The organism is Paenibacillus sp. FSL R5-0914, assembly GCF_038004525.1.
Taxonomy (GTDB): Bacteria; Bacillota; Bacilli; order Paenibacillales; family Paenibacillaceae; genus Paenibacillus_AQ.
Genome location: NZ_JBBORH010000002.1, coordinates 1,037,930 through 1,153,272, shown reverse-complemented (window position 1 = coordinate 1,153,272; position 115,343 = coordinate 1,037,930). Strand labels below are relative to the sequence as shown.

Genomic DNA, 115,343 nt, shown 5'->3' with positions numbered 1-115,343 from the left:
GTAACGAACCATTGGAATTTATGCCAGCCTTCGCTTCGCTTGACATCTACAGGATAGAATCTCCCGGATGAACCGGGTCTGACTGCGTAATTGGTCAGATTTGCCGCCCAATCGCCATCTCCATTGCCATAATTTATTGCGATATGTTCATTGGATGATGGGGTTAAACCAAAGACAGCGTGGTCATTGGAAGCCGTTCTGCCATCATCATAGTACCAAGCAGTAACGATTGTTGTCTTACCGGTTGCAGGGGTGTAATTATAGGTACCTGGAACAGTAGCCACCTGACCGGCGCCGCTTGATGTTGCAGCCTTTCCTCCGGTACGGGACATCACATCGCTGTGAACATATCCGTTCGCACCATTTGAAAATTTCTTCTCCCCTTCAAATCCATCATAAAACATAGTGTCAGCCTTATTGAAGTAATCAACGCTCACTTGAACAGTGACCTCTTCGTTCCCTGTCGGAACATAACCTTTCTTAACCGTCACGAATCCGGCATCATCAACTTCAATCTTATCCTTGTCTTGATCTGCCGGGCTGAAGCTGATGTTATCAGCAACAAACACATCAGAAGTATCAACGATTAACCGCGTTCTATCTCCAGCCCGTAAAGTATCGCTCTGGCGAATTAGCGCAATGTTGGCTGAATATTGTGCACTCTCTCCTGATTCATCAGAGTCTAAGAATCGTGACGTTGCGTTCCCGTTTGCTTTTATTTTAAATGTATCATTTAAAGTCGGGGACAAAGCCGCATCATTGCTTGTTGCTGCAATCGGGCTTCCTTTAGCCACTCCATTACTGAAGAGTTGAACCGAATAGGCAGATGCGTTAGCGACACGGTCCCATGTAGCGTATGTGCCGTTCCATCTGACATTTACCGGTACAGGTAATTTCTCGATCTTTAATATTCCGGATGCTGCAACTTCTTCACTGATGTCCCCCGCATTATTAATGACAATGGCTGTAACAGTGTAGTTGCCCACTCCCAGTGCCCTTGCATAGGGCAGAACATGATGCCTTTCATGATTGTTAGGCTGGTCGGGTCCTCCATTTTTCGATAAATAATAACCAACAGGTCCACCGTCTTTGAACAGCGTTACAAGGGTGTCACCGTAATTGGAAGCGCCACTATAAATGCCCGTGTCCGAGTCAAGCGTCGGGTTAATTGGCGCATTCACCTGTGTATTGGTGGTTATCAACAACGGTACAGCATTGGATTTCACCACAATTCCGTCTGCCGAAGACACTTCGCTATAATAGAAATTGCCTTGTTGTGAAGCTGCGTCCACATTGGGAAGCGTTAATAGCGCCTTATCAGCTCCGCTGACTTTTGTCCCGTTCAAGCCTGACTCGTCGTCAGATACATACCATTGATATGCTGAAGCAGCGGCTGATGCCGCAACGCTAAATGTTGCTGTCTCACCTTGTTTCACTTTTTCCGCTGTTGGCTGAGTGATTATTCCTAAATTTGGAAATCCACCGGGAGGTACCAAATTCAATGTTAATGTTCTGGTTCCTGTTGTTGTAGCTACATCTTTAACAACATAAAAATCGTCGATTAGATGTTTATTTTTAATATAAGCTTTGTTGCCTGACTGGTTGTTCCATCCTCCTGCTATTTTAGGCTGAATGGTTGTACCGCTCTTCATAGCTTTGTAAATATTACTTTGCGCTGAATCGGATACTAATGTTCCGTCTATTTGTAAAGTCGCACCATTCGGTGTAATGAGCCACTCGAATTTATGCCAGCCTGTGGAACGTAAAGCCCCGCTATCTTTCCAACGGTTGCCTGCTGTACCCGCTGATGATGGTGCATATGCCCAAGTATATCTAGTCGGGTTATGAATAACATCAGCCTCTGAACTTTGATAGAATGTCCCGACAAAGGTGGCATTTTTGCCATCTACAATAGCAAATTGAGTTCTATCCGTCGCTGTCTTCTCCTCATCAGGATACGGGTCAAAATACCATGCAGTCATCTTATAATTGCTACCTGTCGGCAATGCCACGTCTTGGGCTACATTTTCATTATTCGTATCACTTGAAGGTGTAATCGCTTTCATTCCAGAACGGGACTGAGCATCGGAAAGCGTGTATGACGAACCTAATTTGCCAGTTGATGTCATTGGACCATTGTTGTTCTCGAAATCCTCCATGAATAATACATCTGAGTCATGGTAATAACTCGCCGCGGCCGTGATTGTCACCGGGATGCCCGGAGCACCTGGCAACGCAAATGTATAACCGCTAGCTAAAGTAATGTTCCCCTGATTATTAACAGTTAAAAGATTCGCATTGCTGGAATCATAATTAACCTCGTCAATAACCGGTCCTTTCACGAGACTGCTTAAAGGCGAACCTTTATAGGTAAGATTCACCCTGCCTGCCTGACCTGCCGCTTGTGTCAATTCTAGTACAACAGAGTCAAAAGATTCGCCCCCTCCCGCAGCTGACACTTCAGATGAAGGCGCCAAGCCGAACAGACCAGGGAACACCAACGAAGTTGCCGTAATCATCGACAAAGCTTTTTGCATCCATTTCGATCGTATCATCCCAAAACTTCCTCCCTTTGAAATTAATAAATTAATACTTTATAAAAAATCTGCATCTATGGAAGCCTCAATAGACATAGATTTTTATAAACTTAAAAACATAACTATTCTAGTTCACTACTAATTCACTGAATCGATTACCGTTATATACGATCTTCAACTTATTCGTATTTGCAATTAACGCTCGCAAGTCAGACTCCGCCGATCCGTATAGAATGGAATCTTTCACTTCTTCCAGTTTAAGCTTGGTGATTTCCGGTTTTGTGGTTAATGTGGCAACGACATCCTCGCCCATATATTTACCGATTACTGTCTCACCTACAGAAGCAGCAGCTAAAGACTCCCAGAACTTAAGAGACTCGGTTTCTTCTTTGGATATATCCAAACGGTTTAGCACTTTCTCTTCCTTGGCCTGTCCCGCTGTCGCTAACGCAGCCGTCAATTCATTTGCAACACGAACATATTCCGCACTTTTTGATGCATACTCAACATGCAACTCTGTTTCGCTCATTTTCGTTTTTTTAACCTGCGTTTCTACCAAATCCGGCCAACGGGCGCCACTTAAATATTGCATGTATTGATTTAAATCAAACTGAGGCAATCCATAGTAAGTCCCTTCTGAATCTTCCATCTTAGCTCGCTTAACATTTTCATCTTCCATGTCGGATTTTAGCTCATCAAAGCTTTTGTAAGGGGCGATCCCCCGCTCATCTGCAATAAATTGCTCCTGCTTGGTCTTTAGCAATGCAGTCATTGCAGATTTTTTGGCGTATTCAGTTGGGGTTTCATGGTTTTCTCCGTATTGACGTGTCCAGAAGCCCTCATCTACTTGGACCCCATAAATTCTGAAGAAATAGTCTGCCGTTATAGCTCTTTGCTCCTTGACATAAAATTGAAATTCGTCCTCTGTTACGGCGTATCCATCTACTGTAAATATCCAATCTTCAGGTAGCTCCGCCTTTTTGTTAGTTAAGCTCAACACGAGTAAAGCAAGAACAATCAGAGTGGTAAACAAAATAATCACGGTTGCTTTTCGTCTAGTAATCCCCATGACGCCCCCCCTTTCAAATATTCAACCTAGCTTTGCAAGAAAGCTTATGACAGTGAAATTCATCGCCGTTGCTGGAGAAGTTCCCAAATTTAAATGGTTAGACATAATTGTAAGTTTAGCTGCCCTTTAATGTAAGCGCTTATTTAGACTGAATTAAAACAAATTTGACTAATAAAAAAATAGTTCTAGTTCGCAATTTTGTGTATGCTAGGGGATCAATATCTTATAAAGGAACTGTCGTTTTGACAAAGTAACACCTCAATTTTGGTTTTCAAAAGACAGCCTAAAGCGAGCTGTCCGTTATAATCCCCAAAACACTAATGGCTTCGCCCTCTGAAAACAAAGGACGAAGCCATTAGATATTACCGTTTAAATGTAATTATGGGTGATTAATTTAATGTTGATATTTCGTTCTGATTCATTACTCCAGGAAAAATTGCATCGTCCGGTCGGACGAACCTGGTAAATACTCATGTCCAAAGTCAGGATAAATAACAAGCTGCTTCATCGTGTTCATTTTATTGTATGCTGCAAATTGCGTAGATGGCGGGCATATGGTATCCATTAGCCCGACGCTCATCATGACCTCGCCACGAATTCGATCAGCTAGAAATTGTATGTCAATGTAGCCGAGCTTCTCAAATACATCATGTTCGCGTTGATGAAGCACATCATAGTAGCGAAAATACGTACGCAGCTCGCCATAAGCTTCTTGATCTAAATCCATGTCCCATGTACGCTTGTAATCACTAAGAAAAGGGAAAATCGGTGCAAGCTTCTTCACTCTCGGCTCCAATGCAGCACAAGCTATCGTAAGTCCACCTCCCTGAGATCCCCCTGCAGCGTAAACGCGTTCAGGATCGACTTCAGGCAGCTTCATCGCTATTCCGGCAAGCTGTGCAGTATCTAAAAAAATGTGACGAAATAGCAGTTCATCCGGGTGATCATTTAACCCGCGGATAATATGTCCGTGATGCGTATTTCCCTTTACCCCTCCTACATCCTCCGAGGTTCCCCCCTGGCCGCGGCAATCCATGGCAAGCACAGAGAAGCCTAACGATACATAAGCCAGTTTCTCGCTCCAATCCCCGGCATGGCCGGAATAGCCGTGAAACATAACGACAGCCGGATGAGGGGTTTCCATATTCTTGGGGCGCACGTACTTCACATGAATTCGCGCTCCCTTCACGCCCGTGAAATACAGGTCAAAGCATTCGGCATGGGGTACTTGAAAGCTGCTAGGCACCAGCTCAAGCTGCTGATCAACAGTCCGCATCTCTGCCAGAGCACGCTCCCAATATTCATCGAAATCCGCTGGGCGTGGATTCGTTCCTTCATAGGTTTTCAATTGTTCTAACGGCATATCAACAAGTGGCATAGTTCTTCTCCTTATTGCTTATTGGGTCGGCATCATCCACTGCATGGAGCGGAATAAACTCGGTCTTTTCTCGGAACCGATGCCGCTTGCCCATTCGATCCAGCCTCGTCGTCCCTGTCCGTCATTCTCATTCACGAGCAGCGAGAAGCTCATCACATCTCCATGCTGAGGTGCAATCGGTGTCAGCTCCGACCAAGGCAGAGCTAGCTTATAAATCGTCAGCTTCTGTTCCTCATTCCTGGTTACCGATGCTTCACCATGTTGCACCAGCCCTACTGGCAATCCCCCCAACGCCGTCCAGCGATAGACTTGCGGACCATTAGGCGAATCCGATATGCCATACTCATACCATCCCCGGCTCTCACCCGGAATTCCCGGAGATAACGCAAACTGAATGCTGTCATTATTCCATATATTAGCATCGGAAGCTGCAGCCGAATGAACATTATCATTAATTTTGGCCGTCAGGTACAGGTGATCCTGATCAAAGTGAAGCCAGGCTTGACCGCTCACGCCAATGGTTCCGCTATGGCCGGAGAGCAAGACAGGCTTACCCTGCGACAAATCGATTGTAGGCGCCAAAGCTTCAATTTCCGGTTCGATATGGTCATTGACCGCAATCGTCCCCCGGTTGACCGGATTAAAACTAAAATTCCCTTTATAGACGTATGGCTCCTGCTCCGCAAACTCGACGCGGATGGACGTCGGCTGATCTCCTCCTAGCGCGATCGGACTAAGCGGGATACTGAATTGCTGTTTGCTGCCTGGGAGTACGACCGTGTTGATAAGCTCTTGATCGGACTGTTCCCCAACCTGCCAAGTCACCCTGTCGACAGTAAGACCGGCGGCCTTTCTGAAGTTTTCTACATCGATATTTAGCGTTTGACTGTACTGTCCTTCCTTCTGTTGCATCGCAGGTCTGACCGTAACCTTGTGTGGTACGCCGGTTGCAACGCTATGCTGTAGCTTGCCTATCTTGTTGCCAGCCTCGTCCAACAAGTGAATGATTACCGAACGGAAACCTTCTCGCGTCTCGTTAATGCTTAGAGTAAGCGCTTCTGTTTGACCTTGCACCGCTTCAATCGGATAGTTATTCTCCTCCATCTTCGCTGTTATAGTCAGGTTAGGCAGATCATCGTTATTAATCGTTAAGTTGAACGCATGCGGATCTCCTACTGCTGTTTGCCCTCCAGCGATTGTAAATGTGCCGTCCGTAACGATCCGGTTGATGCTTCCTTTGATATAGAATGGCTCTCCCGTTATCGTTATATAGATCTTGCCATGATGCGGGGAGTAAATTTCTGTATTTCCCATAAAATCAGTAATTTCTAGGTTGTTATCCGTTTCGATAACGGCTTGAGTGTCACTCTGCGCCCAGACAACTCTAAGATTTTCGCCACCTTTTGTGAATAAATTGCTTCTGATCGGATCTCCGAATTGCTCAATTTCCTCAAATACTGCACCGGCAAGTTGTCTGCTCATTGCGGCATAACTCGCATAGGCCGGCTTCGGTGTATAGGCCCCCATCGGGTCATTCTTATGTCGGACCAGTCCGAAATTATCCTCATTATAATCATCTCGAAGTCCGTCATTCATAAAATCATACCAAGACATCCGTTCTACGCCGAGACTCAATCCCGATACAAAACCTCGCGGCAAATAATTGGCCTGGGTCTTCTCATCGACGCCTTTTGCAGATTGGTGTGTCGGTGATCCGAATTCTGTTACCCAGATCGGTACCAGATTGCCGTTATTGTATTGCTTAATCAAGGTTTTCAGACCTTTCAATTTTGCAAATACGTCGTCAGGTGCGTTCGGGTCCATATAGGTCTGTACAGAGACAGCATCCAGATATTTCAGTCCTGCGTTTTTGTCCTCGCCTTCTCCTACGCCTTTCAGTACACCTTCAATCCAGTTCAGGTCGACGCCTCCTGAGACGATACCGACAACCGGCACATTCGGATGGACCGGTTTAACGACATTATAGGTCTCTTTCATCAGATTGAAGTAATAGTTCGGCTGCGAATTGGCAGGACTGTTGCCCCTTTTGCCGAACCCGCCATTGAACTCATTGTATACATTGAAACCGATGAGCTGATCCTTGTACTGCTCTATATAAGCTTTAGCGTATTCCGCAAGTCCCCTTCTTCCTATATCCGTGTAGGGTGTTGCATTATTATCGTAGAATGGGTTGTTAAATGCCGCCACAAAAAGCAGCTTAAGATCATTCTCCGCAAGCTTCTGCATATAATCATCCGGTGAAGGGGCGAAGGTATAGATGCCTTTTTGTTTCTCGATGCTGCTCCATTCCATGCCATCCCGAACGAAGGATGCGCCCATATAACGGATCAGTTTACTCAGCTCTTTGCTCCATCCGGAGGCAGTCCAGTTCAAATGCGTGCTGACACCAAACGGTGACTCCCCATTACCGGGTGGCAATGCTGAAGAAACAACGGCGTAAGCTGTACTTCGGACCAGTGGTTCACTGCCGGGTCTCTCCGCAGTAACTTCAAGCGTAAAATAGCCCAATTTGCTGAAAGGCACCGTGATCTGAGCTTTCCCGGCGACCGGACTCTCGCTTCCCGAAGTAATCTGTGCGCCATAAATATCATATGTGGCCCAACTTACTGATGGTCTGCTTGTTCTTACAATAAAAACGTTCGGTTCAGAATCCAGGAAAATATTGCCAAGTGCTGTTTGCTGAATTTTCAGCTCTGGCTGCCAATCACCCATCTGAGCCGTCATGTGGTCAACCAGGATAGTGGCCGGTAACGCGGCGTTCTTCATATCAAATCGGTCGAAAAGGATTGTGATGGCGTTTGCCGGTTTATGCCATACACCGTCATTTGCTCCATTCCAGTAAGTAAATGTGTTCGATCCCATCTGACTTACGACAACTTGCTGCCAATCCGATGTATTTTGCAATGTAATGCGCTGTTGGAATGTTTGCCCTGTCGAATCTGTCGTTCGAATTCGCAGTGATTTCAAGTCCGAGGTTTTGACCCAGAATGTTAGTTGTTCAATATCTAGCTCATCCACCTCTTTTTTTATGAATGCAAATGGCGATCCCGTTGGTCTTAGGCTGAAATCTGCTTTTATTTGTCCCATATGGGCTCCGTTATAACTCTCAGCTGATTCGATCCGATTGAAGCTTCCCTTCACTTCAGGCGAATCCCCCATAGCAAAAATCCAGTTATCGTCTCCTTGCTCAAAATCACTCAGTACATGATTGAAATCCGATGCTGCATGCGCAGGACTGTAGAACAATACCAGATTGGACAATAAAACCACGACAATCACAATCGATATCCTCTTCATACAGACGAAATTCCTCCTAAAACATTTTTGTATGCGCTATCATAAAACATTTTGAATGGACCCCGAGGCGTCTTTAATCTCCGTCTATCTCTATTGTTCGTATCGTTGTTTATCCTTTGACGGCAGAGCTTGAGAAGCCTTGAATAATATACTTTTGGCCCATGAAGAAGACAATGAGAAGCGGCACGACTCCCGCTGTAGCGGCAGCCATCATCATGTTATAATCCACTCCCGCTTCCAGCATGAAATTCTGCATGCCTAGCGGTACCGTGAACAATCTTTTGTCTAACAGGAAGATCAAGGAATTCTCGTAATCGTTCCACGTCCATGTAAAATCAATAATTGCGAAGGTTGCAAGCACTGGTTTGGATAGCGGCAGAAACAGTTGAAAGAATATCCGGAAATGACCGGCTCCGTCAATGAAAGCCGCTTCCGATATTTCATGGGGAATGCTCATGAAAAATTGCCGAATCATGAAGACGCCGAATACCGTAAATAAGCCTGGGAGGATGAGCGCCCAATGTGTATTATAAATTTTCATCCAATCAAACATGATGAATTTCGGGACAAACAACACTTGCTGTGGAATCATCATCAGACACAGATACAGCAAAAAGATGGCGTTCCTTCCCTTAAATGGAATCCGACTGAAACCATATGCGGCAAAAGCGGCCAACAAAGGAGCTCCAATCATCAAAATCAAAGATATTTTCAAGGAATTGAAATAAAAAAGCGAAAATCCGTCTCCAGTCGTCCAAACCTTAAAATGGTTGGTCCATACAGGATCGTGCGGAATCCACTGAATCGGATAGTTAAAAACGTCCTTCGGCTTCTTAAACGAAGTGCTGATCATCCAGATCATTGGTGACAGCAGCAGCAGACTGGCAAGCGCCATGATGATCGTATTGAAGGTTCTCATCACCCGTGTTCTGATTACTCTTACATTTCTCCTAGCCATTGTGCGTCTCCTCTCTGTTAGTAATGGACCCATTTTTTCTGACCAACCCATTGAATAAGCGTGATGCACAGGATGATCAGGAACATAGTCCACGAGACAGCCGACGCGTACCCCATTTCATAGAAGTTGAAGGCTTTTTTATATGCAAAAATCGAGAAAACCGTCGTACTATTGCCCGGCCCGCCTTGGGTAATCGCATAAATCATGCCAAATCCCTTGATCGAGCCGATAAAACCAGTAATCATTAAGAAAAACGTCGTTGGACTCACTAATGGAAAAATAATGAGATGCAGCAGTTGCCCAAATGTTGCTCCGTCTATCTTCGCGGCTTCCAGTTGCTCGGCGGACAATTCCTGCAAGGCAGCTAAATAAATGATCATGTTATAGCCAATGCCACCTGCGGTCATCATAATCAGCACTGCATACATTGCTGTATCCGGGGAAGCAAACCATTGTGGAGGATCAGTTATACCAATGGAGTGCAGGAAGGCATTTATCGGACCACTACTAGGCTGAAATAGTACCATCCAGACGAAAGCAATGGCTATGCCACTGGTAAAATACGGAGCGAAAAAGAACGCTCTAAGTGTCTTTTGAAAATACGTCCGATTATTAAGCATGACAGCAATCAGAAACCCAAGCATGATAGAAATCGGTACAGGGATCAGTAGCAGCAAGGTGTTTTTAACCGATACTAGGAATAAATCGTCTCTCACCAGCATCCTGAAATTATCCAATCCAACGTAGTGCGGGGCTTCCCCACTAGCGAATACCCAATCCGTAAACATTAAATAAAAGGAGAACAGGGCTGGAATGAGCATAAACACGGTCATTCCGATAAGATTGGGAGCGATAAACACATAACCAATCAGCCTCTGTCGCTTCATCCAGCTCACGATCGGTCACCGCCTTTCTCTCTAAATAGGGTAACTTGCATCATCAGGCAGCTAGCGGTGTATAGAGGGATACGGTACGAATCACCCGCCCCTCCTTGGCCAGGTTGAGCTATTTCGATGACGCCTGCAAATTCTTGTTATGCACCCGTGCTAATTCTTTCGCACCATCTTCAGGTGTCAGCTTCCGAGAAAACACGTTGTCATAGATAGCTTGTTGCTCGCTTCCTGTCTTCCGGTCCAAACGGCTCAGACCCAGCGGCAGATCACCGAACATCACCCGTTTGATTGAATCCAGATCATACGTGTCTTCCACACCTTTGAACATTAGCGCGACAGCCTCATCGACCGGGAAGTCCTTGGAGGAAGGTACTCTTCCGCCCGCCGCCATCGGCAGCATCCCTTCATCCGCATACCACTGTATAAATTTCCAGGCAGCTTCCTGATGCTTGGAGCTCGGATTGATGGAAATCACATCTCCCAGGCCACCGGCGTTAATATAATCGGTCTGATCCTTGTTCACTTTGGGAGCTGGTGCCGCTGCCACCTTGAACGACCGGGGAAATTCAGCTATATTATTCGTCGTGCGGAAGATCTGGTTCGTGGAGAACAACATTGCGGCTTCTCCTTTCACGAACATCTGGTCCAAGGCAGGCTTCGAAGTGATCTGCTCCGTATGAGGCATCAGGCTCTTATCGGTGAACATCATGTCCGAATAGACCTGAAGCGTCTTGACCGTTAGCGGGTTATCAAAAGCGGAAGTTCCATCGTCTTTGGTCAGTTGCAAACTTTGCTTCTGTAAGGACCCGTTGATAGGCACGGTGAAGTAATAATCGCTCTGTGCCAATCCCCATACCTTGTCACTCTTCAGCTTGGCAGCGTAATCTCTGAACTCTTCCAGCCCCCAATCCGTCGGAACCGGCAGTCCTTTTGCATCGAGCATATCCTTGTTCAACCAGACAAAAGACAAGCCTTTTTGGGTAGGCAGACCATAATACTTGTCGTCTACTTTCCATAGCGCAGCGCCTTCCCCCATCTTATCGTCCACGTTGTAATCGGAGAATTTGCCCAAATCAAGTGCGTTGCCTGCTTTAATCCGCTTCTCGTAAAGGCTGAAATCATAGTTGACGTACATGTCCACGGGCTGATTAGAGATGAGAGCTGTATCCAGCTTCAGGTTCCCAGCATCGTCATTGACGAACCGCACATACTCCACCTGAACATCCGGATGTTGCTTATTCCAGTTGTCTACGACCTCTTGTGGGCCATTCTCGGATGGTACCGCTCCCCACAGGGTAAGTTTGATCGGCTCACTGCTGGTCTTAGTTGCCCCAGGAGAAATAGCTCCCTCTGCTTGCTTCCCGCCCCCGCTTCCACCACAGCCGGCGAGTGCCAGAGGCACGGTCATAAACAGAGCAAACCCTGTCATCATCCATTTTCTGTTTCTCATCTTCCCTGCAACCTCCCTTTGATTGGATTGTTTGATTCCACCCAACTATACCAATCAATCCCTTGCCTCATCAGGGTTGAAACTTACAGATGAATAGTACAAAACTTAGGTATTATTCTCACGCCTGAAGGAGCTAGGCGTTTGTCCAACCATGCGCTTGAACACCTTAATGAAGTATGCATCATCGGCAAAACCTGTCTGAAAAGCGATCTCCCCCATATTCAGTTTGGAATGCAGCAGAAGACGCTTCGCCTGCTCGATCCGGATGTTTTGCAAATAGGCGATCGGTGTCAGTCCGGTTTTTTTACCAAAAACGGTGCTTAGATAATCGACGTTAATGGATACCAGCTTGGCTAAATCCGCAATCTTGATATTTTCTTTGAAATGCACCAGCATATATTGAATCACTCGATTCACCTCAGGATGATCTGTAAAACTTACATGTTCTTCCTTCATTTGCTGGATTAGCTTATGTATGACTTGCTGTACATGAACAAGCAGCGACGCATGGCTGATGGCTGAGTCAAGTTCCTGCCGGTACTCCGATTTTCGTCCTGCTAGCATGGCTAGCATATGAACAAGATGGGCAGCCAGTATTTTCACTTCTACATGGGAGAACGAAGAGGCTTCCATGCTCTTCCACATTAAAGCTGTCACTTCGGTGCATTGGCGTTCGTCGCGTACTTCGAAACGCCGGATCAGCTCTGCTTCCAGCTCTGCGATCGGCGGCAGTTCATGCCGCTCCTTCACCTGACCTCCCATTGAGCCGTACCAATATCTGTTCAACTGATTCAGTGCTGAGCGCCAATCCTGGGACAGCTGGCTCAGACTGCTGCCGGAAGCCATTCCAATCGAAAGGATATGTTTGTGTCTGTTCGCACACGTTGCCTTCTTTCCAAAGCCCCAGCAAAAGAAAGTTGTCAGTCCTCCTTCATGGAAGGGTTGAACCAACAGATAATCCTCTGTCTGAATATTCATCTTTTCCGCAGCAGCGGGTACAGCTCCACTCAGTATGGTATAAATTTCAAGTTCTAAGCCGTGGAATTTCTCCGTTACCGCAATTGTTCTGGTCTGATCTTGATCGGCCGCTGCGACCGTTCCCCGGATACCCGACCAAATACGGTGAAAATAAGGATAAAGTGCCTCACTAGCTACGCTAAGCTCCTCAAGCAGTTCTCCCTTAATCCGCGCCAGATTCTCGAGCAAAACTTCATCATTCAAGGAAAGCTTCAAGAGATAGTTGAAGGCCCCGTATTGAAGGGCATCCCGGGCATATTCAAAATCGCTCATAGCCGTCAGCATAATAAACCGGCTGCGGATTCCCGCTTTCCGTGTCTCCTTCAACAGTTCAATCCCGTCCATCCCCGGCATAACAATATCCGCGATCACGACGTCAGGCTTAAGCTCCAGAATAGCCGTAAGAGCTTCCTTACCGTTCCCAGCCTCACCCACAACGTAAAATCCGTGTCGTTCCCATTCCACCGTATCTCGTAGGGTCTCCCGGACAAATGCCTCATCTTCCACTAGTAAAATCGCCCACATGCCCATCGCCTCCTTCCTGTGAATAAGGTGTTGCTATCAGTAAAGGCAGCCGGAGCCGGACAAGGGTCCCTTCCGCGCCTGAAATAATCTCCATGGAACCTTCCCGCTTAAAAAGCAATTGTAGCCTTTCTCTCAGATTACTCAGTCCGATGCCATGACCGCTACGTCTTCCCGGTTTTAGTGCGGCCGCTTCCATGCCGATACCATTATCCTCCACCTCCAGGATAAGTTCTCTACCCTCCGCTCTCATCCTCACCCAAATCGTGCCACACCCGTCCGTCATGTCAAAGCCATGGACGATAGCATTCTCCACCAGAGGCTGAAGACTAAGCTTGGGAACGAGAGCATGTTGAACCGGCTCATCCAATTCATAGCGGACGATGAAATGATCCCTGAAGCGAAAGGACTGAATGGATTCGTAGGAACGCAGCAACTTCATTTCTTCTTTAAGGGGAATCAGCTCTATTTCCGAGTTCAGGCTGGCCTCCAGGATTAGCCCCAAAGAAGTGCAGATGCCAGCGATCGCTTCCTGCTTTTCTTTTCTGGCGATCCATTTGACCGTATTCAAGGTGTTCAACAGAAAATGCGGGTTCATTTGGGAGAGCAGCATTTGAAAACGTACCGCCTGCTTCTGCCGCTCCTCCAGCTTAAGCTTGTTAATGAGTGCGATGACATCATCTATCATGTGGTTAAAGCTGTCTCCCAGGGAACGCACCTCGTCAGTTGCCCCCTTTCCGATACTGATTTTGACATTCAGCTTTTTGTCCAATGCCTCCTCCATGCTCCGCTCTAAGACAACCAACGGCTTCGTCATACGAGCCGATAGGATGATGGTTACTAGCACGTAGACGATGACCAGAATCGTCAAAAAGAGGAATGCGATAAACCTTAATTGCCGGATTTCCTGCTGCAGTTCGCTTAACGGCATTTGACTGACTACATACCAATCCAGATCTTCAAGATAGCTGTAATTGACTAGGGATGAGGAACGTTTATCCTCATAGTGTCCTTCCTTTGCCTGTAGCGACGTAATTCTATGTAACATATCCATACTGAAGGTTGTTTTCTTACTTTGGAGAATAGTCTCTCCTTGTCCCGTAAAGATGGTCAAATCCTGGTTAGCCGGACTATCCTTTAATGTGCTCAGGAACCATTCCTGAATATTGATGCTGATGCGAGCCAGTCCGAAGTTTCCACGCAGTGGGTCATCCAGGACTATGTACAGGCTTAAAACCTTGCTTCCTTTACTGCCTATTACGTCATTCCAATCATCAGCCACCCATCGGTATGAATGTGTCCCGCTATGTAGCTTATCCTGCCAATCTTGTAAGGTTTTGAGCTCGTTAGTCAACCGGCCGGCAGGTGCATAGGAGGTGTATACATTGCCCTTCAGGTCGATGAATCTAAAATACAGTTCTGTCTGATGGAAGAAGAAACTGTTGTTGATGCCAAACATCTTACTCTCGATGACTTTCTTTCGCTCAAGGGGATCGTAATTGTCCGGATCGTGCATAATTTGGATCAGGCTCTCGTCCTGGCTCAGCATAATATTCGCCCTATAGGCGAATGCCATCATATCTGTCAAGGACACATGAACCTGCTGCATGTGCTCGGACATCCGATCCATCATATCCTTCTGACGAATCGATTCAAAATGCTGGAACAGATAAAAAATAGCTATGCACAAAGGAATCATTAGAAGGGTGATATAAGCCATGATTAGCCTGTACTTCAATTTGTTCGGAAGCAAATAGCGCCAGTTGAACATCGTGTAGGATCCACTCCCAAAAATGTAGTTGAATGTTCTTATCGTCTGAAGAGTTTCCAGATTTCTCGAATAGGCAAAAAAAACCTCTGTTTTAAGAGGTTTTTTTCCACAGTCAATCGTGGGTATTGGTTTATGGAGTATGGTTAACAATACTAGCCTTGCAGAGCCAGTTCCGATACTTAAGTCAGGCTCATTCATTGATCTTGTGATGAATCTTTCTTTATTCATTCGATTATATCATCTTAAAACGAATCCAGAAGATATAAAACTTGTTGATTCATATAACGATTCTTGGGAGTTGCAGAACTGCAGACAGGTCTTTGTTGTCTGCTATTCGTATACGCGAATCTCGAAGATCTCGGCTCTCGGGCAACCGTTCGTCGCTTCTACCACAACGCGGAGACGATCAGAGGAAACCAGCTGATCTAATGAATGGACAACTCTTCGTTTACGGTTGTTTTTGCCTTCGGCAACGGTAATCCATTCGCCATCCACATCAACCTGCAAAAGGTAATCCTTGACCAGTTCAGGAATTGTTTCGAACGGTGTACGGTGATGATGAAGATTGATCAGATCCTCGTTCACATCGTCGTTAAATGTGATATGCACCGTGCTAATGTTAACTGGTGCTGGCCAATTGAGCTCCAGCCACTCCGGAGAGTCTTTCCGAAGCGAGTCTGACGACCACAGATGCGGCCCAGCAAACGGTCGGTGATATCCGTCGATTACCTTTTCCGCTGCGTATGCTTGCGTTGGCGAGAGGAGGCGGAAGCAGATCGGTTTGCGGTTAAATGGACGCATATTCCACTGCACGACCGGCTGACTTGGCTGTTGATCCCCGAGATTAGGGGAAACAATGGGGCGCTGCCCTTTCGCAAACGCAAGTACACCAAATTGTTGCTCATTAGACAGATGTAAGGCAAGCCGTTCGTTGGCTTTGACCACGAGGAATGCGTTTTGTGGGGTGGCCGGCTTCCAATGGAGGTTCACGCTCACATATTGTCCTGTGCCTTTTGCTACCGGAGTCAATGTCGCCAGTTGTTTCGTATGCGGGACATAGTTTTCACCGCGACCGGTGTCCCATAGCTCCAGTTCCAATGTCGTGTTCTCTGCCGCATCGACGAGTAGAGCGATTCCTTTCAGCTCCGGGTCGACCGGCAAAATCAGGCCGGTGTCGGAAGCAAGTGGATAGGTTTCGATCGGCTTCTCCACAACTAGTTGCGTCAATGTACTGGAAGCTTTTAATTTTGCGCTCCGTGCCAAATCGGTCACATCATCATTGCGTAGACCGATGATGGACGCACCTTGGTGAAGCAGTGTTTGCTGAAGTTCACGTAGATGAGTCTGGTATAGCTCACGTGGGACGACCCCTTTCTCAGCGCATAATGCAGCCCCAGTGCCGGCAGCCTCGCCGATGACGGCACATGTAGCCATGACACGGGTCGTTCCGAAAGCCACGTGCGATGCGCTGATGTTGCGGCCGGCCATGATCAAATTGTTCACGTTGACAGAATACAGGGAACGGAACGGAATATGATAGACTCCGTCTGCATGCAAATGCTTGGAGCCACTTTCAGTCGAATACATCCCTTGTGGCGGGTGCAAATCGATAGACCAACCACCGAAGGCCACACCGTCTTCAAACTCGCGCTGAGCAACGATATCGTTCTGGTTGAGCATATAATCACCAATGAAACGACGGTACTCCCGCTTGCCTGGAATCGAGCCCACCCACTCCAGCGTCATGTTGTCGGCATTGAAGTTGCCGGAATTTTTAATATAGTCCCATAAGCCATAGATCACCGCCCATAACTCGTCACGGATACGTTCGTTGTCGAGAACCGTATCCATTTCACCGCCCCACTCGATCCACCAATAAGCGCATCCATTATCGCCACTGCGGATGACGCGCGTCATCGGAATGGTCGTCTTCGTGATATCCTTCGCAAAACTTGGCGGTATAAACTTGACCTGATGGCCTGCATCCTTCGTATAGAAGAACATTGTACTTCCCAGTGTAATGTCATCCGCAACGGGCGGTGCCCAATCCTCGTTGTACTCTTCCCTCGCTTCTCGGCCGATACGATGCTTGGCCCCGGCCAGAAATCCAACCAGTCCGTCGCCCGAGCAGTCTAGAAACATGCCACTTTCAAAACGAATACGCTGCTCTGACCCCATCATCCAACCGGTAACTGAACGGATGACCCTATTGTCTGTATCGCCGTCAGCTTCCACCTCATGAACATCGGTATTCAAAAACAAGCGGATATTGGGCTCTGCGCGAACCGTTTCAAGGAGAACCATATCCCAAATATATGGATTCCCGTCGATATTGCAGTACTGGTTTTCAAGAAAAAGCTCACCCATTATGCCGGTTTCTCGCGCATACCGATTCGTTCCGTGAGCGGTAGCTCCGCACACCCATACACGTACCTCGCTGCTTGAATTTCCGCCTAGCACAGGACGATTCTGAATAAGTGATACGGACCTTCCCAAACGGGCTGCAGCAACAGCTGCACTTACTCCCGCCAAGCCGCCGCCGACGACTGTAATATCTGATATGATAACTTCCTGCCTCATGATTGAACATCTCCTTTTAAAGAACTATAATATCCATGATTTCATCGTATGTTATCAACTTTTCAATTTCCATACACCATGTTACGATAAGGCATATACTTTATTTCATAACATTGGTGGCGATAAAATGCGAAGTGACTTTGCGATCCGGCTAGTGACTCACTTTTATTGGGACAAGAAAGAGTCGTTTGCTCTCGACCGGGATATTTATTCCTATTGGACAATATTGGCTGTGGAAGAAGGCCGATTCACTTACCGCATTGAAGATCAAGAAGGCGAAGCAGGGTTCGGCAGCTTGGTGGTCTGTCCTCCAAACACCTGGTTTCATAGGAAGACACTTGAGCCTTTGACCTTTCACTTTATTCATTTCACATGGAACACGGAGCCTTCGCTTGAAGAGCAGCGCTCGTTGACTGGCAATCTGATGATCGCGGACATCGAACGCCTTTGCTCCGACTACCGCTACTTGCGACTAATTGCGTTGGAACAGGATAAGGCCGCAATAGAGCGAAAACAACACCTCGTAAGCGATATGTGGCGTTTGTACGAGCTGGAGAGGAACGTGCCGAAGGAAATAGGGTTAACAGTGGTGATTGCTGATGAGGAGATGCGGAAGGCGGCCCACTTCATCACCGCCAATATTTTCGGTCCGGTCGATATGAAGAGCTTAGCGCTCTCGCTACAGCTTACCCCGGTGCAGTTGACGAGACGTTTTCGTGCGGCTTACGGAATGACCCCCTCTGAATATATGACTCGGCTACGGCTGGACAGGGCTAGCAAATTGCTGCTAGAAACAGAGTTTAGTATCGACAAAATTGCGCAGCTGTGCGGATATGAGAACGGCTTCTATTTGAGTCGTATATTCCGGAACAAACGGGGGATGCCCCCTTCACAGTATCGTAGCCTGCCTCGCGTCTAGGCTTAGATCCGACGGATGAATTCTCTTGCACAAGCAATTTAGGGTATATGGGGATAATGAATACAATGCAGTGGTAACATCAGTTAATATAAGAACGACAATCGGAGCATAATCTTGGCTCTTTTCGATTGAATAAAAAAACCGCGATTTACGCGGGAATTAATCGGTATATGTTGTTGCCGCTCGACACTCGGATCTTGTTAGGTTGTTTCTCTTTCAACTATCCTGCCCTTGGGACTTGATCCCGAGCGCCATAATGTTCACCTCTACTTCTCATGACCATAAATAAAACGGACCGCCTTCAGTAGACAACACTGGAGTTGGTCCGTTCTCCATCTAATATCCGACGCCTTCTCCCTCATCCGGGTGCAATCCTGCTTGTTTCAATTCCTTAGCTAGGATTTCTGAAGCACTACTACCTGTTCGTGTAAATATCACTCAGTTGAGAGCCTTGAAAGATTAGCATTTTGCATAGTTCAATACTAAATTCCAAGAAATAAAAAAGCCGAATGGATCGTTCTCATCCACTCAGCTCATAGGTTTATTTTACAATAATCTGTATAGTATCACTTTCCGTTGTTCCACTTCCATTCATAAACTCACAGCGATATTGATAGATGCCAGGCGATTTCCCTGAAATTTGTGTAGTGGCCGATTGAGCACTTGGTGTTTGTGAAGATAAAGATTGCGTTTCAATAAGTTCGCCATTTTCATATAATCGATACTGTGTTGCGTTCGTGCCCCACCACATATTAGCAGTAATGTTATAGTCCCCATCTTGATCCCAGTTGTCACTAGACAAAACAGGTTTGCCGGGCTTCGCATCAGTCACGGTGACGGTGTGTGGATCACATGAAGTCGTTCCATACAAATTCGATAACTCACATGTATACACATAGGTTCCATTCGGCTTTCCTTGAATAGGCATAATGGAAGTCTGAGCAGCTGGCGAAACATCGGCGAGTGACTTCGTTTGGATCAATTGGCCATTCTCGTACAGCTTATACAGTGTGCCATTGTTTCCCCACCACATATTCATCGTAACCTCATAATTGCCATCATGTAAGCCTGTCGCAACACCGCTATTATTCGATAGTGTCGGTTTACCTGGCACCCCATTTGCAAGCAACGGCAGACTACTGGAATGGCGTTCGAACTTGACTGCATCAGCCCTGGTATAAATCATATCGGCAGGTAGAGTTGGCGGATCTACCGTTGTCGGAGTAACCCTTGTTAAACGAACATACTCGCTGCCGTCTCCAGTAAAGTCGAACGTTCCTAGATTAACCCAACCCGACGAGCCAACGGTTGCATCGATATACGTGACCTCGGTAACCGACTGATGCTTCACTTCCACTTTGACATAATTGTCATTTGCCGTCGTATGGACGAGCTTGTAGATGGAGACCGTATATTTCCCCTCTGGAAACTGGCCTTTCCACGTCGCTGAGGATCCTTGAACGGTAGAGTAACGGGACTTCACACCAATTTTGTATCCGGCTAAATTGCTTTGGCTCCAAGAACCTTCTGTCGTGTACAACCCAGTCGTATTCGTGCTGTCGACAATAACCGTTAATTCCCTGATCGCAATTATCAAAGGCGGTGTTGTTAAGGTCACCCCGTCAATCGTTACAGTGGCCCATACCTCAATGTGATCCGTTTCTCCGTCGAGACTTAGAAGGGTCAACAAACCGCTACTGTCCAATTCAGCCAGATCGGTTCGATCAACGAAATACTGCACATTTGCCTGTGATAGATCACCAATCAGACCATTATCCAAATAGCCGGTTACGCTTAGTTGTGCGGTTTGAGTCATCTGCAGTTCGTTCCGATCCGACAGGATCACCGCAGACTCCAATTGCGGTATCTTGTTCGGGTCCACCCACATCATCGCATCGGCAACTACCCGTGACTTATTGGCCTTATTGGTTAATTCCACGTACCCACTATCGCCTGCTGCAAAAGGATAAGCACCCAGGTACACCCAAGTCCCATTGGCCGCTGTCTCATCTACGGTAACCGTCTCGGAGCCTCCGCTATAATAAACGGTAAATGAGGCATTCGTTGCCCAATTTTCACTGGCAGCGGTTATTTGCGGAAGCTTATAGTACACACTGTAAGTAACACTTTCCGGCAGCTCAGGTCGCCAAACAATTCTGCTTGTCGCTGTGCCGGCAGTCGATTTGGCATACACATAGTTATCATAATAATAGTCGTTAGCCGTTGTATCCCGTATCCAGACGCCTGCTGTCTCTGCCTCCGTATTATCCACAATGATAGATGAACCCTCCTGCCAATCCGGTTGAACTGGAGTTTCGGTTACCTGATCAGGCAGATAGAGTGTCCGCTTGCGAGTCTGTTTCCCGTCCGATTCCACATAATAAGTGAAGGTTTGGGATAAATCGTTTACCCGTATCGACCATTCCATCGGATAGATCTTATCTGGAATGGTTGTATACGTAGCCCCGCCATCCAAGGAATAATGGATCGTCGCTGGTTTCGTCGTTTTTGCCTGCACATAAGCATCATAGGCCGTTTCGTCGGGCTTGACGATCAGCATGCCTTTAACCGCATCTATTGGACTGTGGATATCGAAGAAATAGCTTGCATCCGATGTATCAGTAGTTCTGACCTGGTGCAGCGGCACTTCAATGTTGAGTCCTTCCACAATGATAGCGGTTATTCCCTTGCTTGAAACCGTGGCTTGAATGATTCCGCCACTCATAACCGCTTGCTCTGGTGTGCCATTGTCGCGGATGATGGTTACGGTATAATCTTGTGCCGGGTTGAACCCAATGATTTGCGCATTCAATTCGATCGGAGTCTGGACTTCAGCTGCCGATTCGTTGCTTAACCCGATGTAGAATTTATTCCCGCTCTCTCCCGTTATCCAGTTCAATTGAGGATGGTTGGTCTGAATTATCCCCTTAGGCATCCAGAGCCAAACGTCGGAATTACCGTAAAAATTCCCTGGTTTATTTCCATAGAGGTGATATTTGAACCATAAAAAATTAGTTTCAAATACAGAAGGAAATGTAATACTTCCATTCGATTTCAACGATTGCTCGCTGATCAAATAATCCATCGTTTGCCCGAGCTGTCCCGGTATATGGTGATAATAGATGGATGTAGCCCCGCTTGGGCCTTCCAGAGGAAACTCCGGTTCAAGTTGACTAACGGCGAAGCCCTTATAGTAATAACCTGGATAGCTCGAATATCGACCAATAACCGCATTATGAGCAATATCCTGCAGTAGTTTATCACCTGTATAGAGCGACAATCTCAGCATGAATGGAGCTTCCTGAGCATTCATCCGATAATAACCAGTTGTACTTCCCGCTTCAAACGTCAATCCATTGGGAGAGACAAGCCAACTATCCGCTTGTACGCCTCCGGCTACATCTTCTGGGAGCTTGATCCGAGGATATTGATATTTACCACTTTCCGGCCAATGGAACGACTCCGCGTAATTATACGTCTCAGGCTGCGGAATCGTAACGGCACCTTCAGGAACCGGACGAGCAACGAACATAGTTGCATATCGTTTGGCTTCCTTATAAGCAGCATTCAAGTATTTGGGATCCTGAGTTTCCTCGTAAAGCTCCAAGATCTCCATCCACAGCTTGCTATAATAATAAATGAACTCATTTTTACTCACATTTACGGATGCAGGCGTATCAATATGCTGCATGATATAGCTGTCGGCTGCATCCTTGGCAGCCTGTAAATACTGCGTATCTCCCGTCATACGATACATCATCAGGGGCTGAATGACAGGACCCCGGTCTTTCTGGTCAGGATCACGCACGAGGTACTCTTCCTGTGCCAGCGCTCCAATTCCTGCCGTAGTCCCCATCATCTGATTGACAGCGGCTACGCTAGAAAAATCAAATGGCAAGGTTGCCATTTTCCATAACGACGGCACACCGTATACTGGCTTCTGCGTCGGCGACCAACCTATACCATTTCGCGATAAGCCGTACTGGACGGACGGCAATGCTCTCGTATCGTAAAGCTGGTCATCCCCAGTCAAATAGTAAGCCCCCAAAAGAACCGCATTCGAGCTTGTTCGAATACTATCCTCGTTTTCGATGTCAATAAAGCCCTTGGCACGGCTCCACCATCCGCTGGGTGACGGGACATAATCAACAGAGTCATCCCCTTGCGGCTCTATCTTAAGTAAATCGATCATATTGAACATCGCGTCAGTAAGCGACTGATCTGATACGTTTTCCCGGTATGCGGAATAACCATACTCATTGCGAAGAATATCCGCGTAGGACTCATACAAATTGATTTTTTGAGCGATTAGTCCCATATGAAATTGATAAGTGCTTTCTGCGGCCATTTGCGAATAAGTCCCTAATTGAGGAGCATACAAGATTGGCTGCACGCTGCCTTCGTTGTTGACAAGACTCATGCCAAGCCTTTGTTTCGTAACACCTCCTGTCGGTTCAAATTCAACCGGAAGCTCATCCGAAGGTACAAATACCCCATACGTCAATGGATTGCCCGAACCGTCATTCTTTTCAACCAGACTCATTGGAGCGCTTAGCTCCCTTAAGCTTGTTGATTCCACCGAACCTACCATTTTGGCGTGTGACCTGAAACCATTTAATACTTCATTGACGCCAGAGATCTGCTCTGTTGTGAAAGACTGATAGCCGATCACGTAATTGCCATCCCGGCGGGGTGTAAAAGCGAAGGAAACATCAGGTTTGTCCCCTGACATGGACCAGTTCACTTGTAAATCGTAATCGCTTCCATGTGAAGAATCGGTTAATATCGCCGTGTGGCTGTCAGGGAAATCAATCTCGTCGAATGTAATCCAGCGTTTGTTCATCGTATCGTAGTAATTGGTTAGACTCCCCGCATTTCCATCCATTAAGACCCATTGCTCTTCAAGTCTTTCCGCCACATTATTGACAGGCACCCAGTTCCCCGTATCCGTGTCCTTGTAGAACATATCACGAACGATGGATTTGCCACCATCCCAAGCTGCTTCATAGAAGGTTACTTTGTAGCTGGCATTCTCGATGCTGCCTTTTTCCGTGTAACTGAGATTCGCCAATGTACGGCTGCGCAGCGGAGGCAACGGCGGAGCTTGCTGCCGGATATTCCCTTCAAACTTGACCGCATCGGCCCGCGTAACGATCTTTCCGGTCGTAGGTTGCGTTCGAGTCAGTCTGACAAATTCGCTATCATCACCACTGAAATAATAGGACCCCAAATCAACCCATCCGGCCGATGGGCCCGACGAGGGCCTCAGATCCATAAACATGACATCCGTAATCCCATTGTGAACAATTTCAATTTTAACATTACTGTCTGCTTTATCCGCCCAATCAAGCTTGTTGAATGAAATTTTCGCCGTCCCTGCTTCCAATCGCGGATTCCATGTGATGCTTCTTCCTACTGCATCGGTAAATTTGGAACTGGAATTATTATATCCCTTCACTCCCGTACTTGTAGTCCAATAAGGAGCGGAGAACCCGTTATTTGCGTTATCTACATCAGTGGTGACGACATCATCAATCGTGATGCTTCCATCATCAATGATGATCGTCTTATGCGGCTCTTTTTGCTGAATATTCCCTTCGAACTTGACTGCATCAGCTCGCGTAATTATCGTGCTGGTTGTGCTGGTAGACCGAGTTAATCTAACGAATTCTTTACCAACTCCGGAAAAATAGTACTCTCCCAAATCAACCCATCCCGCAGGAGCACCAAATGAAGGCCGCAAATCCATATAGAGAACATCGGTCGTTCCATTGTGGACGATTTCAATTTTTACATTGCTATCTGCTTTATCTTCCCAATTAAGTTTGTATAACGAAATTTTCGCCGTTCCCGCTTCCAATCGTGGATTCCAGGATATCGCTCTGCCTGCTGTACTCGTATATTTAGAACTGGAGTTATCATATCCCTTCACCCCTGTACTTGTGGTCCAATTCGGAGCTGAATATCCGTTGTTCTCGTTACCCACATCAGGTGTCACAACATCATTGATCGTGATGCTCCCGTCATCGATGATAATCGTCTTATACGGTAAGGGCTCCGCGTATGCGGTCCTTATTCCGACTAGGCTGAAAGGAACTAATATCGTCACGATGAAAACGATTAAGAAAAACAGCTTCCTTTTTATCATACAACTCACAGCCTCCCTTGTGTTGATAACGCTTTCAAAATAATGTTGCCCTCCTTTGTTCGAAGATCGTATAGAAGCAATTAGCCTTATCCTTCTGACTAAGCCCGCTCTGTCGGTTTTATCATAGCATGTAACAGAACTGTGAATTTTCTTTAATTTTAAGAATTTCTTATAAGATTTTAAGCAAGAAGAAACGACTTTGTCGTCCTTTAAAAAAGAGACCTACATCATAACTGTCCGCTCAACTGCAGTCAGTTATGATGTAGGTCTACCAATTGTACAAAGCCTAATGATTAATTATAATGGCGGCTGCACTAATAACAACTTCCCAAGCTGAATCACCGTTTGATCATACCAATCTGGATGCTGCCTAACGTGCTCTCTACTTCGTTCATTGCCGCATGCCTCAAACACGGCCGCTTTGTCTGTCTTCTCGGTATCGATTTCAAAGCGAACCGTATGTTTTCCATTCGGGAGCTCCGGCAAGAATACATACTGATTTCGATTATGATCGTTGTGTAGTGTGAATCGATCGATAATAAAGGGTTCCCCACCATCCACCGACACCTTCAATCTGCCAGAATCAGGCCCCCCGATATCGAATAACCCGATATGGGTGCCCTCGAACTGCACCGTGATAGCCTCTCCAGGATCGACTGCTCGCCATAGGCCGGGGAACAACCAATTGTACTCGCGCACTAAAGCAGAATCATCGGGCGTCATGTAAGACCATCCTGCGGAAAAAGTAGTAAGACTATCCAGTGACAGCATGGTCGCATACTCCCAAGGATTAGCCGGAACCAACGGATTCTGAGGTAAGTGATGTACTAACCTTCCCTGATGACCTCTGAGTTCGATAATTGCCTCAAATGACCGGGTGATCGTATCCGTGTAAATTTGGTGTCCTTCGGGAATAGTCGGATGGATCGAATCATGCGTAAAAACAACGGCTCCAGAAATGGACACGTCTTCCCTTGAGGTGAAAACGAGTTTTCCCTCCGACACCAAGTGACTGACCACTACGCCCAGATGAATCGAAGGAATACCATAATAGTCGGCCACTTCCTCTTGCATTAGAGCCCCCTTCTGGTATTCCCCAGACTGAAATAAGGCCACATCCCGCTCCTTCAGCGTATAAACGAACAGGATATCGGTAAACCGGCTCCGCTTGCGGATCTGACGGACAATCCCTTCGATCCGCGCCTTGGATTCGGGATCTCCGCCATCGTTACCGACAAATTCAACAAATACTAGATCAGGCCGATGACGCAGTACATCAGTCTCCAAACGGGCACAACCCAAATCCGATCCTGTCCCATTAATGCCTGCATTCACAGAGCGGATATCCGCCTTAGGATATTTCTCACGAAGCCAATCCGCCGTCATGACCCTGTAGCCTTCAGAACGAGTATTACTGCCGCCGAAATAGACGATTGTTACGGTATCCCCATTTTCCAATTTCTGAATTATATTGGGGAGCCCATTACGAGGGAATAATTCCTTCATCGTGACTTCACCTGACCTCATTTATCAATTTTAGGAGCAAACAATTTTACTGCAAACACTTCAAAATAAGGCGAACCATACGTTGCGCAGAAATTAATCCGGATTCGGGTTACACGTTTCGCATCCACCTTATGTTTATTCAACGTGAGATAATTCCCACGAGTTATGATTGTCCTCTCGGTTCCGTCTTCTAAGGTCAAGGTCATATCATAATCTTGGATAAGGGACTCGATCGGGTCGTTGAAATGCTCCAAATCCAACTGTGAATTGAAAACAAGATGGATTTCGTCTACATTTTTGGGGCTTGCAAAACAGAATTCCAACCATTCCTGTTCTTCCGTACGTTCAGAAATCCAGCCGTTCGGTAGACCATAAGGTCTGGAGAAGCCGTTGACGACATTCTCGGGATTATACATACTCTGGGACGGTAACAGATCCTTGAAGCAAATGCTCTTATTGAATTTCTTCAGCCTGGACGGCTCTTCCGGCCTATAATGGAAGCTGACCGCTCCTGTTATTTTTTCTTCATTGCCGTAGACGGCAAGGCTCGCCGTACCTTCCAATACGATGTAGATTTTGTCATCAGCCGGTTTCTCGCAGCCCAAGTTTAGCGTAATCCAGTCGTCATGACCGGCTGCAATAACCAAGCGGTAATCTTTCAACTCGCTGGTGGGAATGTAGTTTTCCTTCCGTTCTCCGCCAAACAGCTTTACATGCAAAGTTTCCGAATGCTCGGACCTATTTTTAATTTTGATCCGTACACTTTCAGCCACGGATGTCTGAATCGGCAAGACCAAACATAACCCTTTCTCCAAGGGAATCTCTTCAGTTGGATGAAGATTATCATAGCTGCGCTGAGACGAGGCACGAATAGTTAATCCATCAGCCAAGTAAGGATTCAATTCCTCTTGAAGCCCTACTATCGTTTGGCCATCTCGAAGCAGCAGCGCCTGCAGCTCCTCCATATGAGATTCGACTATGGCCGCGGGGTCTATCTCATATTTCAAGCATAACGAAGCAGCCGTTCCAACCGCCTGCCCCATACAACCGCAGGTTGCCATTACCCTAGTAGATCCGAAAGCCACATGGGTAGCACTTATGTTGCGACCAGCAAACATGAGATTAGGAATATTTCGTGAATATAAACTGCGGAAAGGGATATTGTACAATCCTGGCACGAAATTCCATGCTGTAGCTGGCCCCTCATCGTAGATGCCCTTATTCGCATGTAAATCCATATACCATCCACCGACGGATACAGCATCTTCGAAATGCGGCTTTGCTGTAAGATCGTTCTGAGACAACATGTGGTCCCCTATGAACCGCCTCGACTCCCGCTTTCCAGGAATCGGGCATACATAATCCAAGATGAGATTGTCTACATCATCAAATTCGCCGCTATTTTTGATATAATCCCAAATCCCGTACACCAATTTCCGCAGTTCCAATGCGATGTCTTCATTATTCTTGATAATATCCATATGTCCACCATATTCTAGCCACCACAATCCGCCAAGCCCATTGATTTTTCTTGGTAAAGCCCGATGGTTTAAGCCTTTTCTGATACTATCGAAAAAAGCCAACTTCGTAATATCATACGCAAAGCCAGGTCTTTTGAATGGAACGGAATATTCTACGTCACGGGCTTGAAACAGGATCGTATCGCCCATGGTGTAATGGTCCGCCACTTCAGGAGCCAATTCTTCCATGTATTCATGCTTCGCTTCTCTCCCCCAGCGGAAGAGAGCACCTGCTTGATATCCGACAACTCCATCTCCGGAGCAATCGATGTAGGTTCGGCTTTCGAAACGAAATTTTCTTTCGGAAGCCAATTGAAGGCCCTCCACCCATTTAATTCTACCGTTCTCTATGCCCGTTTCATGCACGCATGTATTCAGAAACAGAGAAATGTTAGGCTCAGCATAAACCATATCCAACAAGACCGTATCCGAAAGCGAAAGCATAAGCTTCTTGTTGTATAACGGATTATAGTGAAAAATCTTCAACTTGAGTTCTTCCACCAATCCGCCCTCGCGTGCATAATAGGATGGACTGTTTCCGAGATATGCTGACCCGTTGATATGAACCCGGACCTCGCTGCTCGCATTTCCTCCAAGAACCGGCCGATCATTAATAAGTGAAACCTGCAGCCCTTGGCGTGCGGCAGCAATGGCAGCGCATATCCCAGCAATACCTCCGCCTACGACGGTTACATCTGCTTTAATAAGCTCCATTTTGATAACCTCCATGATTAGATCCTTCTATCATGGTAAGCCTTTTGATGCTCTTTTTTTTACATGATTTCACGAGAAATTTATACATTTTTTGCAACCTTATTTGGATTCATACCGTGTCATTTTTATCCGATATTGCTTAGGCGTATCACCCGTATATTCTTTAAATAGTTTACAAAAATAACCTTCATTCACAATTCCTACTTCCTCACACAATTCCAATAAAGAATAATCCTGAACATTTAACAGCTCGAGAGCTAAGTGAATTTTTTTGCGGTTGATGTAGCTGATAACGCCCTCGTTCATTGTTTTTTTGAATAAGCTGCTAAAATAAGATGGAGCTAAATTCACTTCCTCGGAAATAGCCTCCAGCGTTAATCTCTGTTTCAGGTTTTTCTCTATAAACCGCATAGCACTCATGATTTCTATACGATGTAAAAGTTGGCCAGCGTGTACATATTCGAATGTGAAGTCGCCAATATAGGCAAGCTGCTCCCGAAATGTCATGAATTTTATGGGAAACTCTGATGCATCCGTGGTCAACGAGTTCCCCGATTTAAATTTCGCAGTAATGTCTCTGTACAAGCCTTGAAGCATAGGTGCCATGATGGACTTATGAATTTTATAATCTGTCACAAATTGGTTTAAAGCAGAGAGTTCTTTCTCCAGCGCTTCCTTGGAAACTTTTCTTTGTATCCATGTGAGAAAATCAGCCAGTTTCAGCTGAAAGTCCTCCTTTTTGTCATTACGGTAATGGAACCGATGCATGGGTGTTTTGACTACTTTCTCTTCATGATAATAGAAATCCTCACTCACGTTATTAGCTTCCATGTAAGCTTGTTTGATGGATTCCCAACCTCGGTGCGGACCTCCAAAAGCTACGGATACCCTTTGATTCAAATATTGATGTATATGGGAGACGATCTGACTGCCCAATGAATGGCAAGCATATTCCGTGTCCATATCGCTGCGATTATTTTCCCAGGAAAGAAAGCCAATAAAACGATTATCGGATAGATCCGCAGCTACACCTCTGCCACCGTTCACCACAGTTTCTTCAATTATATTCGTAATCGCATATTTCAAGATGTTTTGATCAGACGCTGAATAATCGTTTCGGAAACTTTCATACAGATTCATTTCAACAATGAAGCAGCAATAGTTGGCTTGAAAGAAATGGAATTGCATGCGATTGGCAAAATCCGATGCCCGATGAGAAGGAATTTCGCCTCTGATAAGCTCGTTAAAAAATTGCTTGCGGACTCTATATTTATTTTCAAGTACGGATACGTTTAACGATTGAAATTCCGCTTCTTTTTTCTTAACCTCATTTAAAATCCCGGCTGCCTTATCTAAAGCACGATCTAAATCCTTTTCCCTGAGCGGAACCTTAACAATGTACTCCAAGACGTTGGCTTGAATAGCTCTCTGGGCGTATTCAAAGGATGAATAAGCGGTCAAAAGAATGTATTGGGTATGGGGAAGCTTTGGTTTTAGCTGCTCAATCATGGAAATTCCATCCATTCGCGGCATAACGATATCAGATATCACGATATCCGGCTTAAGCTTCTCTATCTCCTCTATCCCCTCCAGACCATTTTTTGCTTTTCCCACTAAAAGAAATCGCTTATCCCTTTGGGAGAGCTCGTTAAAAAACAATTCCAATCTCTGAATGATTAGATCTTCATCGTCAACAATGAAGCAGGTGTAGTCTCTCACCATCATGCATCTCCTTTAAACGAGCCTGCTGGGAATAAGGCTTGAACACGGGTTATTTCCTTAGGTATGCTTATGATTTGAAGCCCGAATTGTTCTCCGTAGTGAAGTTTTATTCGGTCATGAATATTATTCAACCCGATTCTTTTCCTTTTCAATTCCACATCACTCGGTTCTGAAATCAAAATATGCTTTATTTTATCAGTTGGAATTCCCTCGCCTAGATCAACTACTTCTATGATGACGATGCCGCCCTCCCTGTACGCATGAATAGTAATAGGGCCTTCGATCCCCCCTCCGTTATAACCATGGAAGATACTATTCTCCACAAGGGGCTGCAGCAGCATTCGAAAAACTGGGAAATCTATTAAATCTGCTTCGATATTTTCAATCAAGTGGAAGTTCCTGTTATAGCGGATGTTCTGGATCGAGATATAGTCCGATACATTTTGTAATTCCTGACGCAGTGATACCTTCTCCGAAGCATCAGCTATCCCATATTCCAATATTGAAATGAGAGACTCGATCACCACATCTACTTTCTCTATTTGTCCGAGTCGTATGACATTGCTGATAGAACCAAGCGTGTTATACAGAAAATGAGGGTTTATTTGAGACTGAAGCACTTGGATTTCCAGCTTCCGCTCAAGTTCATTATGTAGCTCTGCTCCCCGTATCAGTTCCACAATTTGCTGAAGCATACGATCGAATGCTCGGGAGAGATCTCCAAACTCATCGTTTCGGTTAATCGATATTGTAGTTGTGAGGAGGCCTTGCTCCACCCGCTTCATTTTTGTTTTGAGCGCATAGAGAGGGGTCCTTATATATTTGGCAATAAAAAAGGAAATGAACAGACTTAAAAGAAGACCTGCAGCTAGAAGCCCGATATAATAGGTTTCCAATCTGGACAAAGCAGCTTTCAAGCGTGATTCATCGTTGATCGAGATGATGGTCCAGTTGAATTTCTCCGTCGGTTTTTTCAGAAGGGAGACTGGAATACCATCCTTGGTATGTAGTTGAAGGTTTGTTTCTGTAGTATCCAGAATTTGTTCCGCTGACGTTTCACCGATTGAAAAAGTATGATCTTGAATATTCATGGGTCCTTTATTTTCCGAAAATCCGGCAATGATTTTTCCCGATGCGGTGATTAGAGCCAAATCCATTTGTTCTTTTTTATTAATCTTGAACAAGGTTTCTTCAATGGCATTTAGATCCAAATCTACCGCAATGGCCATAGGAAACGGAGCACTGTTCAGATATCGAACCATCGTAACTGTCCAGCCGGAATATTTAGATTTGTAAGGATCACTGACAAATGTAGTCCTTCTGTTCTTGTCAGCCGCATCAAACAAAGGTTCTCTTTCAGCTAAAGGTTCATCGAATATTCGGGTAGGTGTACTCCCGCCTAGAATGGATAAATCGCTTTTGATCAAATAAATATTACTGACGTAATTACTGTTGAGTTCATACAGCTCTCTTAATTGCTTTTTAATCACTTCTGTATTGTCAATGTTGGCTTTCACCGATGTTTCGACCGAGAACAGGATCGTCTGGAAGGAGGAAAAATTAACTGTGAAATACTGATCTACCTTGTCTAGTATTTGGTTGGTGTAATAAATGTCAGTTTTTCTTATTTCCTTTTGGACATAGTGGTAAGACAATTGACTTATCAAGATTATGCAGCTTAATACAAATGCAAACACGATAAAAAATAATTTTAAAGGCAAGCTTATTCTTCTTCGCATCTATCATCTTCCTTTTAAATCTGTATTAAACAAATAATAGCATATGATAAGAAGAAACGCCTTCGGCGTCCTTTTTAAGGACGATAAGCGTTTCTTCGAAAAATAGAAGGATAAAGTATAAAGTAAAACTTATACTTTCTTATATTTCAATAAAGAGAGGGGCTATTTATAGCCTCTCTCTTTATTTAAAAGATAAGAATTTATATGCTTCGCGCATAAATGTTCCTTATCTTTCTCGCTGAAACGGTACCGTCCTTTAAAAGGACGGCGAAGCCGTTTCTACTTGATTTACTTAATTAAGCCCGCTTCTTTAAATTGCTTGATTACTGTGTCCTTATATTTCTGCATGTCAAACTTGGTATCCAACGTATTGAGAAAATTCTCCCAGTTAGAAAGAGGATCTTTTCCGGTCATAAATTTGACCAAACTTTCATTAATGAAACGTTGGCGGTCAGCTGCCAATGTATCGTTCGGGTCTTCAGTCAATAAATTCCCGGGCAAAGTAGGCGCCACGTATTTCTGATTGTTCTCAAAAGCTTCTGCCGTCTTAGGATTCTGGAAGCTGAAGTACTCAGCATCATCACCACGACGCGGCATTCTATAATGGTCAACCCATAGGTACTTTTCTTTCATTTCCTTTGATAATTCGGAGGTTTTATTTTTGATCTTGCCGTCCACTAAATCCCAATGAATTCCTTTAATTCCGTATGCAAAATTCGGATATGCATCTTTGTCCGTAAAGAGATAATTCAGCATGGACAAGATCCGAATGATTTTGTCCTTATCCGCTTTCTTGGATATGGCCCATGAATTGCCTTGGAACGATTTTCTCTCTACAATTTGATCACCATAAGGACCTATCATTGGAGGAATGACGATCCATTCCGGCACCTCTCCACTGATTTCTTTCATTTTCTGCTGATAATCCGGTTCCAGCCTGCGTGCATCTCTTATCATGAAGCCAACTTTACCCTTAAATAACTTTTGGTCCAACAAATCGGGAGTATTCATTGTCACCCAGTCTGGATCTACAACTTTGGCTTCCATCATTTTATTGATATAAGCGAGCGCCTCTTTCATTTTTGGGTCGGTATACAAGAACACCGGTTCATTGTCTTTCACATCAATGGCTGATGGAGGATTGACGCCAAACATCCACATCAAACTATCGAAGCCGTAGGTTTGCAGATTGCCTTCTTTATTCATGCCGCCTATGAATCCGTAAGTATCGTTTTTGCCATTACCGTCCGGGTCTTTCTCTGTAAAGGCTTTCATAACTTCGAATAACTCGTCAGGTGTCGTTGGCACTTCCATATTCAGCTTTTTCAGCCAATCATTTCGAATGAAGAAGCTTCGACTGATACCATTTACATTATCATAACCTGGAACCCCAATGGTTTTTCCTTGATAGGACATCGCCTCCCAGGAGTCGTTGCTAAAACGTTTCTGTAATTCAGGAAATTGATCCAGATACGGTGTCAAATCCGCAAGAACGCCTTGGTCATAATATTGCGCAAGATCAGCCCGGCTCTTCAAGAAAATCAAATCTGGAATATCTCCTCCAGCAATGAGCGTATTTAATTTAGTCGTTGCTTGACCTGATTGAGGAATCATCATTTCCAAGTCGATATTTACTGCTTTCTCCAACATTTGGCGTTGGATATCTTCTTCACGGGGAGGAATCGGAGCAGCAGCATTGAAAGTGCCTTGGTTAAACATCGAAATTTTCATTTTTTTTTCAAAGGGACTAGACTGGCCTTGTGAATTACCCGTAGCTGACGATGTAACCTCTTTTTTGTCCCCACATCCTGACAATACCGTTCCCACACCGACCATTGCTGTCAGAATAGCAAATGTAATCGCTTTACGTTGCATAATGACCTCTCCTTTGCTTCTATATTATCACGGTTTCCCCGTAACAACTCAGGTTGGAATTTCTTTTTAACCTTTAACAGATCCCAAGAGTACACCTTTGGTAAAATGCTTTTGCATAAATGGGTAAACGATCAAAATCGGAACTGTAGTCACGACAACTGCTGCCATTTGTATAGCGAACGTACTAACAGCTCCGGTATTGGCAAGCGAATCAGCACTTTGGGTTGCGACGTTAAGCAGGATGTTGCGCAAGATCACTTGAAGCGGCATTAAGTTGGAATCATTGATATAAACAATAGCATCGAAATAACTATTCCAATGCCCGACTGCGTAAAATAAGGAAATTGTGGAAAGGACGGGCAAGGACAGGGGTAAAATGATCCGCCATAACGACTGAAGCTCACTTGCACCGTCTACCCTCGCTGATTCCTCGATTTCAGCAGGCAATTGCTCGAAAAAGCCTTTAATGATCACCAGATTAAATGCACTAATGAGATTGGGAATAATCAATACCCACGGACTGTTTAGCAATCCCAGAGAACGGACTAGTAAATAAGTCGGAATTAATCCTCCCCCAAACATCATGGTGAAGACAATGAATAGTAAAAACGGGCTTCGACCCGGCAAATATTTTTTGGATAACGGATATGCCGCTATTACCGTAAAGAACACATTGAGAGCAGTGCCTACTATCGTTCGAAACAATGTAATTTTATACGCCTGCCCGATACCATGAGAAATGAATACTTCTTTATAGGCTAGAAAGGTAAAGGTTTCAGGTATAATAACAATTCCTCTTCTTAACACTTCCGATTCTGGCGTCACTGAAACAGCAACCACATATAGAAAGGGTAGTAAGCAAAGTAGAGCTAGCAAAATAAGAATAAAATAAACGACTGCTTGCCAGACTTTTTCTCCGATTGTCAAATTGATCATATTGATAACCACCTCACCAAATTTGCCCATCGAATTTTTTGGCGAGCTTATTCGCTGCCAACACTAAAACAAATCCGATGACCGCTTTAAACAATCCCACAGCAGTAGCCAAGCCAATCTTAAGTCGCTCGAGCCCTTCACGGTATACCCATGTGTCGATAATGTCGATCTTCTCCTGATTAAAGCTGTTGGCAAACATGAATATTTGGTCAAAACCAGCATCCAGAATATGGCTTAATTTAAGGATCAGCATCAGAATCATCACGCCTCGAATGCCGGGAAGTGTTACATGCCATAGCTGTCTCCATTTGGAAGCGCCATCAATTCTAGCTGCTTCATATAAGCTTGGATCGATTCCTGCTAATGCTGCAAGGTACAATATCGCTCCCCATCCAATATCCTTCCATATTTCAGATAAGATGATCAGCAGTCTGCCCCAGGCAGGTTCCGTTAGGAATGAGATGGGTTCAACTCCAGCTTCCTTCAAAATCATGTTAAAAAGACCATCCCCTGGGGCTAATAATGCCACCATCATTCCATAAACAATGACCCATGATAGAAAGTGGGGTAAATAAGTGATCGTTTGTACGATTTTCTTAAACCATTGGGTATAAACTTCATTGAGCAGCAAAGCAAGTATGATAGGAGCTGAGAAACCGAACAATAGCTTATACAGCGATATGATTATCGTATTTCTCATGATGTCCCAGAAATAAACGCCGTTCATAAAATCTGTAAAATTTCTAAATCCCACCCATGGACTATCCCATAGTCCCAATGCTAGGTTATAGTTTTTAAAAGCAATAATGATTCCCGCCATAGGAACGTATTTGAAAACGGCAAAGTAAAGTAATGCCGGGAACAAGAGAGCGTACATCACTTTATACTTTTTTATCGTTCTTATCCATGAATTTCGCTTTTTGGTGAGGGGAATGGCGTCCGCTGCCAATTTTGCTTGCATATCATCACCTCGTCTTTATTTATATTTGTATAATAGCATCCCACTACCCCAATAAATTTCTGTGATTTCAAGAATTTCTTATAAGATTTTAAGTAAGTACAGCCTTGGATAATTCCAATACAATAGGCATGATTGTCTTGATTTAAAGCTGTACAATAACTCTGACTCGAAAGTTTGAGTATAGACCAAATACAATCCTGAGGTCCCAAACAAAAAAAGCCCTAGAAAAAATTGGGCTTAATTTAATGAGACATGTTTTTTATATAATGCATCCACGTATTTTATTTTCCATTACTAAAAACTACATTCATGAGCAAAAAAGGCATCCTCCAGCGTGGAAGGATTACCTTTTACTTCTCCAATGTTCCATCTGCAACGATTGTTCCATGCTTAATAATCATCACATCATCAACCGTCGCTGCATGCTCTTCCATTAGATGAATGGATAGTAACACCGAGTTTCCAGCCTCAGCCCGTTCTCGTAAGTTTAGACTTCTCATTAAATAAATCAATAGTGCTTATGACTGAGCCAAAATTCCTTTAACAAACAATGAGACACTGTGCTTGTAGAACTCTTCCTCGGTGACGAGTTGGGATTGATATTGCCGGTGAATCAGCTCGCTCATCTGAAATCCGTAGCACATCGAGAGAAAAGACATTGCGACAAGGCGCTCATCCTGTCTGGCTATAACTTTTTTATTCTGCAAGCGTTGAAAATATTCAACCAGCAAGGAGTGAAGCTTCGCCGGCGGATCGGCTAGCACTCTGTCTAATTCGGGAAGCATTCCTTTGTCGCGGATGCCAATCAAAATGATGTCCGCATTTTTATGGAAAAACAAACGGTACTGCTGGCTTACATTCAGCAGATCAACTTCCGGATTATCGGTCGCGTCCTCTTTTAACAGCTTCTCAAATTGCGGGATATCCGAATGTCTTTCAATGATGGCTTCCAATATGCCTTGCTTGCTTCCAAATTGCCGAAAAATCGTAGATTCATTGACTTTAGCTTCCGTTGCAATGGCTTTGGTGCTTACTCCCCGATAGCCATTCTTTTTGATGAGCTGTGTCGCGGCTTCAATGATTCTGTCTGAAGTTTGCATTGTACTTCTCCTTTTGCATATGTTAATCCTATTCTACTACAAGTTTTGCATATGCAGCAGGGTCGGGGTTCATCATTTTGATAAACGTTTTTTTTAAGGCAAATCACTTCTTTTTTCCCAGCGGCTTGGTTCCGTAATCTTGACATGATCAGGCACCAATTGCGTGAGCGTGCCTAATTTATCAAATGTAATCTGGATTCGGTCAGAGGGCAACAGCCATTCTTCGGTCTCGATTGCGCAGCAATCCGGTATCGTCCCCATTCCTATAATTGTGCCCGGGAGTGGCGTGAAAACTTTGAGAACCTCCTCCATCACTTTTGCAGGGTGTGCAGAATACTCGGATGTGCTTCCCTTCCAGTGCAGTCTCTCCCCGATGCGTACATCCACATCCAGTGCCAGCGGGTTGTCGATTTCATCCGGCGTTACCAGAAATGGTCCTATTCCTTTGCTGCGATCGAAATCTTTGCAGCGCGTCGGTCCGGTCATCGCCTGGAAATCCGGCCACTGCACATCGCGGACAGTACTGTCGTTAAAAATAACATAACCTGCAATGCAGTTCCCCTTCCCTGTAACAAAGGCCAGCTCCGGCTCGATATCCAGGTAGGAAGAGTACGAAGGCCAATGAATCGTATCCCCATCGCCAATTAATGCATTATGGTTACACTTATAATAACTGAAAGTTACTTTATTCAGATCTTGCTGGAATTTTTCGGAAATTTTACGTGTAAGCTCTTCTCTTTCCGGCCCTGTATATTCTCTTTGCAGCAGATTTACGCCAGCATTTCTCAGATGTCTTGGCGTCAGCCCGAAATCGATAAGCGCAGCCGGATTCGGAACCGGCGGTAGCAGGTTTACCGCTGCAATCGGGCTGATTTCATTTTCATTGAATTGATGCAACTGTTCGACAGCATATTGCATCATTTCCTTAGCGGCATCATAACTTGCCGGCAAATAATGAAGATAGCTGTCCATACTTTCAAGACTGTCAACGAATGTTCCCTGCTTTTTCATGATTGCGGCAAAAGACACGACAAATTTCTCGTTAATTACAAGCCCAAACAAAGGTTCCTGGGATATTTTGGTTTGAAAGGTTACTAGCTTCATGTTGCAGCGCCTCCATACATGTAGTGTGATGTTGTTCTGTTACATCATATTACATGGAGCAAATGCATGCAAGTACATGCTTGCAATTATGTTTTCCACTCTCTATAATAAAGGCATGCTTTACCCCAAAAACATATACGCAAAGGAGAATTTTCATGAAGTATGGACGTATTATCCAAAAACCTCGCGTTAAATTTTTTGAAGTCGCAGATGGCGTCTTTGCCGGTATTTCGCCGTATCGCGGCATCAGTTGGGCCAATGCCGGGTTCATCAACAAGGGTGAAGGGCTGGTGTATGACACGTTCTTCGATTTGTTCCATGCACGGGAAATGCGGGAGGCTTTTAAGGAAGTAAGTAACGGTGGCTCTCCCGCATATGTGGTGAACTCGCACTATAACAGTGATCATGCCTGGGGAAACAAAGTGTTTGAAGATGCTTGCATTATTATGCACAAGGAAGCGTCCAGAGAGCGTCTCACCGAAAATATCGCCTGGATGGATAACGTCATCAGAAGAGGAAAGGATTCTCCGGAATCGACTTCGGGCGAGCGGTTTTTTGCAGCAGAATTTGAAGGATTCGACCTGGAAGGCGTAGAATGGGTGCTCCCGAATATTGAGATAAAGGACGATATCAACATCCGTCTTGGCGATACGGAAGTTATGATTTACAACGTAGCTCCGGCCCACTCTGACAGTGACTTGCTGCTGTGGATGCCTAAAGAAAAAGTGCTGTTCGCCGGCGATGTTGTGTTTAACGGGTGTACGGCATACAGCGAAGAGGGAACCCACAATTGGGTTAAAGTGCTTGACCGCATTATTGATGAAATTAAACCCGAAATCGTTATTCCAGGACATGGCGCCATCTGCGGCCTGGACTTCGTGAAGGAGCAGAGAGACTACCTCCTGAACTTGATCAGCGAGTTCAACAAGCATTACAATGACGAAATTGATGCCTTGTCCCTGACCAAGCAAATTGATATTTCCCGCTTCCTTCATTGGATTCAGCCAGAACGCTTGTATGTTACAGTGGATATCCTATTGAAAAGCAAACGAGGGTTACCCCCCTTTCCAATTTGGAACGAAGTGCCTGCTAAGCTGGAAGACATGAAAGCTTTTTTGGCTGGAAAATATGGCAATCAGATCAAGCCATGGGACCCTATGAGTGTTTGGCAAGAATAGCAATTTACAGCAAACCTATGAAAAACAAAAAACGGCCCTGTCGCAAACGATGCGAACAGCGGCCGTTTTTTTGAATTGTTCAACGGAATTAAATGGGCGCTTAGAACCGATTATGATCAACCCCAACTAGATTTGGAGAAGATTCCCGTTGTTTTAGAATTATTATTCCAAATAGCCTTCGGCAAGTTTCATTAGGGTTTCTTTGCTTACTTTATTTATGTCTCCACGTAAAGTATAGGCGTATTTCACCTCTTTGTCTGGGCTCTCGTATACCCATTTCAGCTCGTGCGTCTGCGAAGGAGCAAATTCTGTATGCAGCATTTCTACTCCCTTCACTTGAACCTTCTCCTGCTTAAATTCAACCTTCTCGTCAATATACATTGTAGGATCGCTCTTTCCACTCAGATTAGTGATATTAACCCCGATTTTATCTTCGCCATTTTGATACGTAGCAAAGAGAAGGAAAAACTGATCTGTCATTTCAACCGGCATCATGGCATATCCCTGATTGGATTCTTCCGCCTGCTTTCTCAGCTTTTCTGCCATTTTCTTTTTTTCTTCCGAAGAAGGAGGATTCACTTCCTGAGCATTTTTAAAGATTACGTCCGCCTTTTGGAATGTATAATTTCCATTGACTTTGTCTGCGATCTTAATGGATTTATCCGTAATCTTATCTCTCAATTTAGAAAGATCTTGGAAGATAGTCACCTTCGTTCCAAGAATTGTTTCATGATTCGGATTATTGGCAACCATATAGAACAGCCCAGCTTCCCCGTTCTTTAGCGCCTTATCCTTAAGTTCATAAAATGCCTTGTAACGCTCTATCTCATCTTTCGATTCTGTTTTTCCGTAATCTTTCGTCGATTTAGTCTCATATACGACTTCGCCATCCTTATTCGTCAAAGAATGATATTGAACTGCCGCATAACCTGTGGAGGCCATTAACATCATCCCTACACACGCAGTCAAAACAACTTTATATTTCATAAAAAACCTCTCCTTTTCTTTTGGCTTAGCATGTAATATTCTCATTACTTTTCCTGTCAAGTCGGCGTCGGGAATGCGCGGGTCATCAAACAGTTTTTTCAAATCCCGATCCCTGTCCATATTCATACACTCCCACTCCCTTCACTTGAGCATAATACTTTCGAAATTTTGCAGATGCACGTTCGTATTTTTTACGAAGGCTGGCACTGTTTTTGCCGAGAATCAATCCGATCTCCTGGTAGCTTTTATCCTCGACACAACGTAAGATTAACAAATTACGCTCTTCCGCCGATAATTTTGCCATGGCTTGATGTACGGATTCATCAAAATAGTTGGCTTCAATATGCAAGTCGACTTCATTATTTTCTTTCTCATCCTGGTAAAAGAAAGGCAAATATTTCACCAACTTTCGCTTACGGATGATGTCGATACATTGATGGTAGGCAATCTTGTATACCCAGGCGCCAAAATCTATTTGATATTGGGTATATTTCTTCAAGGTGCGGAATGTCTTCAAAAATACTTCCTGTGCGTTATCCTCGGCTTCGGCGTAATTGCCCAGCATATGATAACAGTAGAGAAAAATCGGTTTTTGATAAACCTCCATGATTTTTTCGAATTTTTCTGTGTCCCCATCCAACACATCTGCAATGATCTGACTTAACTCCGTATCATTCAAGCTGTCTCCCCCCCTTTCACTCTATACAACGAAGAGCTCGACCCAAAATGTGACAGCAATTGTTTATGTATTAAGCCATAGTTACTTACTTTAAATATTTTTTTCTTTTGTTGTATGTGAAAATTCATAGTCAGTTAGAGCCGCATCATAGACAAAGCCTGCAACCCCCTACACAGCATAAATGCGTTCATCTTCTTCATAAACCTTAGGAATATCAAGACTATGTATCATCACATTTTCTGTAGTAGATTCAAAGAAAAAACGGATTTTGGTGTTTACCTAAATCTTATATAAAAAACGAAAGGTGCCCTAAACAGCCATAAAATGGCTTTCTGGACACCGCAAGAGAATTAATCAGTCTTTTGTTTTAGATATTCATCTTGGTACGATTGTTGAAATAAAACTGTAATAAGTAGTGCTAGAACTTCATAAATCCAAATCGTCAGTTTACTCATGAGCAGCCCAATCGATTCGAAATTGTTTCTCTTGCTGTCCATTTCCTTCTCCTATTAAACTGCATACTTTATTCTATTAACAAGAAGGGAGCTGAATGCAATGGGACTTAGTTTTCGTAACAATACGAGTTTAACTGTATATGTTGCCTTCGCATATCACTCCTCTGCAAGCTGTAATCAGGGCTCTAACCCCTTGATACCTTGGCCCAGCTGGTATGAAGCGGTAGGTTGGTACACAATAAATCCAGGTCAAACGGTAGAGGTATTGAGTGGGGCAGTCAACAATCGAGAGATATATTACTATGCTGAATCTACAGATAGGAGTCTTGTATGGTCAGGTGTTAACTATCTTACTCTACCGCAAAATGCTTTCAAACTTTGTGGTGGCGCAGGTTACTGTGATGCTCCGCTTTGTAGAAGGCTAGGATTGAGAAAAATCAGTATTGGTAACTTCAGAAATTATACAGTTAATATTGTATCTAGTAATATTCAAAGTCAATCTAAGTTTTTAAATGTCAACACGGCAGTTCCTGGTAAAAAGAAGAATGTTGGCCGGAGTACCTCTCCTATTAAAGGTCTTCGAGTTGTACGGCCTGCTGCTGGCAGAAAATCTATCTCGAAACGTTAAGCGAAAAAATGCAGAAACAGTCTGGACTTTCCTATTCAGTCCAAGACTGTTTCTACTTTTCAAAACATCACACTCCAACTTCTCCGATCATTTGCTGTTCGATTTGTTTCATCTCATAAAAATAGCCTTTTTGCCCCATCAACTCCGAATAGGAACCCGTTTCGACTACCTTGCCTTGGTCCATGACCACAATCCGGTCCATCTCTTCCAATCCGGTTAGCCGATGACAAATCATGAGAAGCGTATCATTAGCCGCCTGTGCGTAGAGATGCTTCAAAACGTGATGCTCTGTCACATAATCCAGCGATGAAGTTGGTTCGTCCAGAAGCCATACCCGTCCTTTGCGGAGCATCGCTCGCGCCAGAGCCAACCGCTGCTTCTCGCCGTCTGACAGATTCTCTCCTTTTTCATACACCATATCGGTCAACGATGTATCGGGCAGCTGCATTTTAGCTAGCACATCCAACAATTGTTCGTCAGTATGTTCTTCTCCATTTAGCAGCAGGTTTTCCCGGATCGTTCCCCGGAAAAAATGACTTTGCTGAAACACTACATTAGCCGTTTGCCAAATGCTCGTCTCATCCAGTTCCTTCACCGAAGTGCCGTTTAATCGTATATCTCCAGCCGTTGGTGTTCGCAGTTTGAGCAGCAATTCGATAATTGTTGATTTTCCTGACCCACTCGGCCCGACAATCGCCGTTTTGGAGCCAGGTAAAATGTGCAGGGAAACATCCCTGAGCGCCGGTCTCCACTCCCCTTCATATTGAAACGTAACATCGGATAGCTCCATCGTAACGGCATGTTCAACTGACAATGTGCCACTTGGCTGCGAAGACTGCTCATCAAAGGTCTGAACTGTTTCCGTCAGTCGTTTGGCTGCGTGTTCGCTATCCTCTTTATACGCGGGTAATGTGGCCATAGCCGTCGCTTCTTCAAATACGGTTTGTGATGCCATAACCAACATGGCAAGAAATACGCCTGCAAGCGCTCCTTCCATAATTAAATAGGCGCCGAGCGTCAGCACTCCCCAGGAAACGAGAAACGTAACAAAAGTGTGCATCGATTGCCCGCGCAACAAGTGCCCGGCTGCTCGTTGCTGTTCAGTTGCCAATACAGCGGAAGCGTGCTGAAGCTGCTCCTCCCGCTGTGCCAATTGACCGTATACTTTTAAATCCCGGAAACCGTACAACACTTCTGTAACTTCCGTGGACAGCTGCGCCCTCTGCTCACGAACGCGTCCATGTATTCTCCGCTGCCCGAGTAACACAATTCCCGGTACAACGAATGCCGTTATCAGCATACCTAATACAAACAAAACGGCAATCCAGATCGAATAGGTAGAAGTAAACAGCACCGTAGCCAAAAACACCATGACGACCATGATCGGAGGATAAGCGACTCGCAAGAAATAATTTTGTAAACTTTCGACATCCCCAACGATCCGCGCAAGCAGATCCCCGCTTCGATTTTTGTTCAATATACCAGGCGTTAAAGGAATAAGCTTGGCAAAAAAGGATGTACGTAAACGGCTAAGCATGGAGAATGTCGCCCGGTGAGAATATAAGCGTTCTCCATAACGACTCGCCGCCCGAAGCAGACCAAGCAGTTTGACCATCGAGGTGAGTACAATTAAAGTATAAAGCGGCGGCGCAAATACCGTTTGCGAAATTAGATACCCGCTCGCAGAAAAGAGTGCCACACCGGCTATGCCGGCGATAAATCCACCCAAAATCGAAAGAATGATATCCTTACGCTCCTGAATCATCGCCTTTGACAGAACGGCCAGTTCATTCATGAGGATATCCCCCCTTTCCGCTCTACATCAATCATCTCGGCATATTGAGGCAGGCGCCCCAGAAGCTCTTCATGCCGTCCGGAGTCCACCAACACTCCATTGTCCATAAACAAAATCTTGTCGGCTTGTTGAATCGTATATAATCGGTGAGCCACCGTAATCATCGTAGCCGTTTTTGCCAGTTTGGCTATGGAGCGTTGCAGTACCCGCTCGGTGTGCAAATCCAGTCCAACTGTGGGTTCATCAAACAAAATGATAGCAGGACGCTTCAAAAAAGCGCGTGCTAAGGCAAGCCGTTGCTTTTCCCCACCAGACAGTCCCCTGCCTCCTTCACCAACAAAGGTATCAAATCCATGCTCCAATTGGGCTGTAAGCGCAGTGAGTCCTGCTTCCTCCCCCGCCCGCTCAATTTCTGCCCTGGAGATGCTCCCACGAGCACCAATCGCAATATTTTCAGAAAATGTGCCTGCAAAAATATACGGATGCTGTGTAATGTAGCTAACATGTTCGAACCATTCAGTTTCATCGTATTGCGAGAGTGGACTACCATTCACCAGAAGCGTTCCAGATTCTGGTTTTAGCAGACCGGCAATGAGATGGAGCAAAGTCGTTTTACCGGAACCACTTTTACCTACAATCGCAATATGTTCTCCCGGTTTAAACTGGATCCGACCCGTCTCAAGCTTGAATGAATCTGGAGCATATTGAAACTGAAGATGATTTATTTCCATGGATGGCGGTACTGAAAGATCATTGGAATTTGCAATTTCCAATTTGCTTCCCCTGTCGACTCTATCCATGCTGTCGATCTCGTCGAGTCCATCGGTTGTTAATGCTTCTTCAACGCTATTCGCGTCCCTGCTCTCCCCTGCCGGTTCTTCAAGCATCTGTTCCACCTTACGAACCGCACCCATACTTGTCCGGCCACTGTGAAAGGCCGTTCCCGTATTCTTTAAAAGGTTGTAAAACTCGGGAACGAGCAACAACACGAGAAAGGCGGTGTGGAACGTCATAGATTTGAAAACAAGCAATTGGATGGCCAGCTCAAGAGCGACAATGCCAATGCTTAGCATCACAATCGATTCCAGCATGAAGGTATTCGTAAACGCAATCTTCAAAATGCCCATTGTGGCATCACGGTAACTAAGGCTACTGTGTTCAATTTTCTGTTGCTGACGGTGTGCCCGTCCAAATATTTTTAACGTCACCAGCCCTTGAAGAGAATCCAGAAAAGTACCTGAAAACTCGGCCAGCTGCGCATATTTTTCTTCGGATTTGTTCTTCGTTTTCAGCCCTACCAAAATCATGAATAGCGGGATGAATGGAGCTGTAAATAATAGAATGAAACCTGTGTTGGCATGTTGGATAAATGTAACGACCAAAATCAGAATCGGGATGATAGCAGCTTCCATCATACGCGGCATGTACTGACTGAAATAACTATCAGCCTCATCCACAGCATCAAGAGCAATACTGACCTTGCCTCCCGTCTGTCCACGAAGGGTGGAAGGCATGGAAGCATGGGTCAAGTTTTGCAGCACGGCTGCGCGCATATTTGTCTTGGCAGTGGCAGCCATACGCAAGCCAACTTTACCGTTTCCATATGACAACAATGTGCGTACAGCCATAACAGCCAGAAGAATGCCGAGCAACAGGATAACCGATGAAAATGAAGCTCTCTCCACAAAAATCCGTTGGACTGCTTCAGCAAGCAGTCCAGCCTGACTCACAATAGCTGTACCAAGCGCGAGCGAAAGGATCGCGAGGAGGGCCATATTTTTTCTTTGTGAAGACATTTGTTGAGAAATCAGACTGGATTTCCTCGGCACAGATCACACCTCCTTTATATATAGGCTTGTAGAGAAACCTCATACACGCCGTAATGGATCAATTAGCTTTATTTTTTCCCTTTTACATAATCCGCATCAAACAGGAAGAGCTTGAAGACCAGAATAAGGGATGGGATCAACAGGCACAGACCGCCGATAAACACAACAACTAACGCTAAGCCCATTGCTGGTGAAGTTGCACTGCTCTGAATCGTGATATACGGATCGAGAATATAAGGGTATTGCCCAATCCCATAAGCGAAAAAGGCACAGAAAAATTGCAGCATGATGCATATGAAAGCTAATCCGTAACGGCGTCCGTTATATAACAGCCACATCGCGATCATGAAGAAAGCAACGGAAAGTGCCAAGAGCCACCATAAATCCATCATATTTTGAAAATGCCGCTCATTGTGTTGACCCAAATAGATAAATGCTGTCAGTGCGAGAATTATCGTCGGTGTGCTCCAAAACAGGGCGTAGTTCCGCATCAGCTTCAACGCGGAATGATCCTCTGCACGAGATGCGTAAAAAGTCAGAAATGAGCCGCTTATGAACAAAACGGACACGATTGCCAGTCCAACGATGCTCCACGATAACGGATTGGTAAACAGCGCCCAGTAGTCCAGAGAAACCGTCTCAGCCTGCTTCACAATAAAGCCGCCTTCAGACAAAGTAAGTGCCACTGACAACGAAGCCGGAATAAGCAGACCTGTAGCTCCGTACAAAAAAAGATATACTATGTTTTTCTTGGAACCATAATTTTCAAAAGCGTAGAACGAACCGCGAATCGCAAGAAGAATAACTGCAATACTTCCCGGAACAAGCAGCGCGGAGCCATAATAATAGGCTGTGTCCGGAAAAAATCCGACGATGCCAATATAGAAAAAGATAAAAAATACATTTGTAATCTCCCATACGGGTGATAAATATCGGGAAATCAGACGATTAATGAGATGATCCTGCTTCGTCAAACGGGCATAAAAGGCGAAGAATCCCGCTCCGAAATCAATGGAAGCTATAATTAAATAGCCGTACAAGAATAGCCAGAGCACCGAGATGCCAATTATTTCGTAACTCATCATTCAGTGCCCCCCTTTTCCACAGATTGATTAGGATGTTCCTTCATCCATTTCTCCATCTCAACTTCTGCCGGATTATTGTTGAACAAACGTCTTAGCACGATTACACACATACTGCCGAGTACGATGTACAAGAGCAATAAGGCGAAGAATATAATTCTTACATTCGGTGAAGTCGTGGCAGCCTCCTCTACACGCATATATCCACGGATAATCCACGGCTGTCGCCCAACCTCTGCATAAAACCAGCCCAGCTCTACAGCTAGAAAAGCGAGCGGTGCGATCAGTGCGATGATGCCAAGCATCCACTTGTTAAGCACATTTCGTTTTTTCCAGAACACAAACAGGAAGTACAGGACCGAAATCGCGAGCAGAGCAAATCCGATTCCAGCCATTAAATCAAACAGGTAGTGAACAAGAAGCGGTGGCCATTCTTCCTTGGGGAATTCCTCCAGCCCCGTTACCTCCGCATTAAAGTCTCCAAAGGCCAGGAAGCTGAGCACTTTCGGCAAATGAAGAGCCCCTATCACTTCATGCTCTGCATTCAGCCATCCCATTAGAACCAAGTCCACACCGCTACCCGTCTCAAAATGCCACTCTGCCGCTGCAAGCTTCTCTGGCTGATGCTCGGCCAAAAACTTGGCGGACACATCACCAGCTAATGTGTTCAGCAAGCTGAACAGCAAAACGACCGCCATCATGAGATTCAAGGATTTTTTGTGGTATGCGGACACTCCTTTTCTCAGCATCGCAAAGGCTGCAATCCCGGCTAACAAGGCAGCTCCTGTCAAATAGGCCGAGCTTAATACATGGAACACCTTGGAGAAGGTCGCCGTATTCAGCATCGCTTGCACCGGGTCAATCGCTGTGAATTGGCCCGCTTCCATGACAAAGCCTCCAGGCTGGTTCATGAATCCGTTCACCGTCGTAATAAAAACGGCAGACATGCCTGCCCCGGCGACAATCGGAATCGTCAACAGCCAATGGATATACGGATTTTTAAACCGATCCCACGTATACAAATAAATGCCCAGGAAGATGGCCTCAAAAAAGAACGCGAACACTTCCATGAATAACGGAAGTGCAATCACATTCCCAGCCAGTTTCATAAAATTCGGCCATACCAGGGCTAATTGTAGTGATATGGCTGTACCGGTCACGACACCAACCGCTACAGAAATGACAAATCCCCGAGACCATCTCTTTGCCATAAGTGTATAATGGGGATCCTTTTTGCGGATCCCGATGAACTCTGCAATAGCGATCATTAGCGGTATACCGACGCCAATCGTCGCAAAAATAACGTGGAACCCGAGAGTCAAGCCTGTCACCAGCCTGCTCCATAGCACCGTATCAATTGCCATTCTTTACTGCTCCCTTCAAACGCTGTTCATTTTTCGTCATAACTTGATGCTTATGATTAGGCCGGCTAATTCTGGGGCTGCATTCAATATCAGGTTTAGCAGGGCTCAGCGACATCGTTGCCTGTTCGTTTTAGTATGACGTTCCTCGTTCTTTGCTATGTAAAAAGAGAAAAATTTCACAAAGCAAGAGTTGGCGAGCCTGATTTACCTGATACTGAGCAGTCAAATTAACGTGACCTAATGATTAAAATCATCTTATCTTAAATTGCAAGTAATTCAATCACAGATATCTCTTAATCCCTAAATGTTCAAGAAAGGGTCAAATCTTTCTGACAACTCAGTGAATAACATAAAAAGAACCCAAAAGAGCTATTGATTCAATAGCGTATATATGATTTCACAAGTCTCCTCCTACTTCGATGTTAGAAAAAAACAATATTTCCTCATTTTAACCTCTAATATATACCCCCTTCTGCAACAAAAAAAACACTGACTCAAATCATCAGTGTTTTTGAATTAAAGCTAATGTCATCTTCGTCATGACAAATCTTTCTCCATTTCATATTGCTCGATGTATACGTCAAGACCAACACTTTGAAGGAAACGTATAGAATTTGTATCTCTTTTGTCTACATTATTGACGGTGATGATAGAATGTCTCTCTCCCATCCAATGGAATAAGGAACGCCCAAATCCCTGGTTTCTTTCTTCTCGCAAAATACCGAACTGTACAACTGCTCCGTTGGCCGATTTTATTACCGCGTATCCACAAATCTTATTCTCTTCCCTTATCGTGACCACATCGTATAAATGCGGATTTCGTAAAATTGCATGAACAGATTGTTCCCAAGAAGGTTCAAAATTCCAATAAGAATGTACCGATGTCCAATCGAATTCTTCCAGTCGAACCATAGTAATGAATGTATGTCTATGATCGTCCGGAAGGGTGACATCAATACGCCCCTTGAAACAAGCCAATTCTCTATGAATTTGAAATCCTATGGCGGTATACGCTTTTATAGCTTTATCATTCGTTTGAATCACTTCAAGCAAACACTTTTGAATATGAGCTTCTTTAAGGATGGGAAGAGCATGACGATAAATTTGTTCGACTAGCCGTCTCCCTCTATATAAAGGAACGACTCCTGTACCAGTATTAAATGCAGTACTTTCGCCGTTACGATCCCCGATGCCATGCATAACAAATGCAACCAGCTTCTCTTGATCAAAAGCACCAAACGACATCTGATAATTAACTCCCGCACCTGCAAATTTATCAGCTAAATACTCCGAAGAAACATGAAATGGAATTACATAATCGGAGAAGGCTTCGTTAAAGCAAGTTGTAAACTCTTGTAATTCAAGATCCTTAACACTTTTGATCAACATGTAGTTTTTTTCTCCTTTTTTTTGGTACTAAGTTCTTCATCATCAGCCAATCTCCAATTCATCATTTAGTACGGCCATAGAAAAAAGAATACCCATCTGACTTTCCAAGCTTAGTCGTCTCCGTTCCGTCCACTATCTTGACCGCTTTCAGTAACGATATAATTTGTGTATTCATGAGCTTTGCATCAAATTTGCCCATCTCTCTGTCTTCACTATCCACGAGCAGATAGTCGGGCATTGGAATGAAGCCAATCACCGGTATCCCTGCTTCAAATAAAGGCTGACTCTCTCCAAACTCAAACTTGTTATGTCCACGTAATAATACAGTACGTGTGCCGTCGGACTTTTCAATAGCTTTCAGCCATATGGACGCCATCATTTCATTGCCCGCATAGGTATATTCTGTACTTATTTTTCCAGTTGGTCTATAGTGACCCGTATCATCGTCCTTCCACTCCATACTGCCTAAATGCTCAACCGTAATTCCAGCTACAGCTTTCATATGGCCTTTCTTGCCATCCCAGAGCTCTCGATGCCCCTCCATCCAAGTGGAAGTCGCCTGAGAAGTTCCTTTGAAATCCGGTAATCTAAAATGGCCTGTCACAAAGGTGAAAATCATCGTACGTTCCGGCTGCTCCTGCTGTAAGTAACGAATCATGGACAGCATGCCCACAGCACCATTTTCCTCCACCACATTTATCCCATCCGTATGGGTATTTATGATAATCGCTTCATCTTTATTTTTCCCGTCAATTTTCACATAAAAGGATTCTGTTGGAGCATTTTTTTGTATTTCCGCTTCTAAAATAACCGTACCTTCTTTGTGCTCCTGGGCTGCACTGATCACCTTTTTCCCTTCCGTTTCATTGACCCAGATCGCAGGAATTCCAACATAAGCTGTAGTAAAAGGCACATACTGCTTTTCAACCTTATCGTCGGATACCCCTTTCCAGACAACAACAACAGCTTTCACACCCATTTCCTTCGCTTGCTCCAATTTAGCTTCTTTTAAAGCTGTAGTGAGGACTAGATCGCCTTCATTTGGGGCAATTTGGCTTTCCATTGGAGAGGAATCCCGCATGTTCATAACGATCCCACTTGGGAAATTTCTGAAATTCTCAATTTCAATGACAGCAATTTTTCCGCTGGCCTGGTCATACTCACCACGCTTCGTATATACCAGCTCCCCTGTTACCCCATTTTCGTCAGTTTCCCCGGAATAAGGAAAAGCTGAAGAGACATGAATTGACTGCTGATCAATCATTAAAGAGCTGCTCTTTTCTTCCCATCGGTCAAAAGTATAGTGATCACGATAAACTTTCAGCCCCATATCTGTTACCTGTTGCTCCAGCCATGAAATAAATTGATTATGACCCTCAGAGCCGGTTGTACGGCTTCCAAAAGAATTCATTACTTCAATATCCTTCAGCATCACTGCTGCAGAATCCAATTTACGTTCATCGATCGTCACAGCCGCATCAGCTGCTAATGCCACAGGTGTTGTAATAGGTTTTGAATAGATTCCAATACCCCAAAGTGCAGTAACGATAAGAGCAGCAATGCTGAATAACACTTTACGAACCACTATCAATGGAGTGACTCTTCTGCGCACCTTTTGTCCAAAGAGTCCTCTCCATATGCCCGCTACGATCAGCAGCAAGATAGAAAGCGCAAGCAGCCAAAATTCTCTTGTCAGTAAGTACAACCCTTCTGCCACCATCGCACTAATTAACACCACATGTAACTTTTCAAGCTTCTTTAAAAGTAAAAAAGAGATGCCTAATTCCGCTAACAAAAGGGTAATGGTCACTATCGAGATTACCGTTTCTTTGCCAATGAATACCGTAGCACAAAGTGCTAGGATCAAAAGCAGCCCCGCTGACAATCGTCTATATAAGTTTTCTAACATGACGCCCTCCCATTTTATCTACTACTATTTTGACATTACATTTGTAATGCCTTATGGTTTTAGCATATTGAAAAGACTCATGTAAAACAATAAAACGAACACCAGAATGTACAAACGGAGGGGATATGTCATCTCAAATCATGAATTATACAGTCCGAATACCTCTCAGCATCGTTCCAATAAAGAAACCAACCGTTTGACAAGAGAAGCCATCTGCACGGCATTAGTATACTTGATCCAGGAACAGCCTTTTAACAAAATCACCATCACCGATATTGTGAAGCGTGCAGGGGTCTCTCGAACGGCCTATTACAACAACTATTCCTCCAAGCAAGAGATCCTGGTGGATTTGGTCGATTCGCTTATTTTCGAAATTAATCAAAAACTCTTACCTTACACCAATGAATTAACAGGCAAAGCTAAAGAACCTCAAAAATTTATCAGAGTGCTTTTTGAAGTTGTTTTTCAGCAGCGGAACATCTACAAAGCACTTCAAAGCGCAAAATTTGATGATGTGATTCTGCATTGCTTGAATGAAATGATGCTCTCTACTGCTCACGACAAAAGCGATGAAAATGTGTACCGAATATACTTTAAAGCGGGGGCCCTCTATAATGTTCTCCTCAAATGGATACAATCCGACTTTGCAAAATCCATTGATGAGATGACCAAGATTTGTCTCGATGTATACCAAACACCAATGTCCCAGGAATAAGGGGTATTATCAGCAAAAAAACGTTCACTCATCAATCGATGGGTGAACGTTTTTTATACTCTGTAACGCAATGGGCATAATGAGGTGTAAGAGTGCCTTTAGCTTACTGGCATCAGGTCTTGCTCATATCCTGTTGACGATACGAACACTATCCCCAATCTCTTCCATTGAAAAAAAACAAGGCCGTTCAAAACTCACTGTATTGGGTTGGTGAATGGTTAGCATTAACTCGTCTTGCCAGGTATAAAACAGCATCCCGTGGCCTCCGTCCTGTGCAAACAGCGGTTGAGGCTCATGAATCCAAGGTCCCTGGATATGACCACTTTGCGATCTAGCAAGCCCGATTGCATATCCTGAGCTTGAGTAGCTTGACCACAGCAGCAGAAGTTTCCCGCTCAGCGTTCGATGTAAGAAAGGTCCATCTGTGACATAGTTTTCACCTGAATGAACAATAACATCCCCTGTATTAGATACGCTCCAGCCTGATTGTGATGCCGTAAACATATACTGCGGCGGTGCTAAGGCATGACGTAAATCGATGGATAACGGCATGCAGCAAATCGCACCATCTGATATTTGAGTCCATTCATGCGAGAAGACTATCCACGGTTGTTGATCTTCGTCGATATGCAAGGTTCCATCCAGACATTCCCAGTCCGGTGGTGTGATCGGTGTTTCACTGATGGGAACGAACGGACCCAAAGGTGTTTGTGCTTTTAGAATTTGAACGCCACGTGGCTTGTTTTCTGCCTTGAAGCTAGCGAGCATGTAATATGCATCCTGGTATAGATGTACCTCTGGTGCCCAGAATTGTTGTTCTGCCCAAAATCCAGGTGGTGGCGTAAACACGGAATACGGTCCTTCCCATTCCTCTAAATCATGACTTCGATAGGCTTGAAATCCTTGAGCCTTCCCAGTCCAAGGATTTGCATCGGTTGTTCCGTAAAGATAATATAGCTGCTCCTCGTCCACACGCAAAATAAACGGATCCCGTATTTGAATTTGTGTCGTATGCATATGATGTTCTCCTTATCTATCGTATTCATATCGCTAGTGGTTCAATCTATGAAAGTAATCTCAGGTGTCCACTTGGTCGAATCGTAGTCGGTTGTTCCGCGCTTATCCACCCGAAATGATATCACATCGCCTTTATTCAAGATCGTAGAGGCCGCTGTTTCATGTCCCATATTGTCATTGTACTCAAGGACTTGCCACTGACCATTGGAAGGCCAAATCATTTGGTTGTTCTTCCAAATGCTTACCGTCACCCCATCTCCACCATTAACGACCGATTTCTTAACGATCCCGTTAATCTCAATCTTCCCTGCACGTGGAGACACCCAATCTAACAGAATCTGCGTTACATCCGGATGAAAATAGAGCTCTCCATCCGCTTTCCATATCGCATCCCAAGCTTTTGGACCGTGCCAATGCATTGAACCATCTAAATTCCATACCATATCCCTTGTACCAACACCTGCCTGCCAAGTTCGATAAAACCAATGGTTCACTCCCTGTTCCATGGAAAACTGTTCAGCCGCATGATGAGTGGAACCATCAGGGAGTATCGGGCCGTCTGTCGTAATTCCATTTGGGTTCTCCGGTGAGTACAACTCCAGATTACGTGCAAATGAATTGACTCTGAAATATGCACTTTGGAAGGCTGATACGAATTGATCGCCTATTTGGATATTTTCAAATGTAATGTTTTCAATAAGGTGTGCTGCATCTCTACCATAAATACGAATCTCGTTCGAACCATCCGACATCGATGTTATATTTTTATAATGAACGTTGCGGATGACTCCAGGCCATTGCCAGTTTCCTGGTAAACTACCGAACCAGAAATCGTCTTCCATTGTAATATTAATGAGACGTTTGGCTTTCTCCACACGGATATCTTCGAACGTGATATTCTGGATCGTAGTCGCATTCAGCGCGCAAATATTGATTGCCGCCCGCTCTGTAAGCTGATCCGGGTAATTGATATCATCAAAATTTCGTAAGATATCGATATTTTTAAATTTGATATTGTCAAAGGTACTTGCTAGTGTTTCCGCCCCGATACCGATGGCATTGTTCGCATCACTCCAGAGCTGAGAATTTTGATAAGTTATATTGTAGGTCGGTGGTGCTGTTGCAGGATCCACAGCCGGATCATAGCCTGCATTACCTGTACCTTTGATCGCTACGCTGTCATCACTTGTATGAATAAAAGCATGGTCAAACAATACATCATGACTGTTTGCGATATTAAAGCCATCCGACGAAGCATAACGCGCATTAATCGCTTTGTAATTAAGCACATCTACTTGTGCGGACTTCCACATAAAAGCCGTCCACGCATTTTGGTCACGTGCTACGATCAGGTCGCGAATTTCTATATTTTTGCTATTTTTCAAAGCAAGTGCGACTTCGTCAAACCCATCACCGCTCACGTAATCGTTCAGCAATATGCCGCGTCCGCGTATCGTTACATTCTCAGAACCCTGCACGAGAAAGCGCCCCCGCACAATAGCACCCCCTGAAATATATACAGTCTGACCTGAAGTGATTTGTACGGGTCCTTGCGCAGACAGATCATAGTATCCAGGTGGGTAATAGATCACATGGCTATCCTGCATCGAAGGGATATTGGTTTCAGGTGAACGAACAAATAAATGAAGTACACGACCGTTATAATCACCATCCAGCAGTAACGTAACGTCGGTGTCAGGATTAACTTGTACAGATACGCTATTACCATTCCGTGTCCCTGAAAGCCCGAGCGAATGTGGAAGTAACTGATAGGAATTAAAAGGAAAATGTACGTTGATATTCACGTTGGTCAAACCCGAAGTATCCAATGCTGCATAGGAGACATTGTTGCCCCACGCGTTTTCTCCAGAAACATATACTGGAACAGATGTATTCCCCGCAGTTATCGTAAAATCAGAAGAAACATATTTTGACGGCAGACCACTTGGTACAGGGTAGGCCGTAACCATAGCATCCTCGGACGCCTGTGCGTAGCCAGCTGGTATGTTTGCGCTAAACAATACAATGAACGACAAAGAAAAAAACAGTACAAAAACAGCTTTAGGTAAATGAAACTTAGAATGAGCCATGATGATCCTTCCTTTCTTTGATGTGTATGTTGTTTACGTATGGATTTGTTTCTAGCCACAGTGTATCTGACGTGTGAGCAATGCCATCAGGTGTGTAGATGTGATCAAATAATATATCCTCTACCCGATGTTCTTCATCATAGCCCCATAACCGAACCGGCGCATTGGACGGTATACGTATATTTCGAAAACAAACCCTTTTGATTTGACCTGCATCGTTGTCAGTTGACCAGCGGTCGCGCATCAAAATGCAGTTCACCACACTGGAATCCTCCTGGTGAATCGTAATATCTTCAAACAGAATATCGGATATGGTACCACTGTCACAAAGTGCGATACACAACGCACCCAACTCATACGCCCAGCGAGCAAAGCTGTGGAATACCGTGCAATGGCGGAATGTCACGTTTCGAATATCACTCTTCGATTCGCCTGCAATGCCAAGTCCTCGTACTTTGTCATTCCACACCTCACAGTACTCTACGACAATATCATCACCACCTAGGATCGGAGCCGGTAACATTGCTTTCACGCAAATCGCATCGTCACCCGTACGAACAAAGCAATGACGAACACGAACATGTTGAGAACTGACGATATCAATGCCATCACTATTCTCGCGATAGCCAAACAAGGAAAGATGTTCGAACAATACATTTTTACAATGGAACGCCTCTACAGTCCAATGCGCAGCTCCAACCAGGATCGGCCCATCTACGATAACGTCTTCACAATCTGTAAAACACATCGTCCGGCGCGCATGCCAATCTAGTGCTGATGTATCAATGATCCCGCGGCCCAGAATACGAATACCTTGTTTGCCTTTAGCGAAGATAAAATCGTTGAAATTCGGCTTGCCAGCCCAATCAACACCCAGGATAGGTACCTCATCATTCTGAGGTGGAACAGCTCTTAATATAGCGCCTCCAGCGATATAAACCGTTTGATGATCACAAAGCTCCAAGTAACTAACCTCATGCACGCCCGGTCCAAAATATAGAACATGAGGTGACGCCAGATCGGGTATGCGGTTTTCAGGTGGCATTACAAAAATCGATAGAGGCGTATGGACCCGTCCGTTCACTTCCACAAGCAAATGACATGCTCCAACGACGGAACAATGAACCTGATTCTCCTCAACACGGTAGGTAACACCTTGTTCTTGTGAAAACACCGTCGCAGAGTGAAGTTTCCCTTGAAAAGTCATGCATAAATCAATGGCAACGTCATCGCCTAGTAGCTCGATGGTACAAAAGCTGTGCGGGCCACCAGACGTGACGGGTACTGCATATACAGGCACCTTTTGACCTTGCACATGAACATCCCAATCCAGAGAAAGTGCTAGACTATCGGTATAGGCATTGTAAGCGTCAGCGCCACGACGCATAAAATCTAAACGATTCTTAATGGGCTTAATTTGTGATGGCACTTCGAAAATGCGAAATGCTGTTTCCATACTCTAACTCATCCTTTCACTGCCCCAGCCGTCATCCCCGAAATAATCTGCTTTTGGGCAAGAAAATAAACGATAACAACGGGAAGCGATATGATAATGACATTCGCGAACACAAGATTCCAATCCGAGCTGTGCACACCGAAAAAATTAAAGATCGTAAGCGTTAATGTGAAATTTTTGGTACTGTTCAAAAAATAGATCGTTGTTCCAAAGTCATTCCAAATTGCCATAAAGGTAATGATAAAAAGCGTGACTGTGATGGGTTGAAGCAACGGAAAAATTATTCTGAAAAACAGCTTTATCGGATCACAACCGTCGAGTATTGCAGATTCATCAATTTCTGCCGGAATACTTTTACAGAAGCCCATATATAGAAAGACGCCCATGGGAATATTCGCTGCAATCAAGACGAGAGCAGCTGCAGTGAACGATGAAATATTTAAGTAGTGACAGATGAAATACGTAGGAATGATCTGCCCTGGGATAAAAAGTCCTAGAATAATGAGTGAAGACATGATCGATGATACCCTATGTTTACGTCGTTGCAACACAAACCCGGTCATTGCACACAAAATGATGATTATAAGAACACTCGGTACGGTGAGGAGCATGCTGTTTTTAAACGCTGTCCCAATTCCGCCCTCTTTGAACATCGTTGTATAGTTTGATATCGCTTGCCATTGCGATGGAAAGTGCAAGTTAATCAGCGCAGCGTCCTCTTTATTCTTAAACGAGTTGATAAGGATCATATAGAATGGAATGATGACGACAAGACTGAACAAAAGTCCGAGTGCTTCGACTCCCCAGTGTCCTTTTTTTCGCTGCATCACATTTCCACCTCCTTGGTGGACAAAAACTTATAAACTGGCAATACAACAAGAAGCACGACGATACACAAGATAATACTTGCTGCAGAACCCTCGCCGTAGCGGCCGCTACCAAATGATTTGTACACGAGTGTACCAAACACTTCGGTTGCCGAACCAGGCCCTCCTTGCGTCACGGACTGTACAATATCGAACGCTTTTAGCCCACCAATTAGATTAACGACCATTGCATTAGTAAAGGCAGGCATTATCAGTGGGAAGGTCACATATTTAAATTTCATCCATGCCGTTGCACCATCAATTTCTGCCGCCTCGTAATAACTTTCAGGTATGGTCTGCAGTCCTGCAAGTAAGATCACCATCGTAAAGCCTGTCCATTTCCATACCTCAATGAACGCGACGGAGAATATAGCGATTTGTGGATTCGTCAGCCAATGTTGTGCGAATACATCCAGCCCAATGGTATCCAAAAAGACATTCATGATACCTCGAGTCGGATGCATGATCGCTGTAAAAATAATACCCACAGCAACACTGCTAAGCACAGCAGGCAAGAAAAACACCGTACGAAGAAAATTGGTTGTTCTAAGTTTGTTATTTAAGAACACAGCCAATAACATACCAAATACGACTTTTAATGCTGTGGTGACAAAGGCAAATATAAATGAATTTTTAATCGCAATATTCAGATAACTGTCCGTAAACACATTGATATAATTCTGCAACCCCGCGAAGGAGGCTGCAGAAAATTCAAAGTTACGTATATTTAAAAAAGAGAATCCAAATCCCATCATGGAAGGCAGTAAAAAAAACAGTCCATAGATCACAAAACATGGGATAACCATCCAGTAAGCATAGATATTTTTGAGTTGTTTTGGCATTAGATCACCCATTTCAAGTATTTCGATATCAGTTACGTTTATTTCCAGTTCGGATCTTGGGCTGCTGTTGCGTTTCTCGTGGTTTCTTCATCCATTGATTGGAGAACTTGATCTACGGTTTTAGAGCCCACGTAATAATCTTGCAGAAACTTGTCGTAAGAGCCGTAACCATAGTTATTTCCTGTTCCTTGCCATAAGGCTATACTCTTACCTTCTTTCATCAGATTCAAGAGATCTTGGTGTCCTGGTGAAAGATTCACTTTTACATTTTTATTAATATAAATACCTGTTTGAGCATCAGCATAAATTTGCTGTCCTTTGGTAGAGCTAATAAAATCAATTACTTTCTTCGCAGTGTCAACATCTTTTGCGCTGGTCGTAATATGAAGGGAGGCTGGCAAAGAAGAGTCCGTGAAATTTTCACTCTCATTATACAAAGGCAATGCAAACGCCCCGATATCCTGTACTGCATCCGGATACTTACTTGAAATTTCATCAATTACCCAAGTTGCATTGACATACATACCAGCATCGCCCTGTGCCAATGCGGTCTGAGCCATATCGTATGTATCCGATAGGTAAGTTTCATTAACATAACCTTTATCTATCATTTCTTTAGACTTTGCTATGGCATCAGCAAAATGTTTATTTTCCGCATAATTACGTTTGTTCGTATTCATTTCACCCCAAAATTGACTATATGATTTTCCACTTTCAAATACTTCTTTATTAAATCCAAAATGTGTGAAGGACTGAAGTGTCCACGCATCCTTACCGGAATAATAAAGAGGTATTTTTTTGATCGTTTTTATCTTTTCAGAAGCAGCTAGAAATTGCTCCCAGTTCGTAGGGATTTCTGTGATACCCGCTTCTTCGAATACTTTTTTGTTGTAAAACACACCTAATAGGTTGGTTGTATCGATTGGCATGCCGTATAGTTTACCGTCGTAGCGATATCCACCTTCTTCAAGTGTAGCAGCGTCATACTCCGATTCACTAGAAAGTGAGCCCATATCCACGATTTTATCCAGTGCGTTTACCTGTGTATCAATCCACTTTGCGCCATAAGTTTGAATTATGTCTGGTAAATCTCCTGTGGCAAACCGTGCTTTGACCACATCTTCGCCTTGAGAGCCTCCTGCTATTTTTTGAATATCCAATTTAAATCCAAGCTCCTGAGAGTTTTCATTGACATAGCTTTCAAGCGCTTTCCATCCATCCTTATACCATTCTGTAAATGTAAGAACGGTAACAGTTTTCACATCATTTGTTGCGTTTGGACTAGGATCCGATGATTTGGATGAATGAGCCCCCTGCTGTCCGCAACCAACCATGGATAGCGCCATGACGGATGTAAGCAGGATCACAAACATTTTTTTGGATTTCATTTTGTAACCTCCCTTATGTAATGTACTTTCATCTTATCAGCATCTGTCATGCGAGGAATTGTTCTTTTTTAAACTGAACTGTCCTTTTTTAACTGATTTTCACGTTCTGCTCTACCATCAGGGATTATGCATTGACTTCTTGAAAGATGGAGTGATAAGTTCGGAATACGAAGTTCAATCATCACATCATTCGCTTCAAGAAAGGGAGATACAGCCCGTGCATAAACTTCTACGACATACCTTACATAGCCTGCAATTTAAGATAATAGGTGTAACATTGACGCTGTTTTGTATATTTACGACGGCTACGACTTATTATTGGTACGATAGCTTGACCAAACAGGCCACGACCACATCTGTAAATAACTTGTATGCCATGCTGCAAATATCCAATAACAATTTTGAAACCGCTCTCAAGGATATTGACCGCGTGACAGCACTCATTTCCAGTAATTTTGGGAACAACCTGAATAGTCGGATTTTTAATTATTTGAAGTATAAGAATGTTGGGGATGCTACCTTGTTGCAATACCGTCGCGAAGCTGAAGACTATATGATTAGCTTGTGTAATTTTAAATCTTACCTTAATGGGATGGCGGTGTATGATCTGGAAGGCAATAGCTTGTCCTATGGACCCACCATGAATGGAAAGGAAGTTTTGAAGCAAGATTGGTACGAAGAGTTGAAGGCATCAGATACTGCAGTGAAGTTTATACCGCCTCATTTCTATAGTTCATATCGTAGGCAGGACTCTGATCTTGTATTTTCAATTGCACGCCCAATCAAGTACCATGGAGAGTTGATAGGTCTTGTGATCGCCGATATTAAGATATCCATGCTTAACGACATGTTTGGTATTGATAATATCAATGATTATGCGGTGTTCGTAATGGATGAGGAAACCGGTACGCCTATCTTTCCTGCTGGGTCCGATGCCCACAAGCTCAATGATACGGAAATGAGCTCACTAACAGACAAAGCGTCTGTAAGTGACGGACGGTTTGTCACTATGTTACGTGGAGAAAATAGTCTTGCCGTTTCACAGAAAATGTTCCTAACAGGATGGAGAATCATTGGTTTCGTCCCATTTAACGGAATACTAGCTGATTTTCTCAATACACGCAGTCAAGTCGTTATCATTGCCTTACTGTGTGGCGTAATGTTTATATTATTGGTTTCATTGTTTACATTTTTTCTGTCCCGTAATTTACGTAAGCTTTCTCGTGCAGTCACAACAATTGACCATGAGAATCTAAATCTCGACGTAGATATCCGTTCAAAGGACGAAGTTGGGCAGCTCTACCAGCAAATCCGTATTATGATTATGCGTATTCGCGAATTAATCACAGGTATACATAATAGTGAGCAAGAGAAAAGAAAATCAGAAATGCGCGCCCTGCAAGCACAGATCAACCCGCATTTTCTGTACAATACTTTAAACACGATTAAATATCTCGCTACGCTGCGTGGCGCACAAAATATTGAGAATGTATCCATTGCACTTTCCGATATGCTACATGTGAATTTGAGCAACGATCGTTTTATTACGGTTAAAGAGGAAATTCATTATTTACAGCAATATCTTGAAATCCAAGAATATCGTTACAGTGGAAAATTCACATGTTATTTTTCGGTGAGTGAAGATGTTCATGATAAGATGGTTCCTAAGCTCTTACTACAACCAATTGTGGAAAATGCTTTACTCCATGGTCTTGTGCCACAAAATGAAGTTGGAATTCTTCAAATACGTGTATTCACTGAGGACGATTTGTTACGAATACGTATTAAAGATAATGGGAAAGGGATGACAGAGGACGATCTCACCGCGTTACTCGCTTTCACAGCTTCAAACACAACTCATATCGGACTTGCCAACGTCCGTGCCAGGCTTCACCTACTCTTTGGAGAACTTAGCAGCTTTACCATGTGGAGTGAGCCTAATCTATATACAACCGTTGAAATTGGAATTCCAATGATCACAAAGGGGGTGCAATATGATTAAAGTGATGATTGTGGAAGACGATGTCCTTGTACGCAACAATCTCAAATACATGCTCAGTACGGAGCTGGTGAGTGCGGTAGGCAGTGCTGAATACATATTATGTGGTGAAGCATGTGACGGCCAAGAAGCTCTCGATAAAATCTCGAAGTGTTCGCCTGATATCATACTCTCAGACATGAAAATGCCGAATATCGATGGGCTTGCCTTGTGTGAGAGACTACATATCGAGCATCCTCATATTCAATTTATTGCGCTTAGTAACTACGATGACTTTAACTATGTGTATGGTACACTGCAAAATGGAGCCGTCGATTACATTCTCAAACATAAAATATCAGCTGTCACGTTGAAGGAAGCGTTGAATAAGGCAAGTCGTTCGCTGACACAGAGCCCCAAACAACCTGACCACATGCTTGACACCAACAATATCAATGCGTTGAAACAAGAGTTTCTTATTCAGTTGCTGACATGTTTTTATATCGATGATGATGAGATCGCCGCACATATCCAAACCCTTAAGCTCAATTTAGATCTCTCTCAAGTGTTAGTTATGATCATGTGCATCGACGACTACCAATCCATGGATCTGAAAAAAACTACACTGTTGCGTTTTTCTGTTAACAATATTATTTCCGAAATTCTTGAAGATCAGCAGAACGGAGCGGTATGCCCTATTGTCAATGAAAAGTATGCTGTTTTTCTCTCATTCGCGAATATCGTTAGCCAAAAAAAGATTCAGGATATTATACAGAATACGATGACACGAATCTCATCTTGCATGAAGAACTTTCTGAATCTTTCGGTCAGCTTCAGCATCGGCAACATATGCAGTCACATCCAGCAACTTCCGCAAAGTTATCAGCAAGCCGAGAAAAAGCTGAAAACCAAGTTTTATTACGAGGCTGGAGCTGTATTCACTAGCTCGGATGAACAGCAAGATGCGGCGATGCTGAACTACTTTGACATCCAGAAAGAATCAACGCTCACTCATCTGATTTCTATTCAGGACCGTGAAGGAATCTGCACCATGCTATCTCATTTATTCAGCGAAATTCGAGCAAATAAACCACCGCTTGCGATTGCACAAATGGTCTTCACCGATTTACTCAGTCTTATTAACAAGATTTGCAAAAATCATTCGATCGATCTACGTGAGGTTTATGCAGACCCAATCTTGCCTGATAAGCATCTGAGTGATTTTTCATCTCTGTCATCCGTACAGGAATGGCTATTATCGCTATTCGACAAGCTCTGCGATGCGCTTGCGATGCATGAAGCATTGCCAACCTCAATCTATGTAAAAGAAGCACTAGCGTTTATCCATGTGCATTATACAGAAGATATTTCACTAAGCCTGATCGCTGACAAAATAAATATTAGCAACGTTTATTTGAGTAAGCTTTTCAAACAAGAGATTGGTATTGGCTTTGCTGAGTATTTGATAAAATACCGATTAAAGCTAGCACAGACACTCTTGGATCAGCATAGGCTCTCAATTCACGAAATTGCCACGGCAAGCGGGTTCAAAGATTATATCTATTTTTTAAAAACATTTAAAAAGCACGTTGGTGTCACGCCGACTGAATATATAAAAAAAACCTGCAACATTTGATCGATGATTATCAAACTCAAAAATAAACTAAAACGCAGTCACAGCAGCTGCGGCAGAAGCCCGAATGCTCAACATGTTGAAGACGCCAATACCACGTGATGTATTGGCGTCTTTGTGATTTAGCGGCTAAGGATTATTGCACGTGTACGGTGATCGTATTACTCGATGTCACGCCAGCTTCGTTCACAAGCTCGCATCGATATTCATACATGCCCGCCGGTAGATCACGGATCTCCGTTACTGCCGATTGCGCTTGAGGTGTCTTATTGGTGAGCGTCTGGGTATCGATGAGCACGCCGTTCTCATAAAGCCGGTACGACGACCCATTTGTTCCCCACCACATGTTCATGCTCACTTTGAAGGTTCCATCCCCATTCCAGTTATCATGTGAGAGAACTGGTTGGCCTGGATCAGCATCGGTCACGCGCACAGTTAGTATGTTGCTTCGCGTGGTACCGAATGCATTTGTCAGTTCAGCGATATAGCGGTACGTACCGTTTGCCTTGTACGTCACGGAGGTGACTGTGGATTGGGCTTGAGGTGATGCGTCTTTGAGTGTTTGTGTATCGATGAGTGCATCATTCTCATATAATTTGTAAGTTGTACCGTTGTTTCCCCACCACATGTTCATCTTTACGTCATAAGTTCCGTCCATTAAGCCTGTATTATGGCCGTTATTGCTTGATAGTTCGGGTTTACCGGGACCCCCAGAAGCATTCGCCACGATGTTGCTTACCTCCGCTTTCGCCGTACCCGTGTTCCCTGCTGCATCAACGAATTCGAATGTGAAGATGCCATTCTCCTTAAACGTATAGCTATCTGCTCCCTCATTGTTCGTTATCGTAACCGGCTCACTTGCCGTCATTGTAGCGATGACCTCTTGTTTGGTCGGTTCCGTAGTGCTGTATACAATTGATGCCGTTGGTGTAGTCTTGTCTATGCGGAAGGTGATTTTCTGGTTTGCCTCCACATTTCCTGCTCGATCCATCGATCGATACAGTAGGGTATACATACCGTCTTGTTCAAAAGTCAGAGGAATCGTGTACGGCAGCCATATTTTCCCGCCATCTAAACTGTATACCACGGATGCTACATCGGACTTGTCATCGGTTGCGCTCAGTGTCGCTTGTACGCTGCTCATATACCAACCGTTACGTTCCGTCCCTTCGAGTGAAGCGATCGTCGTCGGAGGGGTCATGTCAGTAACAATCCACTGCATGGAACGAAACTTGGAAGATAACTTCCCGTCGCCGATTCCTCCTCCCCATTCAATGAACCCTTTTCTGCCGGATCCGTCATTGTCATTAACAAGCAACGAGAAGCTGATGTTCCCGTTCTTCTCCGGCTTAATCGGTGCGACTTCCGACCAAGGGAGAGATAGTTCGTAGATCGTATTCTGCTCTTGATCTCTTGTAATAGCTAGCTGACCATTGGTGATGGGTCCTTTAATCACGCCCGGAGGGGCATTCCAACTGTATATTTGCGGACCATCAGGTGTTTGAGAAATTCCGATTTCGTACCAATACGGTTCTTCACCCGGAAGGCCATTCGCAATGGCAAACTGAATGCTGTCGTTGTTCCAAATATCGGCACCCAGGAAAGAAGAATAATGCACATTGTCCTTTACTTTCGCAGATAGATAGAGTTGGTTTGTATCGTAACTGATCCAGACATTTCCGCTTAAATCTCCTGCACCTTGATAGCCTGTCATTTTGACCGTACCCTTCGACAGATCGATCGGAGATGCGCTGGCTGCCGTGTCCGGATCCAGCACTCCATCTACTGCAACAGACCTAAGGGGCACAGGATTAAATTCGGCAGATCCCGTGTAGGTATACGGATCAAAACCATCGACATTAACTGTCACTTTAATTGTACTACTAACACCAAGGCTAATGGCAGATAGGGGGAATTTCACGGAGGTAGATGCATCAGCTGGAATCGAAACATTCAGAACCTCCGATCCGGATTGGGTTCCGAATCTCCATTCCACTTTATTAATCTGAATCGGCTTGGTTGTGGATTCGTTCTTAATTGTAACCATAAGTGCTTTGCTGCTATCCGATTCATTAAGAGTAGGTCGTACCTGAACGTTATACGATGGAAGTGTCGATGCCGAACTTCTCAACAGGCCGACTCTCTCGCTCCCATTCATCAATACGCCTGTAATAAGACGAGTACCCGGTTCGTTACCACTCGGCACGCTGATTGTTTCCGTCGTTTTCTGACCGCTAGGTGTAGACACCGAATAGTGCTGTCCTTCTACAACTAGATTGAAATCAAAGTCATCGGACATCTTGTTATCCGTCTCAAGGGCGAGTGACATCGAATCACCTACGTGTGATGACTTACTTGTTAACGTAAATGTGGAATCCTTCTCAATACCTCTAACTTCTCCTGCCACAAAAAAGGGTTCATTGCTTAATGTCACAAATACGTTGCCATTATACGGCGTGTATGTGTGCGTATTTCCCATCATATCCGTGATCTGAATCGGACTCGGCGTACGTATGACGACTGGCGTCGATGTGCTTGTTGTCCATAAGACACGAACCGGTTCACCATTTTTATCGAACGTATAGCTTCGAATATCTTCTTCCGTGACATCCCGCGCAACGAACTGTACGTTGTTCAGTATCCTTGTCATAGTCGCAAAACTCGTATAGGCGGGCTTTGGCGTAAGGCTCCCTAACGGATCGTTCGGATTTCGCAAAAGGCCGAAGTTATCTTCATTAATATTTTGGATCCCGTCATTGATCAGGTCGTACCATACAACCTGATCCACACCATTCGCGATTGCAACGACATAAGCGCGAAGCAAATAATTGGCTTGGGTCTTCTCATCCACGCCGCGGGCATCAAGCTGGGTTGGCCATCCGGTCTCATTAATCCAGATCGGCTTCAGATTTCCGTTGTTGTACTTCAGAATCAAATTTTTCAAATCAGCAATCTGGGTTTCATACCCTTCCGGCGCACCGGGATATAGATAGGGATGAATCGAGAACCCATCCATATATGACATGCCGCCCAGCTTAAGCACATCTTCAATCCATTTGAGATTACCCACTGTCGATGTGCCAAGAACAGGCAGTTCAGGGTACATAGGTTTGATCGTCTCATACGTTTTCTTCAAGAGTGGATAATAGAATTCTGGTTTGGAATCGGCTGGCCCATTGCCGCGATCTCCGAAGCTGCCATAAAATTCGTTGTATACTTCAACGGCATCCATCTGGCCTTGGTAATGATCGACGTAAGCCTTCATATAATTGGCGAATCCTGTCCGCCCGGCATCTGTATAAGGGGTACTGTTATTGTCGTAATTGGGGTTAGTGTATCCGGATACATAAAGGAAATCAAAATCGTCTGAATCTAGCATATTCATGTAATAGTCCGGCTGAGGGGTAAAGGTGTAGTTCCCCTGCTGTCGCTCGATGCCAGGCCACTCATAGCCGCCCCGCACCATGCGGATGCCGGCATCCTTCATCAGCTTCACGATATCAGGAGTCATGGCCTGTGGAAAACGATGCAAATGAGTCGATACTCCGAACGGAGCATGTTCATTTCCCGTTGCATCACGAGTGGCAAGTACAGTGAATGGTGTTTTAATTAATACAGGATCGCTCCCTGCAAGATCGGCTCTGACATGCAGTGTGAAATATCCATACGTGGAATGTGGAACAGTCCATATGGCTTCGTTATGAACCGTTGGTGCCACGCCTTCCGATACAAATGCTCCTTGATAATCGTAAACAGACCATGCGACAGATGGCCTCGCCGTTCGGACTTTGAACTGAATCGGCTCACTGTTCGTATAGACATTCCCTGGACGGGTCTGGATCAGCTTCGTCGTTGGTGTCGCTGCTGTAACATACGGACCATCATTGCTCCATTGATTCTGGGCGTTTCCGGCTTCCACTTTGAACGTATAATTCTGACCTAGCTGCAATCCCGATACGGTGTAAGAAGTCGTTGTTCCATTCACCGTCCCTAAGATGCTGCCATTTCGATACATCGTATAACCGGTCACGCCAACTGGGTCGGTTGCTGTGGACCATTCGAGCTGTAGACCAGACTCCGTTATATTGGTGACGCTCAGTGCTCCACCACCTTGCCAACTCGGTGCATTTGCATTCGTCCTATTGGAAGAAATGTCCAGGTAGGGCTGGTTGACGATGTTCTCCCTGCTGTTGATAGAGACCGAATGGCCTTGCGCCGCCTGCTGTATCAATGCTAGGCTTGCTATACCGTCTGCAGCCTTTTGCTGTTTGACAAAGGCCGTTACATCCCATTCTTGCCAGCTTGCCGTCTTACCGACATTAGCGGAGGACAAATAATGATTGATGTCAGGTTTATTGTTCCAGGTCACTGACTGCTCTTCCCAGGTGTCGTCCTCCATGCCATACGCTTGAACGCCGATCGTCGAATTCTCTGTATCGATTGCATATACCTTTATTTTGGCCGTGCCAATCTCTCCGGTAATGGAGCTAAGATCGAATTTTAAATACGTTTGCCGATTTAAATTAATATCCGCGTTATAATTTTTGACAATGAGCTGATTAGAGGTCCCATAATTTTTACTCGCATTCCCTCCAGCATTGACATAGGTATCTTCGAGCGGATTCAACTGGACAACCGTGGGAGCAGTATTAGCAGAGGCGATAGAAGACGTTACGAACATCGGTGCAGGCCATGGCAGTACAAGACTATGAAGCAAGGCTAACGACAATGCTAATCCCAAGATACGATTGGAGGCTTTCGTTGAGCTCTTATTGAACACCCTTCTCACCTCAATTATTTATTGTTAATCTACTTGATTTCACGTTCACAAACTTCAGAACTTACGTCCTCCTTATTTGTTAATTATGAAATAATACGACCCGTTCGGATGGCTTCTTCGCTAGCTTCAATGTTAGTGATTGGTCAGGCGACTCCAACGATGTTTGAACTTCATGTTCCGAGATAGAGAGCGACGACCTTCTGTCGGAATCCTCGTCCGGTCCGCAAAGCGTCAATGCAAACATGAACAACGCTTCGTTCATCGCATGGAAGTCAATCATCGAAGGTTCTCCTTTGTAGAGGACGTAATCCAAGCTAACAACCGGACCCTCTTCGACCAATTCCCAATGAAACGCACTGAATTCATCCATCGCGCCATATAAAGCCTTGACCGATAACGTCATCTCTCCAAGATACGTTTGGAATGCATCTTTGCCGATCTGTTTCCATGCAGGTACATCACCAGTACTGCCAATTTCAAGCCGGATTCGCAGATCTGACGCCGTCATTCGACCGTGGATAGGATCCAAATTCACATGTGTATCTCCGCCGTCCAGAGCGAATTGGATGCCATATAGTACGGAAGCTTGCTCCTGTACACTTGTATACACCGCCGAACAGAAGTCGTAACCGTCATGCAGCACCCGAAGCTGGATATAACTTCGCCCCTGATTTCCGGTGTGAACGTAACCCAGCAGATTTCGGCACTGCTTCCACATCACATTATGATTGAACGTGCCAAGCGTGAACTCAGAAGTCATGTACGTATAAGCCTTCCGCGTCCGGAACTCGTGATAAGAAGGCAAATCCTGCCTCAGTTCCCGCTCAACAATACTGGTGAACAGTCCATACAGCCGCTCCGGACAGACGATGCCTTGCGCATACCATTCCAGTCCATATACGAATTCGTCATTGCTTACAAATGACACGTCACCTTTACAGGCCATCTGAAGGAATGAGAGATGCGAATTACTTAGGAATGTCTGGTATGAACGGGCGTGGGGTCCGGACCATTGCTTCAGCAGCGGGTGGAAATGCTCGGCAACCATCAGCCAGGTCGCCTCTAACATCTCGTTCGCCAACCGCTTGGCCTCTGCTGTATTCGAATACATCACAAGTGCGGATAGTTCCAGAATGGCTACCGTACTGTACGCCGGGCTATTATATTCGAGGAATGCGCCGGTCTGCATAGAATAATCGTATAGGCGCGTGAGTCGTTCCAAGCCATACTCGAAATAAGTGCGGTTCTTTAAGCGTTCGCCTGCAATCAATGTAACGAATGCCCCCATAATCGCAATATTCGTGTAATCAGGTCCGACATTTCTTTTGATGATGGCTTCGCAGCTATGGGAGATCGCCTGGCTTGTTAATTGCTCAAGATCGCCCGGAAGTCGGTTGCTATGACGTATCAACACTTGCAGTAGTCGCCTCCCGATGAAATCAGCCCAGTTCCAATCCGGCGGTGACATCATGGACAGAGGCTCCTCAAAGTACCATGACCATATTCCGAAGGTAGGCGAATCCAGCTGCTGATCCTGAAGGGATAGAATCGTTCGCAGTATTTCGAACGCCCGATCTTTATAAGCATCTTCATGGCAATCCAGAATGGCCAGGGCATAATCCAGAGACTCCCGGATGGGGTGAACATTTTCTACATTTCTAAGCTTCGTATGATACCCTGGACTCGTAAACGGTGTGCGAAGCAACTTGATCTCATCATTGTAATTCACATGTTTGGGTTCCAATGCTTTCTTGAGGAAGGGAAGCCACTGGGTTTCCTCTTCGTGTATTCTGCTGAATTTCGTGCTCGACATGTTTTTCCTCCTTAGCTTTACCTGGTTACGGTATACTTCTGATCCTTTAGGCAATCAGAAGTATACCTACCGAGTGTTTCAACAGCGTTCTAATTCAGATTATCTTTGTTTGCGTCATACCACGCTTGCGCGAGCCTCTCCACATTGTCGCCGCCAAGACGCTTCCATTCTTTCTGTAACTCGTTCAGACCTTGTGCAGGCGTCATCGAGTTTCCGCCGGTCACAACCTTCGCTTCAATCTGTTGTGCGATCGGATTAAATGTCGCGATTAATTGGGTCAATTCCGGGAAATCAGGATTAAAAGGGATATCTCTGCGGTATTTATTTTTCATGACCAGTTCAAGCGACTTACCCTTCTCTTTGGCATAATTTTGTGACTGCTCATCCTTGGCCGCCATAGCGAGGAACGTCTCTGGACGTAACACATTATCGAGCATGATCGCATATTCAGAAGCATAGGCAACTTCATTCTTGAATTTATCCGGGTCGGTTTTCTGCCGGACGCCGTCGACTATGTTAAAGTGGACGCCTTCTTCGCCATACCTGAGCGGTTCCCAACCATCCTGCAGCATCCAATCGATAAATTGAATTGCTGATTTAATCTGATCTTCATTCATTTTGCTATTGAACGCGGTGAATACGCTCGGCGGTGCCTCTTGATACAATCCGTTTTTGCCATATTTGCTGCTGATCGACTCCAATGGAACTAGCTTTGCTGTGGGATCATTTTTTATTAAGTTATTATTCAACTCTTCGATATCCCAGTTGGCAAGGTAGATGCCAGCTTTGCCTGTCGTCAGCAGTTGACCTGAGCGCTGGAAATTCGTATCCGTGATATATTCCTTGTCGATTAATCCTTCGTCGAAGAGCTGCTTCTGGAAGGTTAACGTATCCACATACCGATCTAGCGTTCTGCCGAATTGCAGTTTGTCATCCTCGACGTACCATTGGTTCTCGCTTGTAAAAAAGAAAGCTTGATCAATCGAGTTGGAACTCACGCTTAATGCGATCGGTACGGTGTCTGCTTGACCATTGCCATCCGGATCCCCCTCCTTGAACTTTCGGGCAACATCGATGAACTCTTCCACGTTTGTCGGCGCTTTCAGTCCAAGCTTATCCAACCAGTCTTGACGTATCCACATCCCGTGGTTGGCAAGCGTTTCCCGTGCGAACGACACCGTATAAATTTTTCCGTTAAAATTCAAGTAGGGCAGTAGCTCAGGATGCTTCTCTAGATACGCTTTGTACGTCGTACTATATTTGTCGATATAATCGCCAATCGGTTGGATTGCGCCTTGATTTGCCAACTGACTGATGTAATTCCGATCGTATTCCCAGATTAGATCAGGTGCTTCCCCAGCGGCGATGAGTGCGTTCAACTTCGGCTGTGCTTGATTCCGCGCAATAGGAACCCATTTCACATGGACGGGTGATTTCTCATTGATCCACTTCGTCCAGCGATTATTCTCGTACGTTCCTTCTTCTGTCGGCACTTTCCCACGATCAAACATCGAAATGCTGATTTCTTTCTTGTTTTCCTCGTTTACTGTAGCAGCTGTGCCCGATGAATTAACCGGTTGCTCCGATGCAGTTTTGTTCGAGCTGCATGCGGCCAGCATCGTCACGGACATCGTGATCACCATCATGGTCATCATGGCTTGTTTCAGCTTCTTCATCGTTTCATCCCCTTTTTCCTATTGAACTATATCAAGAGCCTTCAGCCCTGTGATATCAGTCGTCAACCCTTGACCGACCCAATAAGTACACCTTTGACGAAATGTTTTTGTAGGAATGGATACATACATAAGATCGGCGTGACAACGATGACGACGGCAGCCGCCTTCAGCGCCTCTGGTGTCAGGAGTACCTGCTCCAACGCCTCATTTCCCCCCATGTTGTTCAATAAGTTACTGTCCACCAGACTAATCATCTGATATAGCTTGACCATAACGGTCAGCTTCGTTGATTCTGTGATATACAGCATCACGTTGAAATAACTGTTCCACCAGCTGACAGCGTAGAACAGAGACAACGCCGCCAAGATCGGCTTGCACAGCGGCAAATAGATTTGTAAAAGGATCCGCCAGTCGCCCGCGCCATCGATGGATGCCGACTCCTCAATTTCCTCCGGCAAGCCTTCCATAAACGTCTTCATCACGAACATGTTATACGTACTGATCAAGTCTGGAAGCCATACCGACCAATATGAATTCATAAGCCCAAGCGACTTAATCAAAATAAAGTTTGGAATCAACCCAGCGACAAAGAGCATGGAGATTGTAATAAACATCAGCAATACACTTCGTCCCACCAATCTCTTCCTTGAGAGCGGGTATGCTGCCATAACCGTCATTACTACGTTTAATATTGTTCCGATAATCGTAACGACGACGGTATTTCCCATCGCTTTGATGAGCTGTCCATCATCGAATAGCCGACCATAAGCAACGGTATTGAATTCAATTGGCCACAAGAACACTTCACCGGACGTAATTGCCCTGCTGCTGCTGAAAGAAGCCACGATTTCGTACCAGAAGGGGAATAAGGTTAACAACGAAATAACACCTAGGATTGCGTAAGCGCTTACCATTGCGAGTTTATTTAAGAGTCTTTTTTCGGTTCGTATCATTGGATCACCACAACCCCCGTTCCCCGAAAAGTCGGATCAGTCGATTGACGCTGAGAATAAGAATGACACCAATGATGGATTGAAACAAACCGATGGCAGTCGTGTAGCTGTAGTTCATGTTCTGAAGCCCTACCCTATACACATACGTACTAATGACATCGGCCACATCCAGTACGGAATTATTCTGGAGAACAAGGGTCTGCTCCAATCCGACATCCATCATTTGTCCCATTCGAAGAACGAGCAAAATGGCTATGGTACCGCGAATACCAGGCAATGTGATATGCCAGATTTGCCGCAGTTTGGCGGCGCCGTCGATTTTAGCTGCTTCATAGAGCTGAGGATCAATCGAAGCCATGGCCGCCAGATAAAGAATGGTTCCCCAACCAGCTTCTCGCCAAATCCCTGCAATGGTATAGGCAATAGGCCACCAGAACGAATCTGCCATAAAATAGATGCTTTCCCCGCCGGTTATTTTCTTCAATAGAAGGTTCACGATTCCCGTACTCGGCGATAACGCAGCAATAACAATGCTCCCTAGCACTGCCCACGACATAAAGTGGGGAATGTACAGCATATTTTGCACGATCCGCTTATACCAGTTACGACGTACTTCATTTAATAAGAGCGCTAGTAGTATCGGAACAGGAAAGCCGAACACCAGACTATACAAGTTAAGAACAAGCGTGTTTCTTAGAATCCTCCAAAAATCTGAGCTTGCGAAAATCATTTGAAAATGTTTGAATCCAACCCAAGCGCTGCCGAATACACCGTCCGAGAATCTGTAATTTTTAAAAGCAATGACCTCTCCGACAATGGGCACGTATTTAAACAGAAAATAAAATCCGATGACAGGCACAAGCATAAGATATAAATGTTTGTCCTGCAGCATTCTACTCCAGATCGACCGCCTGTGTGTTCCGCTTCGTACTACATGCGATCCGGCCTGCGATTTCGCTGTCGCTAACCTCCCCTTCATATGTTCTCATCCTTTCACATCATCTCGCCTCACCCTTTCGCATGAAGACATGCGACTGATGAGTGCTACGATTCAAATTGTAGGATAAGAAGCCTTAACCCGGAAAGAGACGCCTTATGCTATGAGTGACTTTTCTTACAAGATGTCGGGTCGCATTTTTTATGCTTCGTTCATTTTTTTGTGATGAGTTTCGTAAAAATCTTATTCCACGGTGATTTCGGCATTCGTATCTAGCATCCAATCCCGATGTTCCGAAGGCGTCATGCCTGTATATTTCTTAAATGCCCGTAAAAAGCTTCGAGTATTGTTATACCCAACCTCTTCGGCAATATCGTTGATTTTGCGATTCTTATCTATGAGCAAACCAACAGCAGCTTTAATCCGTGTCTCAATCAAGTAATCAATGAAGTTCTTCTCGGTATGCTCTTTGAACAATTTGCTGATGTACGTAGGAGTGAGCTCAAACTGATCAGCCAACTGTGCAAGTGAAAATTCGCTTTCTCTATAATGCTCCTCGATATAGATCAACATGGCCTCGATCAATTTATTACTGCCCCGCTGCTCCCGCTTCTCTTTTACTTTGCTTGCTATCTGCGTAAGCACGTCCAGCACGATCTGCTCCAGTACCTTCCAATCATGACAACGGTTCATTCGTTCGTGTAGATTGCCCATGCTATCTAGTACTTCGTCTGTTTCAATGCCTGTCACAGCAATGGCCTGCAACGATTTTATCACCAGCTCATAGGATAAATGCCGGATGAGTTCCGGGGACAGACTGTTCCCAATCGCCTCCTGGTATAAGAGTGCAACAGTTATCCTGATTTTCTCGATCTCCGTGTGCCTAAGCGCTTCAATAATGCGCTCTGTCATTTTAATGAGCCGGTAATAATATTGATTATCCGAGCCGATCAAATCTTCAAATGAGATAACGGCATGGCTGCCGAACACCATGCGATATTGCAGTGCTTTTTGTGATTGCTCATACGATGTCGGAATATCCTTCATATCGAAATAACATCTACCTACCCCTGCCGTTACGCATAGTCCGAACTGATGCTTCATAATGTCCAGAATGAGTTCAAGAATCGTTAGGGCATGCAAATGGTTCTGTTCCACATCTCCTTCTGCGAAGCTAAAAATAATGGCAGATCTACCTGAACCTAAATCGATTGCAATGCCGGCGGTCTCCATATTGATCAACTCTTCGGCGACATTACAGAACACATAGGTATATAGCGTCTCATCCTTGGAGCTCATACTGCCTTCTTTCTCAATCTCAGCTGTACAGACGACAAACATGCTCGGATGCAATGGAAACCCAGTAAATTCTAACTGGATGCTTACGGACGAATACTCAGTTCGATAACCCGCTAACATATCCATCACGATTCTCCATTTCAGGATCGGCTTGGAGTCCCGAACTCGCTGCTCCAACTGCTCGCGATCCATGAACATTTGATCAAATACCGTCTCTAAATAATCAAGTCTGGCGGCGTGCTCCGGCTTCATTGGTTTGAATGCGCCAGTCATTTTATTTGCCAAGCGATCCAGCGGTCTAAAGGTTCGACGGTTCACGTAGAACAGCACGGATAATGCGAGTACGACCATCAAGACAACAATCCCGATCATAAGATTTCGAATCGATGCTAATGGATGGTACAACTGAGTCTCAGGAATAACGCTTACAATTCTCCAACCCGTATAATTGGACTTCGTATAGAAGATGGACTGCTTGCCTCCATTCCATTCGACTGCGAATTGCCCACTCCCCTTCTCACCTAGTATCCGGTTGATGTAAGGAATGTCTGTCATATTCTTATATAATTGTGATTTGTCATCATGCGTCACGATGTTCCCTTTGTCATCGATGATGAACGTATGTATTCCTTCTTGATTGCCATCGAACACATCGCTAATCATGCGGTAGAGTACCTCTTCATTAATATTGACAGCTACAAGACCTTTCCGGTAAGCCGGACTACTAATTAGCGGATAGGGTCGGATTAATGTGACGACATCCTGCATTTTCTCCCCATCCCATATCTTGTGCGTCGCGATCCACTTCGTATAACCATCCATATCTAGATAACTTCCTAACCAATGATCTTCTGACTCGTTTTTGTTGATATAAGCTTTATCCGTTAATACATCACCGCTCGTATTCGAGTAAATAAAGACGGAGGAAAATTGATTGTTGGCATGAACCATCGTTTTCAATTTGTTCGATAAACCGAAGAAATTCGCATACTTCTGTGAGACATCATCGTAACTGTCATACATGAAATACACGTATTCAAGTTGTTCAGATAAATTCAGCAAATCTTTCTCTGTTGAGCGAAACACGAGTTCGATCTTATCGTCGATCTGCTTGAGTAGCGCAATATGTGTATCTTTCAAATCGCTACGCAGACGTCCTACCATCCCGAAATAAGACAAGCTAAAGGTAAGGATAATAACGATGATAAAGATCGATCCATAAATCATCATAACTTTCCCCGAAATACTTAAGCGCATAACATATCCCTCCCTCAGCAGATGATTGGATGTCATTCATTTCGTCGTGAATTCCTATATCACTCTTTAAAATTCTAGAAATAGAAAAACTCCCTCCTGTTCCATCGTTTCTCTCTAGTTAAGAGCCTTGATGGACAAAAGGGAATCTATCTTGATTACGAATTCGTTGTTTGCGTGGTCAGATTACCGTACCAGTATTATTTGACTTCCGCCTTTCACTTCAATGACTTCACCATTCACTTCCAGCCATATCGAATGATAAGAGGGATTGTATACAAGATCCATCGCAGCAGAAAATCGTAGGCTCTGATAGATTCGCATGTAATCTACGATTTCGATGTTCGTCGCGTACCATATATCCTCACGACCACTAACCGATTCACAAAAGCTCTCGATTAGTTCCCAATTACTGTCTTGATCGAACTCGTAGCTGTGTCCCCAGATATACATCAAATAAAGATGCTGTCTTCGACCAAGCTGCTTGAATGTCTCGGTCAACGCAAGAAGGTTTTGGTTGTGGTGACAGGTCGGGTTCCACGCGAAGTAATCATCTGGCAGGTGAAAATTCCCATGACTTAGGACGTTTCTGGCATATTCGATCCCGAGGTGTGGGAGCATCTCTTGGATCTGGCGGTTGAATGAACCGTTGGGATAGGAAAACCCTCTGATCGGGTAGCCTGTGACTCGTTCTATAGACTTCCTGTCTTCAATTATCTCACCAACGATTTGCTCCCTTGAACATCGTGTTAGTGTCGGATGCGTAACCGTATGCACCGCGATTTCATGGCCTTTGTACAGATCCTTGACTTCTTCCAAAGGAATTCGTTCGTGATGTCCGGCCAGGCCTGAATTTAAATGGAAAGTTCCTTTAATGCCATATTGATTGAATAAGTGCAACAATCGTCTATCGGCTGATCTTCCGTCATCATAACTCATCGTGAGTACCTTATGTTTCCCCTCAGGGAACGTCAGTTGTACATTAGGCATAGAATTTTCCACAGTCTGCGTGTGCGAGTGATAACAGAATAAGAGTTAGCCCTTGGCCATACAGGGTCGGAATGCACGGAATTTCATCATAGGCCGCAATGCTCGGCATAACTGGCGTTCCTCCAGATACCCCTTGTACTGTACCGTCAGGGTCAATCCGATCTATAACGCCATGCAATGCCAGATTAATGGCTTTCTTGTATGAATCATCCAGCCAACCTAATCGCATACCAGCTAACCAACCCGCCGCGATGCCTGCGCTCCCGGATGTCTCCTTATAAAATTCGGATTGATCCATGACGGTACTCCACATGCCAGATACCCCTTGGAAATGCCGTAGTCCTGCTGCAAGCCGCTGGTATCGTTCTACAATCTCATCTGAAAATGGCGTCGTGGTACCAATCTCCTCCGCAATCCAAGGAATTGCGAGGATGACCCATGCATTCGCACGCGTCCAACGAGCGGAGGACATATGATTCTTCTCCTCACAATTCCAGCCATGGAACAATACACCCGTTGACGGATCCTGAAGCACACGTAAATGGCTAAGTAGTTGGAATTCCGCTTCTATCGCGTATTTGTGATCACCAGTTAGCTTTGCAAGTCGAGCCAGAAAGAGTACGGTCATAAATAAGCTGTCCGCCCACACTTGTTCGGAAAACTGAACATTCTCCGTGACTGTATGCTCAAAAGTACCTTCCCGCGTGCGTGGTGCTTCCGTTAGCATCCAATCCCCGACATTGAGCGCGGTATCCAAGTACCAATGTTCGCCCCCCAGCCGATACAAATCAGGGAAGATCGCATACGGCGCCATGGAATTGATGACATTTACTTGCTCACTCAATTGTTTATTTCGAGCCGTCCATTGAAGCAAATATTCGATGGCTTCATGATTGTTCATTAATTTGCCGTAAGCCAGAATTGAAATGACGCCGACGCCCGGAACCCAATCCCAGCTATCGATACCCATTCCCCAATCATTCGTCGTCTTATCGATCATCCGATGATAGACGCGATCCGCTAGTTCAGCTAGTTCATCTTTTCCCAACATCTAGATCCTCTCCCCTGAACAAGAATCATACTTTTGTTGTTCCCTTTCAAAAGGCTCTATTGTAAATGTAAAGGATATCCCCCTCAAAACTTGAGTAAATGTTCAGGTTTTATGGGGAATTTCCAAATTAGCAAGAAAGCATTGGAATAACACATGGTAATATTCACTTACTGCTCATCATTCCTTTTGGAACAGAAGCGCATATCATGGGTTTGTTTTTCCGTGACGGATTTATTGGACAAAACAAGATATTTTTGCCTGGAAGGTGAGGGCAAGCTGCTAGTTGCGCCGATCGCATGTATTCTTTACATCCTGGCTCCATTGTCATCATCAATTTATTACACTTGATAAGCCGATACCTTCAAAACAGCACTTTTTTCATAAAACGTTCGGATTGCCGCTGTCTCTACCTCCGTCAGTTGCTTTAGCGGCTGCCTTGCTCTGTACGAGCGGATAATGCCCTGTGCATAGCAAATATACTTCTCATAAGGGATCACATCGAAAGACACCATATTCGCAATGACCTCATTCGCCTCGCCCTGCAGTTTTGAAAGACTTGACCAGTTCCCATGTTCCGCTTCTTGATACATCTGAACGAATAACGGAGCCATCATATTATAGGTGCTGCCTATAGCGCCGTCGGCTCCAGTGAGCGCGCCAGCCGCATACACCTCATCATGTCCGTTAAAGATTAGAAAGCGGTCTCCGCAGCGGGCACGAATTTGCTGCATCTCGAACAGGTTGAGGGATGTGAATTTGACGCCGATGCATTGGGGATACTGGGCCATCTCTTCGTAGAAATCCATCGATAATTGGACGCCTGTCGCTCCCGGGTAATGATAGATAAGCATCGGCAGCGGGACAGCGGCCATAATTGCAATATAGTGTTCCTTGATCTGTTCAACTGTCGTCTTGTAATAAAACGGCACCACTGCCGACATCGCATCGACGCCCTGCCGTTCGGCATGACGCGCCAACTCGATTGAAGCTTCCGTACCTATGGCTCCGACGTGGGCAATGATCGTTGACTTCCCCTCCGCCGCGCGGACGACTGTCTCCAGCACCTCTTGCCTCTCCACCGTATTCAGGATGAAGCCCTCACCAGTACTTCCGCCTACATAAAACCCTTTAACGCGCTGGCTTTGCAAATGTCGAACTAGACGGGCAAGTGACTCATGATCAATACTACCGTCATCGTGCATCGGCGTAATAAGCGCGGTATACACGCCTTTGAAATCATAAGAATTAGTCATCTCTATCGGCTCCTTTTTTAAAAAAAACTATCAACCCTTTACGCTCCCTGCGGTCATTCCCTCGATCAAATATTTCTGAATAAATGCGAAAATGACGATAATCGGTAAAATAACGATAACCCCGCTTGCGAGCAATCCACCCCAGTTGGTCGAACCCATGCTTTCCATCAATTCGGCGATGCCGACCTGAACGGTCTTTGCGTCGATAGAGCTGGTTAAAATGAGCGAGTACTGGTAGTCGTTCCATCCGAGAATAAATGCATATAGTGTGATTGACACCAACCCCGGCAAACTAAGCGGAATAATGACTGTGAACAGCGTCCGCCACTTGCCTGATCCGTCAATCGCCGCTGCTTCCTCCAGCTCGGGCGGTATGGTACGGAAAAACCCGCTCATAATCCACACACCAACAGGTATCGTCAGTGTCCCGTAAATTAAGACCAAAATCGCTTTCGTATTCAGCAGTGAAAACGCTGCCGCTATTTTGTACCAGGGAATCATGATCAACGGACCCTGAATCATCTGGGCCAGCACGATTAGCACGACGACCAGGCTAACGCCGGGTACCTTATAACGGGCCAGACCATAGCCGCTAATGCAGGCGATGGCTCCTGTAACCAGTGCGGTGATACCGCATACGATAATTGAATTGAGCAGCAGTCGGGGCAGCTGAAATCCTACATCGCCAAGCGCCCATCTGTAATGATCCCAAGTCAAATTGTCCACGATCCAGGTCGGAATCGTTGAGAACATTTCCGTGTCCGACTTCAGCGTCGTGACGATCAACCAAGCGAACGGCAGCAGCGTGAATACCATCAACAGCGCCAGCCAGACATAATTTGCCGTTCTTTGAGCAAAAGACTCTTTCATAAGTCACACCTCAAATCATGCATCGTTGTTAGTGGTACTATCCTGCATAGTACAAGCAGGACTAAGACTCGTTAGAACATCGTTTTAATCGGGTATAATATCGTTCCTCTGATGCCTATTCTAGGTTTCGGCCGAACAGACGCGAGTAAATACCGACGAGAATCAATACTATCGCCATCGACAGCGTAGCGATGGCCGAACCTTTGCCGAGATCGAAGTAAACGAATGAATTCGTATATAAATACGTCGGCAAAATACTGGTCGAATAGCCCGGTCCACCGTTCGTCAGCGCCCATATCATTTCGAATTTTGTCCAGGAGGAGACAATGCTGACAAGCCCGGTCACGTACATGATCGGCTTGAGCATTGGCAGCGTAATCCGGGTAAACCTCTGCCACGCGGAAGCCCCATCCATATGCGCCGCCTCAATCATTTCTTGGGAGATGCCCGTGAGTCCAGATAGCATCATCAGCGTAATATAGGGGAATCCCTTCCACGCCGACGTTAGCAGCAGTGCGGGCCAGACCAGTTGTTCATCTCCAAGCCAGACGATATTTTCCGAAATCAAGTGAAACATTTTTAAATAATGATTGAATAGTCCGTAATGACCGTCGTAAATCCACTTCCAGACAATGCCGATAATGACGACCGGCGATACCCATGGAACCATCATCAATCCACGCCACAACCCTCTGAACCGTATCTTGCTGAACAGAATAATTGCGGCGGGTATTGCAATCGCGAATTGAAGGGCAGTGGAACCCAGAACCCAGATGAAGCTGTTCCAGAAAATTTGCCAGAAAGCTCCGTCATTCACGAGCAGCTCCTTGTAATTGCCGAAGCCGTTGAATGACATGCCACGTCCGGAGATGAGCGAATAGTCGTACAAGCTCAGCCGGATCGTTTCCACAAGCGGATAAAATTGAAATACCACAATATAAAGGACGACGGGCGCCAGCAAAAAATACCCGAAGCCGAATTCCCGAAAAAACGCCGAAACGCGTCCCCGCTGTCGGTTGAGCGGCGGATCCTGCCTATCTAGCCTCAGTATGTCGGACATTTCTTACGCTTCCTTTCCTTCACCGGTCCCATAACATCCTGTGAAGCTGCAATGGCTCGGCATGCAGCTCCAACGGAGTCTGGCCTATTCCAGTTTTGCCTTGATTTTGTCAATGCCGTCTTTGATGGAGGCATATGCCTCTTCTACCGTCACTTTGTTGTTAAGCAGCTTGGCCATCTGTTCCTGAACGATGACTTCCATCTCGCTTTGTCCCGGAATTTTGTCCATCGGAACGCCGGATTCATCCAGCAGCTTGCTGAAGTCGTTCAGCATCGTCTTGTGTCCCTCTATCGCTTTTGGATAAATTTTTTCTGACTTCTTGATAATTTCATCGAGGCTTGTACTCTTGATCGCCGTCACGTTGACGACGGACGCTGCCGTGCTGTTGAATTCCTGGGATGACCATTCCTGAATGAGTCTCCAGGCGACTTCCTTGTTTTTACTGTCCTTGAACATCGCGATACCGACGTTCGATACCGGCGCTTTGGCTGATGTGCCTGAAGGCCCCTTCGGATACGCAATCGTACGGGAGACATTGACGATGTCTGGGTTAATGCTGTATACATTGGCTGTAAAGAACGTTCCCGCCGCAATCATGCCAACCTCGCCATTGCTGTATGCGCGAAACATTTCCGGGTACCCCCAGGTCAGATGCGCTTTCGGCTGATAAGGCTCCAGATTTTTGAAATGCTGAAGCGTTTCCAGGTATTTGTTTTTGCTCTCAGCTGACGTATCGCTCAGCAGCAGATTATTGCTATATGCGGCCGTGAACGGCACACGGAATGCGAACCGGGCTGTTCCAAGCGGATAGCCGAAACCGTACTTGCCGTCTTTCGTCATCGCCTTGGCTGCTTTCTCAACATCCTCCCACGTTTGCAAGTCCTCCAGCTTCATGCCTGCTTCGTTCAGCATTTTCTCATTGACGATCATCGTGAAGGAGTTCGCTAGATTCGGTACAGCGTACAGTTTGCCGTCCTCTTGGGCATATTCCATCGTACCCGGCAGAAAATCGTCCTTCTTCAAATGCTCGCCTTCTTGCTCAAAATAGGGGGTCAAGTCTTCCAAGCCGTTCAATCGAACCAAATTGGTGATGTCTTGCGTTTGTGTGAGATCCGGGACGTCCCCCGAATTTAACATGACGGATAGTTTTTTCTCCATATCGGCCCACGACAGATACATGTACTCGATATTGACGTTCGGATATTTTTCCTTCATTCTCGCCTTGAATTGTTCAGCCAGCTCTTTCTCCGCCTCCGAAGTTCCCGGATAGACGAACCGGATGTCAGCCTTGACTGTGTTCCAGTCGATGGCCTCTCCGCTTGCCGCCGTCGATGGCGGCTGGCTGTTCTTTCCATTCTCTGCCGCGTTATTCCCGCCAGATGTTCCGCATCCGCTCGCTAACAGCGACAGTGCAACAACCACCGCGCCGAACCCAAATCTCTTTTTCCCCCTGCGCATATCTGATCATCCTCCCGTTTGGACTTGTCTTGCTTGTGCACAATCCCATCTTACCCGCAGATTCGATACGCAACAATGCGGCAATTTCAAGGTTTAGTGGACTTCGTCAAGTAACTGGTTTCGATCTTCTACCTCCATATTGAATGTAGAGAAAGGATTTGCTAATGTAACAGTATAAATTGCTTATAACATTATTTTCCTATGCGGATGATCAAGCGCCGCCTGTTGGGAGGCTTTCCATGTTCGTATTCAGACATCTGCAAACGAAACTGTTCGTATCCTTTGTATTACTCGTCCTCATTCCGCTGCTGACGCTCGGCTTCTTTTCGTTTCGGACCGCCACCTCCTCTCTAGAGAAGGAAACGGAGCAAAATCAAGCCCAGACGGTACGCTTGATCGGCAATAACATCAAGCTGATGCTAGACGACGCCGGAGACATTACTTCCTACATTATGAATAACGTTAGCTTACAAAGCTTGCTCAGCCGGGATTATAACGGACCGGTCAACACTGAACAGGCTGCCGCACTTGCTTATCTCGACAACATCAAAGCCGCCAAAAAATACGTTAGCTTCCTTGTTATCTACGGCCAAAACGGCTTTTTGTACCGCGATTTCAGCGAGTTTTTCCGGCAGGTCATCCCTTATTCAGACTTCGCTGAGATGCCGCTATACACCGCTGTTGCTTCCCGGGACGGCGAGGCATTCTGGACGTATTACAGCACCCCCCTATTTACATTCGGGCACAGCTACAATGAAATTATGATTGGACGGCGGATCGTCGATTTATATGACCCGGACAACAAGCTCGGCTTGCTTTTTATGGGTGTTAATCGTGACGCTATCGGCAATATCATTCAGGACATTGAGATTGTGCGCTCGTCTAACACCTTTATTTTTGATGACAACTACAATCTTGTATCGAGCAAAAGTCAGGACAACGGATTAAAAAAAACACTGATGGACGATCTGAAACTCAAGCAGCAGCTTTCACTTAAGTCGCATTCGGAGATCTATGATATTAACGGAAAGCGTTATTCCGTCGCCAGTACGGTCGTGGAACCATATCTTTGGAACATTGTAAGCCTCACACCGCTGGAAATTATCCGTAGCCAACACCGAATCATGCTAAATGTAACTCTCGCCCTATCGGTATCGCTGCTCGCTCTCGTCGGGTTCTGCTCGGTATTCCTATCGCGCAGTATTACAAAACCGATTAAGAAGTTACTCCGTTCCATGAACAACTTCAAACGGGGCGACTTCAACCAGAATGTCGATGTCACCTCACGAGATGAGATTGGATTGCTTACCCAAAAGTACAATGATATGGTCATGGAAACGAACAGTCTCATTCAGAAAGTGTACATTAGTCAAACAAAACAAAAGATGATTGAACTTAAGACGCTTCAGACTCAGATCGAACCGCACTTTCTGTACAATACGCTGGACTATATTTTCCTTAAATCGAAAATGAACGGTGATGATAATACAGCCCAGGTAACGCAATCCCTGACTGAGCTCTTCCGTCTTTCTCTTAACAAGGGTAAAGATTATTATACGATTCGTCAGGAGCTGAGCCAGGTCAAGGCCTATATTCATATCCAATATGCCCGCTTTCCGAACCGATTCATTCCTTGTTATGAGATCGATCCTGACATCATTCACTTCTATATGATGAAGCTACTGCTGCAGCCATTGGTGGAAAACGTGATTCTACACGCCTTTAGTACAAAGCGGGCACAGCCCGGCACGCTCTCGATCAGAGGAAGAAAACTGGACGAGCAGCGGGTTGAATTCGTCGTCGAAGATGATGGATGTGGCATGAGACCGGAGATGGCAAGTTCTCTGCTTGAAAGTGATACCAGCGGCACCGGTTATGGCATCCGTAACGTCAATGAAAGACTGACGATGATGTTCGGGCCGGAATACGCACTACGTATTGAGAGTGAACTGGGGCATGGCACGCGTGTTATGCTGGTTATCCCGCTCATATCAGACGAAAACCAATGGAGGCTGCTTTATGAAAATCATGGTCATTGACGACGAACCCATCGTACCTCAAGCCCTTCGTGCCCTTATTCCATGGGAGGAGCATGGTTTTACTTGGCTTCCGCCTGCCGATAACGGAGATGAAGCGCTGGAGCTTATCGAGCGAGACAAGCCCGATCTGCTGTTACTGGATTGCCGGATGCCGGGCAAAACTGGCCTGGAGCTGTTGCAGGAAATCCATGCGCGGGAGCTGCCGGTTAAATCGATCATCTTGAGCGGACACGACGAGTTCACGTACGCACAGCAGGCGCTCAAGCTAGGCGCCCTGGATTATTTACTAAAGCCACCGGATCTCGACCAGCTGCTGAATGTTGTCCTATCCATCCAACAGCAATGGAAAGATGAGCAAAAGCTCAAAAGTCAACTTAAGGACCATCTGCCGCTGATCCGTTTCCGTTTTCTTACTTCTTTGCTGGAGGGCGCCTGCTTCAACGACGATCTGTTCGTGGAAAAAACGGAGTTCCTACACATCCCTCTACGGATCGGTCCCGTATATCTAGCAATCATCGAGTTGGACGAAGATCCAGACTTTCCGAAAAACTACTCTTACGAAGATCAGCAGTTGATGAACTTTGCTGTTATGAATATAGCTGAGGAGACGCTTGCGGCATGGCCTGACAAATTCTTAATTTGTCCTGAGCACAACCGATTCATTCTGCAGGCCAATGTCACACCGTCGCAGAAGGCTCAGTTTCGGGAGGATTTGTGCAGACTGGTAAGTAATCTGCGCGAGGCGCTTCACTATATGGTGATGATCGGGGTATCGGTGCAAGGGATGAGCCTCAATACGGAGGGCAAACATCTCTATCAATCGGCTCGGACGGCGTTGGAGTACAAATACTATACCGGTCAAAACCAGGTCGTGTTCGTTGAGGATCTGGAATGGGAAAATACCGTCTCACCGAATCAGAAGTTTCCAGCTTCCACTCCAGTTGACGAAGCGCTTCAACTTGCGCTCAAAGTCGGTAATCCTGATCAGCTCACCCGATGGTTAGAGGACTTTATCCAACATTTGAAGAGCCGCGACTATCCTGTACAAGTGACCAAATCCATTGCACTCCAGCACATGGTGGCAGCTGCGGACTCGCTGATGGGCATGCACCCGAAGCTGGCACTCGACGAACTGCTTCCCGCAGGTCAAATTACGATGTTCTTCGAGACGTCTACGCTGGAGCAGTTAGTGGAAGAAATGCGACGCTATCTGGACGTACTTCTGCGGCGGACCCTCGATTTTCGCAAAGTCGGTAAAAACGCTATCGTGGAAAAGACAAAGCGATTTATTGAGGATAATTTTAGGGAGTATGTGACGCTGGAGACAGCAGCACAGGCAGTCTACTTGTCGCCCGTCTATCTAAGCTTTTTGTTCAAGCAGGTCCAAGGCATCAACCTGTCGGATTACTTGACCGAAATACGGCTTGCCGAAGCGAGACGATTACTTGCGGAAACCTCTCTGAAAACCTATGAGGTGGCACTCCGCTCCGGCTACCAAGACGAGAAATATTTCTGCCGTCTGTTCAAAAAAAGGACTGGCCTGACACCGACCGAATACCGCAATCGCCAAAATTGATCAGCCATACCGCTCAAAAGATTAATATAATCTACCAAATCTAGACTCTATCCAATAGGTTAGAAAGAGTTGATTTGGTATGATTCTTAATGTAAGCGCTTTATATTTTATGTCCAAGGAGCTGATGATTCTTTTGAAACAAGCTGTTTCCTGTTTGCTGCTCGTTTGTCTTATGGCGGCTTTGGCTGTGCCAGCAGCCGCTACTGGTTACCGTGTCGATCCGAAACGGATCTATGCAAATGATGGCACCAATGATTTCTGGTGGTCTCATACGCGTTGTGCCACCCTGCCGGGACAAGGTCAAAATGGCACTCCGGCGATATTGTGCACGGCATCCAAAGATTTGAACGACAACCACTCTGACGTGTTTTATGACATCGCCTACACGGTCAGCACTAATCTTGGTGACAACTGGACGCCTTACAACGTTATCCCGCAATACGATTGGAAGACACTTCCGAATGGCTACAGGGGCATGCTCATCGATCCCGTTCCTGTCTATCATGCTGCAACCGGCAAGATCATACTGCTTGGCATGGCGCAGTCGTACGACGCCAATTTCGGCAAAAAGCAAACCTATCCGGCATACGCCGTATTCGACCCAACTATCGAAGCCTGGAGTGCAGATTGGCAACTCTTTGATTGGCCACAAGTATTCGGTCATGCGGGAAGCTCTTATCCACACATAGACGAGCAGACGGGCAAGGTGTTATGGCCGATCCATTCGACCTCCGGCTCTGGCGCGCTGCAAGTTGTGACCGCCTCCTTCGACGGGACCTCGTTGATATACGAAAGCATGAGCGGTACGGTCCCGAACACCGGCGTACACGGCAATCGTTCAGGTATCGAGGCTTCGCTGACCATGTTCGGCGGCGAATACTTCCTGACGAGCCGTGATGACACGAATAATCGTTTGACCAAGAGCGTCAACGGTATCGACTGGCAGCCCGCCGTTGATCTACAGTGGGAAGACGGCACTCCCATCGTCGGTAGCATGAATACGCAGATGCATTGGATTACGCGACCGGACGGCTTGTATCTCGTTTATACTCGGCAAGATTCCGTCAATTCGGATGTGTTCCGATATCGGGCGCCTCTATGGATGGCCAAGATGAATCCGGAAACGCTTAGGCTTAAGAAGGAAACAGAGCACAACGTGATGCCGAACACGACCGACCGTGCGCAGCTCGGGAACTTTGGCACGCTGGATGTTACGCCAGAGCTGAGTATTGTGACCAGCAATGAGTGGAATTCGCTCCAGCCTAACAGTACCATCGTGTCGCGTATCTGGTGGAACCGTTCATTGCTCGGGAGCTGGCCGCTGAACGAAACAGCCGGGATGACGGCCGTCGATACATCAAGTGCAGGACACGACGGCTCGATCTCAGGTGCAGTACCGGGCGCGGAAGGGCACTTTGGTCCAGCACTGAGCTTCTCCCAAGCTGGCGATCACGTCAACCTTAGCCATTCTGCGGACGGCTCGTTTGACTTCGGCTCGACGCAAGACTTTACTGTCTCGGCATGGGTCAAGACAAGCCATACCGGATCGATCCAATATATCGTGAACAAAGGCGATACCAACGGCTCCTTCTGGCTTCGCTTCGAAGCGGACGGCTCACTCCGATTCTTGCTCGATTACGGGAATACGTTCGATGCAGTACAGTCCGCCGTTTCCTTAGCGGACGGTAAGTGGCATCATGTCGCTGGCGCGGCAGACCGCGATGCCGGACTACGGCTGTACGTCGACGGATTGATTGTCGCGCAATCGTCTGCGTTCCTGGGAGGCGACATAGCTAGCAACCTCCCCCTGACGATTGGTTCTAATTCAGCTTTGACGTTAAAGGGGCTGATTTCTGAGGTTAAATTATTCAATTATGTCTTAGAAGAACATGAGATGCTTGCTCTTGGTGGTGTCGCTGGCAGCTGGAGCTTTGACGAACCGACGGTGGGAAGCGGCATTATCACAGCCAACGATATAAGCGATTACGAATACGGGATGCTTTTGAACGGCATGGCTCGCAGCTCATCAGGTAAATCAGGTGGAGCTGTCCAATTCTCGGGAAGTGGACAATTCGTCAAGCTTGGTGATCCGGATTCCGGCTTGTACGACTTCGGCACAGATCAAGACTTTAGCCTGACCGCTTGGTTTAGAACCAATGTTGTCGGCACGCCGAAATACATCGTAAATAAAGGGGATACTAACGCTTCCTATACCCTGCGAATCGAGAGCAACAATACAATTCGATTCTGGCTCGATTACGGTAGCACCGCCGATGTCGTACAATCGACGCAGACGTATACAGACGGCAACTGGCATCATGTCGCGGCTGTAGCGGATCGGGACACGGGACTGAGACTGTATGTAGACGGTATATTAGTTGGAGAAAATAATTCGCTGCTCGGAGGTAACATCTCGAACAAACTGTCGTTGACCGCCGGACATAACTCGTCCTCCACAATGAACGGCCTAATCGACGAGGTTCGGCTGTACCGCTATGCGTTAACGGAAGAACTTTTACTGAACGAAATTGTAGGTGATTAAATCGGTGTACAGTTCCTTGTAGGACAAGTACTTGGACCTTAGCGCTGATTCTCTCTTGATCGGCAGATGTGACACAAGAATTGGAATCAAACAAAAACACCCTAATGCATTATGAAGTGCACCCCTTAGAATAGACATCGGATAAACCCCCTGGTTTATCCGATGAAATTCTAGAGGGTGCACTTCAATATCGGCTCCGCAGTTCAATTATAAACACTACAATTGGATTTGTTTCATGTAAGCTTTGAATTCCTCAGCGATTTCTTTGTATTTTGTATGATGCAGGTAATGAGAACCTTCCATTGGGATCATTTTTCCCTGTGCGGATTGTTTGACTTGCTCTTCATGAAGCGGAATCCACTGTTTATTGTGCTCATTATTCGATTGAACGAAGAGAAGCAACGGCAAGTCTTTTGGCATTGTGAGTTTTTCTCCATTTTTAAAATTGGAACCGAGGTGGCTCAGTTCATTCATCAACGTTGGATTGGTCGCGACTTGATTCGAAATCAAACGCATCTGTTCTTTGGTATGCTCATCAAATGCAAGCGATTTATACGCATCTCCGCTCACTTTTTGGAACAATCTCATCAGACCTGATTTTTGAAGAAATTGCATGGATTTCAAAGGTAATTTGACATCCATCCCGGGTTGATTGGGAACGCTGCTATCGATGCCGACAAAAGCAAGAACTTCATCCGGATAAGTGTTCACATAGGTCGCTCCGTAAAGCCCCGCGATGGAATGTCCCATTAGAATGTAACTGTCTAAACCCAGTTGCTGCAAAGCTTCGTGAACCTCACTTACTATATTCTCCGTCGTTCTTTCCTTCTCGGTTTTATCGCTCAAGCCATAACCGAAAGGCTCGACCAACACGACTTTATAATTAGGGGTAATTTCATCGATCAGCAATTTGAAATCAAGTGCAGGTGACGGGGTTCCTTGTCCCGGTAGGAGTACAACGGTTTGTTCTCCGCTGCCTTGAATGAGCACATTCATCTTTTTCCCATCCACATTGACATACTGGCCATAGGATTCGATTTTCTTTTTCTCTACCCCATCGCTGATTGCATCAACGATAAAAACGATGCCCATGAACAGCACGAGCGCCCCTACAATACCTCCGATTATTTTTAACCATAGGTTCCGTTTCTTGTGGCTCTTAGTCCCAGTTGTTTTTATTTCTACCTTATTTGCCACGTTCATCTCTTCCCTTCCTTGTCTCTGTATCTGAAGTGCCGCCTTGACGACATATTCAAAGTGTAATCAACTAAGATGTACTCATCGTGACGACAATATGAACGGAATATGAACAAGTCAAAAAGGAGGCGTTATATCTGAAAGATATAAGTACCTCCTGGAGACATATTTAGATCAACAGCAAATCGGAATGCAACACCTTGGAATACTTCTTACAAGATTTAAAACGCTCATCGTATTATTTGTTGACGGTTACCTTGATGATATCACTTATGGTCTCTCCCGCTGCATTAACCAGCTCCGCCCGGTATTCATAATTGCCGGAAGCGCGTCCAGTGACTTCAGTCGTAGCGCTCTGCGCCGAAGGCGTGTTGGCGTTTAGCGCTTGCGTGTCGATCAGTTGCCCGTTCTCATAAAGGCGGTACTCTGTGGCATTAGTGCCCCACCACAAATTCATAGTTACTTTATAAGAGCCATCTCCGTCCCAGTTGTCATGGGTCAGGACCGGCTTGCCCGGTGCGGCATCGCGGATCGTCACCGTGAGCGGCTGGCTCTTGCTTGTGCCGTATTTGTTGGTAAGCTCCACTGTGTATATATAGGTGCCATTCGGCTTACCGTGAAGCGCTGTGCTTGCCGTCTGCGCGGAAGGAGATACATCCTTCAGAGACTTGGAGTCGATCAGTGTGCCATTCTCATATAGCTTGTAGCTGGTAGCGTTATTGCCCCACCAGAGGTTCATGGTGACGGTAAAGTTGCCGTCACTGAGTCCATAACCGTAGCCACTATTCGAGGACAACACAGGCTGTCCAGGCTTGTCAGTTGCAAGTGCCGCTCCGCCAGTAATTTGGAACGTGTAGCTCTTTTCGGCAGTGTTGCCTGCGGCATCGGTCACGACGTAGTTTACAGTATGGGACCCGGCACCCAGCTCCGCAGCGTTCAGGATCTGTCCGTCGGCTATGGGCTGTCCATCCAGCAGAAGCTGCTTGGAGGTGACGCCAGACAGATTATCTTCGGCAGCCAATACAAACTTAAGCTGGGCCTCCTCCTCCACATCTCCGACCGCATGACCGGACTCCGTCAGCTCGGCTGTCGGTGAAACCGTGTCGATATTAAGGCTCAGTGTCTTAGTTTCTTCCGCCTTTCCCTTGCCCGAAACCGCATGATAAGACAGCGTATGCCGTCCATCTTTGCTTACGACCAACGGAGTGCTGTATACGGCTTCCGCACCGCCGTTCAGCGAGTAATAAACTTTAGCTGTATCGGAGTCGGCCTTCAGGGTTACTTCGGTGGGCTGGTTCAACCAGCCGGCAGCGTTCGGATTTGCCGACAGGGTTGCCGTCGTTACTGGAGCCCCCACTTCTTCCACAATACTGAAGTCTCCGAGACTTCTAGGCTTGAGTTGGTATACGTCTTTGAAGATCGCGGCTACGCCCGTAATATCGAGCTTCTGTCCTTCCGCATAAGGGAAGCTGTCTTTCGTGATGCCCGTCCGGGCATCCACCCGGATGTGATTGCTTGTCCCGCCATCGGCGATGGCGTCAAATTCAAAGGAACCGCTTGGAGTGGCTGTGATAATATTCGTCACTTTCACGTCTTTAAGCTTGAGCAGCTGACCTTGATTGGTATCGTTCACAGCCGGCACGTCAACGGACTCGGGCAGCTTCGCAGTGCCGCTCTTCTCGATCTGCACAACTTCGGTCAACTCTAGCTCCGAATTGTACAGCGCCGTGGACGCTGTTACCTTGACCGTGTCGCCGGCATGGAAGCCACTTTGGCTCTGGTAGACATAAAGTCCGCCGGTCTCATCCTGCAGATAAAAGGTTTGCCCGCCGAAAATACCCGGCTCAGTCGTTACGATCCCCTCAACCGTCACCAAGGATCCAACAATCTTGGTCCGGGCTTCGCCGATGGAAACGGTCGCTGGAATCGGATCTTCCTCGTCCGGAAGCGGTTCTGCTGGGACGTTACCGAGCGTTACTGATTCGGTCTTCAGGTTCGTTCCGTTCTGGCGCAGACGCAGATTGGATGCAGCCGTGGTGCCCGGTTTGATCTGTACGGTCAGATCTTTGTAGGCATGGCCGTTCAAGTCTGAAGTCAGGCTAAAGTTGGCGCTGTAAGCATAGCTACTCGGCCAAGTGCCGTCACTGTTCTGGATCTTGGCGATCTGGGCACCGCTACTCACCTGGTAGATACCCAATTGGAAGCCTGATACGCTCGTATTGGCAGGGAGATTATCTGCGCTGACACGAATCTGGAAATCCTGCGCGTTCGGCAGCACCGTTTGGTGCGTGAAATTGTACACCGCACTTGCAGTAGCTGCCGGTCCGCCGTAAGAGCCCGCCTTGTAGCTGGTGCGGTCAAACCATTTGTAGCCGGCATTCGGAGCGGCCCATGGCTCTGGCTGAGGCTCAGTGGAAAGCGCCGGCTCTTCGAACGGCAGCAGCTGCGTCGGCTGATCCAGCGTCAGGCCACTTACCTTGGTGAAATCCGTATAGCTCTCTTGTTCGGCGAGCCAGTTAACCGTGTTCACCAGGAGCTCAGCATCGTCAGCCTCCTTGAAGCCATCGTAAGTCGTTTTTTTGGCACCGGTATCCTCGCGCAAATACTTCGGCGTGGCATCCTCGACTGGGGAGGAGTCGCCGAGAAAGGCGGCTTTGCCGGCACCTTTTTTCGCCACGGCCACATAAGGACCTTCCGCTACGCCGCCGCCATTGTAGACACCTTGGTCCACCGCGTTGCCCCAAGCATTGTTGGTTTTCGGCAGATAGACGATGCCCTTCGCTCGGGTCGGGTCGAGGATTGCCAGCGTGGAGCCGGCATGCATGGCTACACTTGATACTCCTGATGTAATACCGAAGGCCTGATCGGGAGCCACGATGTTGGTGGCGTTAATGTCACCAAGCGCATTGAAGCGGAACCGGACACCGAACTCTTCCGCCAGCCAGTCGGAGCTGACCACGCCTTGCATTGCCGCGGAACCGGCCTCTTCAGTGCTCATGCCTTTGGCCGGGTTGTCCCAAGCTCCGCGGCGGTAACCGTTGAATGCCTCATTGCCGTCCCAGCGGTTCTTATTGCGGTCCGCATTGTAATGATCGCCGATGAAGAAGATGCTGCCGCCGTTCTCCACGTATTCCGCCATAGCTGCCTGCTCGCTGGATTTATATGGAATGTTAGATTCGGCCACGACGAAGACGTCATAGCTGGAAAGATCGCCTAGCGTAATCGGAGTGGTCTTACGAAGCTCTTTGACGTAATAGCCTTCTTGCGCAAGCGCATTACCAAAATCGGAAAAAGCGCCATCAATAACCCAGTCGGCCGCTCCGGCCGTCTGCGCGTGGGTATTGTCAAACAGAATTTTCTGGCCTGCATGCTCGTTGACCACTTTGGCTTCAATGAATGGGGCGGGGTCGCTTGGCCCCTCAGCGTATATTGCCGAGCCGGCTCCGAATGCGAACAAATGCAGGGGTACGGCAACAGATGCAACCAGCATGCTTTGTAGCAGCTTCTTATTCCAACCTGAACGCTTCTCCTTCATATTCATCCTCCTTAAGATATAGATCGGTGGATTTTTCCATAATTGTCCACCGCTTTCGTCTAATATGCTATCTCATAAGGATTAGGAAAAACATAGATTTTTGTAAAGTGTTGTAAATTTATACTTTCGGCCTATACAGTGGGTGAAAACAAGGTCGAATCTTGGAAATAAGCTATGAAAAAAGTCTTAGTGATACTGGAGTTTAGGTCCGGAACGTCCTAAGTGATTCTACAAAAATATAACAACTTTCAGCGGCAAGTAAAGTAATAGACTGACCCTAGAATTAAAACAGCGACAAAACAGCGACAGCAAAGGACGAAAAATATAGTCCTAGACTGTCGCTGTTTAATTGAACTAACGTTTCATGTTAGTTTAGCACTATTTGATATATTAGCCCCTGAATGATTCAAATTATTGGAATCAGAAAATATAGAAGATGAGACCTTTGCCCTTCGCTACAGTTTGACTGTAGAAACGCCGGATTTCGTTAAAATGCTGAAGCATGTAAGCAAAGAACTCGTCCTTATCCTCGTCTGAAACAGTATCAGGATCTAGAGGATATACCTCGTTCTTGACCATGGCCGGGAAATTATACCGCAAACGGAGCTGTGCTTCAACCAGCGTAGACATAGCCTGAAGCGCTTCTGCAACTTGCTCGGCACGTAAGGAAAAAGCCCCGTATGAGCCAAAATCGATGGCTCTTTCTGACGTCAGTGGAACAACATAGCCAAGAGGCGCATCTCCATCGGAGATATCTCCACAAAGCAAGTAGTGAATCGCCTCCCAGGATCTATCAATGTCCAGTCCGGGATAATCGTCTATTTTCAAACTCTTCAATGCAATGTCTCCTACTGCGATTTTCTGCACCAGATTGTCATCCATTGCAAAGTAATAACCACGCATTCCCATGTTCTCAACCTTCTTTCCATTTTTAACCCCATAAATTTCCATGCACTGTTATTGTAAACTGCCTGTTAGCTGAGTGAAACATCGTCTATTGAAAAACGGTTATCACAACCAATATATAAAATCCCACTTTTTTCTCTTTTGAATGTACTTATAACAAATTTTACTGTGCTGAAGTACTGATTCATGAACTGTGTCCTACACTAGACACTAAAAAATCCCCCCATGTATACAGGAAGAGTTCACAATCACGTGATCTCATATATTCCTGACTATCATGAAGGGATTTTTGGCTAAAAAGTAGGCTCTGCTTGATGGAGCACATACTTCATTCGATTATTTATTGAAAGTAATCTTCTCCGAACCGTTCTCAAGAATGATCGAAGTGTCCCGCGGCTTTGTTTCCGCGATTTTGCGGCCGGCTCTGAACGAATAAAGTACTCCGGCCTGTTTACGAATGGTCTCATACTCGTTCTCTGCTTCAAGAACGATGAAGTTGGCAGGTTTACCTACTTCAATGCCATAGATATCCTCGATATTCAACGTTCTTGCGCTATTTTTCGTAATAAGATCGATTGAATTTACGATTTGATCGTATCCGAGCAACTGAGAAGCATGAATACCCATGTGCAGCACCTGAAGCATATTGCCTGTGCCAAGCGGATACCATGGATCAAAAATGTCATCGTGACCGAAGCATACATTAAGTCCCGCTTCCAGCAGTTCTTTGACGCGAGTTAACCCTCTTCTTTTCGGATAAGTGTCAAAGCGTCCCTGCAGATGGATGTTAACCAGAGGATTGGAGACGAAATTTAGGTCAGCCATCTTCAGTAATCTAAACAATTTGTACGTATATGCGTCATTGTATGACCCCATCGCCGTCGTGTGGCTTGCTGTCGTACGGGAGCCAAGCCCGCGTTCGTAAGCTTCTTTGGCTACAACTTCCAAGAAACGGGATTGCTCGTCATCGATTTCGTCGCAATGGATATCGATCAGACGGTCGTATTTTTCAGCGAGGTCAAACGCAACCTTCATCGAGTCAACGCCATATTCTCTTGTGAATTCGAAGTGTGGAATACCACCCACCACGTCAACGCCCATTTTCAGCGACTCTTCTAGTAATTCCACGCCGTTCGGGAAGGAGTGAATACCTTCTTGTGGAAAAGCGACAAGCTGGATGTCAATGAACGGTGCCATTTCTTCTTTTACTTCAAGCATCGCTTTTACGGCGGTCAAGCTTGGATCAGTAACGTCTACATGTGTTCGTACATGCTGGATACCCTGCGCGATCTGCCACTTCAATGCAGTTTTGGAACGCGTTTTGACGTCTTCATGCGTCAGGAAGGCCTTGCGTTCTGACCAACGCTGGATGCCTTCAAACAGTGTTCCGCTCAAATTCCATTCCGGCTCACCTGCTGTTAACGTTGTATCCAAGTGAATATGAGGTTCAATGAACGGCGGCAGCACAAGTGAGCCGTTAACATCAATTACTTCCTCATTCGCAGTTAGTTCCATTGATTGCGTGATAAGCTCAAACTTCCCATCTTTCACAACAATATTCCATAAACCTTCTTTACCCCGCAATTTTGCGTTCTGTATAATCATTTTTATTCCCCTTTTCTTTGGATTCTTTCTTAGCAACGATCAGCATTATCACGGTGTATACAACCGCTGTTCCAATCAGTGCATTAAGTGGTGTTATTCCTGGAGCCAGCTGGGCGAAGGCCACGCCGATAACCCAAGCTACCATCGCGATCCAGTTTACATTTTTGAAGGTCATGTCGGCAAATGGTTGGTAGTTTCTGCGCTTCACAATAAAATAGTCTGCGATGATGATCGCCCCGATGGACGGGATCGCCGCGCCCAGCACATTCAGGAAACCAACGAAATTGTTGTACATCCACATGGCAAATACGGTACCCACGATGCCGTTAACGATAACGAAAAACTTTTTCGAAATTTTAGTGATATTGGCAAAGCCCAGCCCGGAAGCGTAAAGTGCGTTATCGTTAGTTGTCCAGATGTTCAGCCCCAGTACGATGATCGCAGGAATGAGCAATCCTTGCAAGAACATGACCTCCGAGATATCTGCCAAATTATAAGCCATTGCGCCGACTGCACCGAAGAGAAACATAAGTGAGTTCCCTAAAAAGAACGAAATGACCGTTGCAGTAACCGCCTGCCGGGATGTTCTGGCAAACCGGGCAAAATCGGGCGTCAACGTTCCGCCGCTAATGAATGACCCGATACAAATGGTCAATGCTGCTGCTGCGGTGAGCGACTCTGTTGGTGAGTAATCGAGCAACCCTTGCAGACCACCCAGCGTGTTTACTCCTTCGAACACAGAGTAACCACCGAGAACAGCAATGGCCGGAACTGCTATATAACCCAGAATGACGAGCGACTTCATGCCGAAGATGGCTGATGCCGTCATTGCAAGACCAAACACGAAGATTAAAAGGTACACATTCCAGTCCATCGCTCTGGCGACAGGTACCGCGAACATGGCTACACCGACACCGAACCATCCGACCTGTGTGAAGCCAAGCAGGAAAGAAGGAAGGTACGAGCCTTTTTCACCGAACGCATATTTTGCAAGCAAATGCGTGGAAAGACCTGTTTTGGCAGCGATATGTGCCAGTGCTCCGGTATAGATGCCGAGTGCCAGATTACCGGCAAGCACGATTCCAATGAACTCCATGAATGTCAAACTGACCCCTAACGTTCCCCCTGCCAACATGCTTGCGGAAAAGAAAGTGAATGCTAACATGACGGAGAACGTCTTTCCAAAATGATTTCTCTGCGTTTTCGGCACCGCTTGCCACGAAAACTCTTGATCTTGTTTACTCATCAGAATACCCCCAGTATAAAGTGTCCTGATACCAAAAAAGCAGAAACAAAAGAGGCTACTCGTCAGATCAAACTGACAAGTAGCCTCTTTTGTTCATCACAATCCGCGCTAAGACACAGAGCATCCCTTGACGGAATATGCCCTGCTTCTCACGTGATTATAAAAATCCGCTGTCCTTGTCAGCCTCTCTGGACTGAATTAAAGGTACCAGTATTCAATTACATTCTATTATTTTAGAAAAACCTGTAGATGTCAATGTCATTAATATCCATTGATATAAATCCTCTTTTGAATGCTGCGCTTGGAATTATTATGTGGATGATGCCGACCAAGGCACTTGCTCATAGGACAAAGCCTTATGTGGTACCGGACAACCTCACTCTCGGAGTTCCTCCACTTCCTATCAGGAACGGCCTGATCCACAGTCCAAACGGAGCGTTTTTTTTATTTATTCAGGAGGTGAATTCCGTTTCGTTCAGATGTGCCATATCTATTAAATTATTTAGTAGTGTCAAGTAATAAATTAACAATCGTATCCAGCTGAAGCTCTAATGAAAAAGGGTCCTCCATTACGAATTCATCATGATAGTTATCACCATACAAATAAACTTTGCCATTTTTCACTGCAGGGATGCCTTTCCATATGTTACTTTCCATTGCTTCATTTGTTGCATCAGCATCGCCATTATAAACAAAAACATAATCCCCTAAGTATTCTGGGAGCACTTCAAGTGAAATGGATTCAAACCCCTCTGCCATATTTTTGGCACTTTCTGTTGGAGGCAGCTTCAGCATATTGTATATAGTGGAAGAACCATAATTTCCGCCCTTTGCCGCTAAGACGTACACGGCCTTTTGTGAAAACTGAACAATCGAAACGGTTTCCCCTTCCTTGATAACCCCGGTAAGTTTCGACTTTGCTTCAGCTACTTTCTGTTCATATTCCGTAATCCATTCTTCTGCTTCTTTTTCTTTTCCGAATATTTTGCTTACACTCCTAAATTTATCAAGCGGCCCTGCTGTTTTTAACCCCTCCCAATAAGGCAGAAAAACAGTGGTCCCAATTTTTTCATATTGTTCTATGTTCTCATCGATCGAACCGATAATTAAGTCCGGATCTAGCATCGTTAATTTTTCCAAATTTAAAGGAAAATCCCCTAAATCTTCAATTTTCTCGATCGTTTCTTTCGGTATGTCCGCCTTTTCCATCCAGCCTTCATCCAGCATAAACGTTCTTGCTCCGATGGGTACAATTCCTAATTTCAATAAATGTCCCATATATTGGTCAGCCGCTACTCTTTTCGGCTCTGCAGGTACTTCCACATCTCCCTTTGGCGTTGATACTATTCGAGTCTTCGAACTTTCTTCTAATACTGTTTGATTAACGGTTCCATTCCTAGTACTCTGCTCCTTCGCAGCTGTGCCCGTCCCGCTTGAGCAAGCGCCTAATAATAGAGAACCGCAAAGCAGCAAAGCTGCCGTCGTCTGAGATTTTGTCATTTTAAACATATGTAATTCCCCTTTTTCCGTATTATGATAATGATTATCATTATTAATATACTGTTGAACGATGTGTTCAAAAATAGAGGATGTGGGGAAGTTTGATGGACTTTCAGCAACTTTATGTGCCTGTAACTCTCTTGTTCTAAAATGTGCAGGGGATACACCTTTTCTTTTCTTAAAAATTCGGCTGAAATAATAAACGTCTTTATAACCAACGCTTCCTGCAATTTCCCCGACAGAAGCCTCTGTTGTCATTAAAAGCTCTGTTGCCCGTTCAAGCCTAAAACGAATTAAGTAATCAATCGGACTCATACCTGTGTACTCTTTAAACAATGATGACAAATGATAAGCACTGAAATTAAATACTTCCGCAAGAGAATCTAATGTGATTGGCTCCGCATAGTATTCCTGGATATAGGTGATGACTTGGACTGCAACACTTGTTTGTTTCACCTCAGTCTCTTGTCTATGTAATTCTTTTAAAACCTGATCAATGAATTGATAAAACAGTGATTTAACATGGAGTCTCTCTTCTTGCCTGTTCCATTTTTGATGCATCATTTGAATTTTGTTATAAAGTAAAATGGGTGCATCAGGGGAAAAACAATATTGTATTTGGAAGGGATCCTCTTCATGAATCCATGCACGGTAGTAAATGATATAGTAAACAAATTTTTTGCTTGTCGGAACAATATTGAGGGTCGCCCCTTTCCCGCTATGGAGGATTTGAAATCCTGTAAAAGAAAATTCGGCCTGATCTAACTGAACTTGAGCGCTCCCATGTACCGAAAGTAAAAAAATACTGGCAGGAATCTTATATTTTTGAAGAATTTCGCCTTGAACCATTTCAATTTGGCGTACATCCAATAACTTGACGGTCGCTTGATCCCAAAGAAATATTTGATTGTTGATGTGCATAATGACTACCCCTCCGTTATCTGTCTAATGATCATCATAAATGATAACCATTATCAATAACAGTTGTCTAAAGATAATAAAGGTCTAGACTGAAGAAAACTGCTAAAATGTAGTTAATGTATAGTGTAAATATCACTCATGAACAAAGGAGAACTGAAAATGAGAAAACTCGTTCTATTTCTTCACGCATCGCTTGACGGTTTTGTAGAAGGGCCGAATGGTGAAATGGACATTGGCTGGGTTTCCTATGATGCTGATTTGGAGAAACATGCGAAAGAAATTCTGAGTACTGCCGACACTGTCCTTTGGGGACGTGGGACTTATCAGATGATGTATAGCTACTGGCCATCTGTGCCTTCGAACCCATCAGCTTCGCAGCATGAACGGAATCATGCCGAGTGGATCGAAAAGACAGCTAAAATCGTTTTTTCCACGACGCTGGAGAAAGTCGAATGGAATAATTCCAGACTCGTGAAAGAAGATGTCGAGAAAGAGATCAATAACCTCAAACAGCAGCCAGGCAAGGATATGGTTATCCTCGGCAGTCCTAGGTTCGCACACCACCTCATGCAGCTTGATTTAATTGATGAGTATAAAATTACGGTTTCTCCCGTTCTGATCGGTAAGGGATTGCCGTTATTCCAAGGTCTCAAGGAGAAGATCAATCTTAAGCTAATCGAAAACAAAACCTTTGATTCTGGAGCCATAGGCCTCGTTTACCAGACGGTAAGATGACCTTGTCGCTTAAGGTGATTATGCTAACGGGGAACGTTATTGGAACGACAACAGCTGCAATCTAATATTTTATTTTCACCAAACAACAGGTCAAGATATTTATCTAAATAACAAAAATCCGATTGCGCCCAGCAGCGTCAATCGGATTTTTGTATAATAAATTATTGTTCAGCCGCCAATTGCAGGAAATGATCTGCAGCTAAACGGACAGCCAGGATACTTGCGCTGTTTAGTGAATTATCAAAGATAAGAACATGATTGTTTTTTACTGCTTCCAGTGAGTTCCACGCTTTTGAAGTTTCCTTCTCCTTGATGGCCGCCTTTGCGATATCCATATCATGCTGGATAATAATATAATCGGGATTCATGCTGTATAGACCCTCCAGAGAAAGAGCCCCGCCCTCCTCGGGATATCCCTTTGGTGGCAACAACCCAAAGCCCACAGTTTGATTGTAGTACATCGTGTTTTTAGAGCCTTGAGCATTAAAATTGGCTTTTCCATCGACCCGTAGCAAGGCAAAGGTCTTATTTTCAAGACTATTTAACTGTTTTTTCGTATTGGCTATCATTTCTTGTGTTTCCTTAATGGCTTGTTCTGCTAACGTCTCTTTTCCAACAATCTGAGCACACAGCATCGTCGTTTTTTCCCAGGTATCGGTGTAGTCAATTAAGATGACAGGTGCAATCTTATTCAACTCATCATAATTGCTATCAACAGAACCCTTGAAGGTTACAATCACATCAGGCTTTGCATCCATGATCATTTCCAGATTCGCATTGCTATTGCCCAAATCAATAATCTCAGCAGTTCCGGCATAAGGCTGTAAAGTAGCGAAATCTTTCATTGCTTCTGCTGCGTTAGTTGATGCGATTGGAGGCGTATCTAGAGCAAAAAAGTAATCCAAATACAAAGGATGAAGAACCGCTATCCGCTCAGGTCGTGTCTTGAGCACCACTCCATTGTCGCTGGCATCTGTAATTGTTCTTGGCCATCCCGCTTCCTCGATCTTGCCGACTTCAGGTGCAGATGTGACTGAAGTTTCGGAACATCCAGCCAGTAATCCTGCTATTATAATTAAGGATGCAATCCATCCAAATAGTCTATTCATTTGGCTCCCCCTTGAGTTGTTATCATTACTATCTGTATAAATGCTTCATTAAATCACGATTTTTCTGTATGAACAGGTCATTGTGCGAAGACACCATCCCGGTCGAATTTGCCTCCGGCGTGATGTATTGTTTGGCCTGGTTTACTGCATTGGCAGAATCCTGGAACGCTCCCGCTATCAGGTGCAGCTTTCCTTCATGATGCAGAACATCACCTGCCGCATAAATGCCCGGCACGGATGTCCCGCTCATTGCTGATCCTGAAATCCGATGTTCCCACAGATCAATTTTAATTTCACTGTTCACCAGCAGTTCTTTGTCGCGTTCATAACCGTGATTAATGATGACCTCATCAACGGACAGCTCAAATGCTTCTCCGTTGTCATTGCTTTTTAGCAGTACTGTCCCTATTTTTTCGTGATCCGGTGTGGCAATCAATTTTTCGATTGAAGTATTTAACAAGCACACTACGCCATTGTTCGCCAAGCGTGAAATATCGGCTTCATGCCCCTTTAAGTTCTCTTTCCGGTACGTTAAATACACCTTCTTGGCAATCAGGGCCAGTTCGTTCGCCCAGTCAACAGCAGAATGTCCGCCACCCGATATTAGAATAGTCTTCTCTTTGAAGCGGGCAAGTGACTTCACCGTATAATGCAAATTTGTAATTTCAAATCTTTCGGCACCCTCGATTTCAAGCTTGATCGGCTTCAGAATGCCTCCTCCAATGGCCAATATTACAGTTCTAGTGAAATGCTTCCGGTTTGCGGCCGTGTGCAATATAAAGTAACCTGCTTCATCTTCCGAGATGGATGTGACCTTTTCATTAAAAGCAACCTCCGGCTGGAACGTCATCCCTTGCGCAACCATTTGTTCAATAAGCTGCGAGCCAAGAATAGGTTGTAAGCCTCCCACATCCCAGATCATCTTTTCCGGATAAACATGCACCTTGCCGCCAAGTACAGGCTGAAATTCAATGATTTTGGTCTTCATTTCGCGGAGTCCACTATAAAATGCAGCAAATAATCCGGCTGGACCGCCGCCAATAATCGTAACATCAAACATTTCCTCTTCATGCATCGTTCAATCGCCTCAACTCTCTTTTTTATATCCCTAGATGCTCACGAAAAGTGCACCCCGTATATTCACTTCGGAACAAGCCTCTCTCAACCAGCTTCGGTACCAGCTTCTCAAAAAACAGTTCCATAGATTGTTCTGAACCGCCCGGCAAGGCGATGAAGCCATCCATAGCCCCCGCTTCAAACCGCTCAATAATATCGTTCAGTACATCCTCGACTGTCCCGACAGATACCCAATGAGCAGATCCGACAACCTCCGGCCTGTCCAGGATCTCTTTCACTGTAGGCTGGTTTTTGATAATATACCGCCGCAATAGTTCGGCATGTGTCCGGCTGCGGACGGCCTGATTTGAATCGGGTAACATATCAGCAGTTACGCGCCTATCTATGGAATAACCGGTTAAATCAAGACCTAACACCGATTTAAGCGAAGCATGTCTGCGCTCAAGACTTAAATTCGCATGTGCGGTCTTATGTAATTCAAGTGCTTCTTCGCGCGTATCAGCCAGGAAAAAATATAAGCCCGGCAAAACTCTGATGGCATCCGGATCACGTCCCTGCTCTGCCGCTCTTTTTCTCAGATCATTCCTTAGCTCCACTCCTGATTCGATATCCGGCATTGCTGCAAAAATAGCATCTGCAATGGAAGAAGCGAAATTCCGCCCAATATCCGAAGCGCCTGCTTGAAATAGCGGAGGCGTTCCTGACCTGTGAGCAGGCAAAGTAAGTGGTCCTTTTACACTGAAAAATTCTCCGGAATGATTTATAGCAGTCACTTTATCCTTATCCGAGAACATACCCGACTGACGGTCGATAACAATCGCTTCATTCGGAAAACTCTCCCACAGCTTGCATACAACATCTGTGAACTCTTTTGCCTTGGCATATCTCTCTTCTGGTGAAGGCATAGGTGAATCGCTGAAATTATCGGCGCCTTCAATAGAAGTGACAATATTCCAGCCGGCACGTCCATTGCTCAGCCAGTGTAAAGACTGAAGCTGTCTTGCTACAACATAAGGCGGATTAAAAGTGGTAGAAATCGTCGTCACTAGTCCGATCCGCTCGGTTTCACGGGCTATCGCTGCAAAAAACAATGCAGGGTCCGGACTGCCGAAATTAGAGGAATCCCCTAACATCTGCGGGCTAACATACAGATAATCAGCCCTGAATAGAAAATCGAGCTTAGAATTCTCCGCCATTTTTGCCAAATCAATATAATATTCGATAGACCCCATCTTTTCGACTCCGCTATCCGGGTGCCGCCAGCCGTCTCCTTTCATCCAGGTTGCATTTAAGGACAACCCAATACATAATTGTCTGTTTCCTGTCATATCTACCAGCCTTTCATTTATAAATCAATTTACTGATAATGATTCTCAGTTACAAGGGTGAGTTTATCAAAAATTTAAATAAATTCAAATGTACAAATCTCAAATTCTACATGCATCATTATTTAAGCTAAATAAAAAAGTCTGCACTTCTGGTTCATCACCAGTAGCTGCAGACTTAATTCAAGTATAAGAAACTCGATATGTATATTATCTAATTATCTATAGGCAGAGGGAGAAACACCGAATTTCTTTTTAAATAATCGGCTGAAATACAGCGGATTGTCATAACCGACACGGTCCGCAATCTCGTGGATAGGAAAATTGCCTGCTTTGAGTAAGTCACAGGCTCGTTCCATACGATAATTAACGACATAGTCGATTGGACGCAGCCCCGTGTATTTGTGAAAGAAGTAAGAGAAGCGGTTCGTACTCATTGCATGCCGTTCCGCTAACTCACCGAGTGTAAGTGAATTCATATAATGGAGTTTAATGTATGCAAGGGCTTCATCAACCATCTTTTGATTCGGTGAACTGTCGTTCTCTCTGTAACTGCAAGCAATCAGAACCTGATGCATTAGGCTTAAGAACAGCTCTTTGATACGCAGCTTTCCAATTTCTCCGGATGGATGGGTATTCTGATGAAGCATGATTAGTAATTCAATAATTTTTAGATTGGCTCCTGGCTCCAGCTTGAAATGAGAGTCAAATTCGGTAGTACAATTCATTTCTTCTGGCATATCCAATTTATAAAAAAGGGAGTAGTACTCAAGCTCTGATTGTCCTATAACCTGCGAATCCATCTGCATGCCTGGAGCCGCATGAAAAACTGACCCTGGCCGTAATTCATATACCGTTCCATTCACACGTATTCTGGCTCCCCCGCGAATGATAAACAGAAATCCATGCTTAACGGTGGTAAATTCACTTAATAAACTTTTGGGCTGGATGACTAATCTGCTTCTATCTTCTATATCATAGACACCATTAGTAAATGCCTTTGCTAATTTGTCCAAATTTATCAATGTTCTGCACCTGCTTCTGTTAAAATCAGATCCCATTCTGATATTTATTTAAAATAGTATAGACAAAAGCGTGCGAAATTGCTAGAAGTGTAGTAGATATTCTACTGTACATTGCACTCAAGAAGATGCTCAGGAGATTTTGGTTGAAAATATGCCGTCTTCATTACAATCAATTTGAAGAAGTTCATCCTGTAAAATCCAAACATCAGTGTTTTCAACAAAGAAATGAAATCCGCTAATAGATTGAACCCATGCGGGATCGATCGGTGTAGCACTTGCATTAATTCCAACAGTGAAGGCATCTGAGCCTCCACCGGAATATTTTGCATAAATTCTTACATATTGGCCCTCTTCCAAATCCCATTCATTCTTAAATGAATCCAATGCTTTTTCGGATACTGCAAATGATATCATTCCTCTTCTCTCCTTTCTGCTGTTTAATCACATTTTTTTATTTCGCCACGATAATTGGCCATTCTGAAACTGGCTCCGCATCCACATGAAGCTTTTGCATTAGGGTTATTCATAGTGAATCCGCCTACCATTCCACTCTCTTCATAGTCAATTTCAAGACCGTCAATATATGGGATACTATTCGGGTGAACCAATATACTAAAATCCTTTTTATTTAATACAATGTCCTCTTCTGCCTGCTGTTCATCTACGACTAGGGTGTAGGATAATCCACTGCATCCCCCTTCATCAACACCCACTCTAAGGAATGGATTTCGGATATTCGCACTTAATAAGATTTCGGCGATTTTTTCTGATGCCTTATCACTGACCTCGATGATCATTGTAAACTCCTCCTTCGGTTATTTGTTTTTCAAACCTAAAGATTGGATACCCTTTCCTATCTTGATATACGTCCTATGGATAGTACAAAATAACGTGGGCTGAAAATGCTTTGATGATTAGACGGCATGAAATGTGACTTCCAAGAAAATTGGTATGTATACATCGTATCCGGACACTTAGTAAACATTTTTGTTTATAATGTCTAAGCTACAGTTCAGCTTTGACTTTGTCAACATTTTTGTTTAAAATGTAGTCTGTGATGTAGATTTAGTAGCTTCAAAAGGAGGTGCACCTTGAGCCGAAATCATACCAAAAAGGATGTCTCAACCAAGACCCGAAGAGCGATCATTGATCTATTAAAGCAGCAAGGGGGAATGGATGTTATGGCACTCTCCTCCCAGTTTTCGCTATCTGGAATGGCTATTCGTCAACATTTGAATGATCTGAAAGAAGAAGGGCTGGTTACTAATAAAGAAGAGTCCCGTCCCATGGGGCGACCCACCAAGCTATGGATCTTAACACCTGCGGCCGATCGATTTTTTCCAAGCGGATATTCGGATTTATCCATCAGTTTGATCAATTCCATGAAAGAAGCTTTCGGAAATGAGGGGCTGGACAAGCTGTTGGCTGTTCGAAATAAGAATATGCAAGAACAATATCTTCGGCATCTTGGTGATACAGCAGACGTTAGAGTGAAGCTGGAGAAACTGGCCGAGATTCGAACAAATGAAGGTTATATGGCCGAGGTTAAGGAGCAGGATGACGGCAGTCTTTTATTCATTGAGAAACATTGCCCGATCTGTGAAGCTGCTGCTGTATGTACCGGGTTATGCAAGAATGAGTTACATCTATTTAAAACTGTTCTAGGAAATAATGTTCATATTGAACGGGGGGAGTACATTTTAGCGGGAGGAAGAAACTGTGTATATACGGTTAGGCAAAATAAGCTGCTGTTTTAGCGACTTTTAAAGGGACTATGTTCTTGTCCCTCGATCTTAAAACCAGCGGTACGACGGATGAAAGAACCAGCCGCCTATGAGATTCATGGGAAGTATCTCATTTTTTCAGATTATCGAATACACTACCCCAATGCCCCAGGAATAAGGTGTATAATCAGCAATCACGACCCTCAGATACAAACCCCAAAATCAGCTTCTTCCTTACCGCAAGAAAGCTGATTTACTGGCAATCTCTAAAGATAAGGGTTCCTTGTTAACCCTGCTACCGGTATGCGTTCTTCTGCTGCTGCCCCGCTGTTGCCTTCTTTCTTCTGCAGTACAATCGTGAATTCACCTATGCCCGGAACGTAGATACGTGCTACAGAATGCTCTTTGTCCATGCTCGACAACAGAATCATGATTTCTTCTGCCGATGTTATTTCCATCGTATAATTCACCCCCTGCGGTAAGATGAAGAACAGAATTTAGAGTGTACTAAATTCTTTGTCCTTGCCTCCTACGGATTGACACCGATTGAGAACGGACGTGCACCTACAGGAATAACACTAATCACAGCCTGGGTAACCCCATCAATGACCGATACCGTGTTATCATCCTGATTGGTGATATAGATGCGGTTGGTCAATGGATTAACTCCTGCACCATTTGGGTTATTCCCGACCGGAATGGTAGTAATCACCGTATTCGTTAATCCGCCAATCACCGACACATTGTCGTCATCCCGGTTTGGCACATAGATGGCATTGGTTGATATGTTCACTCCCAATTCAGCCGGAGTCGTTCCTACAGGCAAGTTAGTTATCACTGTATTGGTGGCTCCATCAATGACTGAAACGGTGTTACTGGTGAAGTTCGAGACATAAATCCGGTTCGTTAAGGGATCAACACCGACCCGGAACGGGTTAACCTGAACGGGAATCTGTGTAATAACCATATTCGTAGCCCCGTCAATGACGGTAACAATATCCGAGTTGAAATCAGCTACATAAATAGTATTGGTTAAGGAATTCACGCCGATCCCCGTTGGAAAAGGAGAACCGCCGGCGGGAATAATGGTAGTCACGACAGTGTTGGTTAATCCGTCAATGACAGTAACAGTATTATCATTAAAATTGGCAACATAGATAGCATTGGTAGAGGTATTGACCGCGACTGCACCTGCTCCATCCCCGGCAGGAACGGTGGCCAGCACCGTATTGGTCTCTCCGTCGATAACGGATACGTTGTCGCTGTTCAAATTAGCAACATAAATACGATTGGTTAACGGGTTTATGGCTACTCCCGCAGGATTCACGCCTACAGGGATGACTACTATCACCGCACCTGTTACTCCGTTGATCACAGAAACATCATTGCTATTGAAATTGGAAACATAAATGCGGTTAACGGAGCCTGTGGCTCCCCTATTTTCAGCTCCTAGCAGCTCGGATGAGACAAGACGGTGGGCGGTAACCAGCTCCCCGGCTGAGTTTTTGCCCCACACGGAGATTTCCGTTTGCAATTCAGCGAGACCTTCCGTTGTAAAGACAAACTCAAAGGCATCCAGATTGGCAAAGTAATTTCTTGTGATCACCTCGTCTGGAGAAGCCGTAATAAGCTCGCTTACATACAAAGTCCTTGTGAGGGTTAAATTGTACCCTTGGATCAGAATAGCGGACTGATTCAGCGCATCCCGGTTATCGATCTTGATCGTCACCTGCTCAGTAGGCCTGACACCGCTCACAGCACTATTATCAATAGGTCCTGATGATAAAATTGCCATTCTAACGAATCCTCCCTTAATTCCCATAATTAAAGATTTAAAAAACTACCAGTCTCTCTTTAACGTATGTAAGAACTGTAGTTGGGATTGGACTATACTATAGCTAGTATTTAATTTCAGCAAAATTGATCTGTTCTCCCATGGAAGAAAACTACCAGAGGATTATTTTGACTTTGTTTATTCGATTTATGCTATAAGCTGGACAACCGACCTTTAGCCGGAGTGCTTCTTACCTTAAAAAAAGATGGTCTCACCCTATACACAAATGTGTCTATACAGAAAATGAAATTCTAGTTTTTAAAAATTGTTATTTCGATGAATCTTGGTATTCAGTATCTCTTGACGAAAGTACGCTAACATAATCGGATCCGATAGTAAATTATCAACCTATGTGAATGTACTCACTAAAGTGGGATTTGTCATTGAGCAAATGATTGAGCAATCTGATGATAACTTATGTAGTCGCGGGACGATAAAGCGATTTTTCAAAAAAAGCAAAAATGCTTCCTGTAACTTCTGAAATTAAAGCAAGAAAACTCTAGCATCCGATACCTATTGAAACAACACCTTACAACGTATTAATTATATAAAATAAGCCGATCCAGAAAAGATCGGCTTATTTTATAATTTTTTCATGGTCAATCTTGTCTGTTCTCAACAGATTTCATGCGGTTTTGATCGTCAGGCACTCGATCATTACTGAATTCCTGGCCTGCTTCTACTTCACCATGACCGGAAGCACTTCGGGCAAAATTTGTGAACTGCCTTTTTTGCTCATCTAGCTTGTGTTTACTCTTAAGAAGCTCCTGCGGATCCTGATTTGTCATAATGTTATCCTCCCAAAATGGAATCATGCAGTTTATTCGCACTACAGAAGTTTTCCATAATAGAGCAGAGCTTATGCAAGAATTTCAAATACTTTATTCAAAACAAGGTATTCTAAAACAATGATCCCAACGCAAAGAATAATAAAAAACTGAAGTCTTGCCGTATTCATTCTATCCTTCCAATACTCTCCTCGGAATAATGAAACGATGTTAGGTGTAAAAGTATGTCTAATCGTTTCGTTATAATCATCATTATCCACAAAGAACACGCGAAACAATACTTTATATACTGGAATATTTAAGAACAGTAGAAAAAGGATCATCACAAGATCGAGACTCAATTTACTCGCCTCCCAAGATTCACTTATCCTAATTTTACCACATAAATAACTCTAGACATTGTAGGTCGATGACATTTTTATAATTGCTCTATTCAAAAAAGCCCTTCCTTATATAGGAAGGGCACTCATCGCTAATCTCCTTTGTCTACCATACTTCCATCATTTTAGCAGTCAAGTTTGCAGAAGATTGCTTATCTCGTTCAAGTTTTCAGAGAAACCAACGAACACCTTGTCTTGAATGACAATGGTCGGTACGATCTGCTTACCTGTCAGCTCCAGCACTTCCTTCGCATAATTCACATCTTCTTCGCAGTTGAATTCGATGTAGGGAATTTGATGCTCATTTAAATAGCGCTTGGCAAATCGGCAATCGCTGCAAGTTGGAATCGTGTAAATTTTGATCGGTGTTTTCGAATCGATTTTCAGCATAAATGTCCGCTCCTTTACGCGTTAATTTGTTTTCACCGCTCGATTTAATTCGGTCCACAACATGCTAAACTTTTCTTTCCCTTTCTCCTGCTCCTTGTATAAATCGATCGCGTGGATACGACAGGAACAAATCATACCTATCTTGGTAAGCAGATTCGGCGTAAAGCGACTTCCCCCGACTTGAATAGCAGATGATACCGCCAGCATCGTCTTTTATCCCATGTTCATTCGTCTTACCTCACATCAACGACGAATGGTATGGTGAACACTTCCCCGTTATGCTGAAATTGTCCCCATAATTTATACGTCCCGCTTTGCGGAAAAGAAGTCGCGAATTTCGCATCCGGTCCCATAGCTTTCTCATCGATTGGATGAACATGAAGATATTGATTCGCATCTTTCGATAGAATCACAACATGGCCGACCGCTCCTAAATAAGGCTGCAGGTTATCAATCCCCTTCTTCGTCTTCGCATCGCGAATGTTGAAGGTCAATGTCACTTCTTCGTTTGGTTTCGTACCACTTAAGGCCAGTTCAATTTCCTTGCCACCCACTTCTTTCACCAGTTTCCCTTCGGGCGTAATCGCGGCATGTTTACTTTCCTTGCCTTCCACCTTCACCCACTTGCTAAGCGTGGAATTGGCACCGCCAGTAGGAATAAAGTCCGCAAACACCTTGTACTCACCTCCAGCAGGGAACGAAGTGTTCACTGTAAATGTGCCGTCTCCCTTAAACTCGGGATGAATGTGGTTAAAGAATGACAAATCGTGATTGACGATGATGAGATGAAGCAATTTCTCGTGATTGATATCATACTTATTGATCGTTTTCCCGTCCTTATCCGTAATTTGAATAGTCAATTCCGTTTCTTCGTTTGCTTTTGCGGCGCCTGTGGGGAAGGTAAACGATACGTTAAGATCCTCCAATACAGGCTTCGCAGCTGCGCTATGATTGCCGTGGCTGCCTCTGTGATCCATGTCTCCCGCCTCCTCTTTCTCATTTCCTGTATGCTTCTCGGCGTTCTCTTGCCCGCTGCTTGCTGCATGCCCGGCATGGTTATTTCCGTTTGCTGGCTTCTTGTCCTCCGCTTTGCCGCATGCAGCCAATACGCTAAAAGCGACCACCGCAGCAGCGATGAGGAGTATCTTCTTCTTCATGGTTATAGCAACTCCGTTTCAATCTAAATTCGAAGATGCAGAGCGCATCTTGACACGCTGCAGCCGCAAAGCCTCCCCTTACCCTATAATAATGATGGCATAAAAGCCGTATCATTACTGAAAGCGGTCCGACCTTTATTTCATCAGTTTATTGATCGTCTTCATGAATTCCGTTAATACTTCCGTATCCCCTACTTGAATCCGTTCGATGACACAACTTTTCATATGATATTCAAGTACTAGCTTCCCGACATCATTCAATGTTGCTTGCACCGAAGAGATCTGATTCAACATATCGTCACAGTAAATATCTTTCTCAATCATGTCTTTAATGCCACGGACCTGTCCTTCGATTCGATTCAATCGGTTGAGCAGATCGCTATTGGCTTGATCGGAATGATGGCTCTTGCGCTTATCCTCTCCAGGTGAGCAAAAGCCCGGATCTTGCTGTATCACTTGTTCAAAGAGTATCGATTCTTTGCTCATCGGAATCCCCCTTTCTTTTAAAATACTCCACACCCCTATATACATAAAATATAAGTTGTTAATTCGATGGAGTCCTGTCAACTCCGTTGATTAGGCACTGGAGCTCGATTCATTGGTTACATAGCTACCTTGTCACTTGCTTCACCCTGCTTAGGTGAACGGATAAATAGAAACGCTAGCACAGCACCTGCAAGAGCGACTATACCGGACCACATAAAAGCTTGTTGAAAGCCTTCGTTTAGCACGGAGACCGGGTCAATACCGGTTTGGGAAGCAGTTGTTGAACCCGCAATCGCAACCATGATGGCCAAACTGATAGCTGACCCAATCTGGTAGCTCGTATTGGCGAGACCCGATGCAAGCCCTGCTTCTTCGGGTTTAGCACCCGACATGGCGGACATCGTAGCCGGAATATAGGCAAGTGACATGCCAAGTGCACCAAGCAAGGAAGCTGGAAGCACGTTGGCGATAAAGTTTCCATCAACCGGCGTATTGCTAGCGAACAGAAGCATCGAACCCCCGAGTGCAATCAATCCAATGACCAAGTTTGTTTTTATTCCGAATTTTCCGATTAATTTACCGGTAATCAAAATCATGAAGATAGTAATTAGGACCGTCATCGGCAGTAAGCCGACTCCGCCGGCGAAAGCAGAAAACTTTAGCACCTGCTGCATATAGAGATTGAGGAAATACCACAGCGGAATCCAACTCCCTGCCAGCATAATGAGCGCGATATTGCCTGCAGCCAGATTGGGTGTTTTAAAAATCTTCAGTGGAACAAGCGGTTCTTTTTTAGTTGCCTGAACGATCAGGAACAGGATAAATAACACGATTCCTGAAATAAGCGTCCACAACGTGGATGGCGCTCCCCATCCATTGTGTTCTGCAGTAACAATGCCATATACCACCAAAACCAAAGCCGCTGTGACGAAGATGGAGCCAATGACGTCAATGCTGCCTTTTCTTCGCATTCCCTTGGCTAAAAGTCCTGGCGACAGGAGTAATGCAATAATGCCAACGGGTACATTGATGAGGAAGGTCCATTGCCAGCTGAGCCACTCGGTAATGACCCCGCCAAGAAACACGCCGGCTGAACCGCCAGCAGCAGCTGATGCGCCCCAGAAGCCTAATGCTTTCCCTAGTTCTTTGGGGTTGCCACCGAAGAGCATCATAACAATCGTTAACGCGGATGGGGCTATTAACGCGGAACCAAATCCTTGTAGGGCGCGACCAACATTAAGCGCTTCCTCGTTCCAAGCGAGTCCTGCCAGCAAGGAAGCTAACGTTAGAATGGAAAATCCCCACATGAATATGCGGCGCTGACCAAATAGATCGGACAATCGACCACCAAGTAACAATAATCCGCCAAAGAATATGACATACGCATTAAACACCCACTGTAAACTTGCCTGCGTATAGCCGAGCGCTTCTTTGATGGCTGGCAGTGCAACGCCGATAATGGATGTGTCCATGATCACCATGAAATTGGCAAGACATAGTAAGGCCAACGCCATCCAGCGTTTGGGATCGGCTTGCGGTAAAGTCTGTGCTTGATTATTCATAACTTTCTTTCTCCTCCTTTGGTAACCAATAATTAAAATTTTTAATACCAACGTAGCAATACTATACCCCCCTACCCTATAATGTCAAGAGTGGATTTTCGTATTCTCCTCAGTACCAGAAGAATTTCAAAACTGAACTAGGAAAATGTTCATTACAAGGCTGTTTATTGGCACCCAGAAGACGATTCATGGTTTTGCCTTCAACCATAAGAAAATTGAAATCAACTTTCCTTATCCACGTCATTACGATTTAGGCGTTTTGTTGTCTCTATCCTTCTACCTCATTAAGAGGAAGACTGGAATAAATCTCTCTTCCTCTTATTTTTCACAGAAGCGATTAACTATAATTACATATCAAAATATGAGAGATGCTTAATGAGTAATGAGGAATCGCCAGGGGTAGCTTGTTGTTTAGAACGCCATATAAAAAAGCTGCCTCTGAGGGCAGCCTTTTTCTTAATATATCGTTATTTGCGAACGTAGGAATGAACTTCTCAAGCCTTCTTGTATCGGTAATATACTGCCTTTTTGGAAAAAAAGGCGTATCCCAAACTGGGACACCCCTCTTTAAGCTTAGCTTAACGTTTCACCCTTCGAGCAAAATCCACGAACTGAAATTTATCCAGTCGATGCCTGGACTCGGTATATTGGAAAAGCACCGTGTTCTCCAAATAAACATAGTTTCGTACTACTACAATATGCGTGTAACTCTTCAAATCAAGCAGTCTATGATCCTCCTCTGTAGAAGGTTCAACGGATATCAGCTTCTTCGCATAACTGATTTTAAGCCCCAACTCCTGCTCCAGATATTCATAGAGTGAGCCTTCCGCGATTTCCTTGCTTAGGAATGGAACAATATCCGCTCGGAAATAATCCTTATCCAAAATGATCCGATCACCTTCAATCTCTCTGGCACGAATAACTTTCCAAACCAGGGTTTCAGGCGGAATCTGTAGATGTCTGGCGAGCGTGGAGCCTGCAGGCTCATTTATCGTCCGCTCTACCAGTGTCCGTGAGGCAGTACCCAGTGTATCGGCCATCTCTTTAAATGAAATCAGACCGGTAACGGGGAAATCCATTCTCGTCATATCAAGCACAAAGGAGCCTCTGCCCTTAATTTTGTGAATGTATCCTTCACGGAACAGCAGGTTCAGCGCTTTGCGAACGGTCTCTCGTGAAGTGCTGTAAGCTTCAGCAAGTTCACTTTCAGAGGGCAGCTTGGTTCCCGGTAGCAGTTGTCCAGAAAGAATTTGGTTGCTGTACTCATTATAAATTTGCAAATATTTATTTTCTCTCAATTTTGATCACCGCCCTTTATTGTATCACGTCATGCCTTTGGAAGCATCGATTCAATTGGAGGGAAATTTATAGCGTGGAATATATGAATTCTTATATTTACAGAAAACAGCCCCTGGGGGCTGTCTTTCTGTAATATAAAGTCTTTGCCAATATAGCCTGTATCAACCCTTGAGATGAATAGTCAAGATGCTAGATTGTCTAGCTGCAGCTGGTCCAGTCTTCTCCTCAATCTTCTCCACCATATCCTGACCTGCAGGAATGATGATTGGAGTAATTAACGGGTAACCTGCTGCGCGGATAGCTTCCATATCAAATTCTAGCAGAAGCTCGCCTGCCTGCACCTTGTCGCCAATATTCTTATGGGTGGTAAAACCACTGCCTTTAAGCGACACCGTATTAATTCCAACGTGGATGAGTACTTGTACACCACTGGCATGCTCCAATATAAGCGCATGTTTGCTCTTGATCACATGAGCTACTGTAGCATCAAAGGGTGCATATACTTTACCCTCAGAAGGTTCGATTGCAATGCCTTCGCCCATCTGCTTCTCGGCAAAGGCAGGATCAGGCACCTGTTCTAGAGATACTGCAGTTCCACTGAGCGGAGAGATAAGCTCCAGAATATTCACGGAGTCCTGTGACTCTTGAACTGTAGGGCGGCTGTTCAAATTGTCTGTCTCGCTCACAGTACTAGTAGCCTTTGTAGCTGAGTTCTTTTCGGAACGCCCCACCACAGAACGGCCGTAGAGTACAGTGGCGACAAATGGCACAATGAGAACAATAAGCATGCCAATGAAGAACACGCCCCACTGGTTCGGGAATATCGAAAGGAAGCCGGGAATCCCGCCTACGCCAATGGAAGAAGCGCGAACCTGATTAACGGTAAGAAGCATACCGGCAATCCCTGAGCCGATCATCCCGAAGATGAAAGGATAACGATAGCGGATATTCACTCCGAAGATCGCCGGCTCCGT

Annotated in this window: 81 protein-coding genes and 3 pseudogenes (2 of these 84 running past the window's edge); 12 read left to right on the top strand and 72 right to left on the bottom strand. The window is 45.1% G+C overall.

Going from position 1 to position 115,343, the window contains the following annotated elements:
* The 10 genes from MKX60_RS21175 to MKX60_RS21130 form a co-directional block, all read right to left on the bottom strand.
* On the bottom strand, positions 1-2,555 hold the 5' portion of the coding sequence (locus MKX60_RS21175; protein ID WP_341060882.1) for a stalk domain-containing protein. The gene continues 4,219 nt to the left of window position 1, outside the view; the window shows 2,555 of its 6,774 coding nt (coding positions 1-2,555); it begins with the start codon at positions 2,553-2,555; its stop codon lies beyond the left edge, outside the window.
* A gap of 109 nt (positions 2,556-2,664) precedes the next feature.
* Entirely contained in the window at positions 2,665-3,606 is a 942-nt protein-coding gene (locus tag MKX60_RS21170; RefSeq protein ID WP_341060879.1) for a hypothetical protein, read from the bottom strand.
* 421 nt (positions 3,607-4,027) lie between these two features.
* Complete coding sequence (locus MKX60_RS21165) at positions 4,028-4,984, bottom strand: alpha/beta fold hydrolase (protein WP_341060877.1); 957 nt, start codon at positions 4,982-4,984, stop codon at positions 4,028-4,030.
* Positions 4,985-5,002: 18 nt separating this feature from the next.
* Positions 5,003-8,302 (bottom strand): sugar-binding protein, encoded by a 3,300-nt coding sequence (locus MKX60_RS21160; RefSeq protein WP_341060875.1) that lies wholly within the window; start codon positions 8,300-8,302, stop codon positions 5,003-5,005.
* A 109-nt stretch (positions 8,303-8,411) separates the two neighbouring features.
* Entirely contained in the window at positions 8,412-9,260 is an 849-nt protein-coding gene (locus tag MKX60_RS21155) for a carbohydrate ABC transporter permease (protein ID WP_076283675.1), read from the bottom strand.
* Positions 9,261-9,277: 17 nt separating this feature from the next.
* Complete coding sequence (locus MKX60_RS21150; protein WP_076283800.1) at positions 9,278-10,147, bottom strand: carbohydrate ABC transporter permease; 870 nt, start codon at positions 10,145-10,147, stop codon at positions 9,278-9,280.
* Between the two features lie 118 nt (positions 10,148-10,265).
* On the bottom strand, positions 10,266-11,603 hold the full coding sequence (locus MKX60_RS21145; RefSeq protein ID WP_076283676.1) for an ABC transporter substrate-binding protein: 1,338 nt from the start codon (positions 11,601-11,603) through the stop codon (positions 10,266-10,268).
* A 105-nt stretch (positions 11,604-11,708) separates the two neighbouring features.
* Positions 11,709-13,145: a response regulator gene (locus MKX60_RS21140; RefSeq protein WP_341060873.1), complete on the bottom strand. Its 1,437-nt coding sequence runs from the start codon at positions 13,143-13,145 to the stop codon at positions 11,709-11,711.
* Positions 13,117-14,913 carry a cache domain-containing sensor histidine kinase gene (locus tag MKX60_RS21135; RefSeq protein WP_341060872.1) on the bottom strand — a complete coding sequence of 599 codons (1,797 nt, stop codon included), beginning with the start codon at positions 14,911-14,913 and terminating at the stop codon, positions 13,117-13,119. The genes MKX60_RS21140 and MKX60_RS21135 overlap by 29 nt, the downstream gene beginning before the upstream one ends.
* 330 nt (positions 14,914-15,243) lie before the next feature.
* On the bottom strand, positions 15,244-17,493 hold the full coding sequence (locus tag MKX60_RS21130) for an FAD-dependent oxidoreductase (RefSeq protein ID WP_076283678.1): 2,250 nt from the start codon (positions 17,491-17,493) through the stop codon (positions 15,244-15,246).
* Positions 17,494-17,620: 127 nt separating this feature from the next.
* Between MKX60_RS21130 and MKX60_RS21125 the strand changes: the two genes are divergently transcribed.
* Entirely contained in the window at positions 17,621-18,412 is a 792-nt protein-coding gene (locus MKX60_RS21125) for a helix-turn-helix domain-containing protein (protein WP_076283679.1), read from the top strand.
* 541 nt (positions 18,413-18,953) lie between these two features.
* On the opposite strand, the gene MKX60_RS21120 is transcribed toward MKX60_RS21125, so the two are convergent.
* From MKX60_RS21120 to MKX60_RS21070, 11 genes are all read right to left on the bottom strand, one after another.
* The gene (locus tag MKX60_RS21120) at positions 18,954-24,560 is read right to left on the bottom strand and encodes a golvesin C-terminal-like domain-containing protein (RefSeq protein ID WP_341060871.1); all 5,607 of its coding nucleotides are present in this window, start codon (positions 24,558-24,560) and stop codon (positions 18,954-18,956) included.
* A 297-nt stretch (positions 24,561-24,857) separates the two neighbouring features.
* Complete coding sequence (locus MKX60_RS21115; RefSeq protein WP_076283681.1) at positions 24,858-26,066, bottom strand: SGNH/GDSL hydrolase family protein; 1,209 nt, start codon at positions 26,064-26,066, stop codon at positions 24,858-24,860.
* Between the two features lie 17 nt (positions 26,067-26,083).
* Positions 26,084-28,300, bottom strand: a complete 2,217-nt coding sequence (locus MKX60_RS21110) for an FAD-dependent oxidoreductase (protein WP_341060870.1) — start codon at positions 28,298-28,300, stop codon at positions 26,084-26,086.
* 99 nt (positions 28,301-28,399) lie between these two features.
* Positions 28,400-30,025, bottom strand: a complete 1,626-nt coding sequence (locus MKX60_RS21105; RefSeq protein ID WP_341060869.1) for a response regulator transcription factor — start codon at positions 30,023-30,025, stop codon at positions 28,400-28,402.
* The gene (locus tag MKX60_RS21100; RefSeq protein ID WP_341060868.1) at positions 30,022-31,761 is read right to left on the bottom strand and encodes a sensor histidine kinase; all 1,740 of its coding nucleotides are present in this window, start codon (positions 31,759-31,761) and stop codon (positions 30,022-30,024) included. Before MKX60_RS21100 ends, MKX60_RS21105 begins: the two co-directional genes overlap by 4 nt.
* A 288-nt stretch (positions 31,762-32,049) precedes the next feature.
* A complete protein-coding gene (locus MKX60_RS21095) occupies positions 32,050-33,636 on the bottom strand; it encodes an extracellular solute-binding protein (protein ID WP_341060867.1) in 1,587 nt (528 codons plus the stop codon).
* A gap of 66 nt (positions 33,637-33,702) precedes the next feature.
* Entirely contained in the window at positions 33,703-34,572 is an 870-nt protein-coding gene (locus tag MKX60_RS21090; RefSeq protein WP_313636918.1) for a carbohydrate ABC transporter permease, read from the bottom strand.
* A 13-nt stretch (positions 34,573-34,585) separates the two neighbouring features.
* Positions 34,586-35,533, bottom strand: a complete 948-nt coding sequence (locus MKX60_RS21085; protein ID WP_042188436.1) for an ABC transporter permease — start codon at positions 35,531-35,533, stop codon at positions 34,586-34,588.
* 350 nt (positions 35,534-35,883) lie between these two features.
* Positions 35,884-36,033, bottom strand: a complete 150-nt coding sequence (locus tag MKX60_RS21080) for a hypothetical protein (protein WP_231573272.1) — start codon at positions 36,031-36,033, stop codon at positions 35,884-35,886.
* Between the two features lie 18 nt (positions 36,034-36,051).
* Positions 36,052-36,633: a TetR/AcrR family transcriptional regulator gene (locus MKX60_RS21075; RefSeq protein WP_076299839.1), complete on the bottom strand. Its 582-nt coding sequence runs from the start codon at positions 36,631-36,633 to the stop codon at positions 36,052-36,054.
* A gap of 93 nt (positions 36,634-36,726) precedes the next feature.
* Entirely contained in the window at positions 36,727-37,737 is a 1,011-nt protein-coding gene (locus MKX60_RS21070; RefSeq protein ID WP_340969691.1) for a fumarylacetoacetate hydrolase family protein, read from the bottom strand.
* A 155-nt stretch (positions 37,738-37,892) separates the two neighbouring features.
* Between MKX60_RS21070 and MKX60_RS21065 the strand changes: the two genes are divergently transcribed.
* Positions 37,893-38,915, top strand: coding sequence for an MBL fold metallo-hydrolase (locus MKX60_RS21065; protein ID WP_076299837.1), 1,023 nt, complete (start codon positions 37,893-37,895; stop codon positions 38,913-38,915).
* 162 nt (positions 38,916-39,077) lie between these two features.
* Here the strand turns inward: MKX60_RS21065 and MKX60_RS21060 are convergent, their stop codons facing one another.
* The 3 genes from MKX60_RS21060 to MKX60_RS21050 form a co-directional block, all read right to left on the bottom strand.
* Positions 39,078-39,902, bottom strand: a complete 825-nt coding sequence (locus MKX60_RS21060) for a hypothetical protein (protein WP_341060866.1) — start codon at positions 39,900-39,902, stop codon at positions 39,078-39,080.
* A gap of 85 nt (positions 39,903-39,987) precedes the next feature.
* On the bottom strand, positions 39,988-40,581 hold the full coding sequence (locus tag MKX60_RS21055; protein ID WP_042188431.1) for an RNA polymerase sigma factor: 594 nt from the start codon (positions 40,579-40,581) through the stop codon (positions 39,988-39,990).
* A 350-nt stretch (positions 40,582-40,931) separates the two neighbouring features.
* Positions 40,932-41,078 (bottom strand): hypothetical protein, encoded by a 147-nt coding sequence (locus MKX60_RS21050; RefSeq protein ID WP_179085726.1) that lies wholly within the window; start codon positions 41,076-41,078, stop codon positions 40,932-40,934.
* Between the two features lie 58 nt (positions 41,079-41,136).
* Between MKX60_RS21050 and MKX60_RS21045 the strand changes: the two genes are divergently transcribed.
* A complete protein-coding gene (locus MKX60_RS21045) occupies positions 41,137-41,664 on the top strand; it encodes a DUF1036 domain-containing protein (RefSeq protein WP_341060864.1) in 528 nt (175 codons plus the stop codon).
* 67 nt (positions 41,665-41,731) lie between these two features.
* Here the strand turns inward: MKX60_RS21045 and cydC are convergent, their stop codons facing one another.
* From cydC to MKX60_RS21015, 6 genes are all read right to left on the bottom strand, one after another.
* Positions 41,732-43,459, bottom strand: coding sequence for a thiol reductant ABC exporter subunit CydC (gene cydC, locus MKX60_RS21040; protein ID WP_076299834.1), 1,728 nt, complete (start codon positions 43,457-43,459; stop codon positions 41,732-41,734).
* The gene (gene cydD, locus MKX60_RS21035; protein WP_371915718.1) at positions 43,456-45,255 is read right to left on the bottom strand and encodes a thiol reductant ABC exporter subunit CydD; all 1,800 of its coding nucleotides are present in this window, start codon (positions 45,253-45,255) and stop codon (positions 43,456-43,458) included. The genes cydC and cydD overlap by 4 nt, the downstream gene beginning before the upstream one ends.
* 101 nt (positions 45,256-45,356) lie before the next feature.
* A complete protein-coding gene (locus MKX60_RS21030) occupies positions 45,357-46,373 on the bottom strand; it encodes a cytochrome d ubiquinol oxidase subunit II (RefSeq protein WP_042188427.1) in 1,017 nt (338 codons plus the stop codon).
* A complete protein-coding gene (locus MKX60_RS21025) occupies positions 46,370-47,734 on the bottom strand; it encodes a cytochrome ubiquinol oxidase subunit I (RefSeq protein ID WP_076283693.1) in 1,365 nt (454 codons plus the stop codon). Before MKX60_RS21025 ends, MKX60_RS21030 begins: the two co-directional genes overlap by 4 nt.
* A 537-nt stretch (positions 47,735-48,271) precedes the next feature.
* A complete protein-coding gene (locus MKX60_RS21020) occupies positions 48,272-49,123 on the bottom strand; it encodes a GNAT family N-acetyltransferase (protein ID WP_076283694.1) in 852 nt (283 codons plus the stop codon).
* Positions 49,124-49,184: 61 nt separating this feature from the next.
* Positions 49,185-51,032 carry a hypothetical protein gene (locus MKX60_RS21015; protein ID WP_341060863.1) on the bottom strand — a complete coding sequence of 616 codons (1,848 nt, stop codon included), beginning with the start codon at positions 51,030-51,032 and terminating at the stop codon, positions 49,185-49,187.
* Between the two features lie 196 nt (positions 51,033-51,228).
* Between MKX60_RS21015 and MKX60_RS21010 the strand changes: the two genes are divergently transcribed.
* Positions 51,229-51,747: a TetR/AcrR family transcriptional regulator gene (locus tag MKX60_RS21010; RefSeq protein WP_179086711.1), complete on the top strand. Its 519-nt coding sequence runs from the start codon at positions 51,229-51,231 to the stop codon at positions 51,745-51,747.
* A gap of 123 nt (positions 51,748-51,870) precedes the next feature.
* Here MKX60_RS21010 and MKX60_RS21005 read toward each other — a convergent pair whose 3' ends face one another.
* The 6 genes from MKX60_RS21005 to MKX60_RS20980 are packed head-to-tail and all read right to left on the bottom strand — an operon-like array spanning position 51,871 to position 59,406.
* Positions 51,871-52,764, bottom strand: a complete 894-nt coding sequence (locus tag MKX60_RS21005) for a glycoside hydrolase family 43 protein (RefSeq protein ID WP_076283696.1) — start codon at positions 52,762-52,764, stop codon at positions 51,871-51,873.
* Between the two features lie 41 nt (positions 52,765-52,805).
* Positions 52,806-54,854 (bottom strand): glycosyl hydrolase family 28 protein, encoded by a 2,049-nt coding sequence (locus MKX60_RS21000; protein ID WP_081393027.1) that lies wholly within the window; start codon positions 54,852-54,854, stop codon positions 52,806-52,808.
* The gene (locus tag MKX60_RS20995; RefSeq protein WP_076299830.1) at positions 54,841-56,310 is read right to left on the bottom strand and encodes a glycosyl hydrolase family 28 protein; all 1,470 of its coding nucleotides are present in this window, start codon (positions 56,308-56,310) and stop codon (positions 54,841-54,843) included. Before MKX60_RS20995 ends, MKX60_RS21000 begins: the two co-directional genes overlap by 14 nt.
* Before the next feature lie 8 nt (positions 56,311-56,318).
* Entirely contained in the window at positions 56,319-57,137 is an 819-nt protein-coding gene (locus MKX60_RS20990; RefSeq protein WP_076299829.1) for a carbohydrate ABC transporter permease, read from the bottom strand.
* On the bottom strand, positions 57,137-58,018 hold the full coding sequence (locus tag MKX60_RS20985) for a carbohydrate ABC transporter permease (protein WP_076283699.1): 882 nt from the start codon (positions 58,016-58,018) through the stop codon (positions 57,137-57,139). The genes MKX60_RS20990 and MKX60_RS20985 overlap by 1 nt, the downstream gene beginning before the upstream one ends.
* 38 nt (positions 58,019-58,056) lie before the next feature.
* Positions 58,057-59,406 carry an ABC transporter substrate-binding protein gene (locus tag MKX60_RS20980; RefSeq protein ID WP_076299828.1) on the bottom strand — a complete coding sequence of 450 codons (1,350 nt, stop codon included), beginning with the start codon at positions 59,404-59,406 and terminating at the stop codon, positions 58,057-58,059.
* Between the two features lie 217 nt (positions 59,407-59,623).
* Between MKX60_RS20980 and MKX60_RS20975 the strand changes: the two genes are divergently transcribed.
* Together MKX60_RS20975 and MKX60_RS20970 are read left to right on the top strand one after the other, a co-directional pair.
* Entirely contained in the window at positions 59,624-61,408 is a 1,785-nt protein-coding gene (locus MKX60_RS20975; RefSeq protein ID WP_341060862.1) for a sensor histidine kinase, read from the top strand.
* The gene (locus MKX60_RS20970; protein WP_076299826.1) at positions 61,401-63,020 is read left to right on the top strand and encodes a response regulator; all 1,620 of its coding nucleotides are present in this window, start codon (positions 61,401-61,403) and stop codon (positions 63,018-63,020) included. Before MKX60_RS20975 ends, MKX60_RS20970 begins: the two co-directional genes overlap by 8 nt.
* Before the next feature lie 133 nt (positions 63,021-63,153).
* Here the strand turns inward: MKX60_RS20970 and MKX60_RS31735 are convergent.
* The 13 genes and pseudogenes from MKX60_RS31735 to MKX60_RS20910 all read right to left on the bottom strand — a co-directional run.
* Positions 63,154-63,663 (bottom strand): annotated as a pseudogene (locus MKX60_RS31735) (chitinase N-terminal domain-containing protein); the annotation flags it as partial.
* 306 nt (positions 63,664-63,969) lie between these two features.
* Positions 63,970-67,698, bottom strand: a pseudogene (locus MKX60_RS20965) (CBM96 family carbohydrate-binding protein); the annotation flags it as partial.
* A 178-nt stretch (positions 67,699-67,876) separates the two neighbouring features.
* Positions 67,877-69,610: a hypothetical protein gene (locus MKX60_RS20960; protein WP_076299824.1), complete on the bottom strand. Its 1,734-nt coding sequence runs from the start codon at positions 69,608-69,610 to the stop codon at positions 67,877-67,879.
* Between the two features lie 89 nt (positions 69,611-69,699).
* Positions 69,700-71,286: an extracellular solute-binding protein gene (locus MKX60_RS20955; protein WP_341060860.1), complete on the bottom strand. Its 1,587-nt coding sequence runs from the start codon at positions 71,284-71,286 to the stop codon at positions 69,700-69,702.
* A gap of 62 nt (positions 71,287-71,348) precedes the next feature.
* Complete coding sequence (locus MKX60_RS20950) at positions 71,349-72,239, bottom strand: carbohydrate ABC transporter permease (protein WP_341060859.1); 891 nt, start codon at positions 72,237-72,239, stop codon at positions 71,349-71,351.
* A gap of 4 nt (positions 72,240-72,243) precedes the next feature.
* On the bottom strand, positions 72,244-73,218 hold the full coding sequence (locus tag MKX60_RS20945) for an ABC transporter permease (RefSeq protein WP_341060858.1): 975 nt from the start codon (positions 73,216-73,218) through the stop codon (positions 72,244-72,246).
* 201 nt (positions 73,219-73,419) lie between these two features.
* Positions 73,420-75,732 (bottom strand): helix-turn-helix domain-containing protein, encoded by a 2,313-nt coding sequence (locus MKX60_RS20940; RefSeq protein WP_076283709.1) that lies wholly within the window; start codon positions 75,730-75,732, stop codon positions 73,420-73,422.
* 183 nt (positions 75,733-75,915) lie between these two features.
* Entirely contained in the window at positions 75,916-76,719 is an 804-nt protein-coding gene (locus tag MKX60_RS20935; RefSeq protein WP_076283710.1) for a polysaccharide deacetylase family protein, read from the bottom strand.
* Positions 76,712-77,770, bottom strand: coding sequence for a glycoside hydrolase family 88/105 protein (locus MKX60_RS20930; RefSeq protein ID WP_076283711.1), 1,059 nt, complete (start codon positions 77,768-77,770; stop codon positions 76,712-76,714). The genes MKX60_RS20935 and MKX60_RS20930 overlap by 8 nt, the downstream gene beginning before the upstream one ends.
* A 338-nt stretch (positions 77,771-78,108) precedes the next feature.
* Positions 78,109-79,023: an N-acetylneuraminate lyase gene (locus tag MKX60_RS20925; protein WP_076283712.1), complete on the bottom strand. Its 915-nt coding sequence runs from the start codon at positions 79,021-79,023 to the stop codon at positions 78,109-78,111.
* 30 nt (positions 79,024-79,053) lie between these two features.
* Complete coding sequence (locus tag MKX60_RS20920; protein ID WP_340974848.1) at positions 79,054-79,839, bottom strand: carbohydrate ABC transporter permease; 786 nt, start codon at positions 79,837-79,839, stop codon at positions 79,054-79,056.
* Between the two features lie 169 nt (positions 79,840-80,008).
* A complete protein-coding gene (locus MKX60_RS20915; protein ID WP_076283714.1) occupies positions 80,009-80,953 on the bottom strand; it encodes a carbohydrate ABC transporter permease in 945 nt (314 codons plus the stop codon).
* Positions 80,954-81,037: 84 nt separating this feature from the next.
* Positions 81,038-82,411: an ABC transporter substrate-binding protein gene (locus MKX60_RS20910; RefSeq protein WP_076283715.1), complete on the bottom strand. Its 1,374-nt coding sequence runs from the start codon at positions 82,409-82,411 to the stop codon at positions 81,038-81,040.
* A 239-nt stretch (positions 82,412-82,650) separates the two neighbouring features.
* Between MKX60_RS20910 and MKX60_RS20905 the strand changes: the two genes are divergently transcribed.
* Positions 82,651-84,450, top strand: a complete 1,800-nt coding sequence (locus tag MKX60_RS20905) for a sensor histidine kinase (protein WP_341060857.1) — start codon at positions 82,651-82,653, stop codon at positions 84,448-84,450.
* Positions 84,431-86,026, top strand: coding sequence for a response regulator (locus MKX60_RS20900; protein WP_076283717.1), 1,596 nt, complete (start codon positions 84,431-84,433; stop codon positions 86,024-86,026). Before MKX60_RS20905 ends, MKX60_RS20900 begins: the two co-directional genes overlap by 20 nt.
* Before the next feature lie 100 nt (positions 86,027-86,126).
* On the opposite strand, the gene MKX60_RS20895 is transcribed toward MKX60_RS20900, so the two are convergent.
* Positions 86,127-86,690, bottom strand: a complete 564-nt coding sequence (locus MKX60_RS20895; protein ID WP_179086709.1) for a hypothetical protein — start codon at positions 86,688-86,690, stop codon at positions 86,127-86,129.
* Between the two features lie 675 nt (positions 86,691-87,365).
* Between MKX60_RS20895 and MKX60_RS20890 the strand changes: the two genes are divergently transcribed.
* Positions 87,366-88,568: a LamG domain-containing protein gene (locus MKX60_RS20890; protein WP_179086708.1), complete on the top strand. Its 1,203-nt coding sequence runs from the start codon at positions 87,366-87,368 to the stop codon at positions 88,566-88,568.
* Positions 88,569-88,784: 216 nt separating this feature from the next.
* Here the strand turns inward: MKX60_RS20890 and MKX60_RS20885 are convergent, their stop codons facing one another.
* The 6 genes from MKX60_RS20885 to MKX60_RS20860 form a co-directional block, all read right to left on the bottom strand.
* On the bottom strand, positions 88,785-89,771 hold the full coding sequence (locus MKX60_RS20885) for an alpha/beta fold hydrolase (protein WP_076299815.1): 987 nt from the start codon (positions 89,769-89,771) through the stop codon (positions 88,785-88,787).
* Positions 89,772-90,003: 232 nt separating this feature from the next.
* Positions 90,004-93,300, bottom strand: a complete 3,297-nt coding sequence (locus MKX60_RS20880) for a chitinase N-terminal domain-containing protein (RefSeq protein WP_445670765.1) — start codon at positions 93,298-93,300, stop codon at positions 90,004-90,006.
* Positions 93,301-93,720: 420 nt separating this feature from the next.
* On the bottom strand, positions 93,721-94,209 hold the full coding sequence (locus MKX60_RS20875) for a YfbM family protein (RefSeq protein WP_076299813.1): 489 nt from the start codon (positions 94,207-94,209) through the stop codon (positions 93,721-93,723).
* Positions 94,210-94,542: 333 nt separating this feature from the next.
* Positions 94,543-95,811 (bottom strand): cytosine deaminase, encoded by a 1,269-nt coding sequence (locus MKX60_RS20870; RefSeq protein ID WP_076299812.1) that lies wholly within the window; start codon positions 95,809-95,811, stop codon positions 94,543-94,545.
* The gene (codB, locus tag MKX60_RS20865; protein ID WP_341060855.1) at positions 95,780-97,057 is read right to left on the bottom strand and encodes a cytosine permease; all 1,278 of its coding nucleotides are present in this window, start codon (positions 97,055-97,057) and stop codon (positions 95,780-95,782) included. The genes MKX60_RS20870 and codB overlap by 32 nt, the downstream gene beginning before the upstream one ends.
* A 498-nt stretch (positions 97,058-97,555) precedes the next feature.
* Positions 97,556-99,478, bottom strand: coding sequence for an AraC family transcriptional regulator (locus MKX60_RS20860; protein ID WP_341060853.1), 1,923 nt, complete (start codon positions 99,476-99,478; stop codon positions 97,556-97,558).
* A 159-nt stretch (positions 99,479-99,637) separates the two neighbouring features.
* Here MKX60_RS20860 and MKX60_RS20855 point away from each other — a divergent pair, with 159 nt between their 5' ends.
* Positions 99,638-100,213, top strand: coding sequence for a dihydrofolate reductase family protein (locus MKX60_RS20855; RefSeq protein WP_076299809.1), 576 nt, complete (start codon positions 99,638-99,640; stop codon positions 100,211-100,213).
* Between the two features lie 161 nt (positions 100,214-100,374).
* On the opposite strand, the gene MKX60_RS20850 is transcribed toward MKX60_RS20855, so the two are convergent.
* The 6 genes from MKX60_RS20850 to MKX60_RS20825 all read right to left on the bottom strand — a co-directional run bounded on the left by MKX60_RS20850 (position 100,375) and on the right by MKX60_RS20825 (position 105,546).
* Positions 100,375-101,322 carry an ABC transporter substrate-binding protein gene (locus tag MKX60_RS20850; protein ID WP_076299808.1) on the bottom strand — a complete coding sequence of 316 codons (948 nt, stop codon included), beginning with the start codon at positions 101,320-101,322 and terminating at the stop codon, positions 100,375-100,377.
* 28 nt (positions 101,323-101,350) lie between these two features.
* Positions 101,351-102,397, bottom strand: coding sequence for an NAD(P)/FAD-dependent oxidoreductase (locus MKX60_RS20845; RefSeq protein ID WP_076299807.1), 1,047 nt, complete (start codon positions 102,395-102,397; stop codon positions 101,351-101,353).
* 25 nt (positions 102,398-102,422) lie between these two features.
* Positions 102,423-103,727 (bottom strand): NtaA/DmoA family FMN-dependent monooxygenase, encoded by a 1,305-nt coding sequence (locus tag MKX60_RS20840; RefSeq protein WP_076299806.1) that lies wholly within the window; start codon positions 103,725-103,727, stop codon positions 102,423-102,425.
* A gap of 215 nt (positions 103,728-103,942) precedes the next feature.
* Positions 103,943-104,749, bottom strand: coding sequence for a helix-turn-helix domain-containing protein (locus tag MKX60_RS20835; RefSeq protein WP_076299805.1), 807 nt, complete (start codon positions 104,747-104,749; stop codon positions 103,943-103,945).
* A 129-nt stretch (positions 104,750-104,878) separates the two neighbouring features.
* Complete coding sequence (locus tag MKX60_RS20830) at positions 104,879-105,163, bottom strand: HesB/YadR/YfhF family protein (RefSeq protein WP_076299804.1); 285 nt, start codon at positions 105,161-105,163, stop codon at positions 104,879-104,881.
* Between the two features lie 23 nt (positions 105,164-105,186).
* Positions 105,187-105,546 (bottom strand): HesB/IscA family protein, encoded by a 360-nt coding sequence (locus MKX60_RS20825; RefSeq protein WP_370510539.1) that lies wholly within the window; start codon positions 105,544-105,546, stop codon positions 105,187-105,189.
* 294 nt (positions 105,547-105,840) lie between these two features.
* Here MKX60_RS20825 and MKX60_RS20820 point away from each other — a divergent pair, with 294 nt between their 5' ends.
* On the top strand, positions 105,841-106,506 hold the full coding sequence (locus MKX60_RS20820) for a helix-turn-helix transcriptional regulator (protein WP_341060852.1): 666 nt from the start codon (positions 105,841-105,843) through the stop codon (positions 106,504-106,506).
* 233 nt (positions 106,507-106,739) lie between these two features.
* Here MKX60_RS20820 and MKX60_RS20815 read toward each other — a convergent pair whose 3' ends face one another.
* Together MKX60_RS20815 and MKX60_RS20810 are read right to left on the bottom strand one after the other, a co-directional pair.
* Positions 106,740-106,931, bottom strand: a complete 192-nt coding sequence (locus MKX60_RS20815) for a hypothetical protein (protein WP_076299803.1) — start codon at positions 106,929-106,931, stop codon at positions 106,740-106,742.
* Between the two features lie 71 nt (positions 106,932-107,002).
* A complete protein-coding gene (locus MKX60_RS20810; RefSeq protein WP_076299802.1) occupies positions 107,003-108,268 on the bottom strand; it encodes a YncE family protein in 1,266 nt (421 codons plus the stop codon).
* 113 nt (positions 108,269-108,381) lie between these two features.
* Here MKX60_RS20810 and MKX60_RS20805 point away from each other — a divergent pair.
* Positions 108,382-108,810: pseudogene (locus MKX60_RS20805) on the top strand (class I SAM-dependent methyltransferase); the annotation flags it as partial.
* Between the two features lie 96 nt (positions 108,811-108,906).
* Here the strand turns inward: MKX60_RS20805 and MKX60_RS20800 are convergent.
* From MKX60_RS20800 to treP, 8 genes are all read right to left on the bottom strand, one after another.
* Complete coding sequence (locus MKX60_RS20800; protein ID WP_042188410.1) at positions 108,907-109,095, bottom strand: hypothetical protein; 189 nt, start codon at positions 109,093-109,095, stop codon at positions 108,907-108,909.
* A gap of 71 nt (positions 109,096-109,166) precedes the next feature.
* Positions 109,167-109,436, bottom strand: a complete 270-nt coding sequence (locus MKX60_RS20795; protein ID WP_341060851.1) for a hypothetical protein — start codon at positions 109,434-109,436, stop codon at positions 109,167-109,169.
* 171 nt (positions 109,437-109,607) lie between these two features.
* On the bottom strand, positions 109,608-109,865 hold the full coding sequence (locus MKX60_RS20790; RefSeq protein WP_076283733.1) for a glutaredoxin family protein: 258 nt from the start codon (positions 109,863-109,865) through the stop codon (positions 109,608-109,610).
* 233 nt (positions 109,866-110,098) lie between these two features.
* Positions 110,099-111,022: a hypothetical protein gene (locus MKX60_RS20785; RefSeq protein ID WP_341060850.1), complete on the bottom strand. Its 924-nt coding sequence runs from the start codon at positions 111,020-111,022 to the stop codon at positions 110,099-110,101.
* A 135-nt stretch (positions 111,023-111,157) separates the two neighbouring features.
* Complete coding sequence (locus MKX60_RS20780) at positions 111,158-111,508, bottom strand: metal-sensitive transcriptional regulator (protein ID WP_076283736.1); 351 nt, start codon at positions 111,506-111,508, stop codon at positions 111,158-111,160.
* Between the two features lie 116 nt (positions 111,509-111,624).
* On the bottom strand, positions 111,625-113,070 hold the full coding sequence (locus tag MKX60_RS20775) for an MFS transporter (RefSeq protein ID WP_076283737.1): 1,446 nt from the start codon (positions 113,068-113,070) through the stop codon (positions 111,625-111,627).
* A gap of 578 nt (positions 113,071-113,648) precedes the next feature.
* Positions 113,649-114,368 carry a trehalose operon repressor gene (treR, locus tag MKX60_RS20770; protein ID WP_076283738.1) on the bottom strand — a complete coding sequence of 240 codons (720 nt, stop codon included), beginning with the start codon at positions 114,366-114,368 and terminating at the stop codon, positions 113,649-113,651.
* Between the two features lie 162 nt (positions 114,369-114,530).
* Positions 114,531-115,343 carry the 3' portion of a PTS system trehalose-specific EIIBC component gene (gene treP, locus MKX60_RS20765; protein WP_076283739.1) on the bottom strand. The gene runs 1,158 nt beyond the window's last position, so only the last 813 of its 1,971 coding nucleotides appear in the window; its start codon lies beyond the right edge, outside the window; its stop codon occupies positions 114,531-114,533.

Coding starts and splice junctions, on each gene's coding strand:
- MKX60_RS21170 (WP_341060879.1), bottom strand. CDS start 3,606: ATGGGGATTACTAGACGAAAAGCAACCGTGATTATTTTGTTTACCACT.
- MKX60_RS21120 (WP_341060871.1), bottom strand. CDS start 24,560: ATGATAAAAAGGAAGCTGTTTTTCTTAATCGTTTTCATCGTGACGATA.
- MKX60_RS20985 (WP_076283699.1), bottom strand. CDS start 58,018: ATGCCAAAACAACTCAAAAATATCTATGCTTACTGGATGGTTATCCCA.
- MKX60_RS21165 (WP_341060877.1), bottom strand. CDS start 4,984: ATGCCACTTGTTGATATGCCGTTAGAACAATTGAAAACCTATGAAGGA.
- MKX60_RS21030 (WP_042188427.1), bottom strand. CDS start 46,373: ATGATGAGTTACGAAATAATTGGCATCTCGGTGCTCTGGCTATTCTTG.
- MKX60_RS20920 (WP_340974848.1), bottom strand. CDS start 79,839: ATGGTATTCACGCTGCTGCCGTTCGCTTGGTTGATCGTCACGACGCTG.
- MKX60_RS21105 (WP_341060869.1), bottom strand. CDS start 30,025: ATGATGGTGAGAGACTACACCTGCTTCATTGTTGACGATGAAGATCTA.
- MKX60_RS20860 (WP_341060853.1), bottom strand. CDS start 99,478: ATGCACATCAACAATCAAATATTTCTTTGGGATCAAGCGACCGTCAAG.
- MKX60_RS21085 (WP_042188436.1), bottom strand. CDS start 35,533: ATGCAAGCAAAATTGGCAGCGGACGCCATTCCCCTCACCAAAAAGCGA.
- MKX60_RS20830 (WP_076299804.1), bottom strand. CDS start 105,163: ATGATATCATTTGCAGTATCCGAAAAAGCATTGGATTCATTTAAGAAT.
- MKX60_RS21025 (WP_076283693.1), bottom strand. CDS start 47,734: ATGGCAATTGATACGGTGCTATGGAGCAGGCTGGTGACAGGCTTGACT.
- cydD (WP_371915718.1), bottom strand. CDS start 45,255: ATGTCTTCACAAAGAAAAAATATGGCCCTCCTCGCGATCCTTTCGCTC.
- MKX60_RS21090 (WP_313636918.1), bottom strand. CDS start 34,572: ATGATCAATTTGACAATCGGAGAAAAAGTCTGGCAAGCAGTCGTTTAT.
- MKX60_RS21130 (WP_076283678.1), bottom strand. CDS start 17,493: ATGAGGCAGGAAGTTATCATATCAGATATTACAGTCGTCGGCGGCGGC.
- MKX60_RS21155 (WP_076283675.1), bottom strand. CDS start 9,260: ATGGCTAGGAGAAATGTAAGAGTAATCAGAACACGGGTGATGAGAACC.
- MKX60_RS20895 (WP_179086709.1), bottom strand. CDS start 86,690: ATGACCGAATACTTGTGGCCAATCAAAGAGTTGCCAATCTGCACTCCA.
- MKX60_RS21145 (WP_076283676.1), bottom strand. CDS start 11,603: ATGAGAAACAGAAAATGGATGATGACAGGGTTTGCTCTGTTTATGACC.
- MKX60_RS20785 (WP_341060850.1), bottom strand. CDS start 111,022: ATGAAGAAGAAGATACTCCTCATCGCTGCTGCGGTGGTCGCTTTTAGC.
- MKX60_RS20935 (WP_076283710.1), bottom strand. CDS start 76,719: ATGCCTAATGTACAACTGACGTTCCCTGAGGGGAAACATAAGGTACTC.
- MKX60_RS20850 (WP_076299808.1), bottom strand. CDS start 101,322: ATGAATAGACTATTTGGATGGATTGCATCCTTAATTATAATAGCAGGA.
- MKX60_RS20905 (WP_341060857.1), top strand. CDS start 82,651: ATGTTCGTATTCAGACATCTGCAAACGAAACTGTTCGTATCCTTTGTA.
- MKX60_RS20870 (WP_076299812.1), bottom strand. CDS start 95,811: ATGATTATACAGAACGCAAAATTGCGGGGTAAAGAAGGTTTATGGAAT.
- MKX60_RS21005 (WP_076283696.1), bottom strand. CDS start 52,764: ATGCATACGACACAAATTCAAATACGGGATCCGTTTATTTTGCGTGTG.
- MKX60_RS20945 (WP_341060858.1), bottom strand. CDS start 73,218: ATGAAGGGGAGGTTAGCGACAGCGAAATCGCAGGCCGGATCGCATGTA.
- MKX60_RS20930 (WP_076283711.1), bottom strand. CDS start 77,770: ATGTTGGGAAAAGATGAACTAGCTGAACTAGCGGATCGCGTCTATCAT.
- MKX60_RS20825 (WP_370510539.1), bottom strand. CDS start 105,546: ATGATCATCGAGGTCAGTGATAAGGCATCAGAAAAAATCGCCGAAATC.
- MKX60_RS21125 (WP_076283679.1), top strand. CDS start 17,621: ATGCGAAGTGACTTTGCGATCCGGCTAGTGACTCACTTTTATTGGGAC.
- MKX60_RS20925 (WP_076283712.1), bottom strand. CDS start 79,023: ATGACTAATTCTTATGATTTCAAAGGCGTGTATACCGCGCTTATTACG.
- MKX60_RS20915 (WP_076283714.1), bottom strand. CDS start 80,953: ATGTCCGACATACTGAGGCTAGATAGGCAGGATCCGCCGCTCAACCGA.
- MKX60_RS20970 (WP_076299826.1), top strand. CDS start 61,401: ATGATTAAAGTGATGATTGTGGAAGACGATGTCCTTGTACGCAACAAT.
- MKX60_RS21060 (WP_341060866.1), bottom strand. CDS start 39,902: ATGAAATATAAAGTTGTTTTGACTGCGTGTGTAGGGATGATGTTAATG.
- MKX60_RS21045 (WP_341060864.1), top strand. CDS start 41,137: ATGGGACTTAGTTTTCGTAACAATACGAGTTTAACTGTATATGTTGCC.
- MKX60_RS20885 (WP_076299815.1), bottom strand. CDS start 89,771: ATGAACGTGGCAAATAAGGTAGAAATAAAAACAACTGGGACTAAGAGC.
- MKX60_RS21000 (WP_081393027.1), bottom strand. CDS start 54,854: ATGGCTCATTCTAAGTTTCATTTACCTAAAGCTGTTTTTGTACTGTTT.
- MKX60_RS20960 (WP_076299824.1), bottom strand. CDS start 69,610: ATGTCGAGCACGAAATTCAGCAGAATACACGAAGAGGAAACCCAGTGG.
- MKX60_RS21110 (WP_341060870.1), bottom strand. CDS start 28,300: ATGGAGCTTATTAAAGCAGATGTAACCGTCGTAGGCGGAGGTATTGCT.
- MKX60_RS20775 (WP_076283737.1), bottom strand. CDS start 113,070: ATGAATAATCAAGCACAGACTTTACCGCAAGCCGATCCCAAACGCTGG.
- MKX60_RS20995 (WP_076299830.1), bottom strand. CDS start 56,310: ATGGAAACAGCATTTCGCATTTTCGAAGTGCCATCACAAATTAAGCCC.
- MKX60_RS20910 (WP_076283715.1), bottom strand. CDS start 82,411: ATGCGCAGGGGGAAAAAGAGATTTGGGTTCGGCGCGGTGGTTGTTGCA.
- MKX60_RS20845 (WP_076299807.1), bottom strand. CDS start 102,397: ATGCATGAAGAGGAAATGTTTGATGTTACGATTATTGGCGGCGGTCCA.
- MKX60_RS21015 (WP_341060863.1), bottom strand. CDS start 51,032: ATGTTAGAAAACTTATATAGACGATTGTCAGCGGGGCTGCTTTTGATC.
- MKX60_RS20890 (WP_179086708.1), top strand. CDS start 87,366: ATGACGGCCGTCGATACATCAAGTGCAGGACACGACGGCTCGATCTCA.
- cydC (WP_076299834.1), bottom strand. CDS start 43,459: ATGAATGAACTGGCCGTTCTGTCAAAGGCGATGATTCAGGAGCGTAAG.
- codB (WP_341060855.1), bottom strand. CDS start 97,057: ATGAGTAAACAAGATCAAGAGTTTTCGTGGCAAGCGGTGCCGAAAACG.
- MKX60_RS20855 (WP_076299809.1), top strand. CDS start 99,638: ATGAGAAAACTCGTTCTATTTCTTCACGCATCGCTTGACGGTTTTGTA.
- MKX60_RS21100 (WP_341060868.1), bottom strand. CDS start 31,761: ATGCGAAGAAGAATAAGCTTGCCTTTAAAATTATTTTTTATCGTGTTT.
- MKX60_RS20840 (WP_076299806.1), bottom strand. CDS start 103,727: ATGACAGGAAACAGACAATTATGTATTGGGTTGTCCTTAAATGCAACC.
- MKX60_RS20815 (WP_076299803.1), bottom strand. CDS start 106,931: ATGGAAATAACATCGGCAGAAGAAATCATGATTCTGTTGTCGAGCATG.
- MKX60_RS21135 (WP_341060872.1), bottom strand. CDS start 14,913: ATGTTCAACTGGCGCTATTTGCTTCCGAACAAATTGAAGTACAGGCTA.
- MKX60_RS20900 (WP_076283717.1), top strand. CDS start 84,431: ATGAAAATCATGGTCATTGACGACGAACCCATCGTACCTCAAGCCCTT.
- MKX60_RS20950 (WP_341060859.1), bottom strand. CDS start 72,239: ATGATACGAACCGAAAAAAGACTCTTAAATAAACTCGCAATGGTAAGC.
- MKX60_RS20940 (WP_076283709.1), bottom strand. CDS start 75,732: ATGCGCTTAAGTATTTCGGGGAAAGTTATGATGATTTATGGATCGATC.
- MKX60_RS20800 (WP_042188410.1), bottom strand. CDS start 109,095: ATGACAAATCAGGATCCGCAGGAGCTTCTTAAGAGTAAACACAAGCTA.
- MKX60_RS21115 (WP_076283681.1), bottom strand. CDS start 26,066: ATGAAGGAATTATTCCCTCGTAATGGGCTCCCCAATATAATTCAGAAA.
- MKX60_RS21150 (WP_076283800.1), bottom strand. CDS start 10,147: ATGAAGCGACAGAGGCTGATTGGTTATGTGTTTATCGCTCCCAATCTT.
- MKX60_RS20790 (WP_076283733.1), bottom strand. CDS start 109,865: ATGCTGAAAATCGATTCGAAAACACCGATCAAAATTTACACGATTCCA.
- MKX60_RS21095 (WP_341060867.1), bottom strand. CDS start 33,636: ATGCAACGTAAAGCGATTACATTTGCTATTCTGACAGCAATGGTCGGT.
- MKX60_RS20810 (WP_076299802.1), bottom strand. CDS start 108,268: ATGGCAATTTTATCATCAGGACCTATTGATAATAGTGCTGTGAGCGGT.
- MKX60_RS21075 (WP_076299839.1), bottom strand. CDS start 36,633: ATGCAAACTTCAGACAGAATCATTGAAGCCGCGACACAGCTCATCAAA.
- MKX60_RS21140 (WP_341060873.1), bottom strand. CDS start 13,145: ATGTGGGCGATTTTACTAGTGGAAGATGAGGCATTTGTCCGGGAGACC.
- MKX60_RS21065 (WP_076299837.1), top strand. CDS start 37,893: ATGAAGTATGGACGTATTATCCAAAAACCTCGCGTTAAATTTTTTGAA.
- MKX60_RS20955 (WP_341060860.1), bottom strand. CDS start 71,286: ATGAAGAAGCTGAAACAAGCCATGATGACCATGATGGTGATCACGATG.
- MKX60_RS21070 (WP_340969691.1), bottom strand. CDS start 37,737: ATGAAGCTAGTAACCTTTCAAACCAAAATATCCCAGGAACCTTTGTTT.
- MKX60_RS21160 (WP_341060875.1), bottom strand. CDS start 8,302: ATGAAGAGGATATCGATTGTGATTGTCGTGGTTTTATTGTCCAATCTG.
- MKX60_RS20980 (WP_076299828.1), bottom strand. CDS start 59,406: ATGAAATCCAAAAAAATGTTTGTGATCCTGCTTACATCCGTCATGGCG.
- MKX60_RS20780 (WP_076283736.1), bottom strand. CDS start 111,508: ATGAGCAAAGAATCGATACTCTTTGAACAAGTGATACAGCAAGATCCG.
- MKX60_RS20990 (WP_076299829.1), bottom strand. CDS start 57,137: ATGCAGCGAAAAAAAGGACACTGGGGAGTCGAAGCACTCGGACTTTTG.
- MKX60_RS20880 (WP_445670765.1), bottom strand. CDS start 93,300: ATGAAGGAGAAGCGTTCAGGTTGGAATAAGAAGCTGCTACAAAGCATG.
- MKX60_RS21020 (WP_076283694.1), bottom strand. CDS start 49,123: ATGTTGATCAAAAGTGTTAAGGATCTTGAATTACAAGAGTTTACAACT.
- MKX60_RS20875 (WP_076299813.1), bottom strand. CDS start 94,209: ATGGGAATGCGTGGTTATTACTTTGCAATGGATGACAATCTGGTGCAG.
- MKX60_RS21050 (WP_179085726.1), bottom strand. CDS start 41,078: ATGGACAGCAAGAGAAACAATTTCGAATCGATTGGGCTGCTCATGAGT.
- MKX60_RS21080 (WP_231573272.1), bottom strand. CDS start 36,033: ATGAGAAGTCTAAACTTACGAGAACGGGCTGAGGCTGGAAACTCGGTG.